Source organism: Paraburkholderia sp. CNPSo 3281 (assembly GCF_024206515.1).
Lineage (GTDB): Bacteria > Pseudomonadota > Gammaproteobacteria > Burkholderiales > Burkholderiaceae > Paraburkholderia > Paraburkholderia nodosa.
Genome location: NZ_JAMBPS010000014.1, coordinates 1 through 112,889, shown reverse-complemented (window position 1 = coordinate 112,889; position 112,889 = coordinate 1). Strand labels below are relative to the sequence as shown.

The following is a 112,889-nucleotide window of genomic DNA, read 5'->3' as shown; positions in this document are numbered from 1 at the left end:
CGCTGGAGATCGCGCCGATCTCGCCGGCGCCGTCCGCGTAGCCCCAGCGTTGCGCCGTTTCGGCGGCATTGTGGGGCTCGAGCGACACGAGCGGCCAGTGCTCGGAAATGCGCGCGACGACCTCAGCCGACGGCAGCACTTCGGCCATGTTCCAGCCGTTCGAGGTACCGACGTCCATGTATTCGATGAAGCGCAGCGTCACCCCCGTGCCGCGGAAATGCCGCGCAAGCGGCACGATCTCGCCGTCGTTCGTGCCGCGCTTGACGACCATGTTGACCTTGATCGGCGCGAGCCCCACGGCTTGTGCCGCCGCAATGCCGTCGAGCACGTCGGCCACCGCGAAGTCGGCGTCATTCATGCGGCGAAAGAGGGCGTCGTCGAGGGCGTCGAGGCTCACCGTCACGCGTGTGAGGCCTGCGTCGCGCAGGGCTCGCGCCTTGCGGGCAAGCAGCGAGCCATTGGTGGTGAGCGTGATGTCGAGCGGCTGGCCTGCGGGCGTGCGCAGCGCGGCGAGGCGCTCGATCAGGAATTCGATGTTCTTGCGCAGCAGTGGCTCACCCCCCGTGAGGCGGATCTTGTTGACGCCATGCGCGACGAAAAGCCGCGCGAGCCGTTCGATTTCTTCGAGCGAAAGCAGTGCGGAATGGGGCAAAAACGGGTAGTCCTTGTCGAACACGGCGCGCGGCATGCAGTACACGCAGCGGAAATTACAGCGATCCGTGACCGAGATGCGAAGGTCGCGCAGGGGTCTGGCGAGCGCGTCGAAGACCGCGCCGGACGGCGCGCGCACGGCTCCCGCGGCCGGCCTGGGCAGTTCGGGCGGCAGCGATCGAACGTCGGCAACAGGGATGATGCGTCGTGTCATGGTCTCTTCGTTCTCGCGTTGGCTCAATTTTAGCCGAACCAGCAGCTGCCGACAGACAAGGGAGAACGCTGATATATCAAAAAAAAGCCCGCCGGGAAGGGCGGGCTTTTCGGGGCGCGCCGGACTCGAGGCCCGGCGCGCGGCCAGTTGCGCTTGCAGCGCTTACGGCTGGCGCGTGGTTTCGACCTGCTGCATCGGCGCGCTGTCGACCGGCGGCAGCGGTTTGCGCTCGCGCGGCGCGCGTGCCGGCTTCACCAGCTGGGCGGCGGCTTGCTGCGCGGCGCGCAGCTTGTCGGCGTCGGTATTGACCCAGACGAGCCCCGCCGATTCCAGCATCGGGCGCAGCGTGTCTGCAGCGGCCGCAGCCGTGGGTGCCGCGGATGCCACCGGGGCCGGATGCGGTGCGGCCGGCTCGGTGATCGCGACGACCGCCGGAGCGGCTGCTACCGCTTCTTGTGCCGGCTCCGGTTGAGCGAGGGGCGCTGCTGCGACAGGCTCTTCGGTCCGCGGTGCTTCGACGCGGTCTTCCCGCACGACAGGCTGCGTTTCGGCCTGAACCGGCTCAACCGGGACTGCCGGCGCGACCGGTTCGTCCGCTGCGGCAGGCGCCTCAAGGGCTACAGGTGCGACGGGCGCCACAGGTTCCTCGGCCTTCGGCTCGACCACGTGCGCGGTTTCAACGCTTACCGGTGCGGTTTCAACGCTCATCGGCGCGGCTTCGGCGGGTACCGGAGCTTGCTCGGTCGGTGCCGGAGCTTGCTCTGCAGCGGGCGCGACGGTTTCGACCGGCGTAGTCGTCCCGGCGGCGGCCGGCACGTGCCCGGCTTCGGTGGGGACGATTGCGGCCGGCTGTGCGGTCACGACAGTCTCGAAAGGAGCCTCGGTGTGCGCTTCTACGGCCGATGATGCTTCATGCACTTGTGCGGCAACGGCAGGTTGCTCGATCGCCGGTTGAGCGGGTGCGGCTTGCTCTTCGCCTTCCGGTGCGTCTGCACCCGGCGTCAGGCCTGCTGCATCTGTCTCGCGCTCGCGGCGACCACCACGGCGGCCGCGGCGGCGGCGGCGGCGTTCTTCGCCTTCACGCTGTGCGCCTTCTTCGTCGGCACCGGCGCTCATGCCTTCGGGCAGCTCCTCCGTGTGCGGCGCTTCGACGCCTTCGGCGCCTGCCGACGCGGCGTCGAGACGCGCTTCCTGGGCTTCGGCGGCCTCGGCTTGCTGACGGCGACGCGGCTCATTGCGTTCGCCGCGCTCGCCACGCTCGCGGCGCTCGCCGCGTGCGGCGCCGGCTTCCGCCGTGACATCGCTACGTTCCTGACCGCGCTCGACGCGTTCGATGCGCTGTTCGCGCTCGGCGCGTGCTTCGCGGGTTTCACGCGGTTCGCGTTGTTCACGCGGCTCACGCTGCTCGCGGGCACCGCGGCCTTCGCGTGCTTCGCGCGGTTCACGTGGCTCGCGCGGCTCGCGTTCCTCGCGGCGGCCAGCCGGCTGACCGGTACGTGCGCCGCCTGCGCTTTCGCCGCGGCCTGCCGCGTCGCGGCCGCCGGAACGGCGATTGCGATTGCGGTCGCCGCTGGCGGTCTTTTCACCGCGCTCGGTACGCGCTTCGCGGGTCGGACGGGCGGTCTTTTCGGGTTGAGCGACCGGTGCCGGCGCGGGCGCCGCAGCCGGCGCGCCGCCAAAGAGGCGCTTGACCCAGCCAAAGAAGCCGCCGCCCGCGGGCGTGACGGCCACCTGCGCCGCGACGGGCGCGGTTTCGGCCGGCTTGACCGGCGCGCCCGGCGCCGGACGCTCCGGCGTGATGCCCTTCACCGCGGCTTCCTGCTTGGGCTTGGCTTCGGCGGTGCGCTTGCTGTAGCCGGTTTCCGACTCGAGCTCGCGAGCCGCTTCCTCGGCCATCTTCCACGAGGCGCGCGGGTCGTCGAGGCGCGCATCGTCGTGACGCAGGCGCTCGAGCTTGTAGTGCGGCGTTTCGAGGTGCTTGTTCGGGATCAGCACGACGCCGACCTTGAAGCGCGACTCGATCTTGTTGATTTCCGAACGCTTTTCGTTGAGCAGGAAGGCGGTCACTTCGACCGGCACCTGGCAATGAATTGCCGCGGTGTGCTCCTTCATCGCCTCTTCCTGGATGATGCGCAGCACCTGAAGCGCCGACGATTCCGTATCGCGGATATGACCCGTGCCGTTGCAGCGCGGGCAGGTCACGTGGCTGCCTTCCGAGAGGGCGGGGCGCAGGCGCTGGCGCGACAGCTCCATGAGGCCGAAGCGCGAGATCTTGCCCATCTGCACGCGTGCGCGGTCGTGGCGCAGCGCGTCTTTCAGGCGCTGCTCGACTTCGCGCTGGCTCTTGGCCGACTCCATGTCGATGAAGTCGATCACGATCAGACCGCCCAGGTCGCGCAGACGCAGCTGGCGCGCCACTTCGTCGGCGGCTTCGAGGTTGGTGCGCGCGGCGGTTTCCTCGATGTCGGCGCCCTTGGTGGCGCGCGCCGAGTTCACGTCGATGGCGACCAGGGCTTCGGTGTGGTCGATCACGATCGCGCCGCCCGAGGGCAGCGGTACCGTGCGCGAATACGCCGTTTCGATCTGGTGCTCGATCTGGAAACGCGAAAAAAGCGGCACGTCGTCGTGATACCGCTTCACCTTATTGACATTGTCCGGCATCACGATATCCATGAAGGCGCGCGCCTGGTCATAGATCTCGGTGGTGTCGATGAGGATTTCGCCGATGTCGGGCTGGAAGTAGTCGCGGATCGCGCGAATGACGAGGCTCGATTCCAGGTAGATCAGCATGGGCTGACCGGACTGGCCCGCCTGCGACGCGGCTTCGATGGCGCGCCACAGTTGCAGCAGGTAGTTCAGGTCCCACTGGAGCTCTTCGGCGGAGCGGCCGATGCCGGCCGTGCGCGCGATGATGCTCATGCCGTCCGGCAGTTGCAGCTGCGCCATGGTTTCGCGCAGTTCCTGACGGTCGTCGCCCTCGATGCGGCGCGAGACGCCGCCGCCGCGCGGGTTGTTCGGCATGAGGACGAGGTAGCGCCCGGCGAGCGAGATGAACGTGGTGAGGGCGGCGCCCTTGTTGCCGCGCTCTTCCTTCTCGACCTGGACGATCAGCTCCTGGCCTTCCTTGAGGGCGTCCTGAATGCGCGCGCCGCGCATGTCGACGCCTTCGCGGAAGTACTGGCGGGCGACTTCCTTGAACGGCAGGAAGCCGTGGCGGTCTTCGCCGTAGTTGACGAAGCACGCTTCGAGCGAAGGCTCGATACGGGTAACGATCCCCTTGTAGATGTTGCCTTTGCGCTGTTCGCGCCCGGCGGTTTCGATGTCGATGTCGATGAGCTTTTGTCCATCGACGATGGCGACACGCAGTTCTTCCTGCTGTGTCGCGTTGAACAGCATTCGTTTCATTGAACGACTCCAGTGCGTTCGCGCGCAAGCCGCACGGTGCGCGGCGGCGACGCCAGGCAGCACGGTGCGGGCAGCGGCGAGCCGCGCCTTATTGTGTTGTCACAAGCACGCTGGAGCGGGAACGATGGCGGGGAGAATTGCCTTTTCTGGGCGCCGGTCCGGCGTTGCGTTGCCGTGGACGGGGCCGCGTGGGCACATGCGAAATACGTTTTCAAGAAGCGAAGAGACATGCCGCGGGTTCGCGACGGCAACGTTTTCCTGCGCTTCCAATCCACCTGCCTGCCGTGGCCATGAACGTGCCGATGGTTGAGCCCATCGCACTGGCCGTGACAGACGCTTGCCGCAGCGGCGAACCGCGCGCGCTTGCGACTGGATCAGGTTCGCGGCCTCAAAATTCAATCAGGGCCGCGCACGGGAAGCTTTTCAGGAACGCCCGTCTTCCCCCTCGGGGTGTCTCGCCACTTTTGACGTCGCCGTGTCCCGCACATTGCCGGGACGCTTCGGGCGCTCGCCGTATTTTCGCCACCAGCGCCTCCTGCGGCGGTCACTTCGACCGCGCGGCGGGACGCGCCGGATAAATTCTTTATACCAATGTTCCGTTACCGTCGGAGCCGCTCCTGACCGAACGTGCCTGTGGGCGCCGTCCCTGCCGGAGTGGTGATCCGTGCGTGCAACTCGTTGCTTCTCATCAAACGGGGTGAGCAACCAGCCCCGGGCGCAAGTAAAATAACCGTTTATCGCTTGCAGCCTGCGCTCGCCGCGTGGTCCAAGTCCAGGATAACCCCCTTGGGGTGTCCATTGGGTGGTTCGCAGAACATTTGGCCGTTTTGGCCTACCGTTGCGTCGGCGCTGGGCAAATTATATTCAGAATGAAAGGGTTAGGCAAAACATCCCAGAATCAGGTCGCAAGCGACCAGGTTTCGTTCGTCGAAATCGACGAGGGCGCGGCCGGTCAGCGCATCGACAATTTTCTCCTGCGCGTCTGTAAGGGCGTGCCGAAAAGCCACATCTATCGCATTTTGCGCAGCGGGGAAGTGCGTGTAAATAAGGGGCGAATCGATGCGCAGTATCGGCTCGCAGAAGGCGACATTGTGCGCGTGCCGCCCATCCGCACGTCGCAGTCGAGCGCGCCGGCCGGCGCCGCGCCCGTGCCGGCGGCCCAGTTTCCCGTCATCTACGAGGACGACGCGCTGCTCGTCATCGACAAGCCCGCCGGCGTGGCCGTGCACGGCGGCAGCGGCGTGGCGTTCGGCGTGATCGAGCAGTTGCGCGAGGCGCGCCCGCAGGGCAAGTTTCTCGAGCTGGTCCACCGGCTCGACCGCGAAACGTCGGGCGTGCTGATGCTCGCCAAAAAGCGCGCCGCGCTCGTGGGCCTGCATGCGCAGATGCGCGATAACCAAACCGACAAGCGCTATTTCGCCTGCGTCCATGGCGAATGGGCGAGCGATTGGGGCCGTCGGCGCGCCGTGAAGGAGCCGCTTCATAAGTATCTGACCCCGGAAGGCGAGCGTCGCGTGCGCGTGCAGGCGGACGGCATGCCGTCGCACACGGTGTTCAATCTCGTCGATCGCTGGCCGGGCTACGCGCTTCTCGAAGCCGAGCTGAAGACGGGCCGCACGCACCAGATCCGCGTGCACCTCGCTCACCTCGGCCTGCCGATCGTCGGCGACGCCAAGTACGGCGACTTCGCGCTCAACAAGGAACTCGCGCGCACTGGCGCGCGGCCGGGCATCAAGCGCATGTTTCTGCACGCGCACCGGTTGAAGCTCGCTCACCCGATTACGGGCGCCCCGTTGCAGTTCGAGGCACCGTTGCCGGCCGATTGCCGCAGCTTCGTCGACGCGCTGCGTGCGCAACGCGAGGGTGACGCTGGCGCAGATGCCACGGCGGCAACTCGACCTGACGCGGCGCGACCTGACGCGGCCCGTCCCGAATGACACCGAATCTGACAGCGTTTGGAGAAGTCCTGCATGGCTCGAGAGTTATTTGACCTGATTGTGTTCGACTGGGACGGCACCCTGATGGACTCGACCGCCCATATCACGCGCAGCATCCAGGCGGCGTGCCGCGACCTCGGCCTGCCCGTGCCCGGCGACGAGGCGGCGAGCTATGTGATCGGCCTGGGCTTGCGCGAGGCGCTGCAGATAGCCGCGCCGACGCTCGATCCGGCCGACTACCCGCGGCTCGTCGAGCGCTACCGCATCCATTATTTGCTGAAGGACCAGCAGACCGAGCTGTTCGCAGGCGTGCGCGAGATGCTCACGGAACTGCGCGACACCGGCTACCTGCTCGCCGTGGCGACGGGCAAGAGCCGCGTGGGGCTGAACCGCGCACTGGCGGATTCGCGGCTCACGAGCCTCTTCGACGGCACCCGTTGCGCCGACGAAACCTTCTCGAAACCGCATCCGGCCATGCTTCAGGAGCTCACGCGCGAACTGGGGCAGGATCTGGGCCGCACGGTGATGATCGGCGACACGACGCACGATCTGCAGATGGCGATCAACGCGGGCGCGGCGGGCATCGGCGTGGCGTACGGCGCGCATGCGTCCGGCGCGCTCGAAAAGCTCGAGCCGCGCTTCGTCGCGCCGGACGTGGCCGCGCTCGCGGGCTGGCTGCGGGAGAACGCATGAGCGCGGCGCCCGAGGCAGCAACGCTCGCGCCGGTGCGCATCTGCGCGGCCGAAGAACTCGCCGAGGGTGGCGAGGGGCGGCGCATGAACGCGACCTACGCGGGCGGCGAGGCCGTGGTGTTCTTCGTGCGCTACGGCGGGGCGGTGTACGGCTATCTGAACCGCTGCGCGCACGTGCCGATGGAGCTCGACTGGGTCGAGGGCCAGTTCTTCGAGTCGTCGGGGCTCTATCTGATGTGCGCCACGCACGGCGCGATCTACCAGCCCGACACGGGCAAGTGCGTGGGCGGCCCATGCCGCGGCGGGCGTTTGCGCCCCGTGCAAGTCGAGGAACGCGACACGCCCGAAGGGCGTGCGGTATTCTGGCTGCCGGACGACGCTTTGCGTCCGACCCCAACCTGATTCCTGACTTTCGACCCTTTCGACCCTTTCGAACGTAACCCGCTCGCATGTCCGACAATCCGACCCCTGATTCGAACGAAGCGCCTCGCGCGGCTTCGTCAGACCGCGGCGCGCCCGCGCCAGGCTGGGAGCGCGAGGCGCTCGAGCGCATCGCCCTCGCGGCGATCACCGAGCAGCGCGCGGCGCGGCGCTGGCGCATCTTCTTTCGCTTCGCGTTTCTCGCCGTGTTCGTAGTGATCGCGTGGGCGATCCTCGATCTTTCGGGGGCGCGCGTGGAGAGTGAGGGGCGCCACACGGCGCTCGTTTCGCTCGACGGCGAAATCAGCTCCGACACCCCGGCGAACGCCGACGACATCATCAGCGCGCTGGACAGCGCCTTCGACGACGACGGCACCGCGGGCGTGGTCCTGCATATCGACAGCCCCGGCGGCAGCCCGGTGCAGGCCGGCATCATCAACGACGAGATCCACCGTCTGCGCACCAAGTACCCGGCCATCCCGCTGTACGTGGTGGTGGGCGACATGTGCGCTTCAGGCGGGTATTACGTCGCGGCCGCCGCCGACAAGATCTACGTCAACAAGGCGAGCATCGTGGGTTCGATTGGCGTGCTGATGGACGGATTCGGCTTCACCGGTCTCATGGACAAGCTCGGCGTCCAGCGGCGCCTGCGCACCTCCGGCGAAAACAAGGGTTTCTTCGATCCCTTCTCGCCCGATACGCCGAAGATGGACGCTCACGCCCAGGAGATGCTCGACCAGATCCACCAGCAGTTCATCGACGCCGTGAAGGCCGGCCGCGGCAAGCGCCTGAAGGACTCGCCGGATATCTTCACGGGCCTGTTCTGGACCGGGCAGAAGAGCGTGGAGCTCGGTCTCGCGGACGGCTACGGTGACACCGATTACGTGGCGCGCGAGGTCATCAAGGCGCCGGACGTCGTCGATTACACGGTCAAGCAGAGCCTCACCGATCGTGTGGCGAAGCGCGTGGGCGCGAACATCGGCTCGGCGGCTGTGCATTCGCTGCTGATGGGCGGCAAGGTATCGGTGCACTGAGCGGCGGCGGCGCTTTCGCTTCCGGTCGTCCTCGAGAAAAATCGGCCGCTGCGCGATGGTTGCGCAGCGGCCGATTCGTTTTTGCGCGCCGATGCGTTCAGTGCGCGAGCAGCAGGAAAATCGCCGGCCGCTTGTGCAATTCGGGCGCGGGCTTCTTCTTCCAGTCGGACACGGCGCGGCTCACGATCGTCTCGGTGGGCAGCGTGAGATCGGCGGCGACGCACACGAGTGTGGACGGGGCGCAGGTCGCGAGCAGCGCGTCGAGCAGTGTGCGGTTGCGATAGGGCGTCTCGATGAAGATCTGCGTCTGCTTGCTCTTGCGTGAGATCTGCTCCAGATCGCGCAGCTTTTTCACGCGCTCGTTCGCATCGACGGGGAGGTAGCCGTGAAACGCGAAGCTCTGGCCATTCAGGCCCGACGCCATCAACGCGAGCAGGATCGAGCTCGGGCCCACGAGCGGCACGACCTTGATCCCGCGCTCGTGCGCGCGCCGCACGAGCAGCGCGCCCGGATCGGCGACGGCGGGCACGCCCGCCTCGGAGACGAGCCCCGTGTCGATGCCCGCAAGCAGCGGTGCGAGCAGCTTCTCGACCTCGCCGGCGGGCGTGTTGACATTGAGTTCGCGGATCTCGATTTCCTGGATCGGGCGCGTCGTGCCCACGCGCTTGAGGAAGGCGCGCGTGGTCTTCGCATTTTCGCCGATATAGCTGGCGAGCGCGCCCGCGCGTTCGCGCACGGGCGCGGGCAGGACGGCGTTGAGCGCGGCATCGTCGCCTTCGCCCAGCGTGTTGGGGATCAGATAGAGAGTGCCAAGGCTCATGCTTGCGTCTCCAGCAACGGATAGCCCGCGGCAAGCAGCATGCGCGTGAGCGCGATGAGCGGCAGGCCGATCAGGGCGGTGGGGTCGTCCGACTCGATCGCTTCGAGCAGCGCGATGCCAAGTCCCTCCGATTTCGCGCTGCCTGCGCAGTCGTATGGCGTTTCGGCGCGCAGATAGGCGTCGAGCGCGGTGTCGGGCAGGTCGCGAAAGCGCACCTTCGTGACGACATCGACGGTATCCGTTTGGCCAGTGGCGGTGTCGAGCACGCTCAGGGCGCTATGGAACAACACTTCGCGGCCGCGCATGGCCTGCAGCTGCTCGAGCGCCCGTTCGTGCGTGCCGGGCTTGCCGATCTGGCGTCCATCGAAGGTGGCGACCTGGTCGGAGCCGATCACGAGCGCGCGCGCGCGGCCGGCGGGCAGGGCGGCGGCCACTGCGCGGGCCTTCGCGGCAGCGAGGCGCAGCGCCGTGGCTTCGGGCGTTTCGCCGGGGTGCGGCGTTTCGTCGACGGCGGGCACGGCTGTCTCGAACGGAATGCGCAGACGTTCGAGCAACTCGCGCCGGTAGCGCGAGCTGGAGGCGAGGATGAGGGCGGGGCGGCCCGTGCGCGGGGCCTGCGAGGGAGAATCCTGCATGTTCGATCGGAGTATGAGGGCGGCTGCGAATGTGGCTGGAGAAAAGGCGGCTGTGCTTTGGCGATTTCCGGGTGGATTTCGCCTCGAAAACGGGGGCGGATTTCGCGTAGAACGTCGTCAGAGGCTCCCGAAAACCGCGCTCGCACAGACACTTGCGTACGCGAGCTTAAGTGTTTGACTCACAAAGATAAAGGCGATATGATTTTGGGCTTTTCATCGGTATGCTCTCGTCGTACGTCTTGTGCGGGCGCCTGAATTTTGCGGCGTCACGGCTCGAAAGACCTTGCCGGCAGCAGCGTGTCGATGGCAAATATAGGCAAACGCAGGTCGATGCAGGCCAGTGCGGGCCGGTCCAGGCTGGATTGCTGCGAGCCGCTGGCGGCTTTTCGCGCATCGCTTGTCCCGCCCTAAGCCTTGAAGCAGGAGAGCGCACATGACCGAACATTCTGGTAAGCCTGCTGGCGCTGAACTGAATCCGCGCGACTTCGATATCTTCGAATTCGCACGCAGCGAGCGCGAGGCAGCAGGCGTCGTGCGCGTCTCGCAACTGCCGCGCATGTTAAACGAAGTCCCGGCTGAGGCGCCAGATCGCGACACCGCGTTCACCTGGCAGGCTGCGGGCTTCACCCAGCAGGAATTGCAGGACAACGCCACCGAAGGGCCGCAGCCATACCTGCGGCTTGCTGTTCACGGTGGCGCGTGGCTCGCGTGCCAGCGGTGCCTTGCTCCCTACGAGCAGGCATTCAATGCGGATGCGACCTTTCGTATCGTCCAGACGGAAGAAGAGGCGGACGAGTTTCCGCTCGACGACGATGAAGTCGAAGTGATCGTGGGCTCGCGCCATTTCGATCTCGTCGACTTGATCGAAGAGGAGTTGTTGCTCGCGCTTCCGCTGGTGCCGAAGCACGAAGTCTGTCCTGAAATTCACGAAAGCCTCGCCTCGGGTCCCGACGGCGCGGAAGGCGTGGATTCCGTGGACGACGTGCCGGAGCAGGAAATCGAGCCGGAAGAGCGCGTCAACCCGTTTGCGGCGCTCGAATCGCTCAAGAAGGACGGTCCTGGCAGCAAGCACTAAGGTAAGCCTTAGGCGGCTGCGCAGGGCAGGCAGTACCAGACGCGTGGGCCTGAGCCCGGAGTCCGGCCACCCCCCAAGGGTGGCGGCGGCCGGATCGGGCTGTGTTAGAATTCGGAAAATTTTCAGGAGTTATCATGGCAGTTCAACAAAACAAGAAGTCGCCGTCGAAGCGCGGTATGCACCGCTCGCACGATTTCCTCACGGGCGCGCCGCTGGCCGTCGAGCCGAGCACGGGTGAAGTGCATCTGCGTCACCACATCAGCCCGAACGGCTACTACCGCGGCAAGAAAGTCGTCAAGACCAAGAACGACTAATCGTTTCAGCGTGCGGTGCAGTGTCGCGCAGTATTGACGACCTGGTGCCGCATCTGACGATTCCGTTCGCTTGACCATATTTCGGCTCGGCAAAAAAGGCGGCATTCAACTGCCGCTTTTTTGTGCCTGAAATCCGTCGCATTCCATGACTGTTACGCTCACGATAGATTGCATGGGAGGCGACCACGGCCCGTCTGTGACGGTGCCTGCCGCAGTCCATTTCGTCCGCTCGCACCCCGACGCGCATCTCATGCTCGTAGGCGTCGAGTCGGCGGTTCGCGCCCAGTTGAAGAAGCTGAAGGCGTCGGACCATCCCGCGCTTACCGTCGTGCCCGCCACCGAGGTCGTCGAAATGGACGATCCGGTCGAAGTCGCCCTGCGCAAGAAAAAAGACTCGTCGATGCGCGTCGCGCTCAATCGCGTGAAAGAGGGCGAGGCGCAAGCCTGCATCTCGGCCGGCAACACCGGCGCGCTGATGGCCGTTTCGCGCTACGTGCTCAAGACGTTGCCCGGCATCGAACGCCCGGCTATCGCCTTCGCGCTGCCGAACCCGCGCGGTTACACGACGATGCTCGACCTCGGCGCGAACGTCGACTGCGAACCGCAGCACCTGCTGCAGTTCGCGGAGATGGGCCACGCGCTCGTCGCGGCGCTCGAGGGCAAGGATCGCCCAACCATCGGGCTCCTGAATATCGGCGAAGAAGTCATCAAGGGCAACGACACCATCAAGCGCGCAGGCGAGCTTCTGCGCGCGAGCACGCTGAACTTCCGCGGCAACGTCGAAGGCAACGACATTTACAAGGGCACCGTCGACGTCATCGTCTGTGACGGTTTCGTTGGGAATGTCGCGCTCAAGACGTCGGAGGGCCTCGCGCAGATGCTCAACGACATGATCAAGGAAGAGTTCGGCCGCTCGTGGCTCACCAAGCTCATGGCGATTGCCGCGCTGCCCGTGCTCATGCGCTTCAAGAAGCGTGTCGACCATCGCCAGTACAACGGCGCGGCGCTGCTCGGCTTGAAGAGCCTCGTCATCAAGAGCCACGGCTCGGCCGATGCCTACGCGTTTGAGTGTGCGATCAATCGCGGGTATGATGCCGTCAAAAATGGCGTGCTGGAGCGCCTCGCGCACGCCATGGAAGAAAACGCCGGTTCGCTCGAACAGGCGGCAGACGAGCCCGGCGGCGCCCAGAACGTGCAAGCCGCGCAGGCGGGGCAGGCTTCCAGTGCGCCCAGCCAGGCAGCGGGCGAGGTACCGCCCGGCGCCGCATCATCCTCGAAGGCATAATGGCTCAATCGACTCTCTATTCCCGCGTGATCGGCACGGGCAGCTACCTTCCGCCTGATCGCGTCACCAACCAGGAACTGGCCGAACGGCTCGCCGCGAAAGGCGTCGAGACAAGCGACGAGTGGATCGTGGCCCGCACGGGCATTCACGCGCGCCACTTCGCCGCCCCCGACGTCACGACGAGCGATCTCGCGCTTGCGGCGTCGCAGCGTGCGATCGCGGCCGCCGACGTCGATCCGCAGTCGATCGACCTCATCATCGTCGCCACTTCCACGCCCGATTTCGTCTTTCCGAGCACGGCCTGCCTCTTGCAGAACAAGCTCGGCATCCGCAATCACGGCGCGGCGTTCGACGTGCAGGCCGTGTGCTCGGGCTTCGCGTACGCCGTTTCGGTGGCCGACAGCCTGATCCGTAGCGGCCAGCATCGCACGGCGCTCGTGGTTGGCGCGGAAACCTTCTCGCGTATTCTCGATTTCAGCGATCGCACCACCTGCGTGCTGTTCGGCGACGGCGCAGGCGCGATCGTGATGCAGGCGTCGAGCGAACCGGGCGTGCTTTCGAGCGCGCTGCACGCCGACGGCAGCTACGCGCACATCCTGTGCACGCCGGGCAACGTGCACGGCGGCGTGATCGCGGGCAACGCGTTCCTGCACATGGACGGCCAGGCCGTGTTCAAGCTGGCCGTGAACGTGCTCGAAAAGGTCGCGATCGAGGCGCTCGACAAGGCGCAGCTGAGCGCCGACCAGGTCGACTGGCTGATTCCGCACCAGGCCAACATCCGCATCATGCAGGGCACCTGCCGCAAGCTCGGCCTGCCCGCCGAGCGCATGGTGGTGACCGTCGGCGAGCATGGCAACACCTCGGCGGCCTCGATTCCGCTCGCTTTCGACGTCGCGGTGCGCGACGGCCGCATCAAGCGCGGCCATAACGTGCTGATCGAAGGCGTCGGCGGCGGCTTCACCTGGGGCGCCTCCGTCATCCGCTTCTAAGCATCCTGAGCGGGCTCTCGCGCTCCCGCAGCCGGTCCTGGCGTACGACGTGCACGTCGTGCGCAGTCCGCGGCGGTTCGTCCGAGCGCATTGCCCACCCGTATTGATCGAATTTGGGGACGTTATGAATTTCGCGTTCGTTTTTCCCGGACAAGGCTCGCAGGCCGTCGGCATGCTCGACGCCTTCGCCGATAACGCCGTCGTGCGCGAGACGCTGCAAGAAGCGTCCGACGCGCTGGGCCAGGACCTCGGCAAGCTGATCGCCGAAGGCCCCGCCGAAGAACTCAATCTCACCACCAACACCCAGCCGGTCATGCTCACCGCCGCCTACGCCGTTTATCGCGCGTGGCAGCAGGCGGGCGGTCCTCTGCCTGCCATCGTTGCGGGCCACAGCCTCGGCGAATACACGGCGCTCGTCGCCGCCGGCGTGCTCGCATTCCGTGACGCCGTACCGCTCGTGCGCTTTCGCGCGCAGGCGATGCAGAGCGCGGTGCCGGTTGGCGAGGGTGGCATGGCCGCCGTGCTCGGCCTCGACGACGACACTGTGCGCGCAGTCTGCACGGAAGCCGCCGCCGCGAGCGGCGGTGTGGTCGAAGCGGTGAACTTCAACGCGCCGGCGCAAGTCGTGATCGCGGGCCACAAGGGCGCGGTCGAGAAGGCCTGCGAAATCGCCAAGGCGAAGGGCGCCAAGCGCGCGCTGCCGCTGCCGGTATCGGCCCCGTTCCACTCGTCGCTGCTCAAGCCCGCCTCGGATCAGCTGCGCGACTATCTCGCGAACGTCACGCTCAACGCGCCGCAGATTCCCGTGGTGAACAACGTCGACGTGGCATTCGAAACCGACCCCGCGAAGATCCGCGACGCGCTCGTGCGCCAGGCCGCGGGCGCCGTGCGCTGGGTCGAATGCGTGCAGGCCATCGCGGCGCACGGCGCGACGCACGTGGTCGAATGCGGTCCGGGCAAGGTGCTTGCGGGCCTCACCAGGCGTATCGACGGCAACCTGGTCGGCGCCTCGGTGCTCGATCCGAAGTCGCTCGACGAAGCGCTCGCGCTTCTGAAGGCCTGAGCGCCTACGCCACCACCGCTAACGGATTCAAACGATGGAAAAGACTCTCGACAATCAAGCCGCGATCGTGACCGGCGCCACCCGCGGCATCGGCCGTGCGATCGCGCTGGAACTGGCGCGCCAGGGCGCGACGGTGATCGGTACGGCAACGAGCGAAACCGGCGCGCAGGCCATCTCGGCCGCTTTCGAAGCAGCGGGCCTGAAGGGCCGCGGCGCGGTGCTCAACGTCAATGACGCCGCTGCGGCGGAAGCGCTGATCGACGCAACGGTCAAGGAATTCGGCGGTCTCGGGATCCTCGTCAACAATGCGGGCATCACGCAGGACAACCTGGCGATGCGCATGAAGGACGACGAGTGGGACTCGGTCATCGACACCAACCTGAAGTCGGTGTTCCGCCTCTCGCGCGCGGTGCTGCGCCCGATGATGAAGGCGCGCACGGGCCGCATCATCAACATCACCTCGGTGGTGGGCTCGTCGGGCAACCCGGGCCAGGCCAACTACGCCGCCGCCAAGGCCGGCGTGGCGGGCATGACGCGCGCGCTCGCACGCGAGATCGGCAGCCGCGGCATCACCGTGAACTGTGTCGCGCCCGGTTTCATCGACACCGACATGACGAAGGACCTGCCGGCGGAGCAGCAAGCCGCGCTCAAGCAGCAGATTCCGCTGGGCCGCCTCGGCAGCCCGGACGACATCGCGCATGCGGTCGCGTTCCTCGCGTCGCCGCAGGCAGCCTACATCACGGGCACGACGTTGCACGTGAACGGCGGCATGTATATGTCTTAACCGGATTCAGGTACTATCCGCGCCTTGATGCGCTTGATGCAAAACATTGCCCAAGCGCCGTCGCGGATAGCCTTCCGGAACCTTGAGCGCCGCTTTTCAGCCAGGTCAAACCTGATAAAATGCGCGCACTCGCACTCATGAGCTAACTTTTTTCCCTTGGAGGGGTAATGGACAACATCGAACAGCGCGTCAAGAAGATCGTCGCCGAGCAACTGGGCGTCGCCGAAGCGGAAATCAAGAACGAAGCTTCGTTCGTGAACGATCTGGGCGCCGACTCGCTCGACACCGTCGAACTGGTCATGGCTCTCGAAGACGAGTTCGGCATGGAAATCCCGGACGAGGAAGCCGAGAAGATCACGACGGTTCAGCAAGCGATCGACTACGCTCGCGCGAACGTCAAGGCCTAAGCGCCAGATTCCCGCCTGGGCCGCGCCGCGCATGCGCTGGCGGCCCGCGAGGACGCTCGCCCGTGAAACCGCATACGCCTGCCGCACTCGCTGCGGGGCATCTGCCGGTCAACTAGCCACAGGGCTCACAGGAGCATTTCCTGTGGCCTCTGTGGCTTTTGTTTTTGTCATCTATGGATAAGGGGTTACCGTGAGCCGTCGTCGAGTTGTTGTTACAGGCCTGGGGCTGATTTCGCCTGTTGGCAATAATGTTGCCGACGGCTGGGCCAATCTGGTCGCCGGGAAGTCCGGCATCGCCAACATCACGAAGTTCGACGCGACGAACTTCTCGACCCGCTTTGCCGGCGAAGTGAAGGGCTTCAACGTCGAAGACTACATGCCGGCGAAAGAAGCGCGCCATATGGATACGTTCATCCATTACGGCATCGCGGCGGGCATGCAGGCGATCCAGGACAGCGGTCTCGAAGTCACCGAAGCGAACGCGGAGCGGATCGGCGTGAACGTCGGCTCGGGTATCGGCGGCCTGCCGATGATCGAAGTCACGCAAACCGAACTGCTCAACCGCGGCCCGCGCCGCATCTCGCCGTTCTTCGTGCCGGCCTCGATCATCAACATGATCTCGGGCCATCTGTCGATCAAGTACGGCCTCAAGGGCCCGAATCTGGCGATGGTCACGGCCTGCACGACCGGCCTGCACTGCATCGGCGAAGCGTCGCGTCTGATCGAATACGGCGACTGCGACGTGATGATCGCGGGCGGCGCGGAATCGACCGTCTCGCCGCTCGGCATCGGCGGCTTCGCGGCGGCGCGCGCGCTCTCGCAGCGCAACGACGATCCGGCGACGGCCAGCCGTCCGTGGGACAAGGACCGTGACGGCTTCGTGCTCGGCGAAGGCGCGGGCGTGATGGTGCTCGAAGAGTACGAACACGCGAAGGCGCGCGGCGCGAAGATCTATGCGGAAATCGGCGGCTACGGCATGAGCGGCGACGCGTATCACATGACCGCGCCGCTGGAAGACGGCGACGGTGCGCGCCGCTGCATGATCGCCGCGATGAAGAACGCGGGCGTCAACACCAGCGAAGTGAACTGGCTGAGCGCGCACGGCACGTCCACGCCGCTCGGCGACCTCGCGGAAACCACGGCGATCAAGCGCGCTTTTGGCGACCACGCGAAGGACATCGTCGTGAACTCGACCAAGTCGATGACGGGCCACCTGCTGGGTGGCGCGGGCGGCCTCGAGTCGGTGTTCACGGTGCTGGCCGTGCACAACCAGGTGTCGCCGCCGACGATCAACATCTTCAACCAGGATCCGGCATGCGATCTGGACTACTGCGCGAACACCGCGCGGGACATGAAGATCGACGTCGCGCTGAAGAACTCGTTCGGGTTCGGCGGCACCAACGGCACACTCGTCTTCAAGCGTCACGCTTGATCCCGCACGACGAGAAAGCGGCCGCGCCGAATGCTTCGGCGGGCCGCGTTCCTCCTGCTTTCCCCTCGCGGCGCGCGGGCGCGCCGCTTCTTTCCCTGCGTCCATCGCGTGCGCTGCAACTGCTCGTTGCCGCGGGTTTGGGTATGGCCGCGGCCGCCGTCTACACGACGCTCGCACCCTGGTTCGGCGCCTGGCAAGCCTTCCCGGTCACGCTGGCGTTCCTCGCGACCGGCGGCCTCGCGGCTGCGGCGTGGCGACGCAAGCAACCGGCCTTCCTCGAAATCGGGTCAGATTTTCTGACGGCGTGGTCGCGCGACGGCGCCTGCCTCGGGGCCGGTCGCCTTGCCGGCGCGTCGCAATGGGGCGCATGGCTGCTCGCGCTAGTCGTGGAGCAGGGTGCACGCCGCACGACGATTCTCGTCGCCGCCGACGCCATTCCGGCAGAATCCTTCCGCACACTCGCCGTGCGCGCGCGCAGCGCGGCCGGTCGCTGAGCTTCCTTTCGCTGTAAAGCTTGTAACCGCTGTTACTCGCGTAACGTGAGACCGTGGCGGGGACGCTACAATGGTGCCCCCACGTCTACTTCATGTGCTAACGGATTTTTCAGGTGAGCGAAAAAGAAATTGATCAGGTTCTGGTCGAGCGCGTGCAAAAAGGCGACAAGGCCGCGTTCGAGCTCCTGGTCTCGAAATACCACCGCAAGATCATCCGGCTGATCTCGCGCCTCGTGCGGGACCCCGCCGAGGTCGAGGACGTGGCCCAGGACGCCTTTATCAAGGCTTACCGCGCACTACCGCAGTTTCGTGGCGAATCGGCTTTCTATACGTGGTTGTACCGGATTGCTGTCAATACGGCGAAGAACTACCTTGCGACCCAGGGAAGACGCGCGCCGACTTCTACCGAGGCAGATGCTGAAGAAGCGGAAACTTTCTCGGACGCCGATCAACTAAGGGATATCAATACGCCCGAGTCGATGTTGATGAGCAAGCAGATCGCACAGACGGTCAATGCTGCGATGGCGGTTTTACCGGAAGAGCTGCGCACCGCCATTACGCTTCGGGAAATAGAAGGCCTAAGCTACGAGGAAATCGCCGAGATGATGGGGTGCCCGATCGGCACCGTCAGATCGAGAATTTTCCGCGCTCGGGAAGCCATTGCGGCAAAATTGCGTCCGCTGCTGGACACTCCGGAAGGCAAGCGCTGGTAAGAAGAAGCACCAGCTTCGCCCCGGGCGGCGACGCGATTCACCAGAATGAGTTGGTGTCACAGGGACGTCTGTTAGGGAATGGGGAGCATCATGGGTTCGGTCTCGATGCAATCGGTATCAAGCTCGCGCGGCGAGCGTCTGTCCGCCTTCGTCGATGGTGAAGCGTCGCCGCAGGAGCATCTGAACGGAAATTATCTGGAACTCGACGGCGAAGGGCGCGCAGCCTGGTCGGAGTACCACCTGATCGGCGACGTGCTGCGTTCTGACGAACTGGCCCTCAGCCAGGCGGCAAGCCGCGCCTTCATGACGGGTTTCGCGGCGCGCTTCGAAGCGGAGCCGCATCTGCTCGCACCCGCCGCGCTGCCGCGGGTGCGGGCTGGCCGCAACGAGCGCGTGGGCCGCATTCTGGCGCTGCGCCGTCGCGTGATGCCGTCGCTGGCCGTGGCGGCCGCCGCCGCCACGCTCACGTGGATCGTTATGCCGCAAATGCGCGGCGTGGGCGTGGCCGGCGCGCCGCAAATCGCCGCCGTGCAGTCGCAGGGCGACGGCGTGCAGCGCGTGGCGATGAACACCACGCCAGCGCCTGTCGCGGGCGGTCAGGACGGTAACATCATCCGCGACGCGCGGCTCGACGAATATCTGCAGGCGCACCAGCAGTTCGCGCAGCAACCGGTCATGTCGGATTCCATGCCGTACGTCCGCTCAGCCGCTCTTACCACGCAAGGCCAATAAGTTTGATGCAGACATTGCGGTTGAATAAAAAGACAATCTGGGGGCGGTTGCCGGCATTCCTTTGCTGCGCAGCCGTGATGTTCACCGCACTGTCTGTCGCCCCGCGTGCCCACGCGCAAGGCGCGTCCGCGGCCGATGCCGCCGCGCGCCAGGGCGCGGCACAGCTGCTCGACCGCATCCAGCAGGCCGCCCAGCAGCAAAATTACGAAGGCACCTTCGTCTACCAGCGCGGCGAGTTCGTGCAGTCCTCGCGCATCACGCACTACGCCTCGAAGCAGGACGGCGAGTTCGAAAAGCTCGAAAGCCTCGACGGCAAGCCGCGCACGATGCTGCGCCACAACGACGATCTCTATACCTTCGTGCCCGAGCGCAAGCTGCTCGTCGTCGAAAAGCGCCAGAACAAGGACGCTTTCCCGGCGCTGCTTTCCACGAGCGGCGACCAGGTGCTGGGCGTCTACGAGCCGAAGATGCTCGGCAATGACAGGGTGGCGGGCCTCGACAGCCAGGTGATCCAGCTCGACCCGAAGGACAATTTCCGCTTTGCCTACAAGCTATGGGCGGATGCGAAAACCGGTCTGCTGCTGCGTTCGCAGATGCTCGATCCGTCGAACGGCCAGGTACTCCAGCAGCTCGCGTTCACGCAGGTGCGCATCGGCGGTCCTGTTGACAAGACGCCTATCGTGAACGGCATGCGTAATATCGAGGGCTGGAACGTCGTGCGCCCGCCGCTCCAGCCGGTCGACATCGAAGCGCAGGGCTGGTCGTTTGGCCAGGCCGCACCGGGGTTCCAGAAGATTCGCGAAGTGCGTCGGCCGATGGCGGCGCGCGACGCGAGCGATCCGCCCATCCCGGTCGATCAGGCCGTATTTTCCGACGGACTGTCCACACTCTCCGTATTTATCGAGCCGGTCAAGAACAACAGTCGCAAGGAAGGCTCGGGCAGCAGTGGCGCGACCCACGTGCTCGTGAAGCGCAGCGGCGATTACTTCATCACGTTGCTTGGCGAAGTGCCCCAGACCACGTTGCAGCAGTTCGCGTCTGCCATAGAATACAAGGCTCCCAGGTAACTCCTTCCTTCGGCTGACTTCGATATGACGATTCTCCCGCTGCGCAAATTTTTCGCGGCCGCGGTCGTGGCGGCGTGCCTGCCGTTCACGCCGCACGTGGCATCGGCGGCGCCGGCTGCCAACCTGCCCGACTTCGCCGACCTCGTGGACAAAGTGGGGCCGTCGGTCGTCAATATCCGCACCACCACGCGTATCTCCACAGCTCAGCGCGGCCTCCCGCCGGGCATGGATCAAGGCGACATGTCGGAATTCTTCCGCCGGTTCTTTGGCATCCCGCTCCCGCAAGGGCCGCAGGGTGGGCAGGGCGGCGGTCAGGGTGGCAGCCAGGGCGGAAGCCAGGGCGGCGGTTCGGATTCGGGCCCGGACAGCGGCAATGACACCGAACAGAACAGCGGCGTAGGCTCGGGTTTCATCCTCTCGAGCGACGGCTACGTGATGACCAACGCGCACGTGGTCGACGACGCGGACAGCATCTACGTGACGCTCACCGACAAGCGTGAATTCAAGGCCAAGCTGATCGGCGTGGACGACCGCACCGACGTTGCCGTCGTGAAGATCCAGGCCGCGAATCTGCCGGCCGTGACGATGGGCGACTCGAACAAGGTGCGCGTGGGCGAGTGGGTCGTGGCGATCGGTTCGCCGTTCGGCCTCGAGAACACCGTGACCGCGGGCATCGTGAGTGCGAAGGGGCGCGACACGGGCGACTATTTGCCGTTCATCCAGACCGATGTGGCCGTGAATCCCGGCAACTCGGGCGGTCCGCTCATCAACATGCAGGGCGAGGTGATCGGCATCAACTCGCAGATCTATAGCCGCACCGGTGGTTTCATGGGCATCTCGTTCGCGATTCCGATCGACGAGGCAATGCGCGTGGCGGATCAGCTCAAGTCCACGGGCAAGGTCACGCGCGGCCGCATTGCCGTGGCCATCGGCGAGGTGACGAAGGACGTGGCCGACTCGCTCGGTTTGCCCAAGGCGCAAGGCGCGCTCGTCTCCAGCGTCGAGCCGGGCGGCCCGGCCGACAAGGCGGGCATCCAGCCGGGTGACATCATCCTGAAGTTCAACGGCGTGAGCGTCGACGCCGCGACCGACCTGCCGCGCATGGTCGGCGACACGAAGCCGGGCACCAAGGCGACTGTGACGGTCTGGCGCAAGGGCGCAACGCGCGATCTGCCGATCACGATCGCCGAGATGCAGACCGACAAGAGTGCGAAGGCCGACCAGAAAAAGGCGCCCGAGCCCAAGCCGCGCGCGTTGAACGCGCTCGGTATCGCGGTGGTCGATATCCCCGCCGACCAGCTCGCCCAGCTCAAGATCAAGGGCGGCGCGATGGTGGACTCGGTGGATGGCCCGGCACAGCGCGCCGGCCTCCAGAAGGGCGACATCATCCTGCGCGTGGGCGACACGGATATCACCAGTGCCAAGCAGTTCCAGGAGGTGACGGCGCATCTCGACCCGCAGAAGACGGTGGCGGTGCTCGTGCGTCGCGGCGACAACACGCAGTTCGTGCCGTTGCGCCCGCGCGCGCCGGGGCAGAAGTAACGCCGATGCGCACACCCATGCGGTCTGCGTCGGCGGCGCCGGGCGCGCTCGAACGGGCGAGCGCGCACCTCGTGCTCTACGGGCGCGCATGGTGTCATCTGTGCGAGGACATGCGCGTGGCGCTCGAGCCGCTAGTCGCAGCGGCGGGCGCGCGGCTCGACGTCGTCGATGTTGATTCCGACCCCGCGCTCCAGGCCCGTTACGACGAACTCGTGCCGGTACTCCTTTGCGACGGCATCGAGCTGTGTCACTACCATCTCGACGAGGCGCGCGTGCGCGCGACGCTGGGCCTGGGTCCGGGCGCACCGAGCGCGCCGCCAGCTCCGACGGGCGGAGCGTGAAACTAACGGCCGGCACGCCGCGGGACATCTGCGTCGCGCCATGACACATCCGTTACATCACCGGATGGTTCGCCCGTGGCACCCCTTTTCGGCTAAAATAGTCCGGTTTTTCATCTGTTTACGAGGCGTGCCACGCAATCGTTGGGGCGCGCCTTTTTCGCTTGATCGGTACTGAATGGATCATATTCGTAACTTCTCGATCATTGCGCACATCGACCATGGCAAGTCGACGCTCGCCGATCGCATCATCCAGCTGTGCGGCGGCTTGTCCGACCGCGAAATGGAATCGCAGGTGCTCGACTCGATGGATCTCGAGCGCGAGCGCGGCATCACCATCAAGGCGCAGACCGCTGCGCTCACGTACAAGGCGCGTGACGGCAAGGTCTACAACCTGAACCTGATCGACACGCCGGGGCACGTCGACTTCTCCTACGAGGTGAGCCGCTCGCTCTCTGCGTGCGAGGGCGCGCTGCTCGTGGTGGACGCGAGCCAGGGCGTCGAGGCGCAGACGGTGGCGAACTGCTACACCGCGATCGAACTCGGTGTGGAAGTCGTGCCGGTGCTCAACAAGATCGACCTGCCCGCCGCCAACCCCGAAAACGCCATCGAAGAAATCGAGGACGTGATCGGCATCGACGCCACCGACGCCACGCGCTGCAGCGCGAAGACCGGCCTCGGCGTGGAAGACGTGCTCGAAGCGCTCATCGCCAAGGTGCCGCCGCCCAAGGGCGCTCCGGAAGCGCCGCTGCAGGCGCTCATCATCGACTCGTGGTTCGACAACTACGTGGGCGTGGTGATGCTCGTGCGTATCGTCAACGGTACGCTGCGGCCAAAGGACAAGATCAAGCTGATGGCCACCGGCGCGCAGTATCCGGTCGAGCACGTCGGCGTGTTTTCGCCCAAGTCGCGCAACCTCGACGAGCTTTCGGCGGGGCAGGTGGGCTTCATCATCGCAGGCATCAAGGAACTCGCCGCGACCAAGGTGGGCGACACCGTCACGCACGCGACCAGGCCGGCCGCCGAGCCGCTGCCGGGCTTCAAGGAAGTGAAGCCGCAGGTGTTCGCCGGCCTCTATCCGGTCGAGGCGAACCAGTACGATGCGCTGCGCGAATCGCTCGAAAAGCTCAAGCTCAACGACGCCTCGCTGCAATACGAGCCGGAAGTTTCGCAGGCGCTGGGCTTTGGTTTCCGCTGCGGCTTCCTCGGCCTCCTGCACATGGAAATCGTGCAGGAGCGTCTCGAACGCGAGTTCGACATGGACCTCATCACCACGGCGCCGACCGTGGTGTACGAGGTCGTGCAGGCGGACGGCAGCACGATCAAGGTCGAGAACCCGGCGAAGATGCCAGAGCCCTCGAAGATCGGCGAGGTCCGCGAGCCGATCGTGACCGTGAACCTGTACATGCCGCAAGAGTACGTGGGTTCGGTCATCACGCTCTGTACGAACAAGCGCGGCAACCAGATCAACATGCAGTACCACGGGCGCCAGGTGCAGCTCACGTACGAAATTCCGATGGCGGAAATCGTGCTCGACTTCTTCGACCGTCTGAAGTCGGTGTCGCGCGGTTATGCGTCGATGGACTACGAGTTCAAGGAATACCGCAGCTCGGACGTCGTGAAGGTCGACATGCTGATCAACGGCGACAAGGTCGATGCGCTGTCCATCATCGTCCACCGTTCGCAGTCGCAGTACCGCGGCCGCGAAGTCGCGGCGAAGATGCGCGAGATCATTCCGCGCCAGATGTACGACGTGGCCATTCAGGCCGCGATCGGCGCGCACATCATCGCGCGCGAGAACATCAAGGCGCTGCGCAAGAACGTGCTGGCCAAGTGCTACGGCGGCGACATCACGCGTAAGAAGAAGTTGCTCGAAAAGCAGAAGGAAGGCAAGAAGCGGATGAAGCAGGTCGGCTCGGTCGAGATTCCGCAAGAGGCCTTCCTCGCCATCCTTCGTGTCGAAGATAAATAAGTAACGCAAATAAGCCGGACAACGGATCTCTACATGAATTTTGCGCTGATACTCTTTGTGCTCGTCATCTTGACGGGCGTTGCGTGGGTTGCAGACAAACTGGTGTTCATGCCGCGCCGGCGCCTCGCCGCCGATGCGGCGGTCGCGGAGTTCGACCGTCAGCAGGAGCGTGTGGGCGAGCGCTTCGCCGATGAAAACGCGCCTGTCACGCGTCAGAACCTGCGCAACGACAAGCTGCGCCAGCCGTGGTGGCTCGAGTACACGGCGAGCTTCTTCCCCGTCATCCTGATCGTGTTCCTCGTACGCTCGTTCGTCGTCGAGCCGTTCAAGATTCCGTCGGGTTCGATGGTGCCCACGCTGCTCGTGGGTGACTTCATCCTCGTGAACAAGTTCGACTACGGCATCCGCCTGCCGATCACGAACACGAAGCTCACGCAGGGCCGGCCGCTCCAGCGCGGCGACGTGGTCGTGTTCCGCTATCCGAAGGATGAGTCGGTCGACTACATCAAGCGCGTGATCGGCCTGCCGGGCGACGTGGTCGCCTATCAGGACAAGCAGCTCACGATCAACGGCAAGCCGGTGCCGGAAGTACCGCAGAGCGACTTCTTCGACGAAGAGCGCATTGGCTATGCGAAGCAGTTCACCGAAGACCTCGGCAACGGCCGCAAGAACAACATCCTCAACAACCCAGCGGTGCCGCCGTTCATCGTGGGCGCAGAGGATTATCCGTATCGCGACAACTGCCAGTACAACGCGCGCGGCGTGATCTGCAAGGTGCCGGCGGGCCATTACTTCATGATGGGCGACAACCGCGACAACAGCGCGGACAGCCGCTACTGGGGCTTCGTGCCCGACGCGAACATCGTGGGCCGCGCGTTCTTCATCTGGATGAACTTCAGCAACCTGCGTCGCATCGGTTCGTTCGAGTAATTCGTGTTTGCTGGACGTGCAATGCACGTCCAGCACGCGCGCGAAGCAGTCATCGAAGCAGCAACAAAAGCGTAGGCGCGAACACGAGTCTCACTCGTATCACGCGCATTGCATCTTCGCGCGCTACTTGAAAAATCCCCGGTAACGTCGCTTCGTCACGGTTTTTCGCCCGCCGCCCCTGTTTTCGCCGGGGGCGGCGGGCGCGTTATACTCTCCCCATGCCCCAATCTCCGTTGGAAAGCCGTTTGCGCTACGAATTTCGCAATGCGGAATTGCTGCGCCAGGCTTTAACCCACCGCAGTCACAGTGCCACGCATAACGAACGCCTTGAATTCCTCGGGGATTCGGTTCTGAATTGCGCGGTGGCTGCCCTATTGTTCCAACGTTTTGGCAAGCTGGACGAAGGCGACCTCTCGCGCGTGCGCGCGAACCTCGTCAAGCAGCAGTCGCTTTACGAAATCGCTCAGGCCCTCAATATTGCCGACGGCCTGCGCCTCGGCGAAGGCGAGTTGCGCAGCGGCGGCTTCCGCCGCCCGTCGATCCTCGCCGACGCGCTGGAGGCGATCTTCGGGGCGATCTTCCTCGACGGCGGCTTCGACGCCGCCCAGACGGTCATCAAACGCCTCTACGTGCCGATCCTCGATCACATCGATCCGCGCACGCTCGGCAAGGATTCCAAGACGCTGCTGCAGGAGTACCTGCAGGGTCACAAGATCGCGCTGCCCACTTACACGGTCGTCGCGACGCATGGTGCGGCGCACAATCAGCAGTTCGAAGTCGAATGCACGGTGCCGAAGCTCGACGTGAAGGTCTCGGGCTCGGGCGCAAGCCGTCGCGCGGCGGAGCAGGCCGCGGCGAAGAAGGCACTCGACGAGGTCATGGCCGCCGCGCCCGCGCTGGTTGCGAAGCCGCGCCGCTCGAAGGGCGCGCGTGCTCCCAAACCGGAACCCGAGGTCGTCCCCGGCGTAACCGGCGTGCAGGGCGCGCTCGATCTCCGCTCGCCGGAGCGCCGCGAGCGTGTCTCGGCGCGTACCGAGCGTCCGGCGCACACCGCGGCAGCCGAAGGCGCGCCGCTCGCGGTCATTCGCGCGGCGCACGTCCAGGAGCGCCCTGCGGAGAAGGACAAACCGGCTGAAAAGCCCGCGGAGAAGGCCGAACGCGGTGCAGAGAAGGCCAGCGACAAGCCCGCCGACAAGGCCACGGGTTTCGACGCCGTACCGAGCGCCAGCGCCATCGGCCACCGTTCGGCCGCGGTGAAAGCCGAATCGGCGTTGCGCACCGTCGAGCGCGCGCAAACCGCAACGGCCGGCGGCACCAGCGCCGATGCCGAGGCGCATGCCGAAGCCACGACGGCCATTCCCGTGCGCGCGGCCGATGCCGGCCACTGATTCCACTGAGGCGCGCAGCGAGCGCGCCTCCCGTTTTTCTATTCCGGTCCGATCATGAACGCTCCTACCCCCACTCCTGCCGGTTTCCGTTGCGGCATGGTCGCGATCGTCGGCCGTCCGAACGTTGGCAAATCGACGCTGATGAACGCGCTGGTCGGCCAGAAGATCAGCATCACGTCGCGCAAGGCGCAGACCACGCGCCATCGCATCACCGGCATCAACACGATCGACGACGCGCAGTACATCTTCGTCGACACGCCCGGTTTCCAGACGCGCCACAGCACGGCGCTCAACCGCTCGCTGAACCGCGCGGTGACCTCCACGCTCAGCTCGGTCGATGCCGTGCTATTCGTGATCGAGGCCGGCAAGTTCGGTCCCGACGACCAGAAAGTGCTCGACCTGATTCCCCCGAGTGCGCCCACGATCCTGATCGCCAACAAGATCGACCGCGTGAACGACAAGGCCACGCTGTATCCGTTCATCCAGCAGGTGCAGGGTCTGCGCGAGTTCCGCGAGATCGTGCCGCTTTCGGCAAATAACCCGGACGACATCAAGCGCCTGCTTGCGACGCTCAAGCCGTATCTGCCCGAAGGCGAGCCGATCTACGGCGAGGACGACCTCACCGATCGCAGCGAGCGATTTCTCGCTGCCGAAATCCTGCGCGAGAAAGTGTTCCGCTGGACCGGCGACGAACTCCCGTACACGAGCACGGTGCTGATCGACAAGTTCGAGCAGGAAGGGCGGCTGCGCCGCGTCTTCGCGACGATTCTCGTCGAGCGCGACACGCAGAAGGCGATGGTGATCGGCCAGAAGGGCGCGAAACTCAAGCAGATCAGCACCGACGCGCGACTCGACATGGAGAAGCTGTTCGACGGCCCCGTGTACCTCGAAACCTTTGTGAAGGTGAAGAGCGGCTGGGCCGACAACGAAGCCGGGCTGCGCGCCTACGGTTACGAGTAAGCACGACGGGCACCGCGTATGAGTGACGGCGCAGCCGGAACCCTGCACGACGACTGGCCCGCGCACGAAGACGCGCAGGCCGACGAGGCATTCGCACCGGGCGAAGCGCCCGATTCCCGCGGCGCGCGGCGCTCGCCTGCGAAAGGCACCCAAAGCACGACGAGCACGCGAAGCACGAAGGTGACGAAAGGCGCCGCCACGCGCAACGCGATGACCGAAGGCGCGGACGCCACGCTCGAAGGGCGCACCGAATCACGCAACGGCCGCAAGACCACCGCGCGCTCGCAATTGCCGCGCGCTTCGCGCAGCACGACCCCCGATTACCGCATCGCCGAGCAGCCGGCTTTCGTGCTGCACAGCTATCCGTACCGCGAGACGAGCCTCATCATCGATGTGCTCTCGCGCGATCACGGCCGCGTGGCGCTCGTCGCGAAGGGTGCGAAGCGTCCGCATTCGGCGTTGCGCGGCGTGCTGCAAACCTTCCAGCCGCTCGCGCTTTCGTGGACCGGCAAGGGCGAGGTGCGCACGCTCACCGGCGCCGAGTGGGTCGGCGGCATGTTGCCGCTGACCGGCGACGCGCTTCTGTGCGGCTTCTACGTGAACGAGCTGCTGGTGAAGTTCATCGCGCGCGAAGACCCGCACCCCGAACTCTTTCGGCACTACGTCGTGACGCTCACGCGCCTCGCGCACGACGAGCCGCCCGTACAGGTGCTGCGCTCGTTCGAGCGCGTGCTGCTGCGCGAGGCGGGCTACGCGCTCGCGCTCAACCGCACCGTCAACCGCAAGGCCGTCGTGGCCGAAGCTCGCTACGTGTTCGATCCAGAACGCGGCGTGCGCGAAGCATCGGACGAATGGCCTTCTCAATGGCCCCGGCTTTCGGGTCAGACGTTGCTCGACATGGAAGAGGACGACTACCATCGACCCCAGACGGTTGCGCAGAGCAAGGCGCTCATGCGCTTCCTGCTGAACACGTACCTTGGCGGCACGCCGCTCGCGACGCGCCAGATTCTGATCGACTTGCAGAACCTATGAGCTTCTTTCTCACTTCGCCCAACGTGATCGACCTCGGTGTGAACATCGACCACGTCGCCACGCTGCGCAACGCGCGCGGCACCGCTTATCCCGATCCGATCCGCGCGGCGCTCCTCGCCGAAGAGGCGGGCGCCGACGCGATCACGCTGCATCTGCGCGAGGATCGCCGCCATATCGTCGACGCCGACGTGCGCGCGCTGCGTCCGCAACTGCGAACGCGCATGAACCTCGAATGCGCGGTGACGGCCGAGATGCTCGACATCGCGTGCGAGATCAAACCGCACGACGTTTGTCTCGTGCCTGAAAAGCGCGCGGAGCTGACGACCGAAGGCGGCCTCGACGTCGCGGCCCACTTCGACGCCGTTGCCGCCGCCTGCCGCCAGCTTGCCGATGCGGGCTGCCGCGTCTCGCTTTTCATCGACCCGGACGAAACGCAGATCCGCGCGGCGCACGAAACGGGCGCGCCCGTGATCGAGTTGCATACGGGCCGCTACGCCGAGGCGCACGATGCCGGCGAGCAGGAGCGCGAATACGAGCGCGTGGCCACTGGCGTGAGCTGCGGCAACAGCCTCGGACTGAAGGTGAACGCCGGTCACGGTTTGCATTACACGAACGTGCAGCAGATCGCGGCCATCGACGGCATCGTCGAGCTGAACATCGGCCACGCGATCGTTGCGCACGCAATCTTCGCGGGCTGGGAGAACGCGGTGCGCGAAATGAAGGCGATCATGGTTGCGGCGCGCCTCGGCACACGCGGCTGATGGCAACCCCCACGCCTTCGCGCCGCGCGCATTCGACATACATCGACGGGAGTCTCATGGCGATCTACGGGATCGGCACCGACATCATCCAGGTGAGCCGCGTGGCGGCAGTCATGGAGCGCACCAACGGGCGCTTCGCGCCGCGCGTGCTCGGCCCGGACGAACTCGCGGTCTACGAGGCGCGCAAGGCGCGCTCGGCGGCGCGGGGCCTGGCGTATCTGTGCACGCGGTTCTCCGCGAAAGAGGCGTTCTCGAAAGCGATCGGCCTCGGCATGCGCATGCCGATGACCTGGCGCGCCATGCAGACCCTCAACGAGCCGGGCGGCCGTCCGGTGATCGTCGCTTCGGGCGAACTCGCTCAGTGGCTCGACGAACGCGGTATCACGGCGCGCGTGAGCATCACCGACGAACATGACTACGCGGTGTCGTTCGTGGTTGCGGAAGTCAACGGCTGATATCTATCGCCGTGCGTTGCGCGGCATCTACGCAAAACTCATCGATGAAGAACAATCCCGGGCCAGTAATGCTCGACGTGGTCGGCACCACGCTGAACGACGACGACGTGCGCCGCCTCGCGCACCCGATGACCGGCGGCGTGATCCTGTTCGCGCGCCATTACGAGAACCGTGCGCAGCTCGTCGCGCTGACCGACGCCATTCGCTCGGTGCGCGAGGACCTGCTGATCGCCGTCGACCATGAAGGCGGCCGCGTGCAGCGCTTTCGCACCGACGGCTTCACCGTACTGCCGGCCATGGGGCGCCTCGGCGCGTTGTGGGACAAGGACGTGCTGCTCGCCACCAAGCTCGCGACGGCAGTCGGCTACATCCTCGCGAGCGAACTGCGCGCGTGCGGCATCGATCTTTCCTTCACGCCGGTCCTCGATCTCGGCTATGGCCAGTCGAAGGTGGTCGGCGATCGCGCGTTCCATCGCGATCCGCGCGTCGTCACGCTGCTCGCCAAGAGTCTCAATCACGGGCTTTCGCTTGCGGGCATGGCCAATTGCGGCAAGCATTTCCCGGGTCACGGCTTCGCTACGGCGGACTCGCACGTCGCGGTGCCTGTCGACGAGCGTCCGCTCGAAGCGATCCTCGGCGAAGACGCGCAGCCTTACGACTGGCTCGGCCTCTCTCTCACGGCGGTGATGCCGGGGCACGTGATTTATCCGAAGGTCGATTCGAAGCCCGCGGGCTTCTCGCGCATCTGGGTCGAGGAGATTCTGCGCAAGCGGCTGCGCTTCACGGGCGCGATCTTCAGCGACGACCTCTCGATGGAGGCCGCGCGCCAGGGCGGTACGCTCACCGAGGGCGCGCGCGCCGCGCTCGAAGCGGGCTGCGACATGGTGCTGATCTGCAACCAGCCGCACGAGGCCGAAAAGGTGCTCGACGCGTTGCGCACCATCGAGCCGCGCCGCGCCGCCAAGGCTTCGGGCCTGCGCATCAAGCGCATGCGCGCGCGCGGCAAGGCGCAGCGCTGGGACAGGATGGTGGCGGACCCGGGGTACGTCGAGGCGCAGGCATTGCTGCGCAGCGTGCTGCCTTGATGCCCTGATTACCGCGTCGGCGCAATGAAAAAAGGCTGTCCTTCGGAAACGAAGGGCAGCCTTTTTACAGCGTGCGGGCGTTCTGCCGATTCAGTTCAGCCGCATGCGCTGGAGCTTGTTGTAGAGCGTCTTGGGGCTGATGCCGAGCAGTGACGCGGCGCGGTGCCGCGTGCCGCCCACGGCGTCGAGCGTCGCGCGGATCAGCATTTCCTCCACGTCGGCGAGCGGCGTGCCCACGGTGACCTGCACGCGGCCGCCGTTCATCTCGCGCGGGCCCGCGCCGCTGCTTTCCTCGGCCTGCAACGTTTCCAGCACCTCGCCCGAGGCGTGCCACGCGCGCCTCACGCGTTCGTGCAGTTCGCGTACATTGCCGGGCCAGTCATACGCAAGGCACTCGCGGACGAACGAGGGCGCGACGAGCCGCGTCGCGCCGGCCAATCCGTGCGCCTGGGCTTCCTGATTGAGCTCGTCGATGCACGCGAGCGCGAGCAGGGCGGCGTCGTCGTCACGCTCTCGCAGCGGCGGCAGCGGGATCGCCGCAGCATCGAGCCGCAGCCACAGATCGTCGTGCAGCGCGCCCTGCTGGACGGCTTCGCGCGGGTTCGCACGGGTTGCCGCGATCAGGCGGAAATCGGTGCCCACCTCGCTGTTGCCGCCCACACGCATGAAAGTCTGCGAATCGAGCGCGCGCAGCAGCGTTTCCTGCTGCTCGCGCGGCAGGTCGGTCAGCTCGTCGATGAAGAGCGTGCCGCCGCTCGCCTGATCGACGAGACCCGGCTCGCGCTGCTCCGCGCCCGTGAACGCGCCGCGCTCGTGGCCGAACAGCACGCTAGCAAGCGGCCGGCCTGCGGCCGTCTCGGCTACGAGCGAGCGCGCATCACACACGATGAACGGCCCCTTGCGGCGGCGGCTCAGCTGATGCAGCGTGCGCGCGGCGACTTCCTTGCCCGTGCCGGCTTCGCCGTGCACGAGCAGCGCCGCTTCGGTGGGCGCGAGCTGTTCGAGCGTGTCGTAGACATGCTGGATCGCGCTGCTGCGCCCGAGCATCGGCCCGAAGTGGCCCATCTGGCGCAGTGTGGCGCGCAGCGCGCGGACTTCCTCGGTCAGTTCGTAGGGACGCGGAATGCGCGCGAGCAGGCTGCGCAGGCGCGGAATGTTGACGGGCTTGAGCAGATAGTCCCAGATGCCGTGGCGCAGGCCTTCGATTGCGCTTTCGACCGTGGCGTTGCCGGTCATCACGATCACGGGCAGCGCGCCGCCTGGCGGCTGCGCGGGCAAATGCGGCAGCAACTCGAGGCCGCCGCCATCGGGCAGGTTCAGATCGACGAGTACGACGTCGGGGATAAAGCGCGCAAGTGCGGCGCGCGCCTCGGCGAGGGTGGCAGCGGTGTCGACGGAGAACCCGTCGGCCGACAGGATCGCAGAGAGTCCTGACAGGCTATTGGGATCGTCTTCGACAATCAGGGCGTGTGGCATGGCGGTAGCGGCTTACGGATGAGCGCAGTCGCGCCGGCGCTGCGCGCGCGGGGACGCACACGCGCCCCACCAGGCAGCCGCGCGGCGCGCAGAAGCGCGGCACGATGCGAAAGATTTCACCGAGATCACGGAGATGTCTCGTAGCAGGGTGTTCAGTTCCGGTCCTCCCAGTTGTGCTGCGCCAGAGCGGGGGCGCGACGGCGTTGCCCGGCAGCGAGGCGGCCGGGCAGCAGTGCATGCCCGAAGCGCCAGGCGCTTTGGCATGCGTGCAACCCCCTGTTTGCCTGCAAGTGGGCGACGACCGTACCGGCCATGCCGTGGACGGTGCGTCAGTCGCGCGGGCGGTGCGCGTCGAACCAGCGGCGCACTTCCAGTTCTGCCTCGTCACGCGTCTTGCCGTAACGTTCCTGGATAAGCCCGGCGAGCCGATCCGCACGGCCTTCGGCTTTTGCGAGTTCGTCGTCCGTCAACTCGCCCCATGCCGCTTTGGCCTTGCCGATCAACTGCTTCCACTTGCCTTCGGCAATGTCGTTATTCATTGTGTTTCTCCTGATAAGGGGAAAGAGTATGGAACGCATGCCCTATCACCTCACAGCAGAAACCGTGCCGCGAGTGTCACTTTGACCGGTGCGCGCCGCGCTTGCTCGCCGCTTGCCCGCTGAAGACGGCAAGCATGCAATTCGTTGCGCATAACCGGTAAGGTTTTCCGTAGCACTCTCAAACATACACGTTCGGCAAAAAAAGAAAAAGCGCCCCGAGGGGGCGCTTTCATAGCGGTGTCCGCCTTTTGCCGCCAGAGCAGCGGGCGGACGCCGTATTGGCCTGAGGTGCCTTTAGGCTTTAGGCGCGGCTGCGGTACTCGTTCGTACGCGTGTCGATTTCGATCTTGTCGCCGATGTTGCAGAAGAGCGGCACTTGCAGCTCGAAGCCGGTGTTCAGCTTGGCGGTCTTCAGGACCTTGCCCGACGACGTGTCGCCCTTGACGGCCGGTTCCGTGTAGATGATCTCGCGCACCAGCACGGTCGGCAGTTCGACCGAGATGGCCTTCTCGTTGTAGAACACGACTTCGCAGCCCATGCCGTCTTCGAGGTAGTTCAGGGCGTCGCCCATCATCTCGCCTTCGACTTCGAACTGGTTGTAGTCGGCGTCCATGAACACGTACATCGGGTCGGCGAAGTACGAGTACGTCACTTCCTTGCGATCCAGCACGACGACGTCGAACTTGTCGTCCGCCTTGTACACGGTTTCCATGCCCGCGCCGGTCAGCAGGTTCTTGAACTTCATCTTCACGACGGCGGAGTTGCGGCCCGATTTGTTGTATTCGGCCTTCTGCACGACCATTGCGTCGTTACCGATCATCACGACGTTGCCGACGCGGAGTTCCTGTGCGGTCTTCATAGTAAAAAACTGTCCTGTCCAGATTGAGTAGCTTCGAGTGTGCTCGACGGCAAACGTCGCAAGCGGATTCGGTTGATACTGCTGGTGTAGTTGCTGCGACCCTCTTTCATGCATGCACGATGAGGGCGCGAAACTCGAAGCGCTTGAGACGGCTGCCGTCGGATAACCGGTTATTTTAACTGACTTTTTGCGAATTCGGCGAGATTTCCGGCGAGATCGCCAACCTGCCCGAGTTCGACGGCCCAGGCGTTCGCGCGCGCCGCGTAGAGGGGCAAATGCTGTGCAAAATCGGCCCAGTCCGGCGTGCCGCGGCCATTCCACGCATGCCAGAAGCGTTCGAGTGCGGCACGCGGCGCCTTCGGCAGCGTGCGGCCGTAGTGCGCGAGCGCGGCGTCGAGCTTCGGCAGATGGGCATCGTCGGCTTGCGGATAGATGTGCCACACGAACGGTCGCGCGGCCCATTGCGCGCGCACGAACGAGTCCTCGCCGCGCACGAAGTTGAGGTCGCTCGCCCAGAGCAGAGGGTCGTAACTGCGCTGCTCGGTGAAAGCCAATGCGTGCGCGCGCAGCGCGCCGCGCGTGGCCTGCGAGCCTGCGCCGAACGCCGGCTCGCCGAAAAAGCGCGCGAGCGCGCCAGAGATGCGGCCCTCCGGCACGAGCAGGACCACCGGTTTCGCGCCGTCGCGCCATTGCTCGAGCAGCGGGTCGACGGCGGGGTTCTCATAGGCGAAAAGCGAGATCACGGTCGCTTCCGGGCCGGGCGGCGGGCCGCCCGTGGCGCGCTGCCACCATGCGGCGCGCTTGTCGGGCGAGCGCTCGAAGTCCGCGCGCCCGGCATCGAGCGTGCGCTCCTTGAGTACGCCCCCCGTGCCGGGGCCGAGGCCGGGAAAGAAAAAGTGCTTGGCAAGCGCGTAGCGCGGGTGCGGCGAGGGCCGCAGATGAAAGTCGGCCACCCAGTCTTCGGCGCTCAAGTATTCGAGATTGAGCCAGACGGGCTTGCGCGCGCGCTCGGCCATCGCCGCGACGTAGACGCCCGGCAGCTCGCACGCGAACGCCTCGATCACGACATCGGCGATCTGCAGCGTGTCACCCGCGTGCTCGGGCTCGTGCCAGTGCTCGACGAGTACGCCTTCGACCGCTTGCGTGGCGCGGTCCGGGTCGAGCGCGGGGCAGAGCTTCTGGAACGCGTGCAGGTCGTCGACGAACAGGCGCACCTGCCAGCCGTGCTCGTGCGCGAGCTGGCGCGCGAGCCGCCAGCACACGCCGATGTCGCCGAAATTGTCGACGACGGCGCAAAAGAGGTCGCAGGCGATGGTGCTGGCGCTGGCGGCGGTGGGTGTGGGGGCTTCTGTCATGGGTAGCGTGCGACGCTGAGAATCAAGACCGCCATGCCGCAAGCGGGCGCAGAACGCCCGGCCGGCAAGTTCGGCGCAGGTTCCGCGCAGCATGGAATGATCTAAACTTGCGATTCTAGGACACAGCCATGAACGCGTCGCGACGGCGGCGCTGGGCCAGGTCTCACCTCTCTCTCGACGCACCGCCCGTCCCCGAAACTGGATGACCGACACCGACGTTTTCGACCCGAAAAAGGCGCTCGCGCAGTTGCCGCATCTGCCGGGCGTGTATCGCTACTACGACGCGCAAGGCGCGGTCCTCTACGTCGGCAAGGCGCGCGACCTGAAAAAGCGTGTGTCGAGCTACTTCACCAAGACGCAGCTTTCGCCGCGCATCGCGATGATGATCACGCGTATCGCGCGCATCGAAACCACGGTCACGCGTTCCGAGGCCGAGGCGCTGCTGCTCGAGAACAACCTCATCAAGGCGCTCACGCCGCGCTACAACATCCTTTTTCGCGACGACAAGTCGTATCCGTTTCTCAAGATCACCGGGCACAAGTTCCCGCGCATGGCGTACTACCGCGGCGCGGTGGATCGCAGCAACCAGTACTTCGGGCCGTTTCCGAGCGCCTCGGCGGTGCGCGAGAGCATCCAGATCCTGCAGCGCGTATTCCAGTTGCGCACCTGCGAGGACTCGGTGTTCAACAATCGCACGCGGCCTTGCCTGCTGCATCAGATCGGGCGCTGCACGGCGCCTTGCGTGGGTGCCGTCAGCGAAGAGGACTACGCGCGCGACGTGAACAACGCATCGCGCTTTTTGCTGGGCCGCCAGAACGAGGTGATGAAGGAGCTGGAGACGAAGATGCACGCGTTCGCCTCGGAGCTTAAGTTCGAGCAGGCGGCGTCCGTGCGCAACCAGATGAGTTCGCTTTCGACCGTGCTGCACCAGCAGGCCATCGAAACGGGCAGCGAGAGCGACGTCGATATTCTTGCCGTGGTGGCGCTGGGCGGCCGCGTTTGCGTGAATCTCGCGATGGTGCGCGGCGGCCGGCATCTGGGCGACAAGGCCTATTTCCCCGCGCACGTGGAGCGCGCGCTGACCGACGAGGAGGGCGGCGTCGCGGAGGAAATCGACAGCGAGACCGTGGTCGCGGCGAGCGCGCTGAAGTCGCTGCCAACGCTCGCGCGCAAGACGGTGGAGGACTACGTCGAGGAAGCACAAGCGGACGACGCACAAGACGACGCAGCGCTTGAAGCGGATCCGCTCGCCATCGCGGCCGAGCTTGCCGATGATGACGACGTGGCAAGCGATGCCGAACCTGCCACGCCCGCGCTCGAGGCGCAGGCGGATGCGCGCAGGACGCGCGAGATCGGCATCGAATCCGAAGTGCTCGACGCCTTCATCGCGCAGCATTACTTCGGCAATCGCGTGCCGCCCGTGCTGGTCGTGAGCCATCCGCCCGCGAACCGCGAACTCGTGGACGTGCTGAGCGAGCAGGCGGGGCACAAGGTCACGGTGCTGCGTCAGCCGCAAGGCCAGAAGCGTGCATGGCTTGCCATGGCCGAACAGAACGCGCGGCTCGCGCTCGCGCGACTGCTTTCCGAGCAGGGCTCGCAGCAGGCCCGCACGCGCACGCTCGCGCAACTGCTCGGGCTCGAACTGGACGATCTCGCGCATCTGCGCATCGAGTGCTTCGACATCAGTCACACGATGGGCGAGGCGACCCAGGCCTCATGCGTGGTGTATCACCACCACAAGATGCAGTCGGCCGAATACCGGCGCTACAACATCACCGGCATCACGCCCGGCGATGACTACGCCGCCATGCGCCAGGTGCTCACGCGGCGCTACGAGAAGATGGTCGCGCAAGCGGCGCGCGCCGAAGCCGACGAGGCGCCTCCACCGCCCGTGCCGGTGCCTGATCCCGCCGACCCGGATGCAGCGGCGCAAGCCGTGGAGGCCACCGAGGCCACCGAGGCAGTCGAAGCCCCGCCGCCCGGCGGCACGCTGCCCAACATCGTGCTGATTGACGGCGGCAAGGGGCAGGTCGAGATCGCGCGCCAGGTGTTCACCGAATTGGGTCTCGATCCGGCGATGCTGGTGGGCGTGGCAAAGGGCGAGGGACGCAAGGTCGGCCTCGAAACGCTCGTATTCGCCGATGGCCGCGCGCCGCTCGAACTCGGCAAGGAGAGCGCGGCGCTCATGCTCGTCGCGCAGATCCGCGACGAGGCGCACCGCTTTGCCATCACGGGCATGCGCGCGAAGCGCGGCAAAACGCGCCAGACTTCGCGTCTCGAAGAACTGGAGGGCGTGGGGGCGAAGCGTCGCCAGCGCCTGCTCGCGCGCTTTGGCGGCCTGCGCGGCGTGATGGCGGCGAGCGTGGAGGATCTGGCGAGCGTGGAGGGCATCTCGCGCTCGCTCGCCGAGCAGATCTACCAGCAGCTTCACTGATGCGGCGGCGTCGTTGGCCAGGTCCGGTTGGGCCTTTCCTTACGGTTGCTTGTGGCACGTGCGGCGACGCGGCACAATTGCATCTCCCATAATTGCATCTCCCCCGACAGATAGCGCCAGCCGATGCCGTTCAATATTCCGATTCTCCTGACCTGGCTGCGGATCCTGGCGATTCCGCTCGTGGTTGGCGTGTTTTATCTGCCGCAGACGATGCTTTCCCCGATGCAGCAGAACGTGCTGGCGATGCTGCTCTTCGTGCTGGCGGCGCTCACCGACTGGTTCGACGGTTTTCTCGCGCGCAAGTGGAATCAGACCTCCTCGTTCGGCGCCTTTCTCGACCCCGTCGCGGACAAGCTCATGGTGACCGCGGCGCTGCTCGTGCTCGTGCATCTGCAGCGGCTCGACGCCGTGATCGCGCTCGTGATCGTCGGACGCGAGATCGCCATCTCGGCGCTGCGCGAGTGGATGGCGCAGATCGGCGCGTCGAAGAGCGTGGCCGTGAATTCGCTCGGCAAGTTCAAGACCGCGTGCCAGATGGTTGCGATTCCCATGCTGCTGTTTTACGCGCCGCTCACGCTCGGCGGCCTGACGCTGTTCGACTCCCGCGTGTGGGGGGCGTGGCTCATCTACGTGGCAGCGTTCCTCACGATCTGGTCGATGCTCTACTACATGAAGCTCGCGTGGCCCCAGATCCGCGAACGGGGGAGTTTGTAACCTCTACGCTGTGAATCCCTCGTGTCTTTTTCCAAAAAGATCATGCGAAGGGGTTGACACGATTCTGCGGGTTATACATAATCTCACTTCTCCGCTGCACGACACAGTAGCAAGCAAGCAAATGCGGTGGAGATAGCCGAAGATAAGCGGTGGTTAAGCAAAGTCTGAAGCAAATATGCGGGAGTAGCTCAGTTGGTAGAGCGCAACCTTGCCAAGGTTGAGGTCGCGAGTTCGAGCCTCGTCTCCCGCTCCAGAATTTAGGGTGACGCGTTTTTTTGCGGTAGGAAAAAACGCGGCGCCGAAGCAGCAAAAGTCGCAGTAAAGCAGGACATTTGCGGGAGTAGCTCAGTTGGTAGAGCGCAACCTTGCCAAGGTTGAGGTCGCGAGTTCGAGACTCGTCTCCCGCTCCAAATGCCAAGGGGAAGCAGCGCTTCCCTTTTTGTTTGGCAGGCTTTGAGCAGCGTATCAAGCCATCAAACAAATCTGTCCGGTCGTTGTGGGCGCACGCAGTCTGCCTTCTGTTTGCCTCATCCCGGTCAGTCCGCTTCTGGCGCGATAGCAAAGCGGTTATGCAGCGGCCTGCAAAGCCGTGTAGGCCGGTTCGACTCCGGCTCGCGCCTCCAGATGCAAAACAAAAGCCACCTTCGGGTGGCTTTTGTTTTTTGCGCCCGTTTTCCTGCGCTTTTAGCGATGCGCTAACGTAGGTAGCGCAAAATAGCCGGAACCCTTCCTCTCCGGTTTCCCGTCATGTCCATCGAACTCCCCGAAGACGCGCGCACCGAAGCGATCGCCTCCATCCAGCGCTATTTCGACGCCAACATGGAAGAGCCGATCGGCAACGTCGCGGCGGGCGCGCTGCTGGGCTTCTTTCTCGAAGAGATCGCGCCGGCGGTCTACAACAAGGCCGTTGCCGACGCGCAGGAGAGCATGCAGGCGCGCATCGTCGATCTCGACATCGATCTGCACGAGGAGCCATTCCAGTACTGGCGCAAATACGAGCAACCGCGCCGGCGAAAGTGAGCGCTGCGCAGTGGCGGGTTTGTGACGCGCGCGGCGCGCGGCATAATCGTGGTCATTGACGATGCTTTGATGGAAATCACCAACCATGACCGTGCAGTCCACCGCCTTGCCGCTGCCCCAATTCGACTGGCAGTGGAAAGCCTTTGATGCGCTCGACGCGCGCGAAGTCTACGCCATGCTCAAGCTGCGCTCCGACGCGTTCGTCGTCGAGCAGAACTGCGTGTATGGCGATATCGACGGTCTCGACTTCGGCGCGTGGCATCTGTTCGCATGGAGCGAGCAGGGCGGCGTGCGCGAGCTTGCGGGCTATCTGCGCGTGCTGCTGCCTGACGCGCAGGACGCCGACGTGCGCATCGGCCGCGTGGTGACGTCGCAAAACCACCGCGGCATCAAGCTCGGCAACGCGCTGCTCGAACGCGCCATCGCGCAGATCGAGCGTCAATGGCCGGACGTCGCGATGCGTCTGCATGCCCAGGCGCACCTGCAGAAGTTCTACGGTGCGTTCGGCTTCTCACCCGTTGGCGAGATTCACGACGAGGACGGCATTGCGCACGTGTGGATGCGCTCGGCCTGATTCGACGTCGATCGCACCTTACGTCGGCACTCAAGTGCTTTACGTGCGTAGGGTGCGCCCTTCCTCCTGACGCTCGCCGTCCGCCGGACGCATGCCGGGCCGCCGGTCCCGCTGCAAGCGTCCACGCGCGGATAGCCGCATCCAGTGGCGCAGCGCGACCAGCGCGCCGACCACGCTCATCATCGACCCCGGAATCCACAGCAGCAGCCCGCCGATCTGCTGGTCGCGCGTGGGCGACAGCCAGGTGAACGCGCGGCCGCAGATCGAGTAGACCTGGTAAAGCTCATGCGGCGTGAAGAAGATGAACGCGCCGAGCACGATCTGCGGCGGAATCGCCGCGATCACGACGAGCACACGCTTGCCCGGCGAGAGGCGCGCGGGCGGCGCGGGGCGCGAATCGAGCACGAGCCACCAGAACAACAGCCCGTCGATCACCATGCTCCAGTTCATGACGCGGTAGAGACGCCAGTCGAGCATCGCGATGAAATGAATCGGCGAAAAGAGCCAGAAGTAGATGAGCCCGACGAAGAGCCCGACCGCGACGACGGGATGCATGACGATGTCGAGCGCCACGCGCACGGGCTGTGCGGCGAGCGCGGGGCGCACGAAGCGCTGCCGCCATCTGAACGGAATGCCCGCGCGCAGCGCCGCGCCCGGGTAGGCGAGCGCGATGAAGAACGGCCCCAGATGGTGCAGCACCAGGTGCTGCGCGCGATGCATGAAGAACTCGTGCTCGAAGTAGTAGTCGAGCCGCGTATGCAGCACGACGTAGAGCGCGCCAAGCCCGAGCCAGAACGAGATCTGGCGTGCGAGCGAGACCCGCGCGTGCCGCTTGCCGCGCACGAACAGCACCGCCGCGAGCAGCGTGCTGATCATCACGGTCGGCGAGGGCTCCCAGGGCTGGAGCCAGTAGAGCAGGGTCATCGCGAGCATGGCGTCGGCTTCATCGCGGATTCAACATGCTTGCGCGCGCAACCAATCTTGGGTGCGCGCGGTGGTATTGCTGCGGCCTTACTGTCCCGAGGGCGGCTTGACTGCGAACGGCGTGTCGAGCGTTTCGCCGTCCGAGAACTGCAGCTTCACGTTCACCGTGTCGCCCGGCGCGACCTTGTGCTTCGCCTTCTCCAGCATCAGGTGGTAGCCGCCCGGCGCGATCGCGAGCGTGCCGTGTGCGGGCACCGTCGCCTTATGCACCATGACCATCTTCTGCGTCGAGCCATTCGAGACCGTCTGATGCAGCATGACCATGCCGTAAGCGTCGCTCGATACACCCACGAGGTCGACCGGCTGGTCGCCATCGTTCTTTAGCGTCACGTAGCCCGCGGCCGGGAGGTCGTTGGGCAGCCAGCGCACCCATGCGTCCTGCGCGCTCAGCGTGCCGGCGGCGGCGTGTGCGGCGGGCGCGAAGGCGGCGAGCGCACCGAAGGTGCTCAGCGCGCAGCCGAGCGAGACGGTGAGTGACTTGAGATTCTTCGTCATAACGTTTCCTGTTGCGATTGCTGTTGCGTCAAAACCCGATGATTGGACCGGCGAGGCGGCATGCGTTCACGCCGTGTCGTTTATGACGCGGCGCAGGTCATGCGCGATCGCGTCCGGAGAGTCGTGGTCGGTGGCGAGCAGGCGCGCATGACCTTGCGCGTCGAACACATAGACGGCCGAACTGTGCGTGACTTCGTAGCTGCCGTCGGGGTCGCGCTTTTCCATCTGGTAGGCCACGCGGTAGCGCCGCGCGAGCGACTCGATCTGGGCGTCGGTGCCGGTCAGGCCGCGCGCATGCTGGGCGTCGAACGCGCCGACATAGGTGTGCAGTGCCTGCGGGGTGTCGCGCGCCGGATCGACGCTGATGAAGAGTATCCGCACTTTGCCGGCATCGGGGCCGAGCTTTGCTATGACCTGCATCAGGCGCGCCATGGTTTCCGGACAGACGTCCGGGCAATGCGTGTAGCCGAAGTAGACGAGCGTCGTGTCGCCGCGAAAACTGGCGCCCGTCACGCGCTGGCCGTTGTCGGCCGTGAGCGCGAAGTCGAGGTCGGGCAGATGGCCGCTCACGTTCGTGAGCTGCCACGGTTCGCCCGGGTGCGAGCACGCCACGAGCAGCACTGCGCCAGCCGCCACCGCCGAGTGCCGCAGGTTGCGCGTGCTGCCGTGGAGGCCGCCGCACAGGAGGGCGCGGAACGTGCGCAGCGTGGACTCGAAGGTGGGGAACAAAGGCAATCTCGTCGACTCGATTGGATTACGTTGGCCGCGCTTGCTCAGACGACCGGGCTCGGCTTGTCGCTGCGACTGTAGCAAAATTGGTTCCGCGCGGTCGCGAGCGCCCCGGTTCTGCGGATCGCTCGCGTCGATATGCCGCATCTTCGAGTCCGGGATGCCTGCACAGGCGGTCAGCCCCTTACTTTCTCGATAATCGATCCAAGGCGCGGTAAGATTCGCACACTTTCCCTGGGCGCAGCCCGGGGCCATACCCGGCCAGCAGGCCGATGGGTGAAAAGAACGCAATGCAAGCACTTCCGGCAGTCCTGCCGCCTGAACAGACGGCATTTTTCTTCGATTTCGACGGCACCCTCGTCGATCTCGCGCCCACGCCCGATGGCGTGCTCGTCCGTCCGGACATGCTCGGGCTGCTGCGCGAGTTGCGCCGCGCGACGCACGGCGCGGTGGCGATCGTCTCCGGGCGCGGCATCGAGAGCATCGACGGTTTTCTCGGCATGCCCGATCTGCCCGTGGCGGGCCTGCACGGCGCCGAGCGGCGCGACGCCAACGGCGACACGCAGCGTGTCGGCTTCAACGATGAGCGCTTGCTGCACATGGAGCAGGTGCTCGCGGAGGTGGTGCGCACGCATGCGGGCATGCTGCTCGAGATCAAGGGCGCGTCGCTCGCGCTGCACTACCGCAACGCCCCGGAGCACGAGGGCACCGCGCGCGCCTCGACCGAGCGCCTCGCCGCCGATTACGCCGACGCCTACGTGCTGCAGCCCGGCAAGATGGTCTACGAAATCAAGCCGAAGGACGTCGACAAGGGCCGTGCGCTGCGCGCGTTCCTCGACGAGCCGCCGTTCGCGGGGCGCCGCCCGGTATTCGCCGGTGACGACCTGACCGACGAGAAGGGCTTCACCGTCGTCAACGCGCTGGGCGGGCTGTCGATCAAGGTCGGCGGCGGCGACTCCATCGCGCAGACGCGCGTCGACTCGGTCGACGCGCTGATCGGCTGGCTCGCATCGCTCGTTGCGGCCATGCCGGGCGCCCGGTGACCGCGCGCATGCCTCGCTTCATTGCCCACGTAGATCGCCTGACTTGCCCGAGCCGAGGCCTCGCCTCGCAAGCGCCACGCCTTCCTGATTTCCTGCATGGACCCCGCCCCTCATGAGCCGATTGATCATCGTGTCGAACCGCGTCGCGCCGATTTCCGAAGGCGGTCCGGCCGCGGGCGGCCTCGCGGTGGGCGTGTACGACGCGCTCAAGGAAACCGGTGGCATGTGGTTCGGCTGGAGCGGGGACGTGCTCACCTCCGGCCAGCCGCAGATCGCGCTCGAAGAGCGCGGGCCCGTGACCTTCGCCACCATTGGCCTGTTGCGGCGCGACTATGACCAGTACTACCGCGGTTTCTCGAACGCGACGCTCTGGCCCGCGTTCCACTACCGCGCCGATCTCGTCCAGTACGACCGCCACGAGTACGAGGGCTATAGTCGCGTGAACGCGTGGCTCGCGCAGCAGCTCGTGCCGCTGCTGCGCGAAGACGACGTGATCTGGGTCCACGACTATCACCTCATTCCGTTCGCCCAGGCGCTGCGCGCGGGCGGCGTGAAGAACCGGATCGGCTTCTTCCTGCACATTCCGTTTCCGGCCTCGCAGGTGCTGCTGGCGGTGCCGCCGCATCGCGAGCTGGTTCAGGCGCTGTGTGCGTTCGACCTGCTCGGCTTCCAGACCAAGCCCGATCTGCGCGCCTTCTGCGACTACATCGTGAACGAGGCGGGAGGCACGACGGCGATGCAGCCGGACGGCCTCACGCGCATCGAAGCGTTCGGGCAGACGCTCTGCGCGGGCGATTACCCGATCGGCGTCTATCCCGATGAGATCGCGGAACTCGCCAAGGCCGGCGAGCGCGGCAAGCCGGTGCGCACGCTCAAGTCCACGCTGCATGGGCGCAAGGTCATCATGAGCGTGGACCGGCTCGACTACTCGAAGGGGCTAGTAGAGCGCTTTCGCGCCTTCGAACGCCTGCTCGACCACGTGCCCGCACAGCGCAACAAGGTCTCGTTCGTGCAGATCGCGCCGCCCACGCGCGCCGACCTGCACGCGTATCAGGACATCCGGCTGCGCCTCGAGGCGGAGTCGGGGCGCATCAACGGCCGTTACGCGGAACTCGACTGGACGCCGATCTGGTACATCCACCGCCAATACGAACGGGCGGTGCTGGCCGCGCTGTTCCGGGCGTCGAACGTCGGCTACGTCACGCCGCTGCGCGACGGCATGAACCTCGTCGCCAAGGAATACGTGTCGGCGCAGGATCCCGAGGATCCGGGCGTGCTCGTGCTCTCGCGTTTCGCCGGCGCGGCGCAGGAGCTGTCGGGCGCGCTGATCGTCAATCCGCTCGATATCGACGGCATGGCCGATGCGCTGGGTACCGCGCTTGCCATGCCGCTTGCCGAGCGCCTCGCGCGCTATCAGGACATGATGGCCCAGTTGCGCGAGAACAATGTCTCGGTCTGGCGCGACCGCTTCATGCGCGATCTCGGCCGGGTCAGCGTGCGGCAAGGGGTGAGCGTTCCGCCGCTCGAGCGGGCGCAGGGCTGAGCACCCGCGCCTCGCGCACCCACGCGAGAGCAAATAAAAAACCGCTTCAGTCAATGCACTGAAGCGGTTTTTTTGCGCCTGGGCGCTGGGGCAAGGCCCAGCGGGCGAGACGCCCGCCTGCCCGATGTCAGGCCACGTGCTTTTCGTCTGCCTTCTTGCTGCCCAGATGCAGCGTGGACTGCTTGCCGTACTGCTTGGCGAGGAGATCGCGGTAGAGGCCCGGACGGTTGCGCAGTTCTTCCGGACTGCCGTCGTCGATCACCTTGCCTGCGCTCATCACGATGATGCGGTCGAAGTTGTTGAGCGTGGAGAGGCGGTGCGCGATCGCGATCACCGTGCGGCCCACCATCAGCCGGTCGAGCGCCTGCTGGATGGCCTCTTCGGACGCGCTGTCGAGCGCCGAGGTGGCTTCGTCGAGCAGCAGGATCGGCGAATTCTTGAGAATGGCGCGCGCGATCGCGATACGCTGGCGCTGGCCGCCCGACAGCTTCACGCCGCGGTCGCCCACGATCGTGTCGTAGCCCTCGGGCATCGCCTCGATGAATTCGGCGCAGCGCGCTTCGCGGGCCGCGGCGAGCACTTCCTCGCGGCTCGCCTCGGGGCGCCCATAGGCGATGTTTTCGTAGATCGAGCGGTGCAGCAGCGAGATGTCCTGCGGCACGAGCGCGATGGCGTGGCGCAGGCTGTCCTGGGTGACCTGCGCGATGTTCTGGCCGTCGATCTTGATGGCGCCGCCCTGGGCGTCGTAGAAGTGCTGCAGCAGTGCGAGCACCGTGGTCTTGCCCGCGCCCGATTTGCCGATCAGGCCCACGCGCTGGCCGGCCTCGATGCGCAGGTCGAAATGGTCGAGGATCGCCTTGCGGTGCGGATACGCGAAGGTCACGCCCTCGAAATCGACGCGGCCGCCCTGGGCCACGAGCTCCTTGGCGTCGTCGCGGTCGGGCATGCCGTGCGGCTCCAGCAGCGTCTGCACGGCCTCGGCGAGGCGTGCCACGTGCTGGGTCACGTCCACGAGCGCCACGGCCAGGTCGCGCGTGCCGTGCAGGATCGTGAAGCCGAGCGAGCTGACCAGCACGATGTCGCCCGACGTCGCCTTGCCCTGATCCCAGAGCCACAGCGCCCAGCCGAGCAGGCCGGCGGACAGCATGGCCGTGATCACGGCGTGCAGCAGACGCAGCTTTTCGAGGTAGAGCAGGCTCGAGCGGCGCGCGTCGAGTTCGGCCTTGACTGTCGAGCCGAAGCGCTTTTGCTCGCGGAACGTCATGCCGAAGGCGCGCACGAGCGCCATGTTGCCGATCACGTCGACGAGCTCGCCATCCACCGCGGCCGCTTTCGAGGCGAAGGTGTGGTGGCGCGACGAGCCGCGCCCGGCCAGCTTGAAGAGGATCACCGAAAGGATCGCCGAGCAGAGCAACAGGCCGGCCGCCATCAGCGGATTCACGACAATGATCATGACGATCGCGCCGGCCACGGCGATACAGGGCGGCAGCACGTTCCAGGCAGTGGTGTTCTCGGCCGTGTAGACGGCGTTCGACGTCGCGGTGATGCGGCTGGCGAGCGTGCCGGGCTGCTTTTCGGCGTAGTAAGTGGGCGAGTGTCCGCTCAGGTACTGGAAGAGGTCGCGCCGCAGGTCGCCCGTCACGGTGACGAAGGTGTGCGCCGCGAACCAGCCGCCGACCCGCCAGAGCAGGTTGTCGGCGGCGATCAGGCCGACGAGGATGGCGAACGCGGTCCACAGCGGGCCCGGATGATGCCGTCCCGTTCCGAGCACGTCGATCAGATGCTTGATGGCGTACTGCGAGGCAAGCGCGCAGCCGACGGCCGCGAACACGCTGGCGAGCACGACGGTGTGGGCGAACGGATGGCGCTTGATGTAGCGGAAAAGGAACGCGAGCGGGCGCCGCGCATAGCTCGCGAGCTTTGCGTTGTGGGCGTTACGCTGTGCGATGGTCAGATGTTCCAATTGATCGGGTGGTCGGTCTGACGGAATTTCGTCCGTGCAAGTTCAAAGGAAGGTAGCTGGCGCTGAGGCGACGAAGGGCTTCGGGCGCGCGGCAACGAAGGCGGACTTACCGCATTGTAAACACCCCATGCGCCTGGCGCACCGCCTGTGCCCGGCGGACGCGCATCATATCGCGACACGATAGCGCGGGATACAGATTGGGGACACGTTGTTGCAGCGGAGGTTCAACAGGAATCCCGGACCGTTTTAGAGATAAGGGTTTTAGAGATAGAATTACCGATTGCATCCGGAAAAGCGCTGTGCTTGCCCGCAACGCGCTGCGTGCCGCTTGCGAACCAGGAAACGAGCGGGATTGATTGATGCGCACCGTTGCCGCGACAATCACGCGCAGTTGTTTCCCGCAGCGCAACACCCAATCTAGAACTCTCTTGGAAAACAATGGGTTGCGGAGTGTTTCCGGTTTGTAACAACGTAAAGACTTTGAAATGATCTAGCCGGTATTTACCCTGGACCGGGATAATGCCGACTCGGACGGCGTAGGGAATTTGACAGCTTCTGTGTCAACGGCCGCGAACCCTGCGCGTTTACCGCCTGAACCGCCGCGTGTGCGCTCTCTTGCCGCTTCACAACTGCGTCGGGTCTGTGTCCGGATTTCCGGCGCGGTTAGCGGTACGGAACGCCTGTAAGGCACGTGGCGACAAGGATGCCGCAGCCTGCATAGGTCGATTGTCAAATTTGCAGTCTATTGCCCGATTTATTACGAGGAAGGAGTTCACCACTATGCGAATCGCTCAAATCGCTCCGTTGCACGAGGCGGTTCCTCCCAAGCTGTACGGCGGCACGGAACGGGTGGTCTCCTACCTGACCGAAGCACTGGTCGAGCAGGGCCACGATGTCACGCTGTTCGCCAGCGGCGATTCGATCACCTCGGCAAAGCTCGAAGCGTTCTGGCCGCAGGCACTGCGCCTCGACCCCACGATTCGCGACGTGATGGCTCCACACATGCTGCTGCTCGAAGAAGTTCGCCGCCGCGCGGACGAGTTCGACGTGCTGCACTTCCACATCGACTACTACCCGTTCTCGCTGTTCCAGCGCCAGCCGGTGCCGTTCGTCACGACCATGCACGGCCGTCTGGACCTGCCGGAACTGCAGCCGGTGTTCAGCGCGTTCAACGACGTGCCGGTAGTTTCGATCTCGGACAACCAGCGCATTCCGCTGCAGCAAGCCAACTGGCAGCAGACCGTGTACCACGGCCTGCCGGAAGACGTGCTCACGCCGATTCCGAACGTCGAGCCCGGCTACCTCGCATTCCTCGGCCGCGTCTCGCCGGAGAAGGGCCTTGACCGCGCGATTCGCATCGCCGGCCAGGCGGGCATGAAGCTCAAGGTCGCCGCCAAGATCGACAAGGCCGACCGCGCCTATTACGAAGAAGTCATCAAGCCGCTGATGGCGTTGCCGCATGTCGAGTACATCGGCGAAATCGGCGAGCACGAAAAGCGCGAGTTCCTCGGCAATGCGCGTGCCCTGGTGTTCCCGATCGACTGGCCGGAGCCCTTCGGCCTCGTCATGATCGAAGCCATGGCCTGCGGTACGCCGGTCATCGCGTTCAAGCGCGGTTCGGTGCCGGAAGTCATCGAGAACAGCGTGTCGGGCTTCGTCGTGGAAGACGAAATCAGCGCAGTCGCGGCGGTCAAGCGTCTGTCGACGCTGCCGCGCGAGAAAGTGCGCGCCGCGTTCGAGGCACGCTTCTCGTCGAAGGTAATGGCACGCAACTACGTGGCCGTGTACGAAGAACTGCTGCGCCAGAAGCAACGCACCGTGCTGCGCGAAGTCAACGCCGGCTAAGGTATGTACTGAAAACGGACGCGCTGCGGCGCGCCGGTTTTCCCGCTGTTCCCCAACGCCCCGGTGCAATGCACCGGGGCGTTGTCACATTTGCGGCGGCGGTGGGTGAGGCGCACGCTCAATGTCCCTATAATGGCCGTGCCGTAAAATCCGCGGCGCCCACGAAAGCGTGCTTTGCATGGGACCAGAGTAACGTGCCAAAGCGCGAACTCTGGTCGACAGCTTTGCATGGGACCGGAGTAAGACGCTGAAGCGTCAACTCTGGTCGACAGCTATGCATGGGACCAGAGTAAGACGCTGAAGCGTCAACTCTGGTCGACAGAGGAGAATACCCTTGGCCAGAACCCGACCGACGCCCACGGCCACCGTACCCGGTGCCGGGACGCTTTTCGCGCTGCGCGCGATCGGGCTCGTGATCCTCGCGCGCTGGCTGCACTCCATGGCGCAAATGAACTTCGTCGCCGCGCTGGAAGGCATGGCGTCGTCGCCGGCGGCGAGCCTGAATCTCATCTTCCTGTTTCTGCTGATCGTGCTGCCGGGCGCCAGGGCGCGCGTCGAGCGGCCGTTTCACCCGCTGCCGCAGTGGCTGCGCCAGGCGCTGCGCTTTTTCGGCGTGCTCGGCTTTTTGTTCGCGATCGGCTCGATCGGCGTGTTCGTGTGGACCGCCGGCTGGCGGCGCACCTTCCACGCCGTGGCCGACACCAACGGCTGGCTCGTTGCCGCGCCCGCGCTCTATGCCGCCGTGGCCTGGATCTGCCGCCCGCGCGCGCTCTGGCGCAGCAACTTCGCGGCGCGGCGCTTCGCGATCGGCCGCTTCGCCGTTTCGATCGATGCTGCGACGCGCACGACGGTCGTCTGGCAGGAGAGCCGCAAGGTCGGTCAGTACGATGCCCGCGAGCTGTCGGTGCGCTGGCTCTCCGGTGCGCCGCAGGGCGAGGCGGTTGCGTCCGCACCCGCGCGCTTGCCCGCGCCGGTGCAGACCGACGATCCCGCGCCCGCGGCTGGCGTTGCCGAACTGGTTGCCGCTGCGGATTCCGCGGATTCCGGGGATTCCATTGCAGCGCTGGGGGCCGGCCAGTCTGCGGCCACGCCCGAGCCGGGCGCCCCCGCTGCGCAGCGGGCGGCATCGGCCCCCTCTGCTGCGGCGCCTGCGGGTAAGCCCGCGCGCCGCGCAAAGATCGAATTGCTCTGGGATTCGCCCGCTGCGGCGGGCCACAACCGTCAGACTGTGTTTCGCGTAGGGCTCGCCTCCGAAGGCGACCGCACGGCTGCACGCGCCCTCGACGCCGCGCTCAAGCAGGTCTGACGACCGGCAGCCCGGACGCATTGCGCGACGTCTGCGCTCGAGCCGCTTTACCATTGCTTGCCGTTCCTGTCGTCCACCGGAAGGAGTTGCAATGCTGATACGCTGGTTGCTCGCCGCCGTTCATCTGCTCGCCTTCGGCTTCGCGCTCGCTTCGATCCTGCGGCGCACGCGCGGCCTGCGCCGCTGTACATCCACCGAAGACCTGCCGATGATCTTCAGCGCCGACAACGGCTGGGGCGGCTCCGCGGTCGTCCTGATCGTGACTGGCGCCATGCGTGCATTCGGCGGTTTCGAGAAGGGCGCTGAGTACTACATCCATGAACCGCTCTTTCTCGTGAAGATGGCTGCGCTCGTGCTGATCCTTCTGCTCGAAATCGCACCCATGATGGCGCTGCTGCGCTGGCGCCTCGCGGCGCGGCGCGGCGACGTGCCGGATCTCACCGGCGCGCCGAAATACGCACGCATCGGCAGATGGCAGACGCTTTTGCTCGTCGTGATGGTGTTCGCGGCCACGGGCATGGCGCGCGGCATCGGTCTCGATACCGGCGGCGAGTAGGGCGCGCGCGATCGCCTTCGATTGTTTGATTCGGATTGCTTACAGTGGAACGCGCCGACCGGACATTTCGCGCAAAGTCGAATCCCAAAGCAAAAGGCCTCGTTGCTTTCGCAACGAGGCCTTTTATTCTTCGGTGTTTGTCGTTACCAACACCAGGAATTCTGGTGGGTAGTACTGGGATCGAACCAGTGACCCCTGCCGTGTGAAGGCAGTGCTCTACCGCTGAGCTAACCACCCGAAGAGATTGAGATTATGCAGGGTGTTTTCGATCTTGTAAAGCCCTTTTTTAAGCATTTTGCGCATCGGCCGCATTGGCTTCGGTGGGAGCCGGCTCGGTGCGCCACACTGACGTCCCTTTGATCGCCTTGTCGAGACCATCGAGCACGGCGTTGTGTTCGGCGATTTCTTCGTCGCTCGCCATGATCACCGGCAGATCGATCGACTCGAGCTGGATGCGCGGCGCGGCGGCCGCACCGGGCGCGGCGTGCTCGCCCAGCATGTCGATGACGAGGCTTTCCTGGCCGCGCGTCATCGCGAGGTACACCTCGGCGAGCAGTTCCGAGTCGAGCAGCGCGCCGTGCAGGGTGCGGTGCGCGTTGCTGATGCCGAAACGATCGCACAGAGCGTCGAGCGAGTTGCGCTTGCCGGGGAAGATCTGCTTGGCCTGCACGAGCGTGTCGATCACTTCGCCGCAGTGCTCCTTGAACCCCGGCTTGCCGAGCAGCGCGAGTTCGGCGTCGAGAAAGCCGATGTCGAACGGCGCGTTGTGGATGATGATGTCCGCTTCGCGAATGAAGTCGAGGATCTCGTCCGCGACTTCGGCGAACTTCGGCTTGTCGGAGAGAAACTCGGTCGTGAGGCCGTGCACGGCGAGTGCGCCCGGGTCGCTGTCGCGCTCCGGGTTCACGTAGAAGTGCAGGTTGTTGCCCGTAAGCCGGCGGTTCACCAGCTCGACGCAGCCGATTTCGATGATGCGATCGCCCGTGCGGGCGTTCAGGCCGGTGGTTTCAGTATCGAGAATGATCTGGCGCATGTCTTGTAAAGCGTGAAAGCGTGGGGCAGCCGCGAAGCGGTCCTGCAAAGCAGCGGTCTCAGAGTTCGGCGAGCGTGGCGACGCCGCGGTTCGCGAGCGCGTCGGCGCGCTCGTTCTCCGGGTGGCCGGAGTGGCCCTTCACCCAGCGCCACTCGATCTCGTGCTGGCCGACGAGCGAGTCCAGACGCTTCCAGAGGTCGTCGTTCTTGACCGGCGTTTTGGCGGCCGTCATCCAGTTCTTCTTCTTCCAGCCGTGAATCCACTCGCTGATGCCTTTTTGCACGTACTGCGAGTCGGTGTGCACGATCACCTTGCACGGGCGCTTGAGCGCGTCGAGTGCGGCGATCACCGCCATCAGCTCCATGCGGTTGTTGGTCGTGCCGGCCTCGCCGCCGAACAGTTCCTTTTCCTGCGCGCCGAAGCGCAGCAGCGCGCCCCAGCCGCCGGGGCCGGGGTTGCCCTTGCAGGCGCCGTCCGTGAAGATTTCGACGAAGTCGGGTGTGCTCATGAGTCCTTGTTGCGTGTTGGGGAAGGGGTAGTCGCCGCGGGCTTCAGGCTCGCGGCCAGCACCGGCTTCTTGACCTTCAGTGGGCCGACGAGGCGCATGCCGCGCACGCGCTTGATCGCCGTCACCACATAGATGGCGCCGAAAATCGGCCACCAGCGGTCGCCGGCGGCTTCCATGAAGCCGTAGCGGCCGAGCCACTGGTCGGTCGCGAGCGGCGGACGATAGCAGCCGAAGCGCCCGCGTTCAAGCTCGAAGCCAAGCAGCTTGATCCAGTCTTTCAGGCGCGTGAAGGCGATCAGGTCCTGCCGCGCGGGCAGGAACGGATGGCCGGTCAGCTTGCCGGCCGACTGGCGCGCGCCCCACAGCGAAAGCGAGTTGAACCCGACGATCAGCAGTTGCCCCTCGGGCATCAGCACACGTTCGGCTTCGCGCAGCAGACGATGCGGGTCGCTCGTGAATTCGAGCGTGTGCGGCATCACGATGAGGTCGACGCTCTGCGCCTCGAACGGCAGATCGAGATAGTCGCACCAGACAGTGCTGCGGCCCGCGGGCGCGTGAAGCAACGCGCCGCCGCCCGGAGTCGGGGTGCGGTCTGGTGTTGCGCCGCCCGCGTCGGGCGACGTTTGCCCGCCGTTCGGGTGCGCATGGGCCGACACGCCGGGTACGGAGTAGGGGGCGCTTGCAGCACTGGCGGCGTCGAGCACGAGGCCGCGGCACGACATGCGGTTCTCGCGCAGGGCGTCGAGCTGCGGCAGGCCGAGCTGCAGCGCATGGTAGCCGAACACGTTCGATACCACGCGGTCGAGCTGCTCCTGCTCCCAGCCGAGCACATACCTGCCAGCGGGCGAGGCGGTCCAGGCAGGCCAGTCTATAATCAATCGGTCAGACATGTCGAAGAATACGTCGCCCCATGAAGAGTCCGCTTGAGTACGCGCGTTCGAGCGATACGTGCGCCTACGAGTACGTACCGGTTCCGGCTTTTGAAGACAATTACATCTGGGTCGTTTCGGACGGCCAGAATGCCGTTGCCGTCGATCCGGGCGACGCCGCTCCGGTTCGCGCGTACCTCGCGAAGCGCGGCTGGCGGCTTGTCGCTATTTTACTCACCCATCACCACAACGACCATGTCGGCGGTGTGGCGGACCTGCTCGCCGACGCTCGCGTGCCCGTATATGGCCCGGCCGGCGAGGCGCTCGGCCCGCTCGATGCGTTCGTCACGCGCGTGAAGGGTGGCGACGCCGTCCATCTGGGTGCGCCCGCGCTCGACTTGACGGTGATTGACGTGCCGGGCCATACGCGTGGCCACATTGCCTATTTCCAAGCAGCGGATGCCGCCGGCACGCCGCACGTCTTCTGCGGCGACACGCTCTTTGCCTGCGGCTGCGGCCGCCTCTTCGAGGGTACGCCCGCGCAGATGCTCGACTCGCTCGACGCGCTCGCGGCGCTGCCCGGCAATACCCATGTGCATTGCGCACACGAATACACGTTGTCGAACATTCGCTTCGCGCTCGCCTGCGATCCCGGGAACGCCGATCTGCGCGACTGGAGCCGCGAGGCGGCGGCGCTGCGCGAGCGCGGCGTGCCGACGCTGCCCACGACGATCGCGCACGAGCGCGCCGTCAATCCTTTTCTGCGCGCGGGTGATGCGGCGGTGCAAGCCGCGCTTACCGAGGCGCTGCACGAATCGGTGCCGGACCGGCTTTCGGCTTTCGCAATGATGCGTGAATGGAAGAATCGGTTCCGCTGACCCGACCAGGTCAGGGGGCATGCTCAACCCAATCGTATGGAATCACGCCCAAGCTGCGGATTTCATGGCTTTTTTTCCATTAATTCCGATTGACGGAAACGGACACGTTCCGTACTATCGGCTGCAAATTCCAGCCATGCGGATGTAGATTTTCATGCGATTCATTATCAGTGCGCTGCTGGTCCTCATGCTTGCCGCCTGTGCGAGCGGGGGACCGTCTGCGAGTTCTCAAGCACCAGCCAACGCCCAGGCCAACGCCGACCTCATTCGTAAGACCTCCGCCGCGAAGGAAACCATTAACGTCGATCAAAGCTCCGTCGATCAGCTCACGAGCCCCGACGCCGACCTCTGGGCGCGCATTCGCCGCGGCTTCCAGATGCCCGACCTGCAGAGCGACCTCGTCGACATGAACGCCAACTGGTACGCCCAGCGGCCGGACTACGTCGCGCGCATGACCGAGCGTTCGCAGAAGTACCTGTATCACATCGTCGAAGAGCTCGAGGCGCGTCATATGCCTACCGAGCTCGCGCTGCTCCCGTTCATCGAGTCCGCGTATAACCCACAGGCGCTGTCGGTCGCGAAGGCCGCCGGCATGTGGCAGTTCGTGCCGGGCACGGGCCGCACCTACAACCTCAAGCAGAACATGTGGCAGGACGAGCGCCGTGACGTGCTGGCGTCGACCAGTGCCGCGCTCGACTATCTCTCGCGCCTGCACGACATGTTCGGCGACTGGTATCTCGCGCTGGCCGCCTACAACTGGGGCGAGGGCAACGTTCAGCGCGCCATCGCGCGCAACGAGGCGGCGGGCCTGCCGACCGACTACCAAAGCCTGCGCATGCCCAGCGAAACGCGTAACTACGTGCCGAAGCTGCAGGCGGTCAAGAACATCGTGATGAACCCGCAGCAGTACGGGCTCACGCTGCCGTCCATTCCGAACCACCCGTATTTCGTGACGGTCACGACCTCGCACGACATCGACGTGGACGTCGCCGCCAAGCTCGCGAACATGACGACCGACGAGTTCCGCTCGCTCAACCCGTCGTTCAAGAAACCCGTGATTCTCGGCGCGACCGACCCGCAGATCCTGCTGCCGTTCGACAACGCGAGCGCGTTCGAGCGCAACCTGAAGGCCTATTCCGGCCAGCTTTCGTCGTGGACCGTCTACACGACCGACTCGCGCGCCACGCCGGCGGCGATCGCGCAGAAGATCGGCGTGGACGCCGACACGCTGATGTCGGTCAACAAGATTCCGGCGGGCATGCGCCTGAAGGCGGGGTCGACGCTCGTGGTGCCGCGCACCGACGACGGCGACGACGAAGACATCAGCGCAGACGTGGCGGAAAGCGCCGTGCTGGCCATGGAGCCAGACGTGCCCGACACACGCAAGATGCTGATCCGCGTGCGCCGCAAGCAGTCGATGGAAGCGGTGGCGAGCCGCTATGGCGTGTCGCTCGGCCAGTTGAAGGCATGGAACAAGACCCGCCGCGACTACGTCGCGCCGGGCCAGGTGCTGGTTTTGCACGTGCCGGTCAACAAGGCAATGCCGAGCGAACCGGGGCCGGAGCGTCTGGCAACGAACGTTTCTGACGGCGGCGTGCAGCGAATTGGCACCCGCGTTGCAGACACCGGGTCGAAGTCGCGATACGATAAGAAGCACGGTCGCGCGCGCACCGAGGTCGTCAAGGTTTCCGAACCGGTCAAGGCCAGGACGGTCAGCGCTGCGCCCAGCAAGGCGTCGAAGGGTGCGGCGAGCCGCCCGAAGGCCGAAACCCACGCGCAGAAGCACCAGACAAAATAGCGGCAGGCGAAGGGTGCTCAAACACATGCGTTGCGGGGGCAGCGCATGGTATTTCGCTCCGATCACTTTTCCGTTTTGTTGTCTTTGACGCCGTCACCCCGCCAGGTGGCGGCGTTTTCATTGGCGGGTGCCAAAAATAGAGGGCGCGAATAGGGGCGACTACGGGCGGCGCCGGGCGGGCGACGCTTGCCGCCGCGCCCCTGCCCGCTATAGTGGAAAGGGCCGCGCACCGGGCTGCGAGCACGCTCCCCGTCGCCAGCGTCATCCTGAAATTTGAAGGAAAGGTGACTTTCGCGCTATAATTTCAAGGTTTGAGCTTATCAACCCGCACCCTAGCGCCTACCTCCTCCCATCCGTTCATCCGCCGCCCGCGCTTCATCGTCAACTGGCCGGCTGCCGCCCGATCCTGCGTCACAAACGCGCGCTCGTGGCCCGGCGCCACAACGGTCGACCACACGAAGAGGTCGCGCAAGCGAGCGAGCCGCGCGCGCATCCTGATCCTCACAGAAAAGGATGCCGACGCCGCAGCCGCTCCCAGGTCGCAAGATCGCAACGTCGGATAACAGGTCGGCACAGGGTGCTCCCCCAAGGAGTCTCCCGTGTTGCCGTCATTCTCTCCCGCTCTGCTCGCGCTCGCCGACGGCACGGTCTTTCGTGGTTACTCGATCGGCGCGCCGGGTCATACGATCGGTGAAGTCGTGTTCAACACGGCTATCACCGGCTATCAGGAAATCCTGACTGACCCGAGCTACGCTCGCCAGATCGTCACCCTCACGTATCCGCATATCGGCAACGTCGGCGTCAACGCCGAAGACGTCGAAGCCACGAAAGTCCATGCCGCCGGTCTGATCATCCGCGACCTGCCCGTGCTCGCCTCGAACTTCCGCATGGAACGCACGCTCGGCCAATATCTGAAGGACGAAGGCGTAGTCGCCATCGCCGGCATCGATACGCGCAAGCTCACGCGTATCCTGCGCGAAAAGGGCGCGCAGAACGGCGCGATCCTCGCAGGCTCCGACGACGAAGCAAAGGCCATCGAACTCGCGCGCTCGTTCCCGGGCCTCGCGGGCATGGACCTCGCCAAGGTCGTGTCGACCCAGAAGCCGTATCAGTGGAACACCACGGAATGGCGTCTGGGCGAAGGCTACCGCACGCAATCGGCGCCGAAATACAAGGTCGTGGCGTTCGACTACGGCGTGAAGCAGAACATCCTGCGCATGCTGGCCGAGCGCGGCTGCGACGTCACGGTGCTGCCGGCGCAAGCTACGGCTGAAGACGCCTTCGCACTGAACCCGGACGGCGTGTTCCTCTCGAACGGCCCCGGCGACCCGGAACCGTGCGACTACGCGATCAAGGCGACGCAAGCCTTCATCGAGCGCGGCATCCCGACCTTCGGCATCTGCCTCGGCCATCAGATCATGGGTCTCGCCGTGGGCGCGAAGACCATGAAGATGAAGACGGGCCACCACGGCGCGAACCATCCGGTGAAGGATCTCGGCGACGGCCGCGTCGTCATCACGTCGCAGAACCACGGCTTCGCGGTGGACGCCGCGACGCTCCCCGCGAACACGCGCGTCACGCACGTTTCGCTGTTCGACGGCACGCTGCAAGGCTTCGAGCTGACCGATAAGCCCGCGTTCTGCTTCCAGGGGCACCCGGAAGCATCGCCGGGTCCGCAGGACATCGGCTATCTGTTCGACCGCTTCACGGCGCTGATGGACAAGGCGAAGGCGGCGTAAGCGCCGCATCGAGCGAAAGCGCAGAGCAGGGTGCGCAGCGAGCCGGTCTGAAGAACGGCCCACGCGCGCACCCGGGCGGCAGGCAGTCAGCCGCCAGACGTAAAAGACACAGGAATATTTAGCGAGAGCGTTATGCCCAAGCGGACAGACATCAAGAGCATTCTCATCATCGGCGCGGGTCCGATCATCATCGGCCAGGCGTGCGAGTTCGACTATTCGGGCGCGCAGGCATGCAAGGCGCTGCGTGAAGAAGGCTACAAGGTCATCCTCGTCAACAGCAATCCGGCGACGATCATGACCGACCCGAACACGGCCGACGTCACCTACATCGAGCCGATCACGTGGGAAGTGGTAGAGCGCATCATCGAAAAGGAGCGCCCCGACGCGATCCTGCCGACGATGGGCGGCCAGACCGCGCTGAACTGCGCGCTCGACCTGCATCATCACGGCGTGCTGAAGAAGTACAACGTCGAGCTGATCGGCGCTTCGCCGGAAGCCATCGACAAGGCCGAAGACCGCCAGAAGTTCAAGGACGCGATGACCGGGATCGGTCTCGGTTCGGCGAAGTCGGGCGTCGCGCACTCGATGGAAGAGGCGCTCAAGGTGCAAGGCGAAATCGCCGAAGCCACCGGCTCGGGCGGCTACCCGGTCGTGATCCGTCCGTCGTTCACGCTCGGCGGTTCGGGCGGCGGCATTGCCTACAACCGTGAAGAGTTCGAAGAGATCTGCAAGCGCGGTCTCGACCTCTCGCCCACGCGCGAACTACTGATCGAAGAGTCGCTGCTCGGCTGGAAGGAATACGAGATGGAAGTGGTCCGCGACAAGGCGGATAACTGCATCATCGTCTGCTCGATCGAAAACCTCGACCCGATGGGCATCCACACCGGCGACTCGATCACGGTCGCGCCGGCGCAAACGCTCACCGACAAGGAATACCAGATCCTGCGCGACGCCTCGCTGGCGGTGCTACGGGAGATCGGCGTGGATACGGGCGGCTCGAACGTCCAGTTCTCGATCGATCCGCGCACGGGCCGCATGATCGTGATCGAAATGAATCCGCGCGTGTCGCGTTCCTCGGCGCTGGCCTCGAAGGCCACGGGCTTCCCGATCGCCAAGGTCGCCGCCAAGCTGGCCGTGGGCTACACGCTCGACGAGCTCAAGAACGAAATCACAGGCGGTCAGACGCCGGCTTCGTTCGAGCCGACCATCGACTACGTCGTCACCAAGATTCCGCGTTTCGCGTTCGAGAAGTTCCGCGAAGCCGACCCGCGCCTCACCACGCAGATGAAGTCGGTGGGCGAAGTCATGGCGATCGGCCGCACGTTCCAGGAGTCGTTCCAGAAGGCGCTGCGCGGCCTCGAAGTCGGCGTGGACGGTCTGGACGAAAAGACCACGAGCCGCGACGAGATCATCCGTGAGATCGGCGAAGCCGGTCCGGACCGCATCTGGTACGTGGGCGACGCGTTCCGCGTGGGCATGACGCGCGAAGAGATCTTCGAAGAAACCGCGATCGACCCGTGGTTCCTCGCGCAGATCGAGGAAATCATCAAGAAGGAAGAGGCCGCCCGCGGCCGCACGCTCGCAAGCCTCTCGAAGGACGAGCTGCGTTACCTGAAGCAAAGCGGTTTCTCGGATCGCCGTCTCGCGAAGCTGCTCGGCAGCAACGCCACGGACGTGCGCCGCCGTCGTATCGAACTGAACGTGCGCCCGGTCTACAAGCGCGTGGACACCTGCGCGGCCGAGTTCGCCACGAAGACCGCCTACATGTACTCGACCTATGAGGAAGAGTGCGAGGCGAACCCGACGACCAACAAGAAGATCATGGTGCTGGGCGGCGGCCCGAACCGGATCGGCCAGGGTATCGAGTTCGACTACTGCTGCGTGCACGCCGCGCTCGCGATGCGCGAAGACGGCTACGAAACGATCATGGTCAACTGCAACCCCGAGACCGTTTCGACCGACTACGACACGTCCGACCGTCTGTACTTCGAGCCGCTCACGCTCGAAGACGTGCTCGAAGTCGTGGACCTGGAAAAGCCGGTTGGCGTGATCGTGCAGTACGGCGGCCAGACGCCGCTGAAGCTCGCGCTCGACCTTGAGGCGAACGGCGTGCCTATCGTCGGCACGTCGCCGGACATGATCGACGCCGCAGAAGACCGCGAGCGCTTCCAGAAGCTGCTGCAGGAGCTGAACCTGCGCCAGCCGCCGAACCGCACCGCGCGCGCCGAAGACGAAGCGCTCAAGCTCGCCGACGAAATCGGCTACCCGCTCGTCGTGCGTCCGTCGTACGTGCTGGGCGGCCGCGCCATGGAAATCGTCCACGAACCGCGCGACCTCGAGCGCTACATGCGCGAGGCCGTGAAGGTGTCGAACGACTCGCCGGTGCTGCTCGACCGCTTCCTGAACGACGCGATCGAATGCGACGTGGACTGCATCTCCGATGGCGAAGCCGTGTTCATCGGCGGCGTAATGGAGCACATCGAGCAAGCGGGCGTGCACTCGGGCGACTCGGCCTGCTCGCTGCCCCCGTACTCGCTCTCGCAGGAAACGGTTGCCGAACTCAAGCGTCAAACGGCCGCGATGGCGAAGGCGCTGAACGTGGTCGGGCTCATGAACGTGCAGTTCGCGATCCAGCAAGTGCCGCAGGATGACGGTTCGAAGAAGGACATCATCTACGTGCTGGAAGTGAACCCGCGCGCTTCGCGTACCGTGCCGTACGTCTCGAAGGCGACCAGCCTGCCGCTCGCGAAAATCGCGGCGCGCGCCATGGTCGGCCAGAAGCTGGCACAGCAGGGCGTGACGAAGGAAGTCGTGCCGCCGTACTTCAGCGTGAAGGAAGCCGTGTTCCCGTTCGTCAAGTTCCCGACCGTCGATCCGGTGCTCGGACCGGAAATGCGCTCCACGGGCGAAGTGATGGGCGTGGGCAAGACCTTCGGCGAAGCGCTGTTCAAGTCGCAACTCGCAGCGGGCTCGCGCCTGCCGGAGTCGGGCACCGTCTTCATCACGGTGATGGACGCCGACAAGCCCAAGGCCGTGGAAGTCGCGCGCATGCTGCACGAACTCGGCTACCCGATCGTCGCCACGCGCGGCACGGCTGCCGCGATCGAGGCGGCCGGCGTGCCGGTGAAGGTCGTGAACAAGGTGAAGGACGGCCGTCCGCACATCGTCGACATGATCAAGAATGGCGAGATTTCGCTCGTCTTCACGACCGTCGACGAAACCCGCTCGGCGATCGCCGATTCGCGTTCGATCCGCATGAGCGCGCAGGCCAACAAGGTCACCTACTACACGACGATGTCGGGCGCACGCGCGGCCGTCGAGGGTCTGCGCTACCTGAAGAACCTGGAAGTCTATGATTTACAAGGCCTCCATGCTCGCCTAAACTAAGGCTTCAATTGTCTGTCTAACACTCGACGAGGCAGGCTAAAAAAGCTGAATGTGCCGCGGTTAAGCGGCGTCCCAACAGGGTTTTCAGGCTGCGCCAGACTGCGCGGCCGCCCTCGCGGGATGCACTTAACCGCGGAATTTTTTTATGGCCGCAACGTGCGCGACACGCGTGCGTGGCGCGGTCTCCTTTAGGCCCTTTTGGGCCGTACGAGTTGTTTATGAGCACGATTCCCTTGACCAAGCGCGGTGCAGACCAACTCCGCGGAGAGTTGCAGCGCCTGAAATCCGTCGAGCGTCCGGCGGTCATCAATTCGATCGCGGAAGCGCGTGCGCAGGGCGATCTGTCGGAAAACGCGGAATACGACGCCGCAAAGGAAAAGCAGGGCTTCATCGAAGGCCGCATCGCCGAGATCGAGTCGAAGCTGGCGGCCGCGCAGATCATCGACCCGGCCACGCTCGAAGCGGACGGCCGCGTGGTGTTCGGCTCGACCGTGGATCTCGAAGACCTCGATTCGGGGAAGACGGTGACCTACCAGATCGTCGGCGACGACGAAGCCGACCTCGAGCACGGCCTGATCTCGGTCAGCTCGCCCATCGCGCGCGCGCTGATCGGCAAGTCCGAAGGCGATGTCGCCCAGGTGCAGGCCCCCAGCGGCGTGCGCGAGTACGAGGTCATCGAGGTTCGCTACGTCTGAGGGCGCATCGACGTGAGTACTGCAAGCCACGTGGGTTCCGCCACTCCCGTTTCGCTCGTTCCGCACCGGCTCTTCGGGCTGCTGGCCATGCTGTGGGTCGGCAGCCAGCTGACCATCGGCTATGCGGTCGCGCCCGTCCTGTTCGCGTCGCTCGAAAGGGTGGTGGCCGGCGAACTCGCCGCGCAGCTGTTTCGCCTTGAAGGCCTGATCGGCGTGGTGTGCGGCGTGTTGATGCTCGGGCTGTCGAGCGTGCTCGCGCGCCGCGGCGCGTTGGGCTATCGCCGGCTGCGCTGGATTCTGGCCGCCATGCTGCTGTGCGTGCTGGTCGGCTATTTCGCGCTGCAGCCGTTCATGAACGCGTTGCGCGTTCAAGCGATGAGCGCGGGCATGGATGTGGCCAGTTCGCCGTATGCGAGCCGCTTCGGCTTGCTGCACGGCGTGTCGAGCCTGTTCTATCTCGTGCAGAGCCTGCTGGGTGCATGGCTCGTCTGGCTGCTGCCTTCGGCGCGCGGCACGCTGCCGCAGCGCGTGGAAGCCGCTCCGCGCTGATAGCGACCTGAAGCCGAGTCAGGTGAAAAAAAGCGCGGCTCGATGGCCGCGCTTTTTTACTTCGAACCCTGGTGGGCCCGCTTGGAGCTGGTTTGGCGCTTCTTGGCGCGCTTGATGTTGCCGCCTTGCGTGACGCGCTCGTTGCCCTTGACCGTCACCTTTTGCGCCTTCGGCTTGCGCATGGGGTTGTCGCTGGCCTTGACGACCTTGACGGTGCGCGGAGCGGCGCCACGCTTGCCCGCTTCACGCGCGCTCGGTACGTCGGCGGATGGGCGCGACACGGTGCCGCGGGCGCCGGCGCGCGCGGTGGTGCCCTTCGCCTTGGCTTCCTCGGGCTTGTAGATGACGAGCAGCTTGCCGATGTGCTGGATCGGGGCGGCATTCAGGCGGTCGCAGATCTCTTCGTAGATCGCGAGGCGCTCTTCGCGCTCGTCGCCGAACACGCGCACCTTGATGAGCTGGTGCGCGGAAAGGTGAACCTTGATTTCCTTGAGCACGGCGTCGGTCAGTCCCTCGGCGCCGATGAGCACCACCGGTTTGAGCGCGTGAGCCTGGGAGCGCAGCTCGGAGCGCTGTTCGGCGGAAAGAGTGAGGGCGGGCATGGGATGTGGCAGACTCGACTAAAATGACGGCGCCGCGCGGGTCGACAGGCATGAATTGACAACCTGGGCAGACGTGAATGCGGTCCGCGAATAGCGGGCCGCCAGCGGGCAAAGCGCGTCGGAACAACGGAAAACCGTGGGGAGCGGCAGGGCGCGGGCAAAAAACGCCGGCGGAGAAACGAACATCCGGCCAGGCGGGCCGCGACGGCCGCACGAATAAAACGCGTATTATCCGCTAAAAGCGCGGAATCACGCAGCAAGAGTTCATCTTTAATGGCAAAAAATCGCTTCAACCAGTCGTGGCTGCACGACCATATCAACGACCCGTACGTGAAAATGGCGCAGCGGGAGGGCTATCGCGCTCGCGCCGCCTACAAGCTCAAGGAAATCGACGAGCAGGACAAGCTGATCCACCCCGGCATGCTGATCGTGGACCTCGGCGCCGCGCCCGGCAGCTGGAGCCAGTACGCTCGCAACAAACTCGCGCAGAGCACGAAGCGCGACGACCAACGACAGGGCGGGATCGACGGCACGATCATCGCGCTCGATCTCCTGCCCATGGAACCCATCTCCGACGTGCAGTTCCTGCAGGGCGACTTCCGCGAGGACGCCGTGCTCGCGCAACTGGAAGAATTGATGGGTGGGCGCCCGGTCGATCTTGTAATTTCGGACATGGCGCCCAATCTCTCGGGGGTCGCGTCGGCCGACGCGGCGCGCATCGAGCACGTGTGCGATCTGGCGCTCGAGTTTTCGCAGAATCATCTGAAACCCGATGGAGCCCTTTTAGTCAAATGCTTCCACGGCAGCGGTTACAGTCAGATCGTCGAGAAGTTCAAGCAGCAGTTCAAGGTCGTGGCGGCGCGCAAGCCGAAGGCTTCGCGCGATAAATCGTCCGAAACGTTTATATTGGGTAAACATCTGAAGCGTCCCCGTTAAACGGGGCATGATTGCCGTGCAAAAGGCGCAATCTGGTCGCAAAATGGCCCCGAGAGGCGGTCAGGACAAGGCGCTCGGGCTATTCCTGCGGTAGCGAAACGTTATGGCAGGGGTCCGTGTACTGGATTAGAATGCTTTGGTGGTGTCGCAAGGCAAATGTAGGCGCCCATCTATGAGTGAAGGAGTGGTGCTTTGAACAACAACATGTTTTCGAAGGCAGCAGTGTGGCTGGTAATCGCACTGGTGCTGTTTACGGTGTTCAAGCAGTTCGACAAGCCCCGTGTCCAGGAAGGCGTTTCCTATTCGCAGTTCATGGACGACGCGAAGAACGGCAAGGTCAAGACTGTCGTGGTGCAGGGGCGGAACCTCACGGTCACTCCGGCTGATGGCCAGAAATACCAGATCGTCTCCCCGGGTGACATCTGGATGGTCGGCGACCTGATGAAATATGGCGTGCAGGTGAGCGGCAAGGCTGATGAAGAGCCGAATGCGCTGGTTTCCGCGCTGTATTACCTCGGGCCAACCATCCTCATCATCGTGTTCTGGTTCTACATGATGAGACAGATGCAGGGGGGCGGCAAAGGCGGGGCGTTCTCCTTTGGTAAATCGCGCGCCCGCTTGATCGACGAGAACAACAACGCGGTCAACTTCTCCGACGTCGCGGGCTGCGACGAAGCCAAGGAAGAAGTGTCGGAACTGGTCGACTTCCTGCGCGATCCGCAAAAATTCCAGAAGCTGGGTGGACGCATTCCGCGCGGCGTGCTGCTCGTTGGCCCTCCGGGTACGGGTAAGACGCTGCTTGCGCGCGCCATTGCCGGCGAAGCGAAGGTGCCGTTCTTCAGCATCTCGGGTTCGGACTTCGTCGAAATGTTCGTCGGCGTGGGCGCGGCCCGCGTGCGCGACATGTTCGAGCAGGCCAAGAAGCATGCGCCGTGTATCGTGTTCATCGACGAAATCGACGCGGTCGGTCGCCATCGTGGCGCCGGCATGGGCGGCGGCAACGACGAGCGCGAGCAGACGCTGAACCAGATGCTGGTCGAGATGGACGGCTTCGAGGCGAACTCGGGCGTTATCGTGATCGCGGCAACCAACCGTTCGGACGTGCTCGACAAGGCGCTGCTGCGTCCGGGCCGTTTCGACCGCCAGGTGTATGTGGGACTGCCGGACATTCGCGGCCGCGAGCAGATCATGAAGGTGCACCTGCGCAAGGTGCCGATCGCCAACGACGTGGATGCAGCGGTGATCGCACGTGGCACGCCGGGCTTCTCGGGTGCTGACCTTGCGAACCTCGTGAACGAAGCCGCGCTCTTCGCGGCGCGCCGCGGCAAGCGCATTGTCGAAATGCAGGACTTCGAAGACGCGAAGGACAAGATCTTCATGGGTCCGGAGCGCAAGTCGGCGGTGATTCGTGAGGAAGCGAAGCGCGCCACGGCGTACCACGAGTCGGGTCACGCGGTTGTCGCGAAGCTGCTGCCGAAGGCGGACCCGGTGCACAAGGTCACGATCATCCCGCGCGGCCGCGCGCTGGGTGTGACGTGGCAGCTGCCCGAGCACGACAACGAAACGTACTCGAAGGACTATCTGCTGGATCGTCTGGCCATTCTGTTCGGCGGCCGCGTGGCGGAAGAGCTGTTCATGAACCTGATCAGCACGGGCGCCTCGGACGACTTCAACAAGGCGACGCAAACGGCCCGCGCCATGGTGACACGCTTTGGCATGACCGACGCGCTCGGACCGATGGTCTACGCCGACGACGACAACGAAGCCTCCCCGTTCGGCAAGGGCTTCACGCGCGCGATTTCGGAAGCGACGCAGCAGAAGGTCGACGCGGAAATCCGCCGCGTGCTCGACGAGCAGTACAACCTCGCGAAGCGCCTGCTCGACGAGAACCGCGACAAGGTCGAAGCCATGACCGCGGCACTCATGGAGTGGGAAACGATCGACGCCGACCAGATCAACGACATCATGGCCGGCCGTCCGCCGCGCTCGCCGAAGAGCACGCCGTCGCCGGGCGATGCGTCGTCGGGTGGCAGCACCGGCACCGAGGTCAAGCCCGGTAGCGCCACCGCACCGGCGTGATCCTGATCGAGTAAAGTTGCGGGCCGGTGTGATGTTCACATCGGCCCGTTTTGCATTTCTGGCGTGCCGCTGTGCCGCCGCATCTCGTTACACATCTGACGTTTCTTGACGTGCCCAACATCTCCTCGCAAGGTAGTCTCCCACCTGAACCGCTCGCCTGCGGCCGCTTCACGCTGACTTTCGAGCGTCCGCTCGTCATGGGCATCCTCAACGCAACGCCCGACTCGTTTTCCGACGGCGGTCGCTATGTCGCTTTCGGCGACGCCTTGCGCCGCGCCGAACAGATGATGCTCGACGGCGTCGATATCATCGACATTGGCGGTGAGTCGACGCGGCCGGGCGCGCCGCCCGTGCCGCTCGACGAGGAACTCGAACGCGTGATTCCGCTCGTGGAAAAACTCAAGGGCGCGAACCTGCCGCTGTCGATCGACACGTACAAGCCCGAAGTCATGCGCGCGGCGCTCGCGGCAGGCGCCGACATGATCAACGACATCTGGGGTTTCCGGATGCCCGGCGCGATTGAGGCCGTGCGCGGCAGCGACTGCGGGCTGTGCGTGATGCACATGCTCGGCGAGCCTCAGACGATGCAGCTGGGCGAGCCCGACTACGTGGACGTCGTGCGCGAGGTGCGCGAGTTTCTCGCCCGGCGTTGTGCCGAACTCGAAGCGGCGGGCGTGGCGAAGGCGCGCATCAGCGTGGATCCGGGCTTCGGCTTCGGCAAGTCGGTGGTCGAGCACAATTACGCGCTGCTCGCGCACCTGCCCGAGACGGCGCCCGAGGTTGCGGCAGGCGTCGCGCCGTATCCGATCCTTGCCGGCATGTCGCGCAAGTCGATGCTCGGCGCGCTCGTGAACCGGCCCGCGCCCGAACGCGTGGCGGCGAGCGTGGGGGCCGCCGTGTGCGCGGCACAGCGCGGCGCGGCGATCATTCGCGTGCACGACGTTGCGCCCACCGTGGACGCACTCAAGATCTGGGCGGCGATGCGCGACGCGATGTCCGTCGGTACGTTGGACACACAAGGCTGAGCCATTGCCTGGAAGAACGCTGACGGCCACGAAGTGCGCCGGAGCGGATCCGGGCGGCCACAATACAGGACAAAGCAGCACCAAACCTAGGGGTAGAAAGATGGGACGTCGTTATTTCGGAACTGATGGAGTGCGTGGCAAGGTCGGCGAGGCGCCGATCACGCCCGATTTCGTGCTTCGGCTAGGCTACGCCGCGGGCAAGGTGCTCGCGGGGTCGGCTGCGGCATCCGGGCCGCGCCCGTCCGTGCTGATCGGCAAGGACACGCGTATTTCAGGCTATATGCTCGAAGCCTCCCTGGAAGCGGGGCTTTCGGCTGCGGGCATCGACGTGATGCTGGCCGGTCCGATGACGACGCCCGGCATCGCCTATCTCACGCGCGCGCTGCGGCTCGCCGCGGGCGTCGTGATCAGCGCGTCGCACAATCCGTACTACGACAACGGCATCAAGTTCTTCTCCGCCGACGGCAACAAGCTCCCCGATGAGGTGGAGACGCAAATCGAAGAGCAGCTCGAGCAGCCGCTTGCCTGCGCGCCGTCCGAGCAGCTTGGCCGTGCTCGCCGCCTGCACGACGCGGGCGGGCGCTACATCGAGTTCTGCAAGAGCACGTTCCCGCAGGCGTTCAATCTGCGCGGGCTGAAGCTCGTGATCGACTGCGCCAACGGTGCGGGGTATGACATCGCGCCGCACGTGTTCCACGAACTGGGCGCGGACGTGATTCCGATCGGTGTGTCGCCGAACGGCTTCAACATCAACGATGGCGTGGGCGCGACCGCGCCTGACGCGCTCGTGCGCGCCGTGCGCGCGAATCACGCGGATCTCGGTATCGCGCTCGACGGCGACGCCGACCGCCTCCAGGTGGTCGATGCACATGGCCGCCTCTATAACGGCGACGAGTTGCTCTACGTGCTCGTAAAGGACCGCATCGCGACCGAAGGCAGGGTGGAAGGCGCAGTGGGCACGCTCATGACCAATCTCGCGGTGGAGCAGGCGCTCGAAGGCCTCGGCGTGCAGCTGGTGCGCGCGAACGTGGGCGACCGCTACGTGCTGGAGCAACTGCGCGAGCGCGGCTGGCAGCTCGGCGCGGAAGGCTCGGGCCACATTCTGTCGCTCGACCGCCACACGACCGGCGACGGCATCGTCTCGGCGCTGCTCGTGCTCGCGGCGATGAAGCGCAGCGGCAAGACGATCGCGCAACTGCTCGGCGGCGTGAAACTGTTTCCGCAGAAGCTCATCAACGTGCGCATCGCGCAGGGCGCCGACTGGAAGGGCAACGCCGGGATCCAGCAGTCGATCGCGTCCGCCGAGGCGGAATTGAAGGGACGGGGCCGTGTGCTGATCCGCGCTTCGGGCACGGAGCCGGTGCTGCGCGTGATGGTCGAGGCCCGCGAGGAGCGCGACACGGTGCATTACGCCGAGGCGATCGCCAGCGTGGTCAAGCGTTCGATCGCGTGATCGCCGGCTATTAAGTCGCGCGACTGAGTCGCGCCAGCGCCCAAACCAATGAGCACGACGTCGCGATCCGCCGTCGTGCTCATCTTTTTTTGCGATTTTTCGGCATCACAACGGAAGCAGGCAAACGTTTAAAACAATCGCATAACGGTTTGCAAACCATTTTCGAGGAATTCCTCGATTTTTTTCATCGGACCCCCGGACAGCCTTCGAACGTCCGCCGGTGGGCGTTTCAGCCGCCGCAGCACGTGCAGGCCATGTTGCAGTCGCGCTTGCAAAATCGCCCAAAACGCATATTCAAGCGCCTTTCAGCCAGTAATCGAACTGTCACGTTCGCTTCATGAACCGTCACGGTACTGTCACAGAGACCCCCTAAGCTTCGCGGTGTCGTTCATCCGCTCACACACTGGAGGTCTCATGAAATTGATGCAAACCGCGCTCGCTGGCGTTGCTGGCGCGCTCTTCGCGATCGCAGCGCAGGCTGCTGACATCACCGGCGCGGGTAGCACCTTCGCAGCACCGATCTATACGAAATGGGCGGATGCCTATCAAAAGTCGGGCGGCGGCAAGGTCAACTACCAGGGCATTGGCTCGTCGGGCGGCATCAAGCAGATTCAAGCCAAGACCGTTGACTTCGCGGGCTCGGACGCTCCGCTGAAGGACGAGGATCTGGCCAAGGAAGGCCTGTTCCAGTTTCCGACGGTGGTCGGCGGCGTCGTGCCGGCGATCAACGTGCCGGGCGTGAAGCCGGGCGAGATCACCCTGTCGGGCCCGGTGCTCGGCGACATCTACCTCGGCAAGATCAAGAAGTGGAACGATCCGGCCATCGTCGCGCTGAACCCGAAGGTCAAGCTGCCTGATCTCGACATCGCCGTGGTCCGCCGCGCTGACGGCTCGGGCACCAGCTTCATCTGGACGAACTACCTCTCGAAGGTCAGCCCCGAGTGGAAGAGCAAGGTCGGCGAAGGCACGACCGTGAGCTGGCCGACGGGCACGGGCGGCAAGGGCAACGACGGCGTGGCAGCCTTCGTGCAGCGTCTGCCGGGCGCGATCGGCTACGTCGAGTGGGCGTACGCCAAGCAAAATCACATGGTCTACACTGCCATGAAGAACGAGTCGGGCGCTGTGGTTCAGCCGGACACCGAAACGTTCAAGGCAGCGGCCGCTGGCGCGGACTGGAAGAAGTCGTTCTACCAGATCCTCACGAACGAGCCGGGCAAGGACGCATGGCCGGTCGTCGGCGCGACCTTCGTGCTGCTGCACACGGCACAGGACAAGCCGGACCAGGGCAAGGAAACGCTCAAATTCTTCGACTGGGCGTTCAAGAATGGCACGCCGGCTGCTGACAGCCTCGATTACATCTCGCTGCCGCAGTCGGTCGTGAGCGAAATCAAGTCGCAGTGGAAGGAGAAGGTCAAGGACGCGAGCGGCAAGCCGATCGCTGAGTAAGCAAGGCGTCAGGCAAGCGTAAAAGAGGCCGCCGCGTGACGCGCGCGGCCTGTTCGCTTGTGGCTTGCCTGAATCCGCGCTGTCCAAGATGTGCCGCCTGCCTTCCGGCTGTCAGTGTTAACGGTCGGAAGCCGGGCGATCTGCAGTCCCACGGCTGCATCAACGTCGTGAGCCCCGCGCTTGCGGCAACTGGAACCCAGGTCACCATGTCCGACGTCCCGCTCGTGTCGAACCCGCCCGGCAACGCCGCGCAGCAGAAAGCGCCCAGCCCGGCAGGGGACATCATTTTTGGCGGCCTCGCACGCCTCGCCGCCATCGTCACGTTGTTGCTGCTCGGCGGCATCATCGTGTCACTGATCATCGCCTCGTTGCCGACGATCCAGAAATTCGGTTTCGCATTCCTCTGGACTGCCGACTGGGATCCACCCAGCGAGCAGTTCGGCGCGCTCGTGCCCATCTACGGCACGATCGCCACCTCGATCATCGCGCTCGTCATCGCCGTGCCTGTGAGCTTCGGCATCGCACTGTTCCTCACCGAGCTTTCGCCCGCGTGGCTGCGCCGCCCGCTCGGCATCGCCATCGAACTGCTCGCCGCGATCCCGTCGATCGTCTACGGTATGTGGGGTCTGCTCGTATTCGCGCCGATCTTCGCGCAGTGGTTCGAAAAGCCGCTCGGCTCGCTGCTGGGCGGCATGCCGATCGTCGGCGCGCTGTTCCAGGGCGCGCCCATCGGCATCGGCATTCTGTGCGCTGGCGTGATTCTCGCGATCATGATCATTCCGTACATCGCCTCGGTCATGCGCGACGTGTTCGAAGTCACGCCCGTCCTGCTCAAGGAGTCGGCCTACGGCATTGGCTGCACGACCTGGGAAGTGATGTGGAAGATCGTGCTGCCGTTCACCAAGACCGGCGTGATCGGCGGCGTGATGCTGGGTCTCGGCCGCGCGCTCGGCGAGACGATGGCCGTCACGTTCGTGATCGGCAATACGAACCTGCTCGACAACGTGTCGCTCTTTTCGCCGGGCAACAGCATCACCTCGGCCCTCGCCAACGAGTTCGCGGAAGCGAGCCCGGGCCTGCACACCGCCGCGCTGATGGAACTCGGCTTGATCCTCTTCGTGATCACGTTCATCGTGCTGTCGATCTCGAAGCTCATGTTGCTGCGCCTTGAAAAATCGGAGGGTGCGCGATGAGCGAACCGATGCTGAAAATTCCAGGTGCGATTTACGGCACCGAACTGGATCGCATGCGCGACAAGCTGCAGCGCCGCCGCCGCATGACCAACGCGATCGCGCTCACGCTCTCGCTCGCCGCCATGGCGTTCGGCCTTCTTTGGCTCGTGTGGATTCTCTACACGACGATTTCGCTTGGCATCGGCGGTCTTTCGGTGGATCTGTTCACGCAGTCGACGCCGCCGCCGAACACCGATGGCGGCGGTCTTGCCAACGCCATCGTCGGCAGCCTGCTGCTCGTTGTGATCGCAACGTTCGTTGGCACGCCGATCGGCATTCTCGCGGGCATCTATCTCGCGGAATATGGCCAGAAGGGCTGGCTCGCCAGCGTCACGCGCTTCATCAACGATATTCTGCTGTCGGCGCCTTCGATCGTCGTGGGCCTGTTCGTGTACGCGCTCGTCGTGGCGAAGATGGGCCACTTCAGCGGCTGGGCCGGCGCGATTGCGCTCGCACTGCTGCAGGTTCCGATCGTGATCCGCACGACCGAGAACATGCTCAAGCTCGTGCCGAACGCGCTGCGCGAAGCGGCCTTCGCACTCGGCACGCCGAAGTGGAAGATGGTGCTCTCCATCACGCTCAAGGCGTCGATCGCGGGCATCGTGACGGGCGTGCTGCTCGCAATCGCCCGTATCGCTGGCGAAACCGCGCCGCTGCTCTTCACCGCGCTGTCGAACCAGTTCTTCAGCGCCGACATGAATCAACCGATCGCGAACCTGCCGGTCACGATCTTCAAGTTTGCGATGAGCCCGTTTGCGCAGTGGCAGTCGCTTGCGTGGGCCGGCGTTTTCCTGATCACGCTGGGCGTGCTGGGTCTGAATATCCTCGCGCGCACGGTATTTTCGAAGAAATAAGGGCGGAGTTCCCGATGAACATGGCTGAGAGTCACCTCAACACCGCTGCGCACGGCAATGCGCCCTCCGCTGGGTTTGAACCTGCGGATCCCGCCCAGAACGCACGCCTGCCGGCGCTGGGCAAGCCGAAGATCGAAGTGAAGGACCTGAACTTCTTCTACAACAAGTATCACGCGCTAAAGAACATCAACCTGCAGATTCCCGAAGGCAAGGTGACGGCGTTCATCGGCCCGTCGGGCTGCGGCAAGTCCACGCTGCTGCGCACGTTCAACAAGATGTACGCGCTCTATCCGGAGCAGCGTGCCGAGGGCGAGATCCTCATGGACGGCGAAAACCTGCTCACCACGAGGCGCGACATCTCGCTCTTGCGTGCGCGTATCGGCATGGTGTTCCAGAAGCCGACCCCGTTCCCGATGTCGATTTACGACAACATCGCGTTCGGCGTGAAGATGTTCGAGAAGCTCTCGCGCCCGGAAATGGATGACCGCGTGGAATGGGCGCTCACCAAGGCCGCGCTCTGGAACGAAGTGAAGGACAAGCTCGGCCAGAGCGGCTACGGCCTCTCGGGCGGCCAGCAGCAGCGCCTGTGTATCGCGCGCGGCATTGCGATCCGCCCCGAAGTGCTGCTGCTCGACGAGCCGTGCTCGGCGCTCGACCCGATTTCCACGGGCCGTATTGAAGAGCTGATCGCGGAACTCAAGAGCGACTACACGGTGGTGATCGTCACCCATAACATGCAGCAGGCCGCGCGTTGCTCGGACTACACTGCATATATGTACCTTGGTGAACTGATCGAGTTCGGCGACACCGAAAAGATCTTCATCAAGCCGGTCCGCAAGGAAACGGAAGACTACATCACCGGCCGCTTCGGCTAATCGGAGCAGGGAGCAAATCATGTCCGACAAACACTTGTCCAGCCAGTTCGACGCCGATTTGAACCTCATTTCGTCGAAGGTGCTCGAAATGGGCGGCCTCGTCGAATCGCAGATCATCACGGCAATGCAGGCGCTCAACGACTTCGACAGCGAGGCCGCCGCACGCGTGATCGCCGCCGAAGACCGCCTCAACACGATGGAAGTCGAGATCGACGAGGAGTGCAGCAACATCATCGCGCGCCGCCAGCCGGCCGCGCGTGACTTGCGCCTCGTGCTCGCCATTTCGAAGACCATCACGAATCTCGAGCGCGCCGGCGACGAAGCCGAGAAGATCGCCAAGCGCACGAAGCGCCTGATGGAAGACGGCGCTTCGCGCACCGTCAATATCGCAGAGATCAAGGTCTCGGGCGAAATGGCCGTGTCGATCCTGCGCCGCGCACTCGACGCGTTCGCGCGCCTCGACACCGTGGCCGCCGCGCAGATCGTGCGCGACGACAAGGCGATCGACGAGGAATTCCGTGCGTTCGTACGCAAGCTCGTGAGCTACATGATGGAAGATCCGCGCACGATTTCGGTGGGCCTCGATTATCTGTTCATCGCCAAGGCGATCGAGCGGATCGGCGACCACGCGAAGAACATCGCGGAATTCATCATCTACATCGTGAAGGGTACCGACGTGCGCCACAAGTCGCGCGACGCCCTCGAACGCGAAGCACTCAGCTAATTCAACAGGTAACAAGGTCAAGAGGTGCCGATGCCTAGCAGCATTCTCGTCATCGAAGACGAGCCCGCCATTTCCGAGCTGATTTCGGTGAACCTGCAGCACGCAGGCCACTGCCCAATCCGCGCCTACAACGCGGAGCAGGCGCAGAACCTGATCAGCGACGTGCTGCCCGATCTCATCCTGCTCGACTGGATGTTGCCGGGCAAGTCGGGTGTGAACTTCGCGCGCGACCTGCGCAGCAACGAGCGCACGAAGCATATTCCGATCATCATGCTGACCGCGCGCGGCGACGAGCAGGACAAGGTGCTCGGCCTCGAAATCGGCGCTGACGACTACGTGACGAAGCCGTTCTCGCCCAAGGAGCTGATGGCGCGCATCAAGGCGGTGCTGCGCCGCCGCGCGCCGCAACTCACGGAAGACGTGGTGGCGATCAACGGTCTGAAGCTCGATCCGGCCACGCACCGCGTGGCGGCCGCCGCCGAAGGCTCGGAAATCAAGCTCGATCTCGGCCCGACCGAGTTCCGCCTGCTGCACTTCTTCATGACGCATCCCGAGCGTGTGCACAGCCGCACGCAGCTGCTCGACCAGGTGTGGGGCGATCACGTGTTCGTGGAAGAGCGCACGGTGGACGTGCATATCAAGCGTCTGCGCGCCGCGCTCAAGCCGGCTGGGTGCGATGCTATGATCGAAACGGTGCGCGGCAGCGGCTACCGTCTCGCCAAGAGCGCCTGAGCTGGATCCATGGCCGCGCCGCAGGGTGAATCACCGGGCGGCGGGGTCGTTTCACTGCCGCCGGTACTCGCGCGGTAGTCACTAGATGTCGCGTGCCCGCATCCGACCGTATTTATCTTCGATCGCAGGAACATGAACATCATCTGGGCGCGCTCCCTCGTATCGATCGTGTTGCTCGCGCTCATTTGCGCGGGTGTTGGCGCGATTTTCGGCGTCAAGATTGCGCTGAGCATCGCCGTGCTGGCGCTGCTCGCGCAGATGCTCTTCAGCACGTTTCACAAGCAGCGCCTCTGGCGCCTGCTCGACGCGCCGGTCTACGGCGAAGTGCCGAGCGCTCCCGGCATCTGGGGCGATATCTACTACCGTCTGCACAAGCTCGCGAAGCGCTGGCACGCTCAGGTGCGCCAGGTGGAGCAGCAGCACTCGCGTTTCATCCAGGCGATCCAGGCTTCGCCCAACGGCGTCGCCATGCTCGACGACCACGACCAGATCGAGTGGTGCAACGCGATCTCGGAAGTCCACTTCGGCCTCGACGCCAAGCGCGACCTGCGCCAGCACATCACGCATCTCGTGCGTCAGCCCGACTTCGTGCGCTATCTCAATTCGCACGATTACAAGGACATGCTGATCATGCGCGGCATGGGCGCGAAGCGTCAGAACGTGATCTCGGTGCAGGTGTTTCCGTACGGCGAGAACCGCAAGCTCATCCTTTCGCAGGACATCACGGAACTCGAGCGCACCGACGCCATGCGGCGCGATTTCGTGGCCAACGTCTCGCACGAGCTGAAAACGCCGATCACGGTGCTCTCGGGCTTCCTCGAGACGATGCGCGAACTGCCGCTTGGCGAAGCCGAGCGCAGCCGCTACCTGGAGCTGATGGAGCAACAGGCCTCGCGCATGCGCCACATCGTCACCGATTTGCTCGTGCTCGCCAAGCTCGAAGGCGAGGGGCGCCAGCCCGGCGACCATATGGTCGATATGCGCGCAGTGCTCGGGCACGTGCGCGAGGACGCCGAAAGCCTCTCGGGCGGGCATCACCGCATCACGGCCGATTTCGACGATGGATTGAGCGTCACCGGTTCCGAAACCGAGATCATGAGCGCGCTCGGCAATCTGGCGACCAACGCGGTGCGCTACACGCCGGACGGCGGCACGGTGCATCTGTCCTGGCGCGCGGAACACGGCAACGCGGTATTTGCGGTCACCGACAGCGGCCTTGGCATTCCGGCCGCCGATATTCCACGCCTGACCGAGCGCTTCTACCGCGTGGATCGCAGCCGCTCGCGCGACACGGGCGGCACGGGACTGGGCCTTGCGATCGTCAAGCACGTGCTGCAGCGTCACGACGCCGCGCTCGAAGTGAAGAGCGAGGAAGGGCGGGGCAGCACGTTCACGGTGCGCTTCCCGACCGCGCGCACGACGAGAAGGCAGCCGGCGCCGGTGTAACGAAACGCCCCCGCAATTGAAAAAGCCGCTTCATTCGAAGCGGCTTTTTTTTGCGTCCAGCGTTATCGAGCCGTCAAGGCATCACGGACAGAACTTCGCCAGCAAGCTCAACTGCGCATTGCGCACGGCCTTGCCCGCCCGGCGGCGGCGATAGTGGCCGTCGCTTTGCATGAGCCACGCCGATTGATTGTCGCCGAGGAAGGTGGAAAGCCCTTCGGCGATCACGCGGCGCTTGAGCCTGCGGTCGTGAATCGGGAATGCCACTTCGACGCGGCGGAACAGGTTGCGATCCATCCAGTCCGCGCTCGACAGGTAGACGTCTTCCTTGCCGCCCGCATAGAAGTAATAGATGCGGTGGTGCTCGAGGAAGCGCCCGACGATCGAGCGCACCGTGATGTTCTCGGAGAGCCCGGGCACACCCGGCTGCAACGAGCACACGCCACGAATGATCAGGTCGATCTTCACGCCGGCTTGCGATGCTTCGTACAACTCGTCGATCACGGTCGGCTCGAGCAGCGCGTTCATCTTCGCGACGATGCGCGCCTTCTTGCCCGCGCGCGCGGCATCGGCTTCGTTGCGGATCGCCTCGATCATCTTCGGATGCAGCGTGAACGGCGACTGCCACAGATCGTGCAGCTGCAGCTCGCCGCCGATGCCCGTGAGCTGCTGGAAGACGTGGTGCACGTCCTCGCACATCTTCGGCTCCGAGGTCATGAGGCCGAAGTCGGTGTAAAGGCGCGCCGTGCGCGGATGGTAGTTCCCCGTGCCCAGGTGGACGTAGCGGCGCAGCGCCATGCGCCCGTTCACGGGCACGCGGCGCACGATCAGCATCATCTTGGCGTGGCACTTGTGGCCCACCACGCCGTACACCACGTGCGCGCCCACGGCTTCGAGCTGCGCGGCCCAGTTGATATTGGTCTCTTCGTCGAAGCGCGCGAGCAGCTCCACCACCACCGTCACTTCCTTGCCGTTGCGCGCGGCCTGCATGAGCGCGTCCATGAGCGGCGAGTCGGTACCGGTGCGGTAGATCGTCTGCTTGATCGCGAGGACGTTCGGATCGTTGGCGGCCTGCAGCAGCAGTTCGAGCACGGGCTGGAAGCTCTCATACGGATGATGCAGGAGCACGTCGCCCTGATCGATCACGTCGAACATGTTGCTGTTCGCGGCGATGCGCCGCGGAATGGCAGGCACGTGCGGCACGAACTTGAGGTCGGGGCGATCGACCATCTCGGGCAGCTGCATGAGCCGCACGAGATTCACGGGGCCATCGACGAAATAGCAGTCTTTTTCGTCGAGACCGCTTTCGTCGAGCAGGCGCTTCACGAGATGCGGGGGCGTTTCCGCCGACACTTCGAGCCGCACCGCATTGCCCAGGTGCCGCGCGGGCAGTTCGCCCTGCAGCGCCACGCGCAGGTTGGTGATTTCGTCTTCGTCGACGAAGAGTTCACTGTTGCGCGTGATGCGGAACTGGTTGCAGCTGCGCACGACGAGGCTTGGAAACAGCTCGCCCACGAAGCGCTGCAAGAGCGAGCCGAGCAGCACGAAGCCGTGCTGGAAGCCGGAAAGCTCCTGCGGCATACGCACGAGGCGCGGCAGTGCGCGGGGCGCCTGCACGATGCCCATGACGGCTTGACGCCCAAAGGCGTCCTTGCCTTCGAGTTCGACCACGAAGTTCAGGCTCTTGTTGAGCACGCGCGGGAACGGGTGCGCGGGATCGAGCCCGATAGGCGTGAGAACGGGCAGCAGTTCGTCGAGGAAGTATTTGCGCGCCCAGGCGGTTTGCGCTTCGTTCCATGCGTCGGTGCCGTGGAAGTAAATGCCTTCCTGTTCGAGCGCGGGTAGCACGGTGTCGTGCAGCATGCGGTACTGGCGATGCACGAGACGCTGCGCGCGCTCGACCACGAGGTCGTACACGTGCTGCAGCGACATGCCGTCAGGCGAGAGCACGCCCGGGTTGTCGCGCATCTGCTCCTGAAGCCCGGCCATACGGACTTCGAAGAATTCGTCGAGGTTGCTGCTGGTGATACAGATGAAGCGCAAGCGCTCCAGCAAAGGAACAGCGGGATCGGACGCCTGTGCGAGCACACGCTCATTGAATCCCAGAATGCCCAGTTCGCGATTGAGTAGGGGATAGCGGATGGACATCGGCAATGAAAACGGAATGTCAGGAATTGATTCGAACGGACGCTCGGAAATTCTCACAGTAATATGACTTTATTGTGACATTCGAAGTGTCATAAATTTTACGCCGCATTTTCACGAAATCGACAAGACGCGTTGCGAAGATGCACCCTGGGTAAAAGTACCCATGGTCATGACCAATGCGAGGAGCGACATGGTGAAGTCGGCTACGCTTAAAATGACGCATTTGGACAGCGCGGCGGCGGCGCAACAAGCCCGCATGGCCGCGCGTTCGTCTCTGTATGCACGCATGGAGCCTGCCCCTTCGATGGTCACCAACCCCCAACTGCTTGCCGCCGTCGATCTCGGTTCGAACAGCTTTCGTCTGATCGTAGGCCGCGTCGAGGAAACCGACGCGGGCAGCCAGATCTACCCGGTGGACGCGCTGCGCGAACCGGTGCGCCTCGCGGCCGGCCTCTCGAGGGACAAACTGCTCGACCGCGCCTCGCAGGTGCGCGGCTGGGATGCGCTCAAGCGCTTCGGCGAGCGCCTGCGCGACTTTCATCCCGATCAGGTGCGCGCGGTGGCGACCAATACGCTGCGTGTCGCCAAGAACTCGCGCGAGTTCCTCACCGAAGCGGAAGCCGCGCTCGGCTTCCCGATCGAAGTGATCGCGGGTCGCGAAGAAGCGCGTCTCATCTATGCGGGCGCCGCGCACTCGGTGCCGGCGAGCGCGGGCAAGCGCTTCGTGGTGGACATCGGCGGCGGCTCGACCGAGTTCATCATCGGCGCGCACTACACGCCGATCCGCATGGAAAGCCTCTATATCGGCTGCGTGAGCCATAGCCGCCAGTTCTTCCCCTCGGGCAACGTCGACGAGTACACCATGCGCCAGGCCGAACTCGCGGCCACGCGCGAAATCCAGATCATTTCCGCCGACTACCGCAAGACCGGCTGGGACCAGGCGATCGGCTCGTCGGGCACGGCGCGCGCGCTCGCGGAACTCGTCGAGGCGAACGGCTTCAACGATCCCGGCATCACGCACGGCATTTCGCGCGGCGGCCTCGAGCGCCTGAAGCGCGCGCTCATCAAGGCCGAGAACGTCAACCGGCTCAAGCTCGTCGCGCTCAAGCCCGACCGCATCCCGGTGCTGGCGGGCGGCCTCTCGATCATGATCGCGGTGTTCGAGGAGCTCGGCATCGACTATGTCGATACCACGGACGGCGCGCTGCGCCTGGGCGTGCTCTACGACCTGCTGGGCCGCTCGCAGCACGAGGACATGCGTACGGTCACGGTGGAGGGCTTCATGCGCCGCTACGGCGTGGATCGCGCGCAGGCGGGGCGCATTGGCGAGCTGGCCGTGAAGTTCTACGATCAGTTCGAGGAGCCCGACGAGGAGCGCCGCGAAGAAAACCGCATGTTCCTCACGTGGGCGGCGTCGCTGCACGAAATCGGGCTTTCCATCTCGCACAGTGCGTACCACAAGCATTCGGCCTACATCGCCAGCAACGCGGACATGCCCGGCTTCTCGCGCACCGACCAGGCGCGCCTCGCCGCGCTCGTGCTCGGCCACGTGGGCAAGCTCGGCAAGCTCTCGCAAACGCGCGATGTGGAATGGACGCTGCTGTTCTGTCTGCGCCTCGCTGCGCTGCTGACGCGCCGCCGCGCCGATGTCGGCCTGCCGCACATCACGGTCGAGGAGGAGGGCAACGGCTACGAAGTGCTGTTGCCCAATGCGTGGGTCCAGAACAATCCGCTCACCGATTACAACCTCGTTCAGGAAGCGGCGGAATGGGGCAAGATCGGCATTCCGTATCGCGTGGTCTATACGGAGGAGTGAGCGCCGCGCGCGGCGCGTCTCGCCGATAAAAAAGCCCGGCTCGTTTGTGAGCCGGGCTTTTTTTGTCCGCTGATTTTGCCCACCGATTTTTGCCGACTGAAGGGCGGGCGAGGCCTTAACGCGTGACGGCTTCGCCGAGGAAGTGGCGCGCGTAACGTTCGTTGATTTCCGAGAGCCGGAAGAGGGTGAGGAAGTCGGCGGTGTTGAAGTCGGGGTCCCAGGCGGGCGCACCGCAGATCTTCGCGCCAAGGCGCAGGTAGCCCTTGATGAGCGGCGGCGGCACGGCGGGCGTGCCGGTGCGCAGTTCCTCGACGGGCAGCGGCGTGTGCGGGAACGCGCGGTATTCGGGCGCGGTCAGCGCGTTCGCGCCGAGCGCGCAGTACAGGTTCGCTGCGTAGTGGCCACCGTCGGCCATGGCGACGCTCGCGCAGCCGAGCATCGTCTCGTAGCCGTTGTGCTGCATATAGCCGCCCAGACCGCCCCACAGCGACATGATGACCGAGCCGCTGCGGTAGTCGGGGTGCACGCACGAGCGGCCCACCTCGACCATTTTCGGGCGCAGATGTGCGAGGCGCGAGACGTCGAATTCGCTTTCGGCATAGAGGCGGCCGATGCGCGCCGCCTGGTGCGGCGGCAGCACGCGGTAGGTGCCGACGACCTTGAGCGTGTCGAGGTCGCGCACGAGCAGGTGGTCGCAGTAGGCGTCGAAGGCGTCGACGTCGAGGCCGGCGGGGCCGGTCAGGCGTGCGCCCATCTCTTCGGCGAAAACGCGGTAGCGCAGGCGCTGGGCTTCGCGCAGTTCCTCGTCGGTGCGAGCCCAGGCCACCTGCAGCCGATGCTGCGCGGTGACCGTTTCTTCGGCACGCGGCAAGCGTCGGTTCGACTCGAACAGCGTCGAGGCGAACGGCAGGGTGGGCGTCGGCATATCTCGCATGGGGCGTCCTGGTCGGAAGTAAGAGAACTTTTCCGGCAATGTAGTAATACGCGGTTACGTTTCCATGAAAACGCAATGACGATTCGATGACGTGGTGTAAGGCAGACGGACGCGGCTGCCGAAGGCCGGGGGCGGCGGGAGCGTTTGAAGCGCGCTTGAATCGTTGTAGGGGCCGCATGCACGCGGCCCGGTGAGGCAGGCGTAGGCGGGGGGAAGGCTAGACGAGATCGGGCGTGATGGCCGCGTGCAGGACGGCCTGGTCGCCGCCGTCGCGCTCGCGGCTCGCGAGCCAGAGCACGCCGGCCTTCTTCACGGCCCAGCTGCGCGAATCGGCGCCGCCCGAGAGCAGCCGCGCCGCGACTTCGCCGAGCGTGGGCTGATGGCCGACCACCACGACCGTGGACGCGAGGCCCTCGGGCCAGCCGACGGCGGTCAGCACCTCCTCGACGCTCGCATCGGGCGCGAGTTCGCGCACGACGCGATACTGGTCGGTCAGCGCCTCGGCGGTCTGGATGGTGCGTGCGGCGGGGCTGGCGAGGATCACGGCGTCCTCGGGCAGGCGCGCGCGCAGCCAGCGCGCGACGTTCTGCGCCTGCTTGCGCCCGCGCGTGGTGAGCTGGCGGGAGAGGTCGCTGGCGGCGATGTCTTCGGCTTCGGCGTGGCGCCAGAGGATGAGGTGCATGGCGTCTCCTTTTTTTGGGGTATGGGATGCACGTGCTGTGTGTGCTGTCATGGTGCACGCCTCGCCGGTGTGCGGCAAGCACGTGCTGCGGATCTCTTTTCGTCGCTATCGTTCGCGCAGATTTGACGGCATGGCATCAGTGCCGATACAATCGATGATTCGTCGGAGCGTAGCGCAGCCTGGTAGCGCATCTGATTTGGGATCAGAGGGTCGTAGGTTCGAATCCTATCGCTCCGACCAGCAATACCGAGGGGTTACACGCCATTGGCCTGTAGCCCCTTTTTCTTTTTCTCCCATGTTGGGTCATACGCGCTCGCGTTTCGTCGTACGGCTTGCGTTCCATTTGAAAAGCCGCCGAGCTTATAAAATATGGATCGGCCACAATCCCCGTGGCGATCGCACCCTGGCAGCCATGTTACGTTTATCCGAAGTCAAACTCCCCCTCGACCACGCCGAAAGCGAACTTGAAGCCGCGATTCGGGGACGCCTCGCGGATCTCGGCGTAGCGGCGGACGCGCTCGTGCGTTACACCGTATTCCGCCGTGCGCACGACGCACGCAAGCGCTCGGATATCAAGCTGACCTATATCGTCGACGTCGAAGTCAAGGACGAAGCGGCCGTGCTCAAGCGGATCGCCGGCCAGCCGCATTGCGGGGTGACGCCGGACATGACCTACCGCTTTGTTGCGAAGGCGCCCGAGCATTCGACGCGTCCGCGTCCGGTGGTGATCGGCATGGGACCGTGCGGCCTGTTCGCGGGACTGATCCTCGCGCAGATGGGCTTTCGTCCCATCATCCTCGAACGCGGCAAGGCCGTGCGAGAGCGCACCAAGGACACCTTCGGGCTGTGGCGCAAGTCCGTGCTCAACCCCGAATCCAACGTGCAGTTCGGCGAAGGCGGGGCCGGGACGTTTTCCGACGGAAAGCTGTACAGCCAGATCAAGGATCCGCACCACTACGGCCGCAAGGTGCTCGAGGAGTTCGTCAAGGCGGGCGCGCCGGAAGACATCCTGTATCTGAGCCGGCCGCACATCGGCACGTTCCGTCTCGTCAGCATGGTGGAAAAAATGCGCGCCACCATCCACGAGCTGGGCGGTGAAGTGCGCTTCGAAACCCGCGTCGAAGACATCGAAATCGAACAGGGCAAGGTGCGCGCGCTCAAGCTTTCGAACGGCGAGACGCTGCCGTGCGACCACGTCGTGCTGGCCGTCGGCCATAGCGCCCGCGACACCTTCCAGATGCTGCACGAGCGCGGCGTGTTCATGGAAGCCAAGCCGTTTTCGCTGGGCTTTCGCATCGAGCATCCGCAGGGGCTGATCGATCGCAGCCGTTTCGGCAAGTTCGCGGGCCACAAGCAGCTCGGCGCGGCCGACTACAAGGTGGTGCATCACGCCAACAATGGACGGGCGGTCTATAGCTTCTGCATGTGTCCGGGCGGCACGGTGGTCGCGGCGACTTCCGAACCCGGCCGCGTGGTCACCAATGGCATGAGCCAGTATTCGCGGGCCGAGCGCAACGCGAATGCGGGCATCGTCGTCGGCATCACGCCGGAGGACTATCCGGGCGGCCCGCTCGCGGGCATCGCCTTCCAGCGCAAGTGGGAAGAACGGGCGTTCGAACTCGGTGGCGGCAATTACCAGGCGCCGGGCCAGCTGGTGGGCGACTTTATCGCCGGCCGTCCGTCGACGTCGCTGGGCTCCGTGGTGCCGTCTTACAAGCCGGGTGTGCACCCGACCGATCTCAGCACCGCGCTGCCCGACTACGTGATTGAAGCCATCCGCGAAGCCCTGCCTCAGATCGACAAAAAGATCGCAGGCTTCGCGATGCACGATGCCGTGCTCACCGGCGTGGAGACGCGCACGTCGTCGCCGCTGCGGATTCGGCGCAAAGACAATTACCAGAGCATGAACGTCGAAGGTCTGTATCCGGCCGGCGAGGGCGCCGGGTATGCCGGTGGTATCTACTCGGCGGCCATCGACGGCATCGAAGTGGCGCAAGCCGTGGCGCTCGATCTGACGTCGGCGCACGCGTCCTGATAGCAACAAGATCCGCGCCCTTTATCGCCGTCACCCGCATCGGGCTGGCGGTGTGTATCAAGCGGCGTTTGCCCCGGACGTAAGCACGACGCGTCCGGCGGCCGGTCCATCGCGCAAGAGCGTGGATCAGCATTTTGCAATGGATCGCAAAATGACCATTCCCCAATTTCAGCCTCCTCCAATCTCTCAAAATACTGTATAAATATACAGGTGGAGGCGCGCCGCCTCCTTCCTGCCGATGCCCTATTTCTTGCCGGGCAGGGCGGAGCGTTCCCATCAATCAGGCCACGAACCATGGCAGCAGCCGCCCACATCACTGCGCAGACCACCGCGCAACTCGCCGCGCACTTGCCCCCCCGGCTGCAAAGCCGTGTGTGGCAAGGCGATCAGCTCGCGCGCGCCAGCGAGCGCACGGTGCCGAGCGGCCACGCCACGCTCGACGCCCAGCTCCCCGGCGCCGGCTGGCCCGCGGGCAGCCTGACCGAGCTGCTCGTCGAGCAGGGCGGCGTGGGCGAGATGCGGCTCGTCGCGCCGGCGTTGCGCGCGCTCACCGCGCAGCCGGGCCGGCACGTGTTGCTCGTCGCGCCGCCGTGGCGCCCCTACGCCTGCGCGCTCAAGGCATGGGGGGTCGCGCTCGAGCGCGTGATCTGGGTGCGCGCGGCCGAAGACGAAGCCGCCTGGGTGGCCGAGCAGGCGCTCAAGCAGGAAGGCATGGGCGCCGTGCTGCTCTGGCAGACGAAGGCGCGCGCCGACGCCGTGCGCCGTCTGCAGGTCGCCGCCCAGGATTCGCAGGCGCTCGCGTTTCTCGTGCGGCCGCTCGCCGCGCGCAACCAGTCGTCGCCAGCGCCGCTGCGCATGACCTGCGCGCCGGTGCCGCCGCCCGATGACACGAACCTGAATCGCCGCCAATGGATGCAGCTCGCCGCGCTCTCCGTCGATATCTTCAAGCGCCGCGGGCCGCCGCCCGCCCAGCCACTCGTCATTACATTGCCGCTGCAGGACGCGGTGCTGCCCCAGCCGGACGCAGCCTCCGTCGTCATGCCGTGGCCCGGGGTCAATCATGCTGTGGATCGCCGTCACCTTGCCGTTGTTGCCGCTGGAGGCCGTCAGACCTCTGATGCCGCCGGCGCCGTCAACGCCGCTCCTGCCTGAGAGCGTCGATGCCGATGTCGCCAGTGCGCCGCGCTGCTACGCGCTCGCCGACCACACGCGCATCCTGATCGCCGATCTCGACGCGCTGCGCTCAGGCGTCGAGCCCGGCAACACGCGCTCGCACGCGCTTGCGCTCGCGCCGGGGCTCGTGCTGCTCGAAGCCGATCCGGCGCGCGAGACCCGCGCGTTCGAGGCGCTCGCGCTCGCGTTGCTCGCCTATACGCCCAAGGTGTCGTTCGCGCCGTCGCACACGTTGTTGCTCGAGGTCGGCTCGGGCCTGCGTCTTTTCGGCGGCGTGCGTGCGCTGCTCGCCAGGGTCGCGGCGACGGTGGCCGGCTGCGGGCACACCGCGCGTATGGCGTGTGCGCCCACAGCTTGGGGGGCGTGGACGCTCGCGCAGGCGCACGTCACGCGCTCGTCGCGCCGCTGGCACGTGCTCAAGGCAACGACGCTCGCGCGCGTGCTCGATTCGCTGCCGGTCACGCTTGCGCCGTTCGCCGCGCAGCACGACCACGCGCTCACGCAGATCGGCTGCGCGACGCTCGGCGACTTGCGGAGGTTGCCGCGCGACGGCATCGTGCGGCGTTTCGGCGACGGCGTGCTCGGCTGGCTCGCGCAGGCGCGCGGCGAGGCGCCCGATCCGCGCGTCTGGTTCGCCGCGCCGCCGTCGTTTCACGCGTCGCTCGAATTGCAGGCGCGCGTGGAGAGCGCCGAGGCGCTGCTCTTTGCCGCGCGCCGGCTCGTGATGCAACTGGCCGGCTGGCTGGCCGCGCAGCACGCGGCGTTGAGCGGCTTCGAGCTGCGTCTGGAGCACGAGCTGGCTTCGCGTCACGCGCCGCGCACGTCTAGCCTCACGATCGCCTGGGCGTCGCCTTCGCGCGACGCCGAGCATCTGCTATGGCTGCTTCGCGAGCGCCTGAATCAGACCGAGCTCGCCGCGCCCGTGATCGGCCTTGCGCTCGTCGCCTCGCAGGTGAGCGAATACGCGGCGCCCACCGACACGCTCTTTCCGATGGCCGAGGCCGCCGAGGCGTCGCTCGGGCAGCTCTTCGAACGCATCGGCGCGCGGCTTGGCGAGCAGAACGTGCTGCAGCTTTTCATCGAGGACGATCATCGGCCCGAACTGGCGATGTCGGCCCGGCCTTACCGCGAGAGCGGCGCGAAGCGTACGCGCAAGCCGCGCAAGGCCGGCAAGCCGCAGCAGGACGCCGGCGCGAGCGCGCCCGTGCAAAGCGCCTTCGACCTGCCCGAGGTGCCGCTGCCGACCCAGCCGCGCCCGGCGTGGCTGCTCGAAAAGCCGCTCAAGCTCGCGACGCGCGGCGACCGGCCCGTTTATCGACGGCCGCTGAAGACGCTCACGCGGACCGAGCGCATCGAGTCCGGCTGGTGGGACGGCGAGGGCGTCGGGCGCGACTACTACGTCGCCGCCGACGACCAGGGCCGCATGTTCTGGCTGTATCGCGAGCGCATTGGCGGGCAGTGGTATCTGCAAGGGCTTTTCGGCTAGCGCTTATTCGTCGTTCTTTCGGATTTCAGGAATCATGTCGATCAGCGGGACGGGCGCGTCGTCGCCTCCACAGTTGCCGGCGCAGTGGGCCGCGCAGCTGCCTGACTACGCCGAGCTGCACTGCCTGACCAATTTCACCTTCCTGCACGGCGCGTCGCGCCCGGGCGAGATGGTCGAGCAGGCGATCCGCCACGGCTACCGCGCGCTCGCGATCACCGACGAATGCTCGTTCGCGGGCGTCGTGCGCGCCTGGAGCGCGCTCAACGAATACGACGAGGCGCGCAAGAAGGCGTATGACGAAGCCGTGCGCGAGGCCCGCGAACGCGGCGGCCATACCGCCGCCGCGGCCCTGGGCCCGTTCGAGCCGTCGCTGCACCTGCTCACTGGCAGCGAGCTGAATCTCGTCGACGAACATGGCGCACCGTTCTGCACGATCGTTGCGCTCGCCATGACCCGCGAAGGCTACGGCAATCTTTGCGAGCTGATCACGCTTGCGCGCTCGCGGGCGGCAAAGGGCAGCTATCGCGTGCATCCCGCCGATTTCACCGAGCCCGGGACGGGCTTCGAGCATCTGAAGCACTTGCGCGAGTGCGTGTTGCTGCTCGTGCCGCAGCGCACGGCCACGCTCGCGCAAACGCTGCGCGCCGCGCACTGGCTCGCGGGGTTCGCGGCCGAGCGCGCCTGGCTCGCGCTCGAACTCTGGCAAACCGGCGGCGACGACACACAGATCGAAGTGCTGCGCCACGTCTCGCAGGAGAGCGGCCTGCCGCTCGTCGCGGCGGGCGGCGTGCTGATGCACGCGCGTTCGCGCAAGCCGTTGCAGGATACGCTGAGCGCGATCCGTATCGGCAAGCCGCTCGCTTCGTGCGGGCGCGCGCTGGAGGCGAATGCGGAGCGGCATCTGCGCTCGCGCGTGCGGCTTGGCGCGATTTATTCGCGCGAGGCGCTCGACGCGACACTCGACGTCGCGCGCCGCTGCACGTTTTCGCTCGGCGAGCTGGCCTACGAATATCCCGAGGAACTGGTGCCGCCCGGCGAGACGCCGCAGTCGTGGCTGCGCAAGCTCGTGATGAAGGGCGCACTGGAGCGCTGGCCCGACGGCCTGAACGACAAGCGCCGGGATCAGATCGAACAGGAGCTCGAGCTCATCGACGAGCTGAAGTACGAGAAGTACTTCCTCACGGTGCACGACATCGTCCGCTTCGCGCGCGATCAGAAGATCCTGTGCCAGGGGCGGGGCTCGGCGGCGAACTCGGTGGTCTGCTACTGCCTGAAGATCACGGAGATCGACCCCGTGCGCATGAACATGCTCGTGGCGCGTTTTCTCTCTCGCGCGCGCAACGAGCCGCCCGACATCGATGTCGACTTCGAGCATCAGCGCCGCGAAGAGGTCATTCAGTACATCTATCGCAAGTACGGCACGCGCCGCGCCGCGCTGGCCGCGACGCTCATCACCTATCGCTCGCGCAGCGCGTTGCGCGATGTCGGCAAGGCGCTCGGCCTCGACAGTGCGCTCGTCGAAAAACTCTCGGGCGCGCATCAGTGGTGGGACGGCCCCGATTCGATTGCGCGCCATCTGGAGGAAGCGGGCTTTTCGCCCGACTCGCACGTCACGCAGCAGCTCATCCGCCTCACGCGCGAGCTGCGCGGTTTTCCGCGCCATCTCTCGCAGCACGTGGGCGGTTTCGTGATCGCGCGCGACAAGCTCTCGCGCCTCGTGCCGATCGAAAACGCGGCGATGAAGGACCGCTACGTGATCGAGTGGGACAAGGACGATATCGACGCGCTGCGGCTGCTGAAAGTGGACGTGCTCGCGCTCGGCATGCTCTCGGCGATCCGCCGCTCGCTTGAATTCGTGGCGCTCAGGCGCGGGCTGCCCGAGATGCGCGTGCAGGACATTCCGGTCGAGGACCCGGCGGTGTATCGCATGTGCGCCAGGGCCGATACGGTCGGCGTGTTCCAGATCGAGTCGCGCGCGCAGCAGAGCATGTTGCCGCGTTTGCGGCCGCGCACGTACTACGACCTCGTGATCCAGGTGGCGATCGTGCGGCCGGGGCCGATCCAGGGCGACATGGTGCATCCGTACCTCAAGCGCCGGCACGGCGACGAGGCGGTGGAATATGCGAAGGAAGAATTGCGCCCGGTGCTCGAACGCACGCTCGGCGTGCCGATCTTCCAGGAGCAGGTGATGCATCTCGCGATGGTCGCCGCCGACTACACCGGCGAGGAAGCCGACAAGCTGCGCCGCGCGATGGCCGCATGGCGGCGCGATGGAGACCTGCGGCCGTATCAGGCCGATCTCACGAAGCGCATGCTCAAGAAGGGCTACTCGCTGGAATTCGCCGAGCGCATCTGCAAGCAGATCGAGGGTTTCGGCGACTACGGCTTTCCGGAAAGCCATGCGGCGAGTTTCGCGCTGCTCGTCTACACGAGTTCGTGGCTCAAGCGTTACGAGCCCGCGGCATTTCTGGCAGGACTGCTGAATAGTCAGCCGCTCGGTTTCTATTCGCCTTCCCAGCTCGTGCAGGATGCGAAGCGTCACGGCGTGCAGGTGCGCGCGCCCGATATCGCGTTAAGCGACTGGGCGTCGGTGCTGGAGCGGCGCGGCGCACCCGGCGAGCGGCTCGATGACGAGGCGGTTCGCGCGCGCAACGCCGAGGGGCTGCGTTATCGCGCGCTGCTGGGCGCGGCCGCGTTGACGCGCAGGGGCACGCTCAAGCGCGGCGGCCGGCGGCACAGGTTCATGGACGGCCTCAAGCGCGTCGTGCGCTCGCGCATTGCGCTTGCGCCGCGGCGCTATGGACGCGGCGGCCCGGCCGTGCGCCTCGGCTTCAGTCTCATCAAGGGCTTTTCCGAAGATGCCGCGCGGCGTGTGATTGAGGCGCGCGATCGTGCGCCATTCACCGACGTCGACGATCTCGCGCGCCGCGCGGCGCTCACGCGGCGCGAGCTGGAGGCGCTGGCGGCGTCGAACGCGCTCGCGAGCATCGCGGGCCATCGGCGCGAGGCGTGGTGGGCCGTGACCGCGCAGCACGCGGTGCCCGCGCTGTTGCGCGACGCGCCCGTGGCCGAGGCGCCGCTGGCGTTGCCGCGCGCTTCCGAAGGCGCGGAAATCGTCGCCGATTACGCGAGCCTGCGTCTCACGCTCAATCGCCATCCGCTCGAGCTGCTGCGCCACGGACTCGCGAAGCAGCGCTTTCGCACGGCGGAGCAACTGGCGCACTGCCGGCACGGCATGCTCGCGCGCGTGTGCGGGATCGTGACGGTGCGGCAGCGGCCGGGCACGGCGAACGGCACGATCTTCGTATCGCTCGAGGACGAGACCGGCAGCGTCAACGTGATCGTGCACGCGTCGCTCGTCGAATCGCAGCGCAAGGAACTGCTAGGGTCTTCGCTGCTGGCGGTGGCGGGCGTGGTGCAGCGCGAGGGCGAGGTCGTGCACCTCGTGGCGCACCGGCTGGAGGACCACAGCCGGCTGCTCGGGCGGCTCGCGACGGAGAGCCGCAATTTTCACTGAATTCTCGCTGGCGAGCGGCTGGCTCGCCGCTACGCGTTGCGCTGCCCGCCGTCTCTCATGAAAGCGTCGAGCACGGCGCGAATCGCCACGTCGAACGGCGTGCGGCGGCCCATCCCCAGTGTTTCGAGGCGGCTCGAATCGAGATGACAGTCGCGCGGGCGCGGCGTGGCGTCGGTGGGCGTCGGCTGGGCGAGCAGACGCGCCTCTACGCCAAGTGCCTGGGCGATGCGTTGGGCGATGTCGTACTTCGTCATCGGCTCGTCGCAGGACCACTGCGCGACCCCGCACACGGGCTTGCCATCCGCGCAGCGCAGTAACAGTTCGCGGATCACGAACGCCACGTCGGGCGTGAAAGTGGGGTAGCGCGTGGCCCACGCGTCCATCGGTGCCGCCTGCGCCCCGGGCTTTCCCGAAGCGACGATGGCTGGCACGAGACTCGTGACCGCGGATTCGTGCCAGCCGACGATCGGCCCGTATAGCAAGGGCAGGCGCAGCACGAGGGCGTTGTCGCTGGTTTCGAGCAAGGCCCGTTCACCTTCGAGCTTGCTGTGACCGTAGGCGTTGAGCGGATTCGGCGTGTCGTCGACGCGGTATGGCGGCTGCGTGCCGTCGAACACGTAATCGGTGGAGATCGACAGCACCCAGCCGCGCTGCCGCGCCGCCGCAGCGATGCTGCGCACCGCATCGACGTTGAGCGCGCGCGCCGCCGCCGGATCGTGCTCGCACACGTCGGGGCGGCGCTCGGCGGCGGCCAGCACGATCGCGTCGGGCGCCTCGCGCTCGACGAAGGCGTTCACGGCCTGCGCGTCGCGCACGTCGAGCACAGTCTGCTGCGGGCCGCCGTGACGGAACGCGGTCGGCACGACTTTCCAGGTGGTCATGGCGGCGAGTTCGCGGACCACGGCGCGCCCGAGCAGGCCAGACGCGCCGATCACGGCAACCTTGAACATGGCTCGGCCCGTCAGACGCTGGCCGTACCGACGACGGTGTAGCCGGCTTCGTCGATCGCCGACTTCAGGACTTCGGCGCTCTGGCTCGATTCGACCTTCACGCGGCCGGCAGCCAGATCGATCTCGACCCTGGCTTGTGCGTCGTGTTCGTGGATCGCGCGCGTGACGGCGCCTACGCAGTGCTGGCAACTCATGCCTTCGACGTTGAACTGGATCATCGTGTGTTCCTTTTTTCAGAGATTGAGGCTTGTTACTACTCGATATGAGGCCGCCGGCGGATTATGCCAGCGGGCACCGCTTGTCGCGCTGGACCTTCCCATCATGGGAAGGTGTACGATCAAAACCATCGACCAAACGATTGACCAGACAGCGGGAGAACGGCGTGAACATCGGCGAAGCGGCTCGTGAATCGGGCGTTACGGCAAAAATGATCCGGTACTACGAAAGCGTCGGGCTGCTGGCGCCCAAAGGGCGCACGGAGTCCGGCTACCGGGTCTATGGCGCGGAGGAAGTGCATTCGCTGCGCTTCATCCGCCAGGCGCGCCGGCTTGGTTTTCTGGTGGAGGACATCCGGCGCCTGCTGGCGCTCTGGCACGACCGCTCCCGCGCGAGCGCCGAGGTCAAGTCGATCGCGCTCGAACATGTCGCCGAACTCGACCAGCGCATCGCCGAGCTCTCTCAGATGCGCGACACGCTCGCCCACCTGGCTTCGCACTGCCAGGGCAATGACCGGCCCGACTGCCCGATCATCGAGCGGCTTGCCGACGTTGCCACGACAGACTGCCCCGAGCCGGGCCACGTCCACTGAACGCAGGTGCAACCGCGGCGGGCAAATTGACGCAACCGCATTGGCTGTGTGCACCGTATTAGTGCAATTTGGCGTGATTGCGCCTAAGCGCCAGCGAAGTCGCTGGGAAATGTGTCGATAAAACATGATGTTGCCGATTCGTATTCCAAGGTCATTCCAAATTGGAATGCACGGTATTCGGGCAATTCACTAGCAAAGTTCGGTGCAACCGTTATAATCCGGGTTATCCCTAATGAGGGTAATCCCTGATGCGACTTCACCGGGGATCGCCGAACCGAATCCTTGGAGCACACCATCATGTTTGCATTCCTTCTTGAAAAGCTGAGCAACTGGTTTGAAACTGCCGAACGTCATCGCCGCGAAGCGTATCTCGCATCGTCCGCCGATATGGTGCAGCTCGAGCAGCGCATTCGTACGATCGAATCGAACGGCTACAACTCGCTGTAAGCCAGTTTCAACCGGGCTTCAGTCCGGGTTGGAGCCGCTCTATCTCAAGCCCCGCATTGGCGGGGCTTTGTCATTTCTGCACCGCCGATGGAACAGAGTCTGAGCCTTCCCACCGGGGTAAGGTAAAGTCTTTTTTGCGACGAGCCGTCATAGCAATGGTGTCGCTTTCTCTCCGGGGGCCGTTCATGGTGCAAGACCGCATTTCCCACCGCACGTCCGTGTCGCCTCGCCGCGTGTTGCGTCGTTTTTCTGTTACGCGTGCGGGTCTGATCGCCGTTGTCATGGCGTGCGCCAGCGCCGGCGCACATGCCGGGCAGCCGCTCATTCTGGATACACAAAGAGGGATTAGCGACGGCCAACCGGGGCTGGTGCTGCAAAACGCGCCCCTCTCGCACGAGCCGATGGTTCAGGCGGTGCAACCGGCGGGTCTCGCACCGGATTCGTCGCAGCCCTACGTCGTCGCGCCGTACGTGGAAGTGCAGCAGGGCGGCGGGCGGCCGACTCCGCCGCCGCGTCCCCCGCATCATCGTCCAACCCCGCCGCTTCCCCAGCCGCTGCCGTCCGGGCAGTGACGCCGCTCGTGCGGGGTTGAGTCCGCGGGCTCAGTCGCCGCGCGACTCGATCCTGAATTGTGCGCCGGCGTCCTGGCCGAGCGTTTTCACGAGCCACGGCAGCGCCTCTTTCATCGCCGCTTCGAGCGTGTAGGGCGGGTTCAGGATGAACATGCCGCTGCCGTAAAGGCCGAAGCCGTCTTCTGGCGGGTTGCTCACCGAAAGCGTGAGGTGCAGCCAGTTCTTGTTCTGCAGGCGCTTGAGCTGCTCCGGGAAGCGCTGCGATTCGGGACGCGTGACCTGCGGATACCAGACCGCGTACGTGCCGTTCGCGAAGCGTTTGAGGCTTTCCTCGACGCACGCCAGCGTGCGCGCGTAGTCGCGCTTGTCCTCGAAAGACGGGTCGATCAGCACGAGCGCCCGGCGCGGCGGCGGGGGCAGGAGCGGCTTGATGCCGTCGAAGCCGTCGCCCGCGTAGATCATTACGCGGCGGCCCGCGTCGTGGAAGCGGTGGCGCAGCACGTCGATTTCCGTGCTGTGCAATTCGAACAGCCGCATGCGGTCCTGCTCGCGCATGAGACGCCAGGCGAGATAGGGCGAGCCGGGGTAGAAGCGCAACTCACCGTCGGGGTTCAGCGCCGCCACTTCGTCGACGTAGTCGGCGAGCGCCGCAGGCAGGTCGTTGCGGCCCCACAGCTTGCCGATGCCGGTGTCGAACTCGGCGTTCTTCGTCGCGTAGCCTTCGCGCAATGCATAGGCGCCGGCGCCCGCGTGGGTGTCGATGTACCAGTACGCCTTGTCCTTCTTGCTGAGGTAATGCAGCAGTTGCACGACGACGGCGTGTTTCAGGACATCGGCATGATTGCCGGCGTGGAAGGCGTGACGGTAGCTCAGCATGATGGACGGGACACGAGGTCCGGTGAGAACGGGGAAGACGGCAGCGGCGGCGCGATGACGGCGGCGCCTGCGAGGCCGCGTATTGTACGCCACCGCGATACGCTGCCCGCAGTACGCCGCCCGGCCGGCTACGCCGGCGCGCGAGCCCACCCCACGGTTTCGGCCGCGCCGCGCCTTCCGGGCATGCGCGCTACGTCAGTCGTAAGCGTCGCCGACGATCGCCTCGATCTGCGCCTTGATGTCCGGCGTGATCTTTTCCGCCACGTCGCGCGCTTTCATGTTTTCGCCGATCTGCTCGATGTGCGAGGCCCCGGTGATGACCGTGCTCACGCGCGGATTCTTCAGGATCCACGCGAGCGCCAGTTGTCCCACCGAACAGTCGAGCTGTTTCGCGAATTCGGCGAGCTTGCCGACGATCTCGTTCTTGTCGGGGTCGGTGACGTTCTTGCGCAGCCAGTCGTAGCCCTGCAGTTCCGCGCGGCTGCCCGACGGCACGCCGCCGCGGTACTTGCCGGTGAGCAGACCCGAGGCGAGCGGGCTCCATGTGGTGAGGCCGAGGCCGATGTCCTCGTAGAGCCGACGGTATTCATCTTCCACGCGGGTGCGGTGGAACAGGTTGTATTGCGGCTGCTCCATGGCCGGCTTGTGCAGGTGATGGCGCTCCGCGATTTCCCACGCGGCGCGGATTTCGTCGGCGCTCCACTCCGAGGTGCCCCAGTAGAGCGCCTTGCCGCGCGTGATCATGTCGCTCATCGCCCAGACGGTTTCCTCGACCGGCGTGTTCGGGTCGGGGCGGTGGCAGAACACGAGATCGACGTAATCCAGTTGCAGCCGCTTGAGCGAGCCGTCGATGGCGTCCATGAGGTACTTGCGGTTGAGCGTGTGGTACTGGTTGGGCGCTTCGTTCAAGCCCCAGTAGAACTTGGTCGAGACCACATAGCTCACGCGCGGCCACGCGAGCTCCTTGAGCGCCTGGCCCATGAGCTCTTCCGACTTGCCGCCGGCGTAGGCCTCGGCGTTGTCGAAGAAGTTGATGCCCGCGTCGCGCGCCGCCGCGAGCGATTCGCGCGCGAGCCGGGCGTCGACCTGGTTGCCGTAGGTGACCCACGAGCCGATGGACAGTTCGCTTACCTGCAGGCCTGAGCGGCCCAGTCGCCGATAGTTCATTAACGCCTCCTTGTGAGCCGATAAACCTAGCACGACTTGGCCGTTGCTGCTGAACGGCTTGCGCCGCGCGCGCCGCGCCTTGCAGTGCGGCGAAAATCTCTTTTGCCTGTCGTGCTCGATGCTTCGACGAGGCGCCTTCATGCACAATAGCCTGGTTGGCCGCGACGCAACATCCGGCCGGATGGCATAAGCCATTCGTCAGGTTTGACGGCGCGCGTTCCGAGGTTTCATGCTGTCCCATTCACTCACCTGGAGGTGCCCGATGTCGTCTCTCTCCCTGAACACGAAACTCGATGGCAAGGTCGCCGTCGTTACCGGCGCGGCCAGCGGCATTGGCAAGCAGATTGCCCTCACGCTCGCGCAGGCGGGCGCCGCTGTCGCCATCGCCGACCTGAACCAGAGCGGTGCGGACGCCGTGGCCGAGGAGATCAAGGGCGCAGGCGGCAAGGCCATCGGCGTCGCCATGGACGTCACGAGTGAAGAGGCCGTGAATCAGGGCATCGACCGCGTTGGGGCTGAACTCGGCCCGGTGGATATCCTGATCTCGAACGCCGGCATCCAGATCGTGAACCCGATCGAGAACTACGCGTTCTCCGACTGGAAGAAGATGCAGGCCATCCACGTGGACGGCGCGTTCCTCACCACCAAGGCGGTGCTCAAGCACATGTACAAGGACGACCGCGGCGGCGTCGTGATCTACATGGGATCGGTGCATTCGCACGAAGCGTCGCCGCTCAAGTCGGCCTATGTCGCGGCCAAGCACGCGCTGCTCGGCCTCGCGCGCGTGCTCGCCAAGGAAGGCGGCAAGCACAACGTGCGCTCGCATGTGGTGTGTCCGGGCTTCGTGCGCACGCCGCTCGTGGAAAAGCAGATTCCCGAGCAGGCGAAGGAATTCGGCATCTCCGAGGAAGAAGTGGTCAAGCGCGTAATGCTCGGCGGCACGGTGGACGGCATTTTCACGACCGTCGAGGACGTCGCGCAAACCGTGCTGTTCCTCTCGGCGTTCCCGAACGCAGCGTTTACGGGCCAGTCGTTCGTGGTGAGCCACGGCTGGTTCATGCAATAACGCAGGCATTGGGGCGAGGAGGCGCGGCAATGGCGCAACGCAAGAAGGGGCAGGTCCAGTCGAGCGCAGTCGACGACGAGGTCGGCGCGCATACCGGCGCGCGTGTCGGGAACGCACCGCAGCCGCATGTTTCGCACTGCGGCGCGGAAGCGAAAGAATGGGAAACCATCGCGCTCACGCTGCAGGGGGGCGGTGCGCTCGGCGCGTATCAGGCGGGCGTGTACGAAGGGCTCGTCGAGGCCGGCATCGCGCCCAACTGGATCGCGGGTATCTCGATCGGCGCGCTCAATACGGCCATCATCGCGGGCAATGCGCCCGAACATCGCGTGGCGCGGCTGCGCGAGTTCTGGGAGACGATCTGCCAGCCCGCCTTCAGCTTCCCGTTGCCGCCCTTCGTCGAGCATGCGCTGTTCAATGCGAACGCCGCCGTGCGCAAGACCTTCACGGCCATGCAGGCGGCAGGCGCGATCGTGGAAGGGCAGAAGGGCTTTTTCGTGCCGCGCTTTCCGCCGCCGCTGCCCAACGGATCGGGTTCGCCCGAAACGGCCAGCTACTACGACACGAAGCCGCTCAAGGCCACGCTGGAACGCCTGTGCGACTTCGAGCGCATCAACTCGGGCGAAACGCGCGTGTCAGTGGGCGCGGTCAACGTGGGCAGCGGCAACTTCGTCTATTTCGACAACAAGACCACGACGCTGCGGCCCGAGCATTTCATCGCCTCGGGCGCGCTGCCGCCGGGCTTCGCGGCGGTGGAGATCGACGGCGAGTACTACTGGGACGGCGGCCTGATGTCGAACACGCCGCTCTATGAGGTGATCCAGACCACGCCGCGGCGTGACACGCTCGCGTTCCAGGTCGATCTCTGGAGCGCGCGCGGGCCGGTGCCCGACAACCTCATCGACGTGCAGGGCCGCGTGAAGGACATTCAGTATTCGAGCCGCACGCGCCTCGTGACCGATATCCTGCAGCGCTCGCAGCGTTACCGGCATGTGCTGCGCGAGGTCCTCGATCGCGTTGCGCCCGAGCATCGCAATGACCCGTGGGTCGCGCTGGCGGACGAGCTTTCGTGCTCGAAGAAGTACAACGTGATCCACCTCATCTACCGGCAGAAGGAGTACGAGGGGCATTTCAAGGACTACCAGTTCGGCCTCTCGACCATGCACGAGCATTGGACTAGCGGCTTGCAGGACATCCGCGCCTCGCTCGCGCAGCCGGGCTGGCTCGACAAGCCGGACAACGACTCGGGCTTTGTTACGCACGATATCCATCGCGATTCGCGAGGCCACGGCGGCTGACGCTTTCCGGCAAGTTTTCCGCAACCTTCGCCAAAGAAAAAGGCGTCCGTTCGAAAGAACGGACGCCTTTTTTTATCGCGCCAGCAAGCCGCATCAGAGCGGTCTGTCTTGCTGGCGAACGACCTTACTTCAGCACTTGGGCAACGGCGCTCGCCACGACGTCGAGGTTGCGCGTGTTCAGCGCGGCCACGCAGATGCGGCCCGTGCTGACGGCATAGATGCCGAACTCTTCGCGCAGGCGGTCGACTTGTGCAGCGGTCAGGCCCGAGTACGAGAACATGCCGCGCTGCACGTTGATGAAGTTGAAGTCGCGGTCCACGCCGGCGGCCGTGAGGCGCTCGACGAGGCCCGTGCGCATCGCGCGGATGCGGTTGCGCATTTCGCCGAGTTCCACTTCCCACATGGCGCGCAGGTCGGCCGAGCCGAGCACGGCTGCGACCACCGAGCCGCCGTGCGTGGGCGGGTTCGAGTAGTTCGTGCGAATCACGCGCTTGAGTTGCGAGAGCACGCGCGACGACTCTTCCTTGCTGCTCGTGAGGATCGACAGCGCGCCCACGCGCTCGCCGTACAGCGAGAACGACTTCGAGAACGACGACGAGACGAACACGTTGAGTTCCGAAGCGGCGAAGAGGCGCACGACTTCGCCGTCTTCCGCGATGCCGTCGCCGAAGCCTTGATAGGCGATGTCGAGGAACGGCACGAGGCCTCGCGCCTTCACGACCTCGATGACCTGCTTCCACTGGTCGATCGTGAGGTCCACGCCGGTCGGGTTGTGGCAGCACGCGTGCAGCACGACGACGGTGCCGGCGGCGTAGCCGTTCAACGCGCTCAGCATGCCCTCGAAGTTCACGCCGTTGGTTTGCGCGTCGTAGTACGGATACGCGATGACTTCAAAACCCGCGCTTTCGAACAGGGCGCGGTGGTTTTCCCAGCTCGGGTCGCTGATCGCGACCTTGGCGCTCGGGTTCACGCGCTTGAGGAAGTCGGCGCCGATCTTGAGCGCGCCCGTGCCGCCCAGCGCCTGCGCCGTGACGACGCGGCCCGCGGCGATCAGCGGCGAGTCGTCGCCGAGCAGCAGCTTTTGCACCGCGGCGTCATACGCGCCGAGACCTTCGATCGGCAGGTAGCCGCGCGGCAGACCGGCTACCACGCGGGCCTGTTCTGCTTCGCGCACGGCGCGCAGCAGCGGAATCTTGCCTTCCTCGTTGGTGTACACGCCCACGCCGAGGTTCACCTTGGTCGCGCGCGCATCGGCGTTATAGGCTTCGTTCAGACCCAGGATCGGGTCGCGGGGGGCGAGTTCGACAGCGGAAAAGAGGGACATGATCGTTCGGCAAAAGTGAAGGAAGATCGGTTGGGCCACATGCTGCATCGGCCACGGAACTCGCTATTGTAACGAATCCTCAAGCGGGATTTCCGCGGATTTGGCATTCTCTGCGCCGTTTTCAGGGCTATTTCCGGCACGATTGGGCGATTTCTGGCGCGTCGTTGCGCAGCGTTCACCGCCCGTCGACCGTCGCCGCTGCGGGCGGCCCTTGCAGCACCGCCCGCCGCACCCCATCTAGCATCCAGACCCACCCAGACCCACTCAGGCTCGCCCCTCGGCAAGATCCGGCGAGACGCTAGAATAGTTGTTTGCTCCGCGCACAGGATGCCCCCCATGTCCGACCACACCGTCGCCGACGCGCCCGCGCTCGACGAGTCAAAATTCGTCCAGTACGAAGGCTCGCCGTTTCAGCTCTACCAGCCGTACCTGCCGGCAGGCGACCAGCCTACGGCCATCGAAACGCTCGTGGAAGGCGTGGAAGACGGCCTCTCGTTCCAGACGCTGCTCGGCGTGACGGGCTCGGGCAAGACCTATACGATGGCGAACACCATCGCGCGCCTTGGCCGCCCGACCATCGTGTTCGCGCCGAACAAGACGCTCGCCGCGCAGCTCTACGCCGAATTCCGCGAGTTTTTTCCGCGCAACGCTGTCGAGTACTTCGTCTCGTACTACGACTACTACCAGCCGGAAGCCTATGTGCCGCAGCGCGATCTCTTCATCGAGAAGGATTCGTCGATCAACGAGCACATCGAGCAGATGCGGCTTTCGGCCACCAAGAGCCTGATGGAGCGGCGCGACGTGGTGATCGTCGCGACGGTCTCGGCGATCTACGGTATCGGCAATCCGTCCGAATACCACCAGATGATTCTCACCCTGCGCCACGGCGACAAGCTCGGCCAGCGCGACGTCATCGCGCGCCTGATCGCCATGCAGTACACGCGCAACGAGCAGGACTTCCAGCGCGGCACCTTCCGCGTGCGCGGCGACACTATCGACATTTTCCCGGCCGAGCACGCCGAAATGGCCGTGCGCGTGGAACTGTTCGACGACGAAGTGGAAACGCTGCAGCTCTTCGATCCGCTCACGGGCCGCGTGCGCCAGAAGATTCCGCGCTTTACGGTGTATCCGTCGTCGCACTACGTCACGCCGCGCGAGACCGTGCTGCGCGCCGTCGAAACCATCAAGTCGGAATTGCGCGAGCGCCTCGAGTTCTTCCATACGGAAGGCAAGCTCGTGGAGGCGCAGCGCCTCGAGCAGCGCACGCGCTTCGATCTGGAAATGCTTCAGGAGCTGGGCTTCTGCAAGGGCATCGAGAACTACTCGCGGCACTTTTCGGGCGCGCTGCCCGGCGAGCCGCCGCCCACGCTCGTCGATTACCTGCCGACCGACGCCATGATGTTCCTCGACGAATCGCACGTGCTGATCGGCCAGTTCAACGGCATGTACAACGGCGACCGCGCGCGCAAGGAAAATCTCGTCGATTACGGCTTCCGGCTGCCTTCGGCGCTGGATAACCGGCCGCTCAAGTTCAACGAGTTCGAGCGCAAGATGCGCCAGGTGGTATTCGTCTCGGCCACGCCGGCCGACTACGAGAAGAGGGTGACGGGCCAGATCGCCGAGCAGGTCGTGCGGCCCACGGGCCTCGTCGACCCGGTGATCGAAGTGCGGCCCGCATCGACCCAGGTCGACGACGTGCTCGGCGAGATCAACGAGCGCGTGGCCGTGGGCGAGCGCGTGCTCGTTACCACGCTCACCAAACGCATGGCCGAGCAGCTCACCGAGTTCCTGGCCGACCACGGCGTGAAGGTGCGCTATCTGCACAGCGACATCGACACGGTCGAGCGGGTGGAGATCCTCCGCGACCTGCGTCTGGGCACGTTCGACGTGCTCGTGGGCATCAACCTGCTGCGCGAGGGCCTCGACATTCCCGAGGTCTCGCTCGTGGCGATTCTCGACGCCGACAAGGAAGGCTTCCTGCGCGCCGAGCGCTCGCTCATCCAGACGATCGGCCGCGCCGCGCGTAACGTGAACGGCAAGGCGATCCTCTACGGCGATCGCGTCACCGACTCGATGCGCCGCGCCATCGACGAAACCGAGCGCCGCCGCGCCAAGCAGATGATGTTCAACGAAGAGCACGGCATCGTGCCGCGCGGCGTCGTGAAGCGCATCAAGGACATCATCGACGGCGTCTACAACGTCGATGACGCCCGCGCCGAACTGCGCGAGGAGCAGGAGCGCGCGAAGTTCGAGGACATGTCCGAGAAGCAGATCGCCAAGGAAATCAGGAAGCTCGAAAAGCAGATGATGGACTACGCGAAGAACCTCGAATTCGAGAAAGCCGCGCAGACGCGCGACCAGCTCGCCGTGCTGCGCCGGCGCGTATTCGGGGCGAACGTGGGCGACCATCCGATCTGACAGGCTTCGAGCAGGCTGTGAGTTCGGGCTGGCAGGGTGGCATGCGCGTCGCTGTGCGCCTGCCTCGATCCAGAATTCATTCCATTTACCTCTCGAGCACTCGCGGCCCTGCAATCGTGCTGCAAGGCGCGTCCTAAGCCTGTGTTAACAAAGCGCTGCTAAAACCCTGTTCCGCTGAGGCTTTTCGTGGCGCTGAATTTGTCCCTCATCGGCATCGGTGTTAAACTCCGCCATTATTGAGAATTGTTCGCATTAACTTTTTCATGTGCATGCGGCAGGCTCAGCGGGTTGTAACCCTCATATAAAAACCAGGAGTTTCGATGCGGATTCACACTCTCTTGCGCGGCGCTGCCGTCATCGCGGCCGCCACGGCGGCAATTGCGGCCAATGCGGCTGAATACCCGATCGGCAAGCAAGCCATCCAGGGCGGCATGGAAATCGGCGCGGTCTATCTGCAGCCGATCACGATGGAGCCGGAAGGCATGATGCGCAAGGCTTCGGATTCCGATGTTCACCTCGAATCGGACATCCACGCGGTCAAGAACAACCCGACCGGCTTCGCCGAAGGCGACTGGATGCCGTATCTGCAGGTTCACTACGAACTCACGAAGCCGGGTTCGAGCTATGTGCAAAAGGGCGACCTGATGCCGATGGTTGCGAACGACGGCCCGCACTATGGCGACAACGTGAAGCTGGCCGGTCCCGGCAAGTACCACCTCAAGCTGGTCGTGGAAGCGCCGATGCAGACGGGCCACATGGCGTTCGGCCGTCACGTCGACAAGGAAACGGGCGTGGGTCCGTGGTTCAAGCCGATCACGCTGGAATACGATTTCCCGTTCGCGGGCATCGGCAAGAAGGGCGGCTACTAAGCCGTCGCGAGGCAGCTCGGGCGGCGGCGCGCATCTTGTGCAGCGCCGCCGCATGAATGGCAGCAAGGAGCAGGTAAAACCAATGACTGGAATGCGGAAGTTTGCGGCGCTCGCGCTCAGCGCGTCTTTTGCGGTGTCGCTGGCGGGCGTGGCCACGATGGCGCACGCCGAAGATCTGCCCACGTTCAAGCTCGAAATGACCGACGGCAAGCTCAACCCCGCGCGCATCGAAGTGCCGGCGGGCAAGCGCATCAAGATCGAGGTGCGCAATACGGGCAAGGGCGCGGCGGAGTTCGAGAGCGTTCAGCTGCGCAAGGAGAAGGTGCTGGCGCCGGGCGCGGACTCGTTCGTCGTGATCGCCCCGCTCGATCCGGGCGAGTACAAGTTTTTCGACGATTTCCATCAGCAGGCGCAGGGCGTGATCGTCGCCAGGTGAGCATTGAGAAGTCAGGCCGCTGGCGCGTATCGCCGGTAGCAGGAGGTGTTGAATGGGTCAGGTGATGTTCATCGTATGGCGGGAGAGCGTCGAGGCGCTGCTCGTCGTCGGGATTCTTTATGCGTGGCTGAAAAACGGCGACGCGGATGCGCGGCGCGGCGTGCCGTACCTGTGGGGCGGCGTGGCGCTCGGCATTCTTGCCGCCATCGGCCTCGGCGCGGCGCTGGTCGGCTTTACCGAAGTGCTGTCGGGCGACGCGCAGGACTACTTCCAGACCGGCATGGTGCTGGTGGCGTGCGTGCTGATCGTGCAGATGGTGCTGTGGATGAAGCAGCACGGCCGCACGCTCAAGCGCGAGATGGAAGAGTCGCTGGAACAGAGCACGCGCGACGCGAACTGGTGGGGCGTGACGATTCTCGTCGCGCTTGCCATCGCGCGTGAGGGCAGCGAGACGGTGATCTTTCTCTACGGCCTCGGCTTCGGCCAGTCGGGCCATGTGGACGCGAGTCAGTACCTCGCGGTGCTGATCGGCCTCGCGCTTGCGTTTCTCACGTTCTATCTCCTGCAGCTGGGCGGCAAGATCTTCTCGTGGCGGCACTTCTTCCGCGTCACCGAGATCATGCTGCTGTTCCTCGGCGCGGGTCTGTTCCAGACCGGCGTGGACAAGCTGATCGACAAGGAAATCCTGCCGACCCTCGTCGACCAGGTGTGGAACTCCTCGGCGATCCTCGACGACTCGAGCACCTTCGGCTCGCTCGTCGCGACGCTCACGGGCTACCGCGCGCATCCGGCGCTCATGAACCTGATCGCCTACGCCGTCTACTGGCTCGTGGTGTGGTTCCTCGTGCGGCGCGCCACCGGCCGCGCGGGTGCGGTTGCGAAGAGGAAGGCAGCATGAGTTGTGCATCCGCTCGCCCGACGCAGGCAAACGAGTGCCCTGGCAAGCTCGCCCAGGCGGGCCAGTGGATGCAACGTCACGGCGCGGCGATCCGCGCCGTGCAGTGGGTCGTGGTCGCTGTCTACGCGTTCCTGATTCTCGTGCCGGCGGCGATGCCGCTGCCCGGCGACACGGCGCACCTGTGGAACAACCTCACGCTCGCGGCGCAGTTCGTGTTCTGGGGCATCTGGTGGCCGTTCGTGCTGCTCTCGATGGTGATGCTCGGCCGCGTGTGGTGCGGCGTGCTCTGCCCCGAGGGCGCGCTCACCGAGTTCGCCAGCAAGTTTGGCCGCGGCGGTGCCATCCCGCACTGGATGCGCTGGGGCGGCTGGCCTTTCGTGGCCTTCGGTCTCACCACGATCTACGGACAGATGGTGAGCGTCTACCAGTACCCCAAGGCGGTGCTGCTAGTGCTGGGCGGATCGACGCTCGGCGCGATGGTGATCGGCTTTCTGTACGGGCGCGAAAAGCGCGTCTGGTGCAAGTATCTCTGCCCCGTGAACGGGGTTTTTGCGCTTTTGGCGCGTCTCGCGCCGTTTCGCTACAAGGTCGACGAAGACGCCTGGCGCAACTCCTACACACACGGCGAGCACGGCGGGCATCGCGTGATTCCCGTGAACTGCGCGCCGCTCGTGCCGCTGCGCAACATGAAGGGCGCGGCGCAGTGCCACATGTGCGGTCGCTGCAGCGGCCACCGCGACGCCATCGCGCTCTCGTGGCGCTCGCCGGCGGAAGAAGTGGTCGAACTCGGCGACAGCCAGGCCAGCGCGTGGGACACGGCGCTGATTCTCTACGGCCTGCTGGGCGTGGCGATCGGCGCTTTCCACTGGACCGGCTCGCCGTGGTTCATCGACATCAAGCAGTGGCTAGCGGGCTGGCTCATCGACCGCGACATCACGTGGCCGCTCGACACCAACGCGCCGTGGTTCCTGCTCACGCATTACCCGGCGCAGAACGACGTGTTCTCGTGGCTCGACGGCGCGATGATCGTCGGTTATATCGTCGCGACGGGGCTCGTCTATGGCACGGTGCTGCTCGCGATCCTCGCGGGCTCGACTGCCGTGCTCGGGCGTTTCGAGATGCGGCGTGTGCATCACTTCGCGCAGTCGCTGATCCCGCTGGCGGGGGCGGGCGTGTTCCTCGGCCTGTCGGCCACGACGCTCTCGCTGCTGCGCGCGGAGCACGTGCCGCTCGACTGGGCCGCCGAGGTGCGCATTGCGATTCTGGTCATCACGAACCTCTGGAGCGCCTGGCTCGCGTGGCGCGTAACGGGGCGCTACAGTTCGCGGTTCTGGCAGCGCGCGCTCGCGCTCGCGGGCTTCGCGCTCGCGCTCGCCGTGGTGGACAGCGCGTGGTGGCTCATGTTCTGGGGCTGGGTGCGCTGAGCATGCTGCGGCGTTTCTTCATCTGCCGCTGATATAGGCGACATACGAGGGATCAGTGCGTCGCGGCACAAGTCTGGGTGTTACTCTCAAAACCGGGTTGGCGATTTCGCCAAACCCGGTTTTTGACTTTTCGGAGAGACGCATGCGAACGCGAGCAGTACTGACCGATGAAGACGTGATCCGCGTAGCCGATGCAGCCGTCGCGCACGCCCGCTCGAATGAATGGAACGTGACGATCGCCATCGTCGACGACGGCGGCCATCTGCTGTATTTGCGCCGCCTCGACGGCGCCGCGCCCGTCAGCGCGGAGATCGCCGTGGCCAAGGCCCGCACTGCGTCGCTGGGCCGCCGCGAGAGCAAGATGTACGAGGACGTGATCAAGCAGGGCCGCACGGCGTTCCTGAGTGCGCCGCTCACCGGCATGCTGGAAGGCGGCGTACCTGTGAGCGTGAACGGCGACGTGATTGGCGCGGTCGGGGTCTCGGGCGTGAAGTCCGATCAGGATGCCGCCATTGCGCGTGCGGGCATAGCGGCGCTCGGGGCGGAGTAAGCCCATCCATCGCCGCGCCTGGCGACGCCAGAAAAAACAAAAGCCGCGGACGGATGCCGCGGCGCTTGTCTCGGGCGGCTCACGCTTCGCGCGTCGCCCCGTGCTTTGCATGGGACCGGAGTAAGCGCTAAAGCGCTAACTCAGGATCGAGCTTTGCATGGGACCGGAGTAAGCGCTAAAGCGCCAACTCCGGATCGAGCTTTGCATGGGACCTGAGTAAGCGCTAAAGCGCTAACTCAGGATCGACACAGAGGTATGAGAACAAAAAAATGGCGTGGCTTGCTTCGACGGCCGGCTTGAAGCTTGAAGGATGTCTGCACGAAGGGGTCTAGATCTCGCGTGCAAGCCGTCGTTGCTGGCTAATGCCCCAACGCCTCTCGGTGGAGGCGGTCCCCACAATACCCGGTTGAAAACTGCTTGAAACCTATTTCGTCAGGATCAGCTTGCCGAGCCGGGTGGCCCGCAGCTGATACGTTTCGCCGTTGTGCATGATGCTCACATGGCTGCGGCCTTGCAGCAGCGCCGCGCTATCCAGTTTCCTCTCGTCGCTTGCCGCGGCGACCGCCGGCTCGGCGCTCCTGCGCGGCTTGGGCTCTGCGACGGCAGGCTTCGGCCGCGCGCTGGTCAATGCCGAGCCGCCGTTGCGGCGCAAGCTTAGCGTGGAGGTGCGGTGCAGTTCGGTCATGAACGTGACGTCTTTTCTCGATTCGATGAATCAATTCTAAATGATAATCGTTCGTATTTTCAACTATGAGATATTCATCGAAATCGAATGCCGATAGCCTGAATCGAAGGGGGCGGTAGCGTGAATCGGCGCTTGCCGTGCCGCGCAGGGCGGGAGGGCAAGCGCCGGGGGATTCAGTGCAGCGCGTTCGGCGCGCTGCCGTCGCCCTGCACGAACTGGCGGATGAGACGCACGGTGTCGATGTCCGACTCGCGATAGGCCGACTTCACGATCTCGGAAGTCTGCCGGTCGTCCTCGGTATCGGCAGTCGGCAGCGTCGTGCGGTACTCGAAGCGCAGAAATAGCTGCAGCGGATCGGGCTGCTCGATCGTCATCGTGAGCGAGCCACCCACGTACTCGGCGGTCGCCATGATGTCGTAGCGCACGCTCTCATTAGGCGTGAGCGTGACGCGATCGCGTACCGTGGCGTGGCCATAGTGCAACTCGCGCTCCATCGTGCTCTCGGTGCGCGAGAGGATCGTGCAGCTGTCGAGCCCGATCACGAAGAGCTGCGGCTGCTCGGCGCGCAGCACGAGCCCTTCCCAGAGCTGCTCGCGCGTCATGGCCTCGACGAGCGGGTTCAGCGGATCGTTGATCTGGATGAGGTGTTCAAAATTCAAGGCGGCGCCTTCCTGTGTCTGTGTCCGCGCGCCGCCGCTCAAGCGACGACGAGACCCGTGCGGATCGTGATCGTGTTCGTGAGGACTTTGTGGACCGGGCAGGCGTTGGCGATCTGCAGCAGGCGCTCGCGCTGCTCTTCGGTGAGCGCGCCTTCGAGCACGATCTGGCGGTCGATCTTCGTGCCTTCGCTGCCGGTTTCCATCGCGAGCTTCACGCGTACGCCTTCGAGTGGCCACTCCTTGCGCTGCGCATACATCTTCAGCGTAATGGAGGTGCAGGCGCCAAGGCTCGAGAGCAAGAGCGAGAAGGGCGACGGTCCGCGGTCGCCGCCGCCGAGCGAGGCGGGTTCGTCGGCGATCCAGGTGTGGGTGCCGTCGTCGAACTGGACCTGGTAGTTCGTCGAGCCAATGTGTGCGGTGACTGCGGGTTCGGCCATGCGCTCCTCGCGGACGGGACGGTTAAAGAGGGACGGACGCGCAACCTGTGGTGCGCGCCCCGCAAACCTTATTGTGACGGAAAGCGGGCGGGCCCGTAGCGATGCTTCGGAAACCCGCGTCCCGGCGCAACCCGGATTCAGTGCGCGATGCGCCCCATGCGCCCGGCCTGATAGTCGAGCACGGCCTCGCGGATCTCCTGCTCCGTGTTCATCACGAACGGGCCGTAGCGCACGACCGGCTCGTTCAGCGGCACGCCGCCGATCAACAGGACGCTGAGCGGCGCGCTCGCGTCGGCCGGGGTGGCGAGCGTGACGGTGTCGCCGTCGCTCGCGAAGGTCACCATCTGCTGGGCATCGATCGCTCGCGCGTCGGGCCCGTACAGACCCGTGCCCGAGAGGCCGTACGCAAACACGCGATAGTCGCTTGGCACTGGTTGCTCCGCGCGCGCGCCGGGCGCGAGCGTGAAGTGCTGGTAAAGGATGGGCGTGCGCGTTTCGATCGCGGCCTTCGCGCCCAGCGCTTCGCCGGCAATCACCTTCACCGAGACTTTGCCGTCCTTCGAGCGGCCCACGGGAATCTGCTCCGTGGGCAGTTCCTGGTAGCGCGGCGCCATCATCTTGTCGCGCGCGGGCAGATTCACCCACAGCTGCAGGCCATGCATGCGGCCGCCCGTGCGCGTGAATTCGGGGTCGGGCATCTCGCTGTGGATCACGCCCGCGCCGGCCGTCATCCATTGCACGTCGCCGGGGCGCAGCGTGCCCGAATGGCCCGCCGAGTCCTTGTGGCCGAAGCGGCCTTCGACCAGATAGGTGACGGTTTCGAAGCCGCGGTGCGGATGATCGGGCGCGCCCTTGGCCTCGCCGGGCGCGTAATCGACGGGGCCCATCTCGTCGAGCAGCAGGAACGGATCGAAGTCCATCAACTGGCGGGTCGGAAACGGCCGATGGACGATGAATCCGCCACCCTCGGTGGTGCGAACCGCGGGATACACGCGTTCGATCGTGCGGGACGTGGTCATGGATATCACCTCGAAATGTGGGAATTGCGTTATAGGCGAAACAAACCGCTATTATAGGTAGCCAATTTGGCCTGTTTTACGGCCTCATCGCAATGGATTGTCCCATCGCTGGAACGACGACATGAAGATCGATTCGCATAACCTCAACGACCTGATGTACTTTTCGCAGGTGATCGAGCATGGCGGCTTTTCCGCTGCCGAACGCGTGCTCGGCATCTCGAAGTCGCGTCTGTCGCGGCGGGTGAGCGAACTCGAGGCCTCGCTCGGCGTGCGCCTGCTGCAGCGTTCCACGCGCAAGCTCGCGCTCACCGAAGCGGGCGAACTCTTCTACCAGCATTGCCGCTCGATGCTCGCCGAGGCGCAGGCCGCGGTGAACGTCGTTCAGTCGCTGCGCTCGTCGCCGCGCGGCACGGTGCGCGTGAGCGTGCCCGTCACGCTTTCGCAAACGATCTTTTCGCAGGTCATTCCGGAATTCATGCATCGCTACCCCGAGGTGCGGGTGGTGATGCGCGTGACGAACCGCGTAATCGACCTGTTCGAAGATTCGGTGGATATCGCGCTGCGCGTGCGCTCGGAGCCGCCGCAGAACGCCAATATCGTCGTGCGTCCGCTGTGGCGCACCGAGCAGATGCTGGTGGGCGCGCCGAGCCTGCTCGCGCAGAACGCGCCGCCGCTCACGCCGGATGACCTTACGCGCTTCGAAACGCTCGATACGCCCACGGGCGACGGCCGCCACGTGTTTCAGCTCATCGCACCCGATGGCACGCGACATTCGCACGAACACGAGCCACGCCTTATCACCGCGGACCTCACGACGATCCGTGAAGCGGCGCTGGAAGGCCTCGGCATCGCGGCATTGCCGGAGATGATGTACGGCGCTGCGCTGCGCTCGGGCAAGCTTTCACCGGTGATGCCGGGCTGGACGCTGCCGGTGCCGCAGCTCTATGCGGTATTTCTCTCGCGCCAGGGCATGGTTCCGGCCGTGCGTGCCTTTGTCGATTACCTCGTGGAAGTGCTCGATGCCGATAAGGGCTTGCAGCAGGAATGTCCGCTGAGAAGCGAGATCGCCGCGCTTGCAGCGCCTGCAGAAGGGCAGAGTGCACCCAGCAGAGAGGTTGGGTTGTCGCGCACAAAGAGCGCGAGCAGGATCGAAACGGCATGAAGCTTTGCGAACGTGCACGCGCGTGCGCTTGTATGAAACTTGAGTTTTCACGTAGTGCATTTGTGCGCAACGTTTAGCGCCATTTGTTTTTAGGCATTCAAGCGTGAGCGGCCATCGCTACATTCAATGGCCGAACTCTTGTAGGCGCGAAGCGAGAGGAATATATTGAAGTCCTTCTCGCCAAGCACCGGTCTTGAGCGGGAATTGATGGCCGCTATCATAGTGGGCCTTCAGGGCCGAAAGCGCAGTCCGTGTTGCCCACGGCAGTCGCATGTGCCGACGTGAACCGATCGATTGTCGGGGAGTCGCCGCCACCGCCCGAATGCGCCGCGTGCGCACGAAAAAAGGCCTTCATCTGACGATGAAGGCCTTTTACTTTGTAGCGCTCAATTTTGCGCGCTGCGCGCAGTGACGCGATCAGTGATGCGCAGGGTCGGTGACGAAACCGAGCTTCGTGAGGCCGCCGCTTTGCGCGGCGGACATCACCTGGGCAACGCGTTCGTACTGCACCTTGCGGTCCGCGTTCAGATGCAGTTCCGGTTGCGGCGTCGTTTGCGCCGCTGCTGCGATCTTCTGGTTCAGCGCCGCGTCGTCGACCTGCGCGCCGTCCCACAGCACGGTGCCGTCCGCTTCGATCGAGATGTTGATCTGCGCGGGCTTCGCGTCTTCCTTCTGGCTGCTCGCATGCGGCAGGTCGATCTTCACGGCGTGACGGATCACGGGAATCGTCACCATGAAAACGATCAGGAGAACCAACATGACGTCGACGAGCGGCGTCATGTTGATCTCGTTCATCAGGCCATCGTCGTCGTCGCTGGCAAAGGGGCTCATCGCCATGATGCTTGCCTCCGCTCTTTAGTGGCTGCGCGCAGCGACACGCAGGTTACTCGTGTTGCCTTCCTTCGCGCCGCCACGCGCGGTCGAGGTGAGGCGCGCGCCCGTCACGAAGAAGGCATGCAGGCCGTGCGCGAAGCGGTTGAGCTTCGTGACGATCGCCTTGTTGCCGCGGGTGAGGGCGTTATAGCCGAGCACGGCGGGAATCGCGACGAACAGGCCGAAGGCGGTCATGATGAGCGCTTCGCCCACCGGGCCGGCCACGGCGTCGATCGAGGTTTGACCCGTCGCGCCAATCGTAAGCAGTGCGTGATAGATGCCCCACACCGTGCCGAACAGGCCGACGAACGGCGCCGTGCTGCCGATCGAGGCGAGAATGGCGAGGCCGCTTTGCATCTTCGCGACCGACTCGTCCATCGTGTCCTTCAGGCAGCGCGTGACCCAGTCTGACACGTCCATGCGGTCGTGCAGATGCGGCTGCGTCTGATGATGGTGATCGGCGGCTTGCTGGCCCGACAGTGCAAGCGCGAGGAACGGGTTGTCTTCGCGCGAGCCGCTGCCGAGCTTCTTCACACCGTCGGCGAGATCGTCCGAGTGCCAGAACTGCTGCTCGGCGTTCTTCGTGAGGCGTTTGAGGCGCGCGACATTCCAGCCCTTCACGACGATCACGCACCACGACAGCACCGACATGATCAACAGCGCGAGCGCGATGCCGCGCGTCACGAAATCCCCTTGCGCCCAGACGTGGGCGATACCGTAGTTCTGCATCCCTGATCCTCTTTATTCAATTCATGAAAGCGTGTGGCTTCAGCCGGTCAACTATTCAGGCTGAACTCGAATGGTTGCGTGTAGGCCGCGCGGACGGCTTCGCCGTTTTCCAGGTACGGCTTGCACGAGCTTTGGCGCATCGCGTCGAGCGCGGCGTCGTCGAGGCGGGCGGAGCCGCTCGACTTCTTCAGCTCGATGTTCTCGATCTTGCCCGTGAGGCCCACGACGAAGTGCACGAATGCCGTGCCGGTTTCGCCGCGCCGGCGCGAAAGCGTCGGATAGTCGGGCTGCACGATGCGGCAGTCGAGGTGCGATACGTTCTTCGGCGCCGACAGCGCCATGGTCGGCTTGGCGTCGGTGGCCGCCGCGGCTTGCGGAGCGGGCGCGGGCGGCGTGGGAGCCGGCAGTGTGGGCGCGGTGGGCGCGGCCGACTCGATCGCGTGCTGCGAGGGCGCTTCGGCCACAGGCAGCGGCGTTGGCTTCGGCTTGGGCTGAACCTTCGGCTTCTCGCGCGTCACGTGCGGGACTGGCTTGGGCGGCGGTGGTGTGGGCGTGGACTGAATTGCAGCGGGGGCGGCGACCGGCTCGGGCTTGAGCAGTTCGGCCGTCATCGTCTGCGACTGGAGCGCAACGGGCGTCACGGGTTCGCGCTTCATCAGCACGACCGCGATGAGCGCGGCATGCAGCGCGACCACGATCGCGCTCGCAGTGACGACACGACGATTGACGCGAACGGAGGGAGACGGCAGCGTGCCAGCGGTGGTTTGGAAAGCCTGCATGTTTAGCGTGGCTGCCATGCGGACGGCGGCGCGCAGGCGAACCGGCGCGTCGTGTCGGGCAGCTTTATTTGCGAAAGATCAACAGCGAGATGCCCAACGTCGTTACGAATCCGAGCAGCAATTCCATCACGACCTCCTTTGAGGGTCACGAGCGGTAGCTGGCTGGTCGGGAGACGGGCTTGCTGTCGGCGGCGATTTGAGGTCCGCGGCGCGTGGCGCCTGAGGCGCCTTTGGCTAAACGGGCGGACGGGGCGGGCGCGCATCGGTGGCCGGATGCGCGCCATGGCTTCAGGCAGCCTTGCGCTCGTAAAACGTGAGCGGAACCGCATGGGGGACCACGGCGGGGTGCGCCGGTTGCGTGACCCCGCAGCGGCTCGCACAGACACCGCTTTGCGCCATCACATCACGAACGGATTCTTCGCACTTGCCGCAGCAGGTCGCGACGCCGAGCTCGAACTGCAGCTCGTCGAAAGAATCCATGCCTTCCTGAATGGAGGCGCGGATCGTCCGGTCGGAGACGGATTTGCAAACGCACACAATCATGATGGACCGCAATAGAGAGAGTTAATGCGAATTATTATCATTATGTTTGCTGGGTTTGGCAAGCGGGTAGACGGATTTTTTGTAACATAACCGGATGCTTAGCAGGGGTTTTGCTTTGCGTCAGGAAAAGGCTAGCTAGGGTGGGGCGCCTGCCAAGGCATTTGACGGGCCGGCTAGCGGCTATCCGTTGTGTGACTGCTCGCATGATTGCGCGTTGCCGCCGGAGCTCGCCAGCGGGCTTCTGACAGGAGTCAGACCGAACGAGGCAGGTGAGTCGGATGTGCGGAAACGGGGTTGAAACGCGAACGCCCGGGCGAGACGCGAATCGCCAACTTCGCGTCGCGCGCGGTGTGTGGCGCCGGCGCGTCAGGCCGCGTTCGCTTCCAGCTCCCGCGTGCGGCGCGACGGGATAACCACGCGCTCGACATGGGCGTCGAGACCCAGCAGCGCGGCCGCCAGTTCGTGCAGGTGCGCGCCGTCGCTCGTCGAGCAGAAGCGAATTTCGTCGCCGCCCGCGCCGGCGGGCTCGCCGCTCGCGCGCAGGCCGTGCTGGTCGAGCACGCGTTCGAGCTGCCGTGCGATGGCGACGCTCGTGTCGACGAGCATCATGCGTTCGCCGACGATCGAGCGAATCGCCGCGTCGAGAAACGGGTAGTGCGTGCAGCCGAGCACGAGCGTGTCCGCGCCCGCGTCGAGCATGGGCTCGACGTACGCGCGCAGCAGCTCGAGCAATTCGGCCGAACCGATGTCGCAGCGCTCCACGGCTTCCACGAGGCCATGGCCCGGCTGGCACAGCACGCGTAGATCGGCCGCGTGGCGCTCCACGAGCGCCTGAAAGCGCGCGCTGCGCAGCGTGACCTGGGTGGCGAGGACGCCTGCTACGCGCGATTTCGAAACCAGCGCCGCCGGTTTGATCCCCGGCTCGACCCCGATGAGCGGAATGGAGAGCCGCTCGCGCACGAGCGCGATCGACTGCGCCGTGGCCGTGTTGCAGGCCACCACCAGCGCCTTCGCGCCCTGCGCCACGAGCCATTCGCCGATCGCGAGCGTGCGGTCGGCGATGAAGTCGTCGTCGCGCTGGCCGTAGGGGGCGTAGCGCGAGTCGGCAGCGTACACGAGCCGCTCGGCGGGCAGTAGCGCGCGCACGGCGCGCAGCACCGACAGGCCGCCGAGACCGGAGTCGAAGATGCCGATGGGCGCAGCGCTGGAAGAGGCCGGAAGGTTCACGGGGATGGGCGCAAAAGGGTTGGGGCGCACCCGCAAGGCGGACAGATGCGCGCGGGCGCGAGGCGCGCGATCAGGATTCTACCGAACCCATGGCCGACTGCTGGTAATTCTGGATGCCGACCTTGCCGATGAGGTCGATCTGCGTTTCGAGCCAGTCGATGTGTTCTTCGGTATCGTCGAGAATCGTCACGAAAATCTCGCGCGAAACGAAGTCGCGTACCGATTCGCAATAAACAATGGCTTCCTTGCAGGTGGACTGGGAAATTTGTTCGAGCTTCAAATCGCACTCGAGAATTTCCTTGGTTTCCTCGCCAATCAGCAGCTTATGCAGGTCCTGGAGGTTCGGCAGACCGTCGAGCATGAAAATACGCTCGATGAGCATATCGGCATGCTTCATTTCGCCGATCGATTCGTCATATTCATGCTTGCCGAGTTTCTCGAGGCCCCAGTGCTTGTACATGCGGGCATGCAGGAAATACTGATTGATAGCCGTGAGCTCGTTCTTGAGCTGCGCGTTCAGATATTCGATGACCTTCTTGTCGCCTTGCATAGTCTTTCCTTTCTTTGTGGGGCTGTGACTGGTTTCCAACAATAAACGCTCAATTCACAAAAGCCAAGGCCGAATCCACGTTGAATTGAGGTAAATATCGGCGATTTACTCAGTGCTGGGAATTAATCTCAGTACGCCTGGCGTGGCGCAAAAAAAACCGGGGCGCGCGGCAATGCTCTCAACTTAAGCCCCGGAAGTGCTTGTAAACGAACCGTGGGACCTGTAAACTTCACACCATAACTTCCTGATAAATCAACGATATGAACTCAAATACCGGCGTCTTCCCGACTTCTGGCTGAGTTCTCCGATTTCCTGTTCGATCCGGCGCTCGCCGAGCGCGTGCGCCGCACCCCCACCGCCTTTACCCGCAATCGCACACTGACGTTGCCGCGCATGGCCGCGATGATGATGTCCGCC

The 112,889-nt window shown here is 65.1% G+C and carries 104 protein-coding genes and 5 tRNA genes (1 of these 109 running past the window's edge); 73 read left to right on the top strand and 36 right to left on the bottom strand.

Annotated features, from left to right (window positions below; all coding sequences use genetic code 11):
* Together moaA and M3I56_RS16815 are read right to left on the bottom strand one after the other, a co-directional pair.
* Positions 1-865: the 5' portion of a GTP 3',8-cyclase MoaA gene (moaA, locus tag M3I56_RS16820; RefSeq protein WP_254354948.1), read on the bottom strand. Its footprint begins 257 nt before the window's first position; 865 of the gene's 1,122 nt are visible here — the first part of the coding sequence; it begins with the start codon at positions 863-865; its stop codon lies off the left edge, out of view.
* A 162-nt stretch (positions 866-1,027) separates the two neighbouring features.
* Positions 1,028-4,270, bottom strand: coding sequence for an Rne/Rng family ribonuclease (locus M3I56_RS16815; protein ID WP_254354947.1), 3,243 nt, complete (start codon positions 4,268-4,270; stop codon positions 1,028-1,030).
* 869 nt (positions 4,271-5,139) lie between these two features.
* Between M3I56_RS16815 and M3I56_RS16810 the strand changes: the two genes are divergently transcribed.
* Genes M3I56_RS16810 through M3I56_RS16795 form a run of 4 tightly spaced genes read left to right on the top strand, consistent with a single transcriptional unit; the run spans position 5,140 to position 8,353 of the window.
* Positions 5,140-6,207 (top strand): RluA family pseudouridine synthase, encoded by a 1,068-nt coding sequence (locus M3I56_RS16810; RefSeq protein ID WP_254354946.1) that lies wholly within the window; start codon positions 5,140-5,142, stop codon positions 6,205-6,207.
* A gap of 33 nt (positions 6,208-6,240) precedes the next feature.
* Positions 6,241-6,900 carry an HAD-IA family hydrolase gene (locus M3I56_RS16805; RefSeq protein WP_028206693.1) on the top strand — a complete coding sequence of 220 codons (660 nt, stop codon included), beginning with the start codon at positions 6,241-6,243 and terminating at the stop codon, positions 6,898-6,900.
* Complete coding sequence (locus M3I56_RS16800; RefSeq protein WP_254354945.1) at positions 6,897-7,301, top strand: Rieske 2Fe-2S domain-containing protein; 405 nt, start codon at positions 6,897-6,899, stop codon at positions 7,299-7,301. The genes M3I56_RS16805 and M3I56_RS16800 overlap by 4 nt, the downstream gene beginning before the upstream one ends.
* 47 nt (positions 7,302-7,348) lie before the next feature.
* Positions 7,349-8,353, top strand: coding sequence for a S49 family peptidase (locus tag M3I56_RS16795; RefSeq protein ID WP_254354944.1), 1,005 nt, complete (start codon positions 7,349-7,351; stop codon positions 8,351-8,353).
* 97 nt (positions 8,354-8,450) lie between these two features.
* On the opposite strand, the gene M3I56_RS16790 is transcribed toward M3I56_RS16795, so the two are convergent.
* Complete coding sequence (locus M3I56_RS16790; RefSeq protein WP_254354943.1) at positions 8,451-9,173, bottom strand: SAM-dependent methyltransferase; 723 nt, start codon at positions 9,171-9,173, stop codon at positions 8,451-8,453.
* On the bottom strand, positions 9,170-9,808 hold the full coding sequence (locus M3I56_RS16785) for a Maf-like protein (protein ID WP_254354942.1): 639 nt from the start codon (positions 9,806-9,808) through the stop codon (positions 9,170-9,172). The genes M3I56_RS16790 and M3I56_RS16785 overlap by 4 nt, the downstream gene beginning before the upstream one ends.
* Positions 9,809-10,241: 433 nt before the next feature.
* Between M3I56_RS16785 and M3I56_RS16780 the strand changes: the two genes are divergently transcribed.
* The 22 genes from M3I56_RS16780 (at position 10,242) to nagZ (ending at position 30,626) form a co-directional block, all read left to right on the top strand.
* Complete coding sequence (locus M3I56_RS16780; protein ID WP_254334068.1) at positions 10,242-10,883, top strand: DUF177 domain-containing protein; 642 nt, start codon at positions 10,242-10,244, stop codon at positions 10,881-10,883.
* Positions 10,884-11,017: 134 nt separating this feature from the next.
* A complete protein-coding gene (rpmF, locus tag M3I56_RS16775; RefSeq protein WP_018441573.1) occupies positions 11,018-11,197 on the top strand; it encodes a 50S ribosomal protein L32 in 180 nt (59 codons plus the stop codon).
* 145 nt (positions 11,198-11,342) lie between these two features.
* The gene (gene plsX, locus M3I56_RS16770) at positions 11,343-12,482 is read left to right on the top strand and encodes a phosphate acyltransferase PlsX (protein WP_254354941.1); all 1,140 of its coding nucleotides are present in this window, start codon (positions 11,343-11,345) and stop codon (positions 12,480-12,482) included.
* Positions 12,482-13,471, top strand: a complete 990-nt coding sequence (locus M3I56_RS16765) for a beta-ketoacyl-ACP synthase III (RefSeq protein ID WP_254354940.1) — start codon at positions 12,482-12,484, stop codon at positions 13,469-13,471. The genes plsX and M3I56_RS16765 overlap by 1 nt, the downstream gene beginning before the upstream one ends.
* Before the next feature lie 124 nt (positions 13,472-13,595).
* The gene (gene fabD / locus M3I56_RS16760; RefSeq protein ID WP_254354939.1) at positions 13,596-14,534 is read left to right on the top strand and encodes an ACP S-malonyltransferase; all 939 of its coding nucleotides are present in this window, start codon (positions 13,596-13,598) and stop codon (positions 14,532-14,534) included.
* 34 nt (positions 14,535-14,568) lie between these two features.
* Complete coding sequence (gene fabG / locus M3I56_RS16755; RefSeq protein WP_254354938.1) at positions 14,569-15,318, top strand: 3-oxoacyl-ACP reductase FabG; 750 nt, start codon at positions 14,569-14,571, stop codon at positions 15,316-15,318.
* A 167-nt stretch (positions 15,319-15,485) separates the two neighbouring features.
* Entirely contained in the window at positions 15,486-15,725 is a 240-nt protein-coding gene (gene acpP, locus M3I56_RS16750) for an acyl carrier protein (protein ID WP_004197638.1), read from the top strand.
* 190 nt (positions 15,726-15,915) lie between these two features.
* The gene (gene fabF, locus M3I56_RS16745; RefSeq protein ID WP_254354937.1) at positions 15,916-17,157 is read left to right on the top strand and encodes a beta-ketoacyl-ACP synthase II; all 1,242 of its coding nucleotides are present in this window, start codon (positions 15,916-15,918) and stop codon (positions 17,155-17,157) included.
* Complete coding sequence (locus M3I56_RS16740) at positions 17,154-17,651, top strand: protein YgfX (RefSeq protein ID WP_254354936.1); 498 nt, start codon at positions 17,154-17,156, stop codon at positions 17,649-17,651. Before fabF ends, M3I56_RS16740 begins: the two co-directional genes overlap by 4 nt.
* 113 nt (positions 17,652-17,764) lie before the next feature.
* Entirely contained in the window at positions 17,765-18,364 is a 600-nt protein-coding gene (gene rpoE, locus M3I56_RS16735; protein ID WP_027795258.1) for an RNA polymerase sigma factor RpoE, read from the top strand.
* 90 nt (positions 18,365-18,454) lie between these two features.
* A complete protein-coding gene (locus tag M3I56_RS16730) occupies positions 18,455-19,096 on the top strand; it encodes a sigma-E factor negative regulatory protein (protein ID WP_254354935.1) in 642 nt (213 codons plus the stop codon).
* A gap of 5 nt (positions 19,097-19,101) precedes the next feature.
* Positions 19,102-20,163, top strand: a complete 1,062-nt coding sequence (locus M3I56_RS16725; protein WP_028206680.1) for a MucB/RseB C-terminal domain-containing protein — start codon at positions 19,102-19,104, stop codon at positions 20,161-20,163.
* Between the two features lie 24 nt (positions 20,164-20,187).
* Positions 20,188-21,705: a DegQ family serine endoprotease gene (locus tag M3I56_RS16720; RefSeq protein WP_254354934.1), complete on the top strand. Its 1,518-nt coding sequence runs from the start codon at positions 20,188-20,190 to the stop codon at positions 21,703-21,705.
* Between the two features lie 5 nt (positions 21,706-21,710).
* Positions 21,711-22,046: a glutaredoxin family protein gene (locus M3I56_RS16715; protein ID WP_254354933.1), complete on the top strand. Its 336-nt coding sequence runs from the start codon at positions 21,711-21,713 to the stop codon at positions 22,044-22,046.
* 175 nt (positions 22,047-22,221) lie between these two features.
* Positions 22,222-24,015, top strand: coding sequence for a translation elongation factor 4 (gene lepA / locus M3I56_RS16710; RefSeq protein ID WP_254354932.1), 1,794 nt, complete (start codon positions 22,222-22,224; stop codon positions 24,013-24,015).
* Positions 24,016-24,048: 33 nt separating this feature from the next.
* Positions 24,049-24,945 (top strand): signal peptidase I, encoded by an 897-nt coding sequence (gene lepB / locus M3I56_RS16705; protein WP_254354931.1) that lies wholly within the window; start codon positions 24,049-24,051, stop codon positions 24,943-24,945.
* A 218-nt stretch (positions 24,946-25,163) separates the two neighbouring features.
* The gene (rnc, locus tag M3I56_RS16700; RefSeq protein WP_254354930.1) at positions 25,164-26,333 is read left to right on the top strand and encodes a ribonuclease III; all 1,170 of its coding nucleotides are present in this window, start codon (positions 25,164-25,166) and stop codon (positions 26,331-26,333) included.
* A 54-nt stretch (positions 26,334-26,387) separates the two neighbouring features.
* Positions 26,388-27,293: a GTPase Era gene (gene era, locus M3I56_RS16695; protein WP_254354929.1), complete on the top strand. Its 906-nt coding sequence runs from the start codon at positions 26,388-26,390 to the stop codon at positions 27,291-27,293.
* 18 nt (positions 27,294-27,311) lie between these two features.
* Positions 27,312-28,325: a DNA repair protein RecO gene (gene recO, locus M3I56_RS16690; RefSeq protein WP_254354928.1), complete on the top strand. Its 1,014-nt coding sequence runs from the start codon at positions 27,312-27,314 to the stop codon at positions 28,323-28,325.
* Positions 28,322-29,086, top strand: coding sequence for a pyridoxine 5'-phosphate synthase (gene pdxJ / locus M3I56_RS16685; protein WP_254354927.1), 765 nt, complete (start codon positions 28,322-28,324; stop codon positions 29,084-29,086). The genes recO and pdxJ overlap by 4 nt, the downstream gene beginning before the upstream one ends.
* 56 nt (positions 29,087-29,142) lie before the next feature.
* A complete protein-coding gene (acpS, locus tag M3I56_RS16680) occupies positions 29,143-29,541 on the top strand; it encodes a holo-ACP synthase (protein ID WP_254354973.1) in 399 nt (132 codons plus the stop codon).
* A gap of 44 nt (positions 29,542-29,585) precedes the next feature.
* Positions 29,586-30,626: a beta-N-acetylhexosaminidase gene (gene nagZ, locus M3I56_RS16675; protein ID WP_254354926.1), complete on the top strand. Its 1,041-nt coding sequence runs from the start codon at positions 29,586-29,588 to the stop codon at positions 30,624-30,626.
* A gap of 90 nt (positions 30,627-30,716) precedes the next feature.
* Here the strand turns inward: nagZ and M3I56_RS16670 are convergent, their stop codons facing one another.
* The 4 genes from M3I56_RS16670 to earP form a co-directional block, all read right to left on the bottom strand.
* Entirely contained in the window at positions 30,717-32,102 is a 1,386-nt protein-coding gene (locus M3I56_RS16670; RefSeq protein WP_028206672.1) for a sigma-54 dependent transcriptional regulator, read from the bottom strand.
* A gap of 329 nt (positions 32,103-32,431) precedes the next feature.
* Complete coding sequence (locus M3I56_RS16665; protein WP_028206671.1) at positions 32,432-32,641, bottom strand: CsbD family protein; 210 nt, start codon at positions 32,639-32,641, stop codon at positions 32,432-32,434.
* Positions 32,642-32,942: 301 nt separating this feature from the next.
* Complete coding sequence (gene efp / locus M3I56_RS16660) at positions 32,943-33,500, bottom strand: elongation factor P (RefSeq protein WP_028206670.1); 558 nt, start codon at positions 33,498-33,500, stop codon at positions 32,943-32,945.
* Positions 33,501-33,670: 170 nt separating this feature from the next.
* Positions 33,671-34,855 (bottom strand): elongation factor P maturation arginine rhamnosyltransferase EarP, encoded by a 1,185-nt coding sequence (gene earP, locus M3I56_RS16655; protein WP_254354925.1) that lies wholly within the window; start codon positions 34,853-34,855, stop codon positions 33,671-33,673.
* A gap of 202 nt (positions 34,856-35,057) precedes the next feature.
* On the opposite strand from earP, the gene uvrC reads away from it, so the two are divergent.
* From uvrC to M3I56_RS16620, 7 genes are all read left to right on the top strand, one after another.
* A complete protein-coding gene (gene uvrC / locus M3I56_RS16650) occupies positions 35,058-37,289 on the top strand; it encodes an excinuclease ABC subunit UvrC (protein WP_254354924.1) in 2,232 nt (743 codons plus the stop codon).
* Positions 37,290-37,412: 123 nt separating this feature from the next.
* Positions 37,413-38,003 carry a CDP-diacylglycerol--glycerol-3-phosphate 3-phosphatidyltransferase gene (gene pgsA, locus M3I56_RS16645; RefSeq protein ID WP_254354923.1) on the top strand — a complete coding sequence of 197 codons (591 nt, stop codon included), beginning with the start codon at positions 37,413-37,415 and terminating at the stop codon, positions 38,001-38,003.
* A gap of 177 nt (positions 38,004-38,180) precedes the next feature.
* Positions 38,181-38,256 (top strand) — tRNA-Gly (locus M3I56_RS16640).
* 81 nt (positions 38,257-38,337) lie between these two features.
* Positions 38,338-38,413 (top strand) — tRNA-Gly (locus M3I56_RS16635).
* A gap of 139 nt (positions 38,414-38,552) precedes the next feature.
* Positions 38,553-38,626 (top strand) — tRNA-Cys (locus tag M3I56_RS16630).
* A gap of 124 nt (positions 38,627-38,750) precedes the next feature.
* Positions 38,751-39,023: a DUF2164 domain-containing protein gene (locus tag M3I56_RS16625; RefSeq protein ID WP_028206666.1), complete on the top strand. Its 273-nt coding sequence runs from the start codon at positions 38,751-38,753 to the stop codon at positions 39,021-39,023.
* Positions 39,024-39,108: 85 nt separating this feature from the next.
* The gene (locus tag M3I56_RS16620; protein ID WP_254354922.1) at positions 39,109-39,597 is read left to right on the top strand and encodes a GNAT family N-acetyltransferase; all 489 of its coding nucleotides are present in this window, start codon (positions 39,109-39,111) and stop codon (positions 39,595-39,597) included.
* 39 nt (positions 39,598-39,636) lie between these two features.
* Here the strand turns inward: M3I56_RS16620 and M3I56_RS16615 are convergent, their stop codons facing one another.
* From M3I56_RS16615 to M3I56_RS16605, 3 genes are all read right to left on the bottom strand, one after another.
* Entirely contained in the window at positions 39,637-40,521 is an 885-nt protein-coding gene (locus M3I56_RS16615) for a cytochrome c oxidase assembly protein (protein ID WP_254354972.1), read from the bottom strand.
* An 87-nt stretch (positions 40,522-40,608) separates the two neighbouring features.
* The gene (locus tag M3I56_RS16610) at positions 40,609-41,076 is read right to left on the bottom strand and encodes a copper chaperone PCu(A)C (RefSeq protein WP_254354921.1); all 468 of its coding nucleotides are present in this window, start codon (positions 41,074-41,076) and stop codon (positions 40,609-40,611) included.
* 66 nt (positions 41,077-41,142) lie between these two features.
* Complete coding sequence (locus M3I56_RS16605) at positions 41,143-41,727, bottom strand: SCO family protein (RefSeq protein ID WP_302056875.1); 585 nt, start codon at positions 41,725-41,727, stop codon at positions 41,143-41,145.
* Between the two features lie 368 nt (positions 41,728-42,095).
* Between M3I56_RS16605 and otsB the strand changes: the two genes are divergently transcribed.
* Together otsB and otsA are read left to right on the top strand one after the other, a co-directional pair.
* Positions 42,096-42,848 (top strand): trehalose-phosphatase, encoded by a 753-nt coding sequence (gene otsB, locus M3I56_RS16600; RefSeq protein WP_254354920.1) that lies wholly within the window; start codon positions 42,096-42,098, stop codon positions 42,846-42,848.
* A 112-nt stretch (positions 42,849-42,960) separates the two neighbouring features.
* Positions 42,961-44,391, top strand: a complete 1,431-nt coding sequence (otsA, locus tag M3I56_RS16595; RefSeq protein ID WP_254354919.1) for an alpha,alpha-trehalose-phosphate synthase (UDP-forming) — start codon at positions 42,961-42,963, stop codon at positions 44,389-44,391.
* Positions 44,392-44,518: 127 nt separating this feature from the next.
* Here the strand turns inward: otsA and M3I56_RS16590 are convergent, their stop codons facing one another.
* Positions 44,519-46,354, bottom strand: a complete 1,836-nt coding sequence (locus M3I56_RS16590; protein ID WP_254354918.1) for an ABC transporter ATP-binding protein — start codon at positions 46,352-46,354, stop codon at positions 44,519-44,521.
* A 780-nt stretch (positions 46,355-47,134) separates the two neighbouring features.
* Here M3I56_RS16590 and M3I56_RS16585 point away from each other — a divergent pair.
* The 3 genes from M3I56_RS16585 to M3I56_RS16575 all read left to right on the top strand — a co-directional run bounded on the left by M3I56_RS16585 (position 47,135) and on the right by M3I56_RS16575 (position 50,061).
* Entirely contained in the window at positions 47,135-48,199 is a 1,065-nt protein-coding gene (locus tag M3I56_RS16585) for a glycosyltransferase family 4 protein (RefSeq protein ID WP_254354917.1), read from the top strand.
* A 334-nt stretch (positions 48,200-48,533) separates the two neighbouring features.
* A complete protein-coding gene (locus M3I56_RS16580) occupies positions 48,534-49,505 on the top strand; it encodes a hypothetical protein (RefSeq protein ID WP_254354916.1) in 972 nt (323 codons plus the stop codon).
* 91 nt (positions 49,506-49,596) lie between these two features.
* On the top strand, positions 49,597-50,061 hold the full coding sequence (locus tag M3I56_RS16575) for a DUF2214 family protein (protein WP_254354915.1): 465 nt from the start codon (positions 49,597-49,599) through the stop codon (positions 50,059-50,061).
* A 162-nt stretch (positions 50,062-50,223) separates the two neighbouring features.
* Here M3I56_RS16575 and M3I56_RS16570 read toward each other — a convergent pair.
* The 4 genes from M3I56_RS16570 to M3I56_RS16555 form a co-directional block, all read right to left on the bottom strand.
* A tRNA-Val gene (locus M3I56_RS16570) sits at positions 50,224-50,298 on the bottom strand.
* 49 nt (positions 50,299-50,347) lie between these two features.
* Entirely contained in the window at positions 50,348-51,094 is a 747-nt protein-coding gene (gene dnaQ / locus M3I56_RS16565) for a DNA polymerase III subunit epsilon (protein ID WP_254354914.1), read from the bottom strand.
* A gap of 58 nt (positions 51,095-51,152) precedes the next feature.
* Positions 51,153-51,602: a ribonuclease HI gene (rnhA, locus tag M3I56_RS16560; RefSeq protein WP_028206655.1), complete on the bottom strand. Its 450-nt coding sequence runs from the start codon at positions 51,600-51,602 to the stop codon at positions 51,153-51,155.
* Entirely contained in the window at positions 51,599-52,492 is an 894-nt protein-coding gene (locus M3I56_RS16555) for a class I SAM-dependent methyltransferase (protein WP_254354913.1), read from the bottom strand. Before M3I56_RS16555 ends, rnhA begins: the two co-directional genes overlap by 4 nt.
* 20 nt (positions 52,493-52,512) lie before the next feature.
* Between M3I56_RS16555 and gloB the strand changes: the two genes are divergently transcribed.
* The 6 genes from gloB (at position 52,513) to M3I56_RS16525 (ending at position 61,517) form a co-directional block, all read left to right on the top strand.
* Positions 52,513-53,349 carry a hydroxyacylglutathione hydrolase gene (gloB, locus tag M3I56_RS16550; protein ID WP_254354912.1) on the top strand — a complete coding sequence of 279 codons (837 nt, stop codon included), beginning with the start codon at positions 52,513-52,515 and terminating at the stop codon, positions 53,347-53,349.
* A 154-nt stretch (positions 53,350-53,503) separates the two neighbouring features.
* On the top strand, positions 53,504-55,147 hold the full coding sequence (locus M3I56_RS16545; protein ID WP_254354911.1) for a transglycosylase SLT domain-containing protein: 1,644 nt from the start codon (positions 53,504-53,506) through the stop codon (positions 55,145-55,147).
* Positions 55,148-55,746: 599 nt separating this feature from the next.
* Positions 55,747-56,886 carry a glutamine-hydrolyzing carbamoyl-phosphate synthase small subunit gene (carA, locus tag M3I56_RS16540; RefSeq protein WP_254354910.1) on the top strand — a complete coding sequence of 380 codons (1,140 nt, stop codon included), beginning with the start codon at positions 55,747-55,749 and terminating at the stop codon, positions 56,884-56,886.
* A gap of 132 nt (positions 56,887-57,018) precedes the next feature.
* Positions 57,019-60,273: a carbamoyl-phosphate synthase large subunit gene (carB, locus tag M3I56_RS16535; protein WP_254354909.1), complete on the top strand. Its 3,255-nt coding sequence runs from the start codon at positions 57,019-57,021 to the stop codon at positions 60,271-60,273.
* A 218-nt stretch (positions 60,274-60,491) separates the two neighbouring features.
* Positions 60,492-60,968, top strand: a complete 477-nt coding sequence (gene greA / locus M3I56_RS16530) for a transcription elongation factor GreA (RefSeq protein WP_028206648.1) — start codon at positions 60,492-60,494, stop codon at positions 60,966-60,968.
* Positions 60,969-61,055: 87 nt separating this feature from the next.
* The gene (locus M3I56_RS16525; RefSeq protein ID WP_254354970.1) at positions 61,056-61,517 is read left to right on the top strand and encodes a DUF4149 domain-containing protein; all 462 of its coding nucleotides are present in this window, start codon (positions 61,056-61,058) and stop codon (positions 61,515-61,517) included.
* Between the two features lie 56 nt (positions 61,518-61,573).
* On the opposite strand, the gene M3I56_RS16520 is transcribed toward M3I56_RS16525, so the two are convergent.
* Complete coding sequence (locus M3I56_RS16520; RefSeq protein ID WP_254334007.1) at positions 61,574-62,119, bottom strand: YhbY family RNA-binding protein; 546 nt, start codon at positions 62,117-62,119, stop codon at positions 61,574-61,576.
* Positions 62,120-62,392: 273 nt separating this feature from the next.
* Here M3I56_RS16520 and M3I56_RS16515 point away from each other — a divergent pair, with 273 nt between their 5' ends.
* From M3I56_RS16515 to phoR, 11 genes are all read left to right on the top strand, one after another.
* The gene (locus M3I56_RS16515; RefSeq protein ID WP_254354908.1) at positions 62,393-63,055 is read left to right on the top strand and encodes an RlmE family RNA methyltransferase; all 663 of its coding nucleotides are present in this window, start codon (positions 62,393-62,395) and stop codon (positions 63,053-63,055) included.
* Between the two features lie 192 nt (positions 63,056-63,247).
* Complete coding sequence (gene ftsH, locus M3I56_RS16510) at positions 63,248-65,134, top strand: ATP-dependent zinc metalloprotease FtsH (protein ID WP_254334002.1); 1,887 nt, start codon at positions 63,248-63,250, stop codon at positions 65,132-65,134.
* Between the two features lie 197 nt (positions 65,135-65,331).
* Positions 65,332-66,159: a dihydropteroate synthase gene (gene folP / locus M3I56_RS16505; protein ID WP_302056873.1), complete on the top strand. Its 828-nt coding sequence runs from the start codon at positions 65,332-65,334 to the stop codon at positions 66,157-66,159.
* A gap of 100 nt (positions 66,160-66,259) precedes the next feature.
* On the top strand, positions 66,260-67,612 hold the full coding sequence (gene glmM / locus M3I56_RS16500) for a phosphoglucosamine mutase (RefSeq protein ID WP_254354907.1): 1,353 nt from the start codon (positions 66,260-66,262) through the stop codon (positions 67,610-67,612).
* A gap of 414 nt (positions 67,613-68,026) precedes the next feature.
* On the top strand, positions 68,027-69,058 hold the full coding sequence (gene pstS, locus M3I56_RS16495) for a phosphate ABC transporter substrate-binding protein PstS (protein WP_254354906.1): 1,032 nt from the start codon (positions 68,027-68,029) through the stop codon (positions 69,056-69,058).
* Between the two features lie 206 nt (positions 69,059-69,264).
* Positions 69,265-70,251 (top strand): phosphate ABC transporter permease PstC, encoded by a 987-nt coding sequence (pstC, locus tag M3I56_RS16490; RefSeq protein ID WP_254354905.1) that lies wholly within the window; start codon positions 69,265-69,267, stop codon positions 70,249-70,251.
* Complete coding sequence (pstA, locus tag M3I56_RS16485) at positions 70,248-71,144, top strand: phosphate ABC transporter permease PstA (RefSeq protein ID WP_254354904.1); 897 nt, start codon at positions 70,248-70,250, stop codon at positions 71,142-71,144. The genes pstC and pstA overlap by 4 nt, the downstream gene beginning before the upstream one ends.
* A gap of 20 nt (positions 71,145-71,164) precedes the next feature.
* Positions 71,165-72,019, top strand: coding sequence for a phosphate ABC transporter ATP-binding protein PstB (pstB, locus tag M3I56_RS16480; protein WP_375541738.1), 855 nt, complete (start codon positions 71,165-71,167; stop codon positions 72,017-72,019).
* 19 nt (positions 72,020-72,038) lie between these two features.
* Complete coding sequence (phoU, locus tag M3I56_RS16475; RefSeq protein ID WP_028208453.1) at positions 72,039-72,743, top strand: phosphate signaling complex protein PhoU; 705 nt, start codon at positions 72,039-72,041, stop codon at positions 72,741-72,743.
* Positions 72,744-72,773: 30 nt separating this feature from the next.
* Positions 72,774-73,475, top strand: a complete 702-nt coding sequence (gene phoB / locus M3I56_RS16470) for a phosphate regulon transcriptional regulator PhoB (protein ID WP_254354902.1) — start codon at positions 72,774-72,776, stop codon at positions 73,473-73,475.
* A gap of 132 nt (positions 73,476-73,607) precedes the next feature.
* A complete protein-coding gene (gene phoR / locus M3I56_RS16465) occupies positions 73,608-74,921 on the top strand; it encodes a phosphate regulon sensor histidine kinase PhoR (RefSeq protein WP_254354901.1) in 1,314 nt (437 codons plus the stop codon).
* Between the two features lie 81 nt (positions 74,922-75,002).
* Here the strand turns inward: phoR and ppk1 are convergent, their stop codons facing one another.
* Positions 75,003-77,066: a polyphosphate kinase 1 gene (gene ppk1, locus M3I56_RS16460; protein ID WP_254354900.1), complete on the bottom strand. Its 2,064-nt coding sequence runs from the start codon at positions 77,064-77,066 to the stop codon at positions 75,003-75,005.
* Between the two features lie 111 nt (positions 77,067-77,177).
* Entirely contained in the window at positions 77,178-77,381 is a 204-nt protein-coding gene (locus tag M3I56_RS16455; protein ID WP_254354978.1) for a hypothetical protein, read from the bottom strand.
* Between M3I56_RS16455 and ppx the strand changes: the two genes are divergently transcribed.
* Entirely contained in the window at positions 77,281-78,882 is a 1,602-nt protein-coding gene (gene ppx, locus M3I56_RS16450) for an exopolyphosphatase (protein WP_254354899.1), read from the top strand. The genes M3I56_RS16455 and ppx overlap by 101 nt on opposite strands.
* Positions 78,883-78,997: 115 nt before the next feature.
* Here ppx and M3I56_RS16445 read toward each other — a convergent pair whose 3' ends face one another.
* Both M3I56_RS16445 and sixA read right to left on the bottom strand, forming a co-directional pair.
* Positions 78,998-79,816, bottom strand: coding sequence for a GNAT family N-acetyltransferase (locus M3I56_RS16445; protein WP_254354898.1), 819 nt, complete (start codon positions 79,814-79,816; stop codon positions 78,998-79,000).
* 217 nt (positions 79,817-80,033) lie between these two features.
* Positions 80,034-80,498 (bottom strand): phosphohistidine phosphatase SixA, encoded by a 465-nt coding sequence (gene sixA / locus M3I56_RS16440; protein WP_028208447.1) that lies wholly within the window; start codon positions 80,496-80,498, stop codon positions 80,034-80,036.
* A 163-nt stretch (positions 80,499-80,661) separates the two neighbouring features.
* Here sixA and M3I56_RS16435 point away from each other — a divergent pair.
* The 5 genes from M3I56_RS16435 (at position 80,662) to M3I56_RS16415 (ending at position 88,709) form a co-directional block, all read left to right on the top strand.
* Positions 80,662-80,738, top strand: a tRNA-Pro gene (locus M3I56_RS16435).
* A 172-nt stretch (positions 80,739-80,910) separates the two neighbouring features.
* Positions 80,911-82,533: an NAD(P)/FAD-dependent oxidoreductase gene (locus M3I56_RS16430; protein ID WP_254354897.1), complete on the top strand. Its 1,623-nt coding sequence runs from the start codon at positions 80,911-80,913 to the stop codon at positions 82,531-82,533.
* Between the two features lie 294 nt (positions 82,534-82,827).
* On the top strand, positions 82,828-83,685 hold the full coding sequence (imuA, locus tag M3I56_RS16425; RefSeq protein WP_254354896.1) for a translesion DNA synthesis-associated protein ImuA: 858 nt from the start codon (positions 82,828-82,830) through the stop codon (positions 83,683-83,685).
* Positions 83,594-85,192 carry a DNA polymerase Y family protein gene (locus M3I56_RS16420; RefSeq protein WP_254354895.1) on the top strand — a complete coding sequence of 533 codons (1,599 nt, stop codon included), beginning with the start codon at positions 83,594-83,596 and terminating at the stop codon, positions 85,190-85,192. The genes imuA and M3I56_RS16420 overlap by 92 nt, the downstream gene beginning before the upstream one ends.
* A gap of 34 nt (positions 85,193-85,226) precedes the next feature.
* Positions 85,227-88,709 carry an error-prone DNA polymerase gene (locus tag M3I56_RS16415; RefSeq protein ID WP_254354894.1) on the top strand — a complete coding sequence of 1,161 codons (3,483 nt, stop codon included), beginning with the start codon at positions 85,227-85,229 and terminating at the stop codon, positions 88,707-88,709.
* 29 nt (positions 88,710-88,738) lie between these two features.
* Here the strand turns inward: M3I56_RS16415 and M3I56_RS16410 are convergent, their stop codons facing one another.
* Positions 88,739-89,659 carry an SDR family oxidoreductase gene (locus M3I56_RS16410; RefSeq protein WP_254354893.1) on the bottom strand — a complete coding sequence of 307 codons (921 nt, stop codon included), beginning with the start codon at positions 89,657-89,659 and terminating at the stop codon, positions 88,739-88,741.
* An 11-nt stretch (positions 89,660-89,670) separates the two neighbouring features.
* Complete coding sequence (locus M3I56_RS16405; protein WP_201698136.1) at positions 89,671-89,877, bottom strand: heavy-metal-associated domain-containing protein; 207 nt, start codon at positions 89,875-89,877, stop codon at positions 89,671-89,673.
* A gap of 164 nt (positions 89,878-90,041) precedes the next feature.
* On the opposite strand from M3I56_RS16405, the gene cueR reads away from it, so the two are divergent.
* From cueR to M3I56_RS16390, 3 genes are all read left to right on the top strand, one after another.
* Entirely contained in the window at positions 90,042-90,467 is a 426-nt protein-coding gene (cueR, locus tag M3I56_RS16400) for a Cu(I)-responsive transcriptional regulator (RefSeq protein ID WP_254354892.1), read from the top strand.
* 297 nt (positions 90,468-90,764) lie between these two features.
* A complete protein-coding gene (locus tag M3I56_RS16395) occupies positions 90,765-90,914 on the top strand; it encodes a DUF3563 family protein (protein WP_254354891.1) in 150 nt (49 codons plus the stop codon).
* Between the two features lie 281 nt (positions 90,915-91,195).
* The gene (locus tag M3I56_RS16390) at positions 91,196-91,486 is read left to right on the top strand and encodes a hypothetical protein (protein WP_254354890.1); all 291 of its coding nucleotides are present in this window, start codon (positions 91,196-91,198) and stop codon (positions 91,484-91,486) included.
* 30 nt (positions 91,487-91,516) lie between these two features.
* On the opposite strand, the gene M3I56_RS16385 is transcribed toward M3I56_RS16390, so the two are convergent.
* Together M3I56_RS16385 and M3I56_RS16380 are read right to left on the bottom strand one after the other, a co-directional pair.
* Positions 91,517-92,362 (bottom strand): 23S rRNA (adenine(2030)-N(6))-methyltransferase RlmJ, encoded by an 846-nt coding sequence (locus M3I56_RS16385; RefSeq protein WP_254354889.1) that lies wholly within the window; start codon positions 92,360-92,362, stop codon positions 91,517-91,519.
* Positions 92,363-92,557: 195 nt separating this feature from the next.
* Positions 92,558-93,529, bottom strand: a complete 972-nt coding sequence (locus M3I56_RS16380; RefSeq protein ID WP_254354888.1) for an aldo/keto reductase — start codon at positions 93,527-93,529, stop codon at positions 92,558-92,560.
* A gap of 262 nt (positions 93,530-93,791) precedes the next feature.
* Here M3I56_RS16380 and M3I56_RS16375 point away from each other — a divergent pair, with 262 nt between their 5' ends.
* Together M3I56_RS16375 and M3I56_RS16370 are read left to right on the top strand one after the other, a co-directional pair.
* Positions 93,792-94,595: a 3-hydroxybutyrate dehydrogenase gene (locus tag M3I56_RS16375; RefSeq protein WP_254354887.1), complete on the top strand. Its 804-nt coding sequence runs from the start codon at positions 93,792-93,794 to the stop codon at positions 94,593-94,595.
* A gap of 29 nt (positions 94,596-94,624) precedes the next feature.
* Positions 94,625-95,890: a patatin-like phospholipase family protein gene (locus tag M3I56_RS16370; RefSeq protein WP_254354886.1), complete on the top strand. Its 1,266-nt coding sequence runs from the start codon at positions 94,625-94,627 to the stop codon at positions 95,888-95,890.
* Positions 95,891-96,014: 124 nt separating this feature from the next.
* On the opposite strand, the gene M3I56_RS16365 is transcribed toward M3I56_RS16370, so the two are convergent.
* Complete coding sequence (locus tag M3I56_RS16365; RefSeq protein ID WP_254354885.1) at positions 96,015-97,214, bottom strand: amino acid aminotransferase; 1,200 nt, start codon at positions 97,212-97,214, stop codon at positions 96,015-96,017.
* A 336-nt stretch (positions 97,215-97,550) separates the two neighbouring features.
* Here M3I56_RS16365 and uvrB point away from each other — a divergent pair, with 336 nt between their 5' ends.
* From uvrB to M3I56_RS16335, 6 genes are all read left to right on the top strand, one after another.
* Positions 97,551-99,632 (top strand): excinuclease ABC subunit UvrB, encoded by a 2,082-nt coding sequence (uvrB, locus tag M3I56_RS16360; RefSeq protein WP_254354884.1) that lies wholly within the window; start codon positions 97,551-97,553, stop codon positions 99,630-99,632.
* A gap of 320 nt (positions 99,633-99,952) precedes the next feature.
* Positions 99,953-100,501, top strand: coding sequence for an iron transporter (locus M3I56_RS16355; RefSeq protein WP_254354883.1), 549 nt, complete (start codon positions 99,953-99,955; stop codon positions 100,499-100,501).
* A gap of 82 nt (positions 100,502-100,583) precedes the next feature.
* The gene (locus M3I56_RS16350) at positions 100,584-100,937 is read left to right on the top strand and encodes a cupredoxin domain-containing protein (RefSeq protein WP_254354882.1); all 354 of its coding nucleotides are present in this window, start codon (positions 100,584-100,586) and stop codon (positions 100,935-100,937) included.
* A 52-nt stretch (positions 100,938-100,989) separates the two neighbouring features.
* Positions 100,990-101,835, top strand: a complete 846-nt coding sequence (locus M3I56_RS16345) for an FTR1 family protein (protein WP_254354881.1) — start codon at positions 100,990-100,992, stop codon at positions 101,833-101,835.
* Positions 101,832-103,259, top strand: a complete 1,428-nt coding sequence (locus M3I56_RS16340; protein ID WP_254354880.1) for a 4Fe-4S binding protein — start codon at positions 101,832-101,834, stop codon at positions 103,257-103,259. The genes M3I56_RS16345 and M3I56_RS16340 overlap by 4 nt, the downstream gene beginning before the upstream one ends.
* Before the next feature lie 142 nt (positions 103,260-103,401).
* Positions 103,402-103,809: a heme-binding protein gene (locus M3I56_RS16335; protein WP_254354879.1), complete on the top strand. Its 408-nt coding sequence runs from the start codon at positions 103,402-103,404 to the stop codon at positions 103,807-103,809.
* 424 nt (positions 103,810-104,233) lie between these two features.
* On the opposite strand, the gene hemP is transcribed toward M3I56_RS16335, so the two are convergent.
* The 4 genes from hemP to M3I56_RS16315 form a co-directional block, all read right to left on the bottom strand.
* A complete protein-coding gene (gene hemP / locus M3I56_RS16330; RefSeq protein WP_254354878.1) occupies positions 104,234-104,494 on the bottom strand; it encodes a hemin uptake protein HemP in 261 nt (86 codons plus the stop codon).
* Positions 104,495-104,667: 173 nt separating this feature from the next.
* Positions 104,668-105,153, bottom strand: a complete 486-nt coding sequence (locus tag M3I56_RS16325; protein ID WP_133183540.1) for an SRPBCC family protein — start codon at positions 105,151-105,153, stop codon at positions 104,668-104,670.
* Between the two features lie 38 nt (positions 105,154-105,191).
* The gene (locus tag M3I56_RS16320) at positions 105,192-105,590 is read right to left on the bottom strand and encodes an OsmC family protein (RefSeq protein ID WP_028208425.1); all 399 of its coding nucleotides are present in this window, start codon (positions 105,588-105,590) and stop codon (positions 105,192-105,194) included.
* A 137-nt stretch (positions 105,591-105,727) separates the two neighbouring features.
* On the bottom strand, positions 105,728-106,609 hold the full coding sequence (locus M3I56_RS16315; RefSeq protein ID WP_254354877.1) for a pirin family protein: 882 nt from the start codon (positions 106,607-106,609) through the stop codon (positions 105,728-105,730).
* A 121-nt stretch (positions 106,610-106,730) separates the two neighbouring features.
* Between M3I56_RS16315 and M3I56_RS16310 the strand changes: the two genes are divergently transcribed.
* Positions 106,731-107,771 (top strand): LysR family transcriptional regulator, encoded by a 1,041-nt coding sequence (locus M3I56_RS16310; protein ID WP_254354876.1) that lies wholly within the window; start codon positions 106,731-106,733, stop codon positions 107,769-107,771.
* 417 nt (positions 107,772-108,188) lie between these two features.
* Here M3I56_RS16310 and M3I56_RS16305 read toward each other — a convergent pair whose 3' ends face one another.
* From M3I56_RS16305 to bfr, 6 genes are all read right to left on the bottom strand, one after another.
* Complete coding sequence (locus M3I56_RS16305; protein ID WP_254354875.1) at positions 108,189-108,608, bottom strand: biopolymer transporter ExbD; 420 nt, start codon at positions 108,606-108,608, stop codon at positions 108,189-108,191.
* An 18-nt stretch (positions 108,609-108,626) separates the two neighbouring features.
* Entirely contained in the window at positions 108,627-109,373 is a 747-nt protein-coding gene (locus M3I56_RS16300) for a MotA/TolQ/ExbB proton channel family protein (protein WP_254354874.1), read from the bottom strand.
* Positions 109,374-109,420: 47 nt separating this feature from the next.
* The gene (locus M3I56_RS16295) at positions 109,421-110,152 is read right to left on the bottom strand and encodes an energy transducer TonB (RefSeq protein ID WP_254354873.1); all 732 of its coding nucleotides are present in this window, start codon (positions 110,150-110,152) and stop codon (positions 109,421-109,423) included.
* Between the two features lie 288 nt (positions 110,153-110,440).
* Positions 110,441-110,695, bottom strand: coding sequence for a bacterioferritin-associated ferredoxin (locus tag M3I56_RS16290; protein WP_028208420.1), 255 nt, complete (start codon positions 110,693-110,695; stop codon positions 110,441-110,443).
* Positions 110,696-111,061: 366 nt separating this feature from the next.
* Entirely contained in the window at positions 111,062-111,922 is an 861-nt protein-coding gene (gene murI, locus M3I56_RS16285; protein ID WP_254354872.1) for a glutamate racemase, read from the bottom strand.
* A gap of 70 nt (positions 111,923-111,992) precedes the next feature.
* Positions 111,993-112,472: a bacterioferritin gene (bfr, locus tag M3I56_RS16280; RefSeq protein ID WP_254354871.1), complete on the bottom strand. Its 480-nt coding sequence runs from the start codon at positions 112,470-112,472 to the stop codon at positions 111,993-111,995.
* Positions 112,473-112,889 lie beyond the last annotated feature (417 nt).

Bases quoted from the DNA above. Each gene is read 5' to 3' on its own strand.
- M3I56_RS16815 (WP_254354947.1), bottom strand. From the start codon at position 4,270: ATGAAACGAATGCTGTTCAACGCGACACAGCAGGAAGAACTGCGTGTC.
- M3I56_RS16810 (WP_254354946.1), top strand. From the start codon at position 5,140: ATGAAAGGGTTAGGCAAAACATCCCAGAATCAGGTCGCAAGCGACCAG.
- M3I56_RS16805 (WP_028206693.1), top strand. From the start codon at position 6,241: ATGGCTCGAGAGTTATTTGACCTGATTGTGTTCGACTGGGACGGCACC.
- M3I56_RS16800 (WP_254354945.1), top strand. From the start codon at position 6,897: ATGAGCGCGGCGCCCGAGGCAGCAACGCTCGCGCCGGTGCGCATCTGC.
- M3I56_RS16795 (WP_254354944.1), top strand. From the start codon at position 7,349: ATGTCCGACAATCCGACCCCTGATTCGAACGAAGCGCCTCGCGCGGCT.
- M3I56_RS16790 (WP_254354943.1), bottom strand. From the start codon at position 9,173: ATGAGCCTTGGCACTCTCTATCTGATCCCCAACACGCTGGGCGAAGGC.
- M3I56_RS16785 (WP_254354942.1), bottom strand. From the start codon at position 9,808: ATGCAGGATTCTCCCTCGCAGGCCCCGCGCACGGGCCGCCCCGCCCTC.
- M3I56_RS16780 (WP_254334068.1), top strand. From the start codon at position 10,242: ATGACCGAACATTCTGGTAAGCCTGCTGGCGCTGAACTGAATCCGCGC.
- rpmF (WP_018441573.1), top strand. From the start codon at position 11,018: ATGGCAGTTCAACAAAACAAGAAGTCGCCGTCGAAGCGCGGTATGCAC.
- plsX (WP_254354941.1), top strand. From the start codon at position 11,343: ATGACTGTTACGCTCACGATAGATTGCATGGGAGGCGACCACGGCCCG.
- M3I56_RS16765 (WP_254354940.1), top strand. From the start codon at position 12,482: ATGGCTCAATCGACTCTCTATTCCCGCGTGATCGGCACGGGCAGCTAC.
- fabD (WP_254354939.1), top strand. From the start codon at position 13,596: ATGAATTTCGCGTTCGTTTTTCCCGGACAAGGCTCGCAGGCCGTCGGC.
- fabG (WP_254354938.1), top strand. From the start codon at position 14,569: ATGGAAAAGACTCTCGACAATCAAGCCGCGATCGTGACCGGCGCCACC.
- acpP (WP_004197638.1), top strand. From the start codon at position 15,486: ATGGACAACATCGAACAGCGCGTCAAGAAGATCGTCGCCGAGCAACTG.
- M3I56_RS16730 (WP_254354935.1), top strand. From the start codon at position 18,455: ATGGGTTCGGTCTCGATGCAATCGGTATCAAGCTCGCGCGGCGAGCGT.
- M3I56_RS16725 (WP_028206680.1), top strand. From the start codon at position 19,102: ATGCAGACATTGCGGTTGAATAAAAAGACAATCTGGGGGCGGTTGCCG.
- M3I56_RS16720 (WP_254354934.1), top strand. From the start codon at position 20,188: ATGACGATTCTCCCGCTGCGCAAATTTTTCGCGGCCGCGGTCGTGGCG.
- M3I56_RS16715 (WP_254354933.1), top strand. From the start codon at position 21,711: ATGCGCACACCCATGCGGTCTGCGTCGGCGGCGCCGGGCGCGCTCGAA.
- lepA (WP_254354932.1), top strand. From the start codon at position 22,222: ATGGATCATATTCGTAACTTCTCGATCATTGCGCACATCGACCATGGC.
- lepB (WP_254354931.1), top strand. From the start codon at position 24,049: ATGAATTTTGCGCTGATACTCTTTGTGCTCGTCATCTTGACGGGCGTT.
- rnc (WP_254354930.1), top strand. From the start codon at position 25,164: ATGCCCCAATCTCCGTTGGAAAGCCGTTTGCGCTACGAATTTCGCAAT.
- era (WP_254354929.1), top strand. From the start codon at position 26,388: ATGAACGCTCCTACCCCCACTCCTGCCGGTTTCCGTTGCGGCATGGTC.
- recO (WP_254354928.1), top strand. From the start codon at position 27,312: ATGAGTGACGGCGCAGCCGGAACCCTGCACGACGACTGGCCCGCGCAC.
- pdxJ (WP_254354927.1), top strand. From the start codon at position 28,322: ATGAGCTTCTTTCTCACTTCGCCCAACGTGATCGACCTCGGTGTGAAC.
- acpS (WP_254354973.1), top strand. From the start codon at position 29,143: ATGGCGATCTACGGGATCGGCACCGACATCATCCAGGTGAGCCGCGTG.
- nagZ (WP_254354926.1), top strand. From the start codon at position 29,586: ATGAAGAACAATCCCGGGCCAGTAATGCTCGACGTGGTCGGCACCACG.
- M3I56_RS16670 (WP_028206672.1), bottom strand. From the start codon at position 32,102: ATGCCACACGCCCTGATTGTCGAAGACGATCCCAATAGCCTGTCAGGA.
- M3I56_RS16665 (WP_028206671.1), bottom strand. From the start codon at position 32,641: ATGAATAACGACATTGCCGAAGGCAAGTGGAAGCAGTTGATCGGCAAG.
- efp (WP_028206670.1), bottom strand. From the start codon at position 33,500: ATGAAGACCGCACAGGAACTCCGCGTCGGCAACGTCGTGATGATCGGT.
- earP (WP_254354925.1), bottom strand. From the start codon at position 34,855: ATGACAGAAGCCCCCACACCCACCGCCGCCAGCGCCAGCACCATCGCC.
- uvrC (WP_254354924.1), top strand. From the start codon at position 35,058: ATGACCGACACCGACGTTTTCGACCCGAAAAAGGCGCTCGCGCAGTTG.
- pgsA (WP_254354923.1), top strand. From the start codon at position 37,413: ATGCCGTTCAATATTCCGATTCTCCTGACCTGGCTGCGGATCCTGGCG.
- M3I56_RS16625 (WP_028206666.1), top strand. From the start codon at position 38,751: ATGTCCATCGAACTCCCCGAAGACGCGCGCACCGAAGCGATCGCCTCC.
- M3I56_RS16620 (WP_254354922.1), top strand. From the start codon at position 39,109: ATGACCGTGCAGTCCACCGCCTTGCCGCTGCCCCAATTCGACTGGCAG.
- M3I56_RS16615 (WP_254354972.1), bottom strand. From the start codon at position 40,521: ATGACCCTGCTCTACTGGCTCCAGCCCTGGGAGCCCTCGCCGACCGTG.
- M3I56_RS16610 (WP_254354921.1), bottom strand. From the start codon at position 41,076: ATGACGAAGAATCTCAAGTCACTCACCGTCTCGCTCGGCTGCGCGCTG.
- otsB (WP_254354920.1), top strand. From the start codon at position 42,096: ATGCAAGCACTTCCGGCAGTCCTGCCGCCTGAACAGACGGCATTTTTC.
- otsA (WP_254354919.1), top strand. From the start codon at position 42,961: ATGAGCCGATTGATCATCGTGTCGAACCGCGTCGCGCCGATTTCCGAA.
- M3I56_RS16585 (WP_254354917.1), top strand. From the start codon at position 47,135: ATGCGAATCGCTCAAATCGCTCCGTTGCACGAGGCGGTTCCTCCCAAG.
- M3I56_RS16575 (WP_254354915.1), top strand. From the start codon at position 49,597: ATGCTGATACGCTGGTTGCTCGCCGCCGTTCATCTGCTCGCCTTCGGC.
- dnaQ (WP_254354914.1), bottom strand. From the start codon at position 51,094: ATGCGCCAGATCATTCTCGATACTGAAACCACCGGCCTGAACGCCCGC.
- rnhA (WP_028206655.1), bottom strand. From the start codon at position 51,602: ATGAGCACACCCGACTTCGTCGAAATCTTCACGGACGGCGCCTGCAAG.
- M3I56_RS16555 (WP_254354913.1), bottom strand. From the start codon at position 52,492: ATGTCTGACCGATTGATTATAGACTGGCCTGCCTGGACCGCCTCGCCC.
- gloB (WP_254354912.1), top strand. From the start codon at position 52,513: ATGAAGAGTCCGCTTGAGTACGCGCGTTCGAGCGATACGTGCGCCTAC.
- M3I56_RS16545 (WP_254354911.1), top strand. From the start codon at position 53,504: ATGCGATTCATTATCAGTGCGCTGCTGGTCCTCATGCTTGCCGCCTGT.
- carB (WP_254354909.1), top strand. From the start codon at position 57,019: ATGCCCAAGCGGACAGACATCAAGAGCATTCTCATCATCGGCGCGGGT.
- greA (WP_028206648.1), top strand. From the start codon at position 60,492: ATGAGCACGATTCCCTTGACCAAGCGCGGTGCAGACCAACTCCGCGGA.
- M3I56_RS16525 (WP_254354970.1), top strand. From the start codon at position 61,056: ATGCTGTGGGTCGGCAGCCAGCTGACCATCGGCTATGCGGTCGCGCCC.
- M3I56_RS16520 (WP_254334007.1), bottom strand. From the start codon at position 62,119: ATGCCCGCCCTCACTCTTTCCGCCGAACAGCGCTCCGAGCTGCGCTCC.
- M3I56_RS16515 (WP_254354908.1), top strand. From the start codon at position 62,393: ATGGCAAAAAATCGCTTCAACCAGTCGTGGCTGCACGACCATATCAAC.
- folP (WP_302056873.1), top strand. From the start codon at position 65,332: ATGGGCATCCTCAACGCAACGCCCGACTCGTTTTCCGACGGCGGTCGC.
- glmM (WP_254354907.1), top strand. From the start codon at position 66,260: ATGGGACGTCGTTATTTCGGAACTGATGGAGTGCGTGGCAAGGTCGGC.
- pstS (WP_254354906.1), top strand. From the start codon at position 68,027: ATGAAATTGATGCAAACCGCGCTCGCTGGCGTTGCTGGCGCGCTCTTC.
- pstC (WP_254354905.1), top strand. From the start codon at position 69,265: ATGTCCGACGTCCCGCTCGTGTCGAACCCGCCCGGCAACGCCGCGCAG.
- pstA (WP_254354904.1), top strand. From the start codon at position 70,248: ATGAGCGAACCGATGCTGAAAATTCCAGGTGCGATTTACGGCACCGAA.
- pstB (WP_375541738.1), top strand. From the start codon at position 71,165: ATGGCTGAGAGTCACCTCAACACCGCTGCGCACGGCAATGCGCCCTCC.
- phoU (WP_028208453.1), top strand. From the start codon at position 72,039: ATGTCCGACAAACACTTGTCCAGCCAGTTCGACGCCGATTTGAACCTC.
- phoB (WP_254354902.1), top strand. From the start codon at position 72,774: ATGCCTAGCAGCATTCTCGTCATCGAAGACGAGCCCGCCATTTCCGAG.
- phoR (WP_254354901.1), top strand. From the start codon at position 73,608: ATGAACATCATCTGGGCGCGCTCCCTCGTATCGATCGTGTTGCTCGCG.
- ppk1 (WP_254354900.1), bottom strand. From the start codon at position 77,066: ATGTCCATCCGCTATCCCCTACTCAATCGCGAACTGGGCATTCTGGGA.
- ppx (WP_254354899.1), top strand. From the start codon at position 77,281: ATGACGCATTTGGACAGCGCGGCGGCGGCGCAACAAGCCCGCATGGCC.
- M3I56_RS16445 (WP_254354898.1), bottom strand. From the start codon at position 79,816: ATGCGAGATATGCCGACGCCCACCCTGCCGTTCGCCTCGACGCTGTTC.
- sixA (WP_028208447.1), bottom strand. From the start codon at position 80,498: ATGCACCTCATCCTCTGGCGCCACGCCGAAGCCGAAGACATCGCCGCC.
- M3I56_RS16430 (WP_254354897.1), top strand. From the start codon at position 80,911: ATGTTACGTTTATCCGAAGTCAAACTCCCCCTCGACCACGCCGAAAGC.
- imuA (WP_254354896.1), top strand. From the start codon at position 82,828: ATGGCAGCAGCCGCCCACATCACTGCGCAGACCACCGCGCAACTCGCC.
- M3I56_RS16420 (WP_254354895.1), top strand. From the start codon at position 83,594: ATGCTGTGGATCGCCGTCACCTTGCCGTTGTTGCCGCTGGAGGCCGTC.
- M3I56_RS16415 (WP_254354894.1), top strand. From the start codon at position 85,227: ATGTCGATCAGCGGGACGGGCGCGTCGTCGCCTCCACAGTTGCCGGCG.
- M3I56_RS16410 (WP_254354893.1), bottom strand. From the start codon at position 89,659: ATGTTCAAGGTTGCCGTGATCGGCGCGTCTGGCCTGCTCGGGCGCGCC.
- M3I56_RS16405 (WP_201698136.1), bottom strand. From the start codon at position 89,877: ATGATCCAGTTCAACGTCGAAGGCATGAGTTGCCAGCACTGCGTAGGC.
- M3I56_RS16395 (WP_254354891.1), top strand. From the start codon at position 90,765: ATGTTTGCATTCCTTCTTGAAAAGCTGAGCAACTGGTTTGAAACTGCC.
- M3I56_RS16390 (WP_254354890.1), top strand. From the start codon at position 91,196: ATGGCGTGCGCCAGCGCCGGCGCACATGCCGGGCAGCCGCTCATTCTG.
- M3I56_RS16385 (WP_254354889.1), bottom strand. From the start codon at position 92,362: ATGCTGAGCTACCGTCACGCCTTCCACGCCGGCAATCATGCCGATGTC.
- M3I56_RS16380 (WP_254354888.1), bottom strand. From the start codon at position 93,529: ATGAACTATCGGCGACTGGGCCGCTCAGGCCTGCAGGTAAGCGAACTG.
- M3I56_RS16375 (WP_254354887.1), top strand. From the start codon at position 93,792: ATGTCGTCTCTCTCCCTGAACACGAAACTCGATGGCAAGGTCGCCGTC.
- M3I56_RS16370 (WP_254354886.1), top strand. From the start codon at position 94,625: ATGGCGCAACGCAAGAAGGGGCAGGTCCAGTCGAGCGCAGTCGACGAC.
- M3I56_RS16365 (WP_254354885.1), bottom strand. From the start codon at position 97,214: ATGTCCCTCTTTTCCGCTGTCGAACTCGCCCCCCGCGACCCGATCCTG.
- uvrB (WP_254354884.1), top strand. From the start codon at position 97,551: ATGTCCGACCACACCGTCGCCGACGCGCCCGCGCTCGACGAGTCAAAA.
- M3I56_RS16355 (WP_254354883.1), top strand. From the start codon at position 99,953: ATGCGGATTCACACTCTCTTGCGCGGCGCTGCCGTCATCGCGGCCGCC.
- M3I56_RS16350 (WP_254354882.1), top strand. From the start codon at position 100,584: ATGACTGGAATGCGGAAGTTTGCGGCGCTCGCGCTCAGCGCGTCTTTT.
- M3I56_RS16345 (WP_254354881.1), top strand. From the start codon at position 100,990: ATGGGTCAGGTGATGTTCATCGTATGGCGGGAGAGCGTCGAGGCGCTG.
- M3I56_RS16340 (WP_254354880.1), top strand. From the start codon at position 101,832: ATGAGTTGTGCATCCGCTCGCCCGACGCAGGCAAACGAGTGCCCTGGC.
- M3I56_RS16335 (WP_254354879.1), top strand. From the start codon at position 103,402: ATGCGAACGCGAGCAGTACTGACCGATGAAGACGTGATCCGCGTAGCC.
- hemP (WP_254354878.1), bottom strand. From the start codon at position 104,494: ATGACCGAACTGCACCGCACCTCCACGCTAAGCTTGCGCCGCAACGGC.
- M3I56_RS16320 (WP_028208425.1), bottom strand. From the start codon at position 105,590: ATGGCCGAACCCGCAGTCACCGCACACATTGGCTCGACGAACTACCAG.
- M3I56_RS16315 (WP_254354877.1), bottom strand. From the start codon at position 106,609: ATGACCACGTCCCGCACGATCGAACGCGTGTATCCCGCGGTTCGCACC.
- M3I56_RS16310 (WP_254354876.1), top strand. From the start codon at position 106,731: ATGAAGATCGATTCGCATAACCTCAACGACCTGATGTACTTTTCGCAG.
- M3I56_RS16305 (WP_254354875.1), bottom strand. From the start codon at position 108,608: ATGGCGATGAGCCCCTTTGCCAGCGACGACGACGATGGCCTGATGAAC.
- M3I56_RS16300 (WP_254354874.1), bottom strand. From the start codon at position 109,373: ATGCAGAACTACGGTATCGCCCACGTCTGGGCGCAAGGGGATTTCGTG.
- M3I56_RS16295 (WP_254354873.1), bottom strand. From the start codon at position 110,152: ATGCAGGCTTTCCAAACCACCGCTGGCACGCTGCCGTCTCCCTCCGTT.
- M3I56_RS16290 (WP_028208420.1), bottom strand. From the start codon at position 110,695: ATGATTGTGTGCGTTTGCAAATCCGTCTCCGACCGGACGATCCGCGCC.
- bfr (WP_254354871.1), bottom strand. From the start codon at position 112,472: ATGCAAGGCGACAAGAAGGTCATCGAATATCTGAACGCGCAGCTCAAG.